Below are 93,197 nucleotides of genomic sequence, written 5' to 3'. Positions count from 1 at the left end.
CGGTGTCCTTGTCGCCGACGGTGATGTTCGAGCACGGGTCGATCGCGGAGCTTGCGGCGTGGCTGGAGGGCCAGGTCCCGGCGGACCGGCCTGTGGCGGCCTCCGATGTCGGGGGCGAGCCTGTGCGTGAGGTGGTGGCGGGGCCGGTGTCGGTGGGTGGGGATCTGGTGGGGGTGGTGCGGGATCTGGTGGCGGTGAGGTTGGGGGTGCCGTCGTCGGGTGTGGATGTTGCGGTGGGTTATTACGAGTTGGGGTTGGGGTCGGCGGATCTGTTGGCGTTGGTGGCCGAGTTGGAGGAGCGGCTGTCGGTGTCCTTGTCGCCGACGGTGATGTTCGAGCACGGGTCGATCGCGGAGCTTGCGGCGTGGCTGGAGGGCCAGGTCCCGGCGGACCGGCCTGCCACCGTCCTCGACGGTGGCGACAAAACCGCCGCCGAGCCGGACCGCGGCACCGCTCCCGCGGACCGACCGTCCGTCCTGCGCAGCGCCGTCGTGGACGAGGTCGCCGCACTGCTGGACGTATCGGCGCAGGACGTGGACCCGGACGCCGAACTGCGGGACTTCGGACTCGACTGGACCGGCCTCGCCCGCCTCGCCGACCGGCTCAACGCCCGCTTCGGGACCACGCTCACCTCCGCCGACTTCGTCGAGCACCGGACCGTGTCCGCCGTGTCCGCCCACCTCGCGCACACCGCAAGCGGCGCCGAGGCATCCACCCCCCTCCCGCCCCGGCAGCCCGGCACCCAGGACTCCGTCGCCGCGCCCGGACCGCGGGCGCCGCACCCGATGCTCCACGAGACGACCGAGTCCGACGCGACGGGCGTCACCTACCGGACCCGCCTGAACGGCAGCGAGCCGTACCTGCGCGACCACCAGGTGCGAGGCGTTCGCGTCCTGCCCGGAGTCGCCCACCTGGAGATGGCGCGCGCGGCCGTGACGAGGTTCCTCGGCCGGGAGAACAGCGACGCCGTACAGCTGACCGACGTCGTATGGCTGCGGCCCGCCGTCTGCGGCCCGGACGGGCTGGAACTGCGCGTGACCGTACGGACCACACCCGGCGGCTGCGAGTTCGTGATCCACTGTCCGGACACGGCAGACGGTGACGCGGTGTGCAGCCAGGGCCGCGCGAGTGTCAGCCCCGCCGGCCGGCCGGACCTGCCCCGTCTGGAGGACGTACGCGCCGCCTGCGCACAGCGCACGCTCAGCGCGGCGCACGTCTACGACGTGTATGCCGGCCTGGGCCTGGACTACGGCCCGGCGCAGCGCTCGCTCGCACACCTTGGCATCGGCGTCGACGACAGCGGACGCCCCCAGGTGCTGGCCGAGCTGAGCCTGCCGACGGTCGAACGGCTCGACGACCGGCTGCTGCACCCCGCCGTCCTCGACGGCGCCCTGCAGGCGACGATCGGCCTCTGGCTGGGAGCAGGGCCGGCGGACGGCCGTGGCGCCGGCCTGGCCCTGCCCTTCGCCCTGGAACGCCTCGATGTGGCCGCCGCCACGCCGACCCGGTCCTATGCCTGGATCAGGCACCGGCCCGACAGCGGAACGGACACCGCCGCGGCCCGGCTGGACGTCACGCTCTTCGACCAGCACGGCCGGGTCTGCGTGGACCTGTCCGGGCTGAGCACCCGCGTACTGCCGCAGGCCGCGCCCGGCGCGGAGCAGGCCCGGGAAACCGCCTCGACGCCCGAGCCGGACCTCCGCGGGGCGACCGAGGACAGGACCCTCGGCGAGCCCACGCACCGACCGGCGGCGGGCGCGCCCCTCGACATCGCGGTCGTGGGAGTCAGCGGCCGCTACCCGGAGGCAGCGGACCTGGACGCGTTCTGGGAGAACCTGCGCTCCGGCCGCGACTGCATCCGGGAGGTGCCCGCCGAGCGCTGGAACCACCGCCGCTACGCCGACGGCGGTGGCCCGGTGCCCGGCCGATGGGGCGGCTTCCTGGACGACATCGACCGGTTCGACCCGCTGTTCTTCAACATCTCGCTGCTGGAGGCCGAACACCTGGACCCGCAGGAGCGGCTGTTCCTCCAGTGCGCCCACCATGTGCTGGAGGACGCCGGATACACCGGCGACCGGCTGTCCCGCGCCGCGAAGGTGGGCGTGTTCGTCGGCGTGATGTACCAGGAGTACCAGCTCTACGGCGCGCAGGCGCAGGAACGCGGACGGCCGGTCGCCCTGTGGGGCAGCGCCGCCACGGTCGCCAACCGGGTCTCGTACTTCTACGACTTCCACGGGCCGAGCATGGCGGTCGACACCATGTGCTCCTCCTCGCTGACCGCGATCCACCTCGCCTGCGAGGCCATCAGAAGCGGCCAGTGCGGGGCGGCGATCGCCGGCGGCGTGAACCTCAGCCCGCACCCGAACAAGTACCTGATGCTGAGCCAGCGCCAGTTCCTGTCCACCGACGGCCGCTGCCGCAGCTTCGGCGCCGGCGGCGACGGCTACGTGCCCGGCGAGGGCGTCGGGGCGGTCCTGCTGAAACCGCTGGAGCGGGCCGTCGCCGACGGGGACCACATCTACGGCGTGATCAAGGGAACCGCCCTGAACCACGGCGGTCGCACCTCGGGCTACTCCGTGCCCACACCCGTGGCACAGGGCGAGGTCATCGCGGACGCGTTCGCCGCCGCCGGCGTCGACCCCCGTGCCGTCAGCTACCTGGAGGCACACGGCACCGGGACCTCCCTCGGCGACCCGATCGAGATCGCCGGACTCGACGGCGCCTTCCGCCGGGCGGGCGGCCGACCACGGCGCTGTGCGATCGGATCGGTCAAGTCGAACATCGGCCACGCCGAGAGCGCGGCGGGCATCGCCGGCGTCACCAAGGTGCTGCTGCAGATGCGGCACGCGGAGCTGGTGCCGAGCCTGCACTCCGGCACCCTCAACCCGCACATCGACTTCGCCCGCACACCGTTCCACGTCCAGCAGCGCCTGGAGTCCTGGGAACGGCCCACGCTGGAGACCGACGGGACGCACCGGGCGCTCCCCAGGATCGCCGGTGTCTCCAGCTTCGGCGGCGGCGGTTCGAACGCCCACGTGGTCATCGCCGAGTACGATCCGCCGGCGCCGCCCGCGGCGGTTTCCGCCGACGACCGGCCCTCACTGATCGTGCTGTCCGCGCGCACCGAGGCCCAGCTCGTCGAGTCGGCTCGACGGCTGCGCGACCGGCTGGGGGAGCTCGACGAGGGCGACCTGCCCCATGTCGCGTGGACACTGCAGACCGGCCGCATGGAGCTGGAGGAGCGCCTCGCGTTCGCCGCGCCCTCCCTGGCCGCCGCCCGGGCCGTGCTGGAGTCGTTCGTCACGGACCCGGGGCACGGCGGTGTATGGGTTCGGGACACCGTGCCGCCTCACCGGGAGACCGACGGCGAGGCGCTTCGGGCGGCGGTGACCGCCTGGTCCCGGCACGGACGGCACGACACACTGCTGGCCCTGTGGGCGGCGGGCGCGACGGTGGAGTGGGAGACCGTGCACCCCTCGGCCGCGTCGGCCCGCCGCATCAGCCTGCCCGGCTACCCCTTCGCACGTGAGCGGTGCTGGGTGGACCTGGACACCGCGGAACCCGACACCCCGCTCGCCCCCCTCGCCCCGCCGCAGCGGGCGGACACCCCGCGGACCGGCCAGGACACTTCCGGCGGCCTCGGCGGCGACCGGACGGTCCGACGGCCCGACGACACCCCCGACACCGACGAAGTGCTGCTCCTGCGCCCTGTCTGGGCCGGCGAGGACGAGGCCCCCCGGGAGGGAGCCGCGGACGCCACCGGGCCGGAGCGCTTCTCCGAGCAGCACGTGGTCCTGGTCGGCCGTGTCGCCGCCGGAGAGCGCGACGCGTTCCGGGCAGCCCTGCCCGCCCGCGCTGTGTGTCACTTCGTCGAGGTCGAGGACACCGCGCTGGACCGTCAGTACACCCAGCTGACGCGGCACGTCTTCACCCTCGTCCGCGAACTCCTCGAACGAGGCGTACGACGGCCGACGCTGTTCCAGGTCGCCCTGGTGGGCGGGCCGGAGACCGGCCTCGAACGGGAGCGCCTCGGCTGCTTCCGCGGGCTGGCCGGACTGCTGAAGTCGGCTCAGCTCGAACAGTCCCTCCTGCACACCCAGTACGTGGAATGCCTCGACGGCGCGTCCCCCGCCGCCGTCGCCGCCCGCCTGGCGGCCGAGAGCACCGGGATCCTGGAGCCGGAGGTGCGCCACCGGGACGGACAGCGGTACGTCGTGCGCCTGGCGGAGGCCGACCCGGCCGGGACGGCGCGCGCTCCCTGGAAGGAGGACGGCGTCTACCTGGTCACCGGGGGCGCCGGGGCACTCGGGCTGCTCGTGGCCAAGGACATCGCCGCGGCGGTCGGTCACGCCACGGTCGTACTCGCCGGGCGGTCACCGCTGGACGAGGAGCGGCGCGAGGCGCTGGGCGCACTGCGCGCGGCGGGCCTGACCGTGGACTACCGGCGCACCGACGTGTCCGACCGGGCCGCCGTCGGCCGGCTGCTGGAGCACATCGCCGACAACCACGGGCCGTTGACCGGCGTCCTGCACAGCGCCGGCGTCATCGACGACAAGTTCATCCTGCGCAAGAGCCCCGAAGAGCTCCAGACCGTTCTGGCACCGAAGGTCTCCGGGCTGGTCCACCTCGACGAGCTGACCGAACACCAGCCGCTGGACCTGTTCGTGTGCTTCTCGTCGATCGGCGGGGCCTTCGGGAACCCGGGACAGGCCGACTACGCCGCGGCCAACGCCTTCATGGACGGCTACGCCGCCTACCGCACCCGACTCGTCGAGGCCGGACTGCGCCACGGCAGGACGCTGTCCGTCGGCTGGCCGTTCTGGGACGAGGGCGGCATGGGGGCCGACGGGCCCGTGCGGGAACAACTGCGCGGCCTCGGGCTCGCGCCGCTGGACACCGCTCGTGGGCTGGCGACCCTGCGATGGGCGCTGACCACGGACGGCCCGGGCTCCGAAGCCGGCACGCTGCTGGTCGTCGCCGGCCGGCGACGTGAGCTGCTGTCCCGGTTCCCGGGCCATGACCTCACCCCTCCCGCCGCACACCCGGTCGACGCCCCGCCCGCCGCCGCACAAGCCGCCACGGTCCGCGCTCCCGAGGCGGCCGACGAGGTCCGCGGCCTGGAGGAGAGGGCCGTGAAACACCTGCGGCGCATGGTGGCGGCAGCCCTCAAGCTCGCCCCCGAGCGCGTCGATGCCGACACACCGCTGGAGCGGTACGGCATGGACTCCGTCATGGCGGTCAATCTGACCTCCCGGCTGGAGGAGACCTTCGGCCCGCTGTCCCGGACCCTGCTCTTCGAGGTGCAGACCGTCCGCCGGCTGGCGCAGGCCCTCGCCGAACAGCACACCCAGGCCCTGCGCACCCTGCTGGGCGAGCCGCGCACCCCCCGGCCGACCCGCGCCCACTCCGCCGAGGGCGACGCGGAACGCGCACCGGCGCCCCCGGCCCACCCCGCCGCCGGCCGGGCGGTCCGCCGCTCCGGCGGCGAGGAGATCGCGGTCATCGGGATCAGCGGCCGTTACCCGCACGCCGACGACCTGGACGCCTTCTGGGCCAATCTGCGGGCCGGCCGGGACAGCGTGACCGAGGTGCCGGCCGACCGCTGGGACCTGCCGGACCGTGCGGCGGAAACGGGCCGTGGCATGTGGGGAGCGTTCCTCGACGGCGTGGACCGGTTCGACCCACTGCACTTCGGCATCTCCCCCCGTGAGGCCGCGGCGATGGATCCGCAGCAGCGGCTGTTCCTGGAGACCGCCTGGCATCTGCTGGAGCAGAGCGGAGTGACACAGGACGTCATCGAGGAGCGGTACGGCCGCCGTGTCGGCGTGTACGTCGGAGCCGCGTACCTGATGTACCGGGCGGACGCCTCGGACCCCGTCCTCGCGGCGCTCACCTCCTCCGCGTCGTACAACCTGATCGCCAATCGCGTCTCGCACTTCTTCGGACTCCAGGGCCCCAGCCTGGCGGTGGACAGCATGTGCACGTCCTCCGCGATGGCCGTCCACCTCGCCTGCTCCGACCTGCTGCGCGGGGAGTGCGAACTGGCCCTCGCCGGCGGCGTCAACCTCACGCTGCACCCGGACAAGTTCGTGGCGCTGGACGAGATGCAGCTGCTCGGCAGCCACACCGGCAGCCGCAGCTTCCGCGACGGGGACGGCTATCTGCCCGCCGAGGCCGTGGGCGCCGTACTCCTCAAGCCGCTCGACGCGGCCCTGCGCGACGGGGACACGATCCACGCCGTCATCAAGAGCACCGCCTCGATGCACGCCGGCCGGTCCAACGGCTTCATGACGCCGAGCCATCGCACACAGGTGGACGTGATGCGGCGAGCCCTGGAACGGGCGGGCACCACACCGGACTCGATCGGCTACGTCGAGGCCGCGGCCAACGGAACGACGTTCGCCGACGAGGTCGAACTGCGCGCCCTGCGCGAGGTGTTCGCCGACTCGGCCGAACCGGTGCCGGTGGGCACCGTGAAGTCGAACCTGGGCCACCCCGAGGCCGCCTCCGGCATCGCCCAGCTCACCAAGGTCGTCCTGCAACTGCGGCACCAGGAGCTGGCACCCCTCGTCGACACCGGCGCGCCCAACCCCAACCTGGAGCTGGCGGACACTCCGCTCAGGCTGTGCGACCGCCTGACGCCCTGGGAACCGCGCGGCGATGCGGCCGAGGACGGCTCACCGGCCCCCCTGCGCGCGCTCGTCAACTCGGTCGCTGCGGGCGGCAGCCACGTCAGCCTGGTCGTCGAGGCACCACCGCGCCCCGAGGCACCGGGGGAGTCCGCACCGGACAGCGGGCCCCAGCTCGTCGTGCTGTCCGCCAGGAACCGCGACCGGCTGCGGACGGCGGTACAGGAGTTGCACGACCACCTGGTGCATGACGACACGGCGCGACTCGCCGACGTCGCCTACACCCTGCAACTGGGCCGGGAAGCGCTGCCCGAACGGCTCGCCGTGGTGGTCGCGTCCCCGGCGGAACTCCGGCAGGCACTCGCCCACGCCCTGGCGGACGGGACCGACGACGACGGCTTCCGGGCCATGGCGCTCTACCGGGGCAACGCGGACGAGGACGCAGGCCCCCTGGGCACGCTCCTGTCCGGCCACCGGGGCGCGGATTTCCTGACCGGCCTCATCGCGGACGGAGACCTGGAGCGGCTCGCCGAGCTCTGGGTGCGCGGCGCGCGCGTGCCGTGGCGGGCCCTCCACGACGGGCCACGCCGCCTGGTGCCGCTGCCGCTGACCGCGTTCGACCGCCGGAGCTACTGGGTCGGTCACCGGCCCGCGGCACCGGCCGCGGCAGGACCCGCGGGAACCGCGCCGGTGCCCCGTACGAACACCGCAGACGCACCCCAGGACGGGACGCTCACCGGCACCGAGCGCCTGATGCTGTCCGCCTGGGCGGAACTGCTCCAGCTGGAGGCCGATCAGCTGGGCGGCATCGATGTGAAGACCGACTTCTTCTCCCTCGGCGGCAACTCACTGCTCGCCACCCGCCTGACCAACCTGCTGAAGCAGCGCACCGGCGTGGACCTGCCCGTCGAAGCCGTGTTCAACGCACCGCGACTGGCCGACATGGCGGCCGAACTGGACCGGCGGACGCCGACGGCCGAAGCGGCCGGCGCGCTCGACGCGGACCTGATCCTGCGCAGCATCGACCTCGTCGCCGGTATGAGCGACGAGGAGCTGGACGCCCTGGACCTCGAGAACTAGGCAGGAAGAACGAGGATGAGCAGCACTCATCAGGACACCGGGCCGGCCCTGCTCCGGAAGATCCGCTCCCTGCCGGCCAAGAGGCAGCGCGCCCTGATCGCGCTGCTCCGGCAGCAGGGCGTCGACCTCTCCGCGCTGGATGCCGTCCCGAGGCTGCCCCGGTCCGCCGACACGCCGGTCCCGCTGTCCTTCACCCAGCAGCGGCTGTGGTTCCTGGCGCAGATGGACGGGCCCAGCTCGGCCTACAACATCCCCATGGCGATGCGGCTGAAGGGCCGCCTCGACCGCGCCGCCCTGATCCGCGCCCTGGAAGCGGTGGTGCAGCGGCACGAGGTGCTGCGCACCCGGTTCGTGGACCACGAGGGCGTCCCGTACCAGCACATCGGCGACGGCCGGGACTTCACGGTCCGCGAGGAGGAGCTCGCCGACCCGGCACAGCTGCCCCTGATCTGCGAACAGGAGGCGGCCACCCCCTTCGACCTGGAGCGGGACTGCCTGATCAGGGCGCGGCTGCTGCGGCAGGACGACCACGAGCACGTGCTGCTCGTGACGACCCACCACGGTGTGTCCGACGGCTGGTCGGTCGGCGTCTTCTTCCGTGATCTGGCCGCGCTCTACGAGGCGTTCTGCGCGCAGCTGCCCTCCCCGCTGGAGCCGCTGCCCGTCCAGTACGCCGACTACGCGCACTGGCAGCGCCAGTGGCTGGCCGGCGAGGTCCAGGCACGCCAGGTGGCGTACTGGAAGGAACAGCTCGCCGGGGTCGACCCGAGGCTGACGCTGCCCGCGGACCGGGAGCGGCCGGCGGTCAAGACGTACCGGGGCGCACGGGAGAGCTTGCGCTGTCCGGAAGAACTGCTGGACCGGCTGCGGGACATCGGCAGGCAGCACGGCGTGACCCTGTACATGACCCTCCTGGCCGCCTACATGGTCGTACTGCACCGCTACACCGGACGGACCGACGTCGCCGTCGGCACGGTGGTGGCCGGCCGCAACCGGCCCGAAGTGGAACCGCTCGTCGGCTACTTCGCCAACACCCTGGTCATGCGCACGGACCTGTCCGGCGACCCCGCGTTCACCGAGCTGCTGGCCAGGGTGAAGAAGACGGCACTGGGGGCCTACGAGCACCAGGACGTGCCCTTCGAGGCGGTGGTGGACGCCCTCGAGCCCGAGCGCAGCCTGAGCCACTCGCCCGTCTTCCAGACGATGTTGGTGCTCCAGCAGGCCCAGACCGAGCGAGAGGCCGCCCTGGGCGACCTCACGGTGTCCGAGGTCGGGATCAGCTCCGCCTTCACCAAGTTCGACGTCACCGTCGATCTGCGGGAGACGCCCGACGGCCTGCTCGGCAGCGTCGAGTACAACACCGACCTGTTCGACCGGGACACCATCCGGCGCTTCGCCGACCACTACACCGAGTTGCTCTCCGCCATCGCGTCCGACCCGGGCGTCCGTACCTCCCGGCTCGGCATGGCCGGCGAGCGGGAGCGGCGGCAGGTGGTCGAGGTATGGAACGACACCCGCCGCCCCTACACCGACGACCGGTGCCTGCACGAGCTGTTCGAGGAGGCGGTGGCACGCCATCCGGAGCGCACCGCCCTGGTGGACGGCGAGCGTTCCTGGAGCTATGCCGAGCTCAACGCCTGGGCCAACCGCATCGGTCACCGTCTGCGGGGCCACGGCATCGGGCCCGACCGGCTGGTCGGCCTGTGCCTGGAGCGTTCCGCGGAGATGGTGGCGGCCATCCTGGGCACGCTCAAGGCCGGCGGGGCGTACATGCCGATCGACCCCTCCTACCCGGCCGCCCGCATCGAGGAGCTGATGACCGGCTCCGGCGCCGGCGTCGTGCTCACCCAACCGCACCTGGAAACCGCGGCGTTCGGAAACGTTCCCGCGCTGGCCCTGCACCGCGACGGTCGCGTGGGCGACGGCACCGACGCGCGGACCGCGCCGCCGCGGGAGGACAATCTCCCGGCCGCCGACCTGGGCCTCGGCCCGGAGCACCTGGCGTACGTCATCCACACGTCCGGGTCCACCGGCCGCCCCAAGGGCGTCATGATCGAGCACCGGGCCGCGGTCAACCGCATCGAGTGGATGCAGAACGAGTACCGCCTCACCGAGGACGACGTCGTCCTGCAGAAGACGCCCTTCAGCTTCGACGTCTCCGTGTGGGAGTTCTTCTGGCCGCTGCTCTTCGGCGCCCGGCTGGCCGTCGCCGAACCGGGCGGCCACAAGGACCCGGGCTACCTCGTGGCGGCCATCCAGGAGTTCGGGGTGACGACCCTGCACTTCGTGCCGTCCATGCTCCGCTCGATCCTTCAGGAGCCCGGCTGGTCGCGGTGCACCTCCGTGCGCCAGGTGTTCTGCAGCGGCGAGGCCCTCCCGGCGGAGCTGTGCGCACGGCACTACCAGCTCCACTCGGCGCCCCTGCACAACCTCTACGGCCCGACCGAGGCCGCCGTGGACGTCAGCCACTGGACCTGCCCCGCCGACCGGGTGCCGAGCACCGTGCCCATCGGCCGCCCCATCCAGAACATCCAGCTCTACGTGCTGAACGACGCCCTGGAACCCCAGGGCATCGGATGCGTCGGCCACCTCCACATCGCGGGCACCGGACTGGCCCGCGGCTATCTCAACCAGCCGGAGCTCACCCGCGAGCGGTTCGTGCCCAACCCGTTCGGCGACGGCCCCGACGCCCGCATGTACCGCACCGGCGACCTGGCGCGCTGGCTGCCCGACGGCACCCTGGAATACCTCGGCCGGGCCGACGACCAGGTCAAGCTGCGCGGTTTCCGTATCGAACCGGGCGAGATCGAGCACCGCCTGAGCGGACACCCCGCGGTACAGGCCTGCGCGGTCGTCGTCCGTGAGGACCAGCCGGGCCATCCCCAGCTGGTGGCGTACGCGGTCCTGGCCGACGGCCACACCGGCACCGACCTGCGCGCCGAGCTCGTCGGCCACCTCGAGGCCGGCCTGCCCGAGTACATGGTGCCCAGCGCCTTCGTCATGCTGGACGCCCTGCCCGTCACCGCGCACGGAAAGCTGGACCGCAAGGCCCTGCCGGCGCCCGGCATCGAGGCCTTCGCCCAGCGCGCGTACGCAGCCCCCGACACCGGCACCGAGCGGCTCCTGGTGTCCGTGGTGGCCGAACTGCTGGGCTTCGCCGGAGAACGCCTCAGCGTCGAGGACAACTTCTTCGCCCTGGGCGGCCACTCGCTGATGATCACCGTGCTGGTGGCGCGGCTCAAGGAGCACGGGCTGGCGGTGAGCGTGCGGGACGTGTTCAGCGCCCCCACGCTCCGCAGCCTGGCCGCGCGGATCGACGATACGGAGGGCGGAGCGGACCACGGCGCTCCGCCGAACCTGATCCCGGAGGGCTGCACGCGCATCACCCCCGGCATGCTGCCGCTGATCGACCTGGACCAGGAGCAGATCGACGCGATCGTGGCCACCGTCCCCGGCGGCGCGCCCAACGTCCAGGACATCTACCCGCTGGTCTCGACGCAGCAGGGCATCCTCTTCCACCACCTGATGGACCCGGACCACGACCCGTACCTCGTCTCCACCCTGTACGTCGCCGAGGACGAAGCCGCCTGCACCGCGTTCGTCGACGCCCTGCAGGCGATCATCGACCGTCACGACGTCATGCGCACGGCCGTGCTGACCGCCGGGCTGCCCGAGGCCGTGCAGGTCGTGTGCCGCAGCGCACGCCTGCCGGTCACCCGCACCCGCCTCGACCCGGACGGGGACGCCGAGCAGCAGGCGCACGCCCTGCTGGACCGGCTCGGCCGCATGGAACTCGACCGGGCCCCGCTGCTGCGGCTGGTGGTGGCCGAGGATCCCGCCTCCGGCCGGCGCTATCTCGTGCTGAACGCCCACCACCTCATCGAGGACGCCACCTCGCTGCGGCTGCTCCTCGGCGAGCTGGGGATCCACCTGGCGGGCCGGACCGACCTGCTCGCACCCCCGGCGCCGTACCGCGACTTCGTCGCGCACACCCTGGCCCAGCAGTCCTCGGACGACACGGAGACCTACTTCCGCCAGGTCCTGGCGGACGTCACGGAACCGACGACGCCGTTCGGCCTCACCGACGTGCGCGGCGACGGCCGCCGGGTCCGCCGGCTGCGCCGCGCCCTGCCCGCGGACCTCACCCGCGATCTGCGGACGCAGGCCCAGCGTCTGCAACTGAGCCCGGCCTGCCTCTTCCACGCCGCCTGGGCGTGTGTCGTGGCCGCCTCCAGCGGACGTGACGACATCGTGTTCGGCGCCGTGCTGTCCGGGCGTCTGCAGGGCGTGCCGGGCGTGGAGCGCATGCTCGGCAACTTCATCAACACGCTTCCCCTGCGGACCCGGCTCGCCGACCGGACCGTGCGGGACCTGATCGCGGACGTCGACACCGGACTGCGGGAGCTGATCGCCCGGGAGCAGAGCCCGCTGAGCCTGGCGCAGCGGTGCAGCGGCCTGGACGGTGACGCACCCCTGTTCAGCGCGGTCGTCAACTTCCGTCACTTCGAGGCGGAGCACGGTGACGCGGCGGCACCGCGCATCGACGACCACGGGGTGCGTTTCCTGGCGGCCGTCGACGCGATCAACTACCCCGTGACGGTGTCGCTCGACGACTTCGGCACCGAGCTGTCGCTGGACATCCAGGTCGAGGAGACGGTCACCTGCGAGGCGGTGGCCGACTACGTCGAAACCGCGCTGTCGGGGATCGTCCGCGCACTCGCCGGGGACGACGGCACCGGCACCGCCGCGCTGGACATCGAGGTCCTTCCGGCCGAGGAGCGGCGGCGGCTGCTGACCGAGTGGAACGACACCGCCGTACCCGTGGCGCACGAGACGCTCGCCGCGGCGTTCGAGGCCCAGGTCGAGCGCACCCCGGACCGGACCGCGCTCGTCTTCGAGGGCCGCACCCTGTCCTACGCGGAGCTGAACGCCCGCGCCAACCGTCTCGCGCACTGGCTGATCGAGCGGGGCGCCGGTCCCGAGCGGCTGGTCGCGGTCCGGATGCCGCGCTCGTTCGAGTTGGTGACCGCGATCTACGCGGTGGTGAAGACCGGAGCGGCGTATCTGCCCCTCGACACCGACCTCCCGGACGAGCGCGTGGACCAGGTGCTCGCCGACAGCGAGCCCCTGCTCGTCCTGGAGGACCTGCCGGACACCGACTCCCACCCCGACACCGACCCCCGGGTGGCGGTGTCGAAGGACCATGCCGCGTACGTGATCTACACCTCGGGGTCGACGGGCAGGCCGAAGGGAGTGGTGATCTCCCACCGCGCCGGCCTGAACTGGACGGCGTGGAAGCAGGGCCGCTACGGCATGAGCGGCGACGACCGGATGCTGCTGAAGACCTCGGTGGGATTCGACGTGTCGGTGCCGGAGCTCTTCTGGCCGCTCCAGGTCGGCGCGGGCCTGGTGATCGCCCGCCCCGACGGCCACCGTGACCCGGAGTACCTCGCGCGGCTCATCCGCGACGAGCACGTCACCGACCTCCACTTCGTGCCGTCCATGCTCGCCGAGTTCCTGGCCGAACCGGCCGCGGCCCGGTGCACCGGCCTGCGGCGCGTGGAGGCGGCCGGCGAGGCGCTTCCGGTCGAGCTGGCCGAGCGGTTCGCGCGCCTGCTGCCGGACACCGAACTGCACAACCTGTACGGGCCCACCGAGGCCGGCCCCGTCACCGCATGGCTGTACCGCGCCGAACCCGGTGCCACGGGTGTGCCCATCGGCCCGCCCGTGTGGAACACCCGCGTGTACGTGCTGGACCAGGCGCTGCGGCCGGTGCCGCCGGGAGTGCCGGGAGAGCTGTACGCCGCCGGCGACGGCCTGGCCCGCGGCTATCTGAACCGGCCGGAGCTGACCGCCGAACGTTTCGTGGCCGACCCGTTCGACACCGAGGGGTGCATGTACCGCACCGGTGACCTCGTCAAGTGGCGTCCGGACGGCACGCTCGACTACCTCGGCCGCGTCGACGACCAGGTCAAGGTGCGGGGCTTCCGGGTCGAACCCGGAGAGGTCGCGAACGTGCTGCTCACCCATCCTTCGGTGCACCGCGCCGTGGTCGTCCCCCAGGGGGAGGGCGCCGCCCGCAGGCTGGCCGCCTATGTGAGCCCGGCGCCGCAGTGGCTGCACACCGCCGACCCGGAGGAGAACGCAGCCCATCTCGACCACTGGCGGCGGCACTTCGAGGACCGGTACGCAGCACCGGAGGACGTCACGGGCCCGGCGCCCACGACCGACGGACACGGCGAGCCCGTACCCGGATCCGGCGAGGAGGAGCTGGTCGAGGCCATGGTCCGGCACCTGGAGCGGCTGCGGCCGAAGCGGGTTCTGGAGATCGGCTGCGGCACGGGAACGCTGCTCTTCCGCTACGCCGGCGACTGCGCCTCGGTGCACGCGCTCGATCTGTCGTCCACGGCGCTCGACACCGTCCGCCGGGGGGTGGCACGCCGGGGCTGGTCGCACATCACCCTGACCCGGGGCGACGCCCTGACCGTGGCGGAGCTGCCCGCCGGGGAGTTCGACACGATCGTGCTGAACTCGGTGGTGCGGTACTTCCCGAACCGGCACTACCTGGACGAGCTCCTCGGCCTGCTGCTCCCGCTCCTTCAGGACGGCGGCCGCATCCTGGTCGGCGACGTGCGGAACCTGGACCTCTTCGACGCACAGCTGTACGCCGCCGAGCGCGCTCGCGCCGACCACGGCACCACGGCCGGGGCCCTGGCCGCCCAGGTGCAGCGCAGCCGCCGCCAGGAGACCGAACTGCTCGTCAGCCCCACCTACTTCGCGCAAGCGACGGAGCGTTTCCCCGAGGTGGGTTCCGTGGACCTCGTGGTCGAGCACGGCGCGGGAGACAGCGAGAGGCTCGCGTACCGCTACCACGTGATCCTGACCAAGGGCGCCACCGCACCCGCCGAGCCCCTGCCGTGGCGGGAGGCCGCCACCCCGGAACAGCTGCGCGCCCTCCTGGACGGCGGGGCCCCCGACCGGTTCGGGGTCAGCGGCCTGACCAACCCGCGTGTGGCGGACGACGTGCGCTTCAGCGAGGGGCTCGGCCTCCGGGCGGGCGCCCGTGAGGTGGAGCCGCACGCCCCCGGGGCCCGGCTGTCCGCGCGGGCCGCCGAGGAGGTCCGGGAGCTCGAAGCCGTCCTTCGGCATGCCGAGAAGCTGGGGTACCAGGTGGCGGCCACCTGGTCGCAGGACCGGCCCGACGGCCTCGACCTGGTACTGGGCAGGGGTGAGCTGCCCCCCGTGCGGGCGCGTGCGCCCTATCGCGCGCCGTCCGCGACGAACCACCCGCAGATCGGACACAGGGGACCGTCACTGGCCCGGTCGCTCAAGGACTACCTGTCCACCCGGCTGCCGCACTACATGGTCCCCAGCCTCTTCGTGGTCCTCGACGAACTCCCCGTCACCGCGAACGGCAAGGTGGACAAGCGGGCCCTGCCCGCCCCGGACGAGGACGACGTGACCAAGGAGACCTACGTCGCCCCGCGCACCGACGCCCAGCGCGTGCTGTGCCGGGTCGTCGCCGACGTCCTCGGCCTCAGCCGGGTAGGACTCCAGGACAACTTCTTCGACCTCGGCGGGCACTCGCTGCTCGCCACCCGGCTCACCCTCCGGGTGAAGCAGGAGACGGGCGCCGAACTGCCGCTCCAGCTGATCTTCAGCGGAGCCACGGTCGAGGAGATGTCCGCCGCCCTGGAGCAGCGGCCGGCGACCCTGGAGAGCGAGCCGCCGGCCCCGGTCGCCGCGGACGAGGAGAGCGGGGAGCAGGGAGCGGCACCCATCGCCCTGCAACAGCGTGACCTGTGGTTCCTCAACCGGCCCGACCACCTGGCAGCCGCGCACGACAACGTCCAGCTGGCATTCCGGATCAACGGCCCCCTGGACCGCGAGGCCTATGTGGGCGCCGTGCGGGCCCTGGTGGAGCGCCATGCGGTACTGCGCACCGGCTACGTCCGGCGCGACGGCACCGTGACCCAGCGGGTGAACCCCGCCGCCGGCTTCGCGGTGCCGGTGCTGGAGACCGACGACGAGGCCGTCACCGAGTGGCTGCGCGCCGAGCGGCTGCGGCCCTTCGCCCCGGACGACCGTTACATGCTCCGCGCCCACCTGCTCACCCTGTCGGACCAGGCGCACATCGCCGTACTCACCCGGCCCTGGGGCGTCTTCGACGGCTGGTCCGTGAACGTCGTGCTGTCCGAGCTGCTGGTGCTGTACCGCGCGCTGAGCCGGGGCACGGCACCCCGGCTGCCCGAACTGCCGCTGTCGTACGCCGACTTCGCCCGCTGGCAGGCGCGTACCACCGACGCCGCGGAGCTCTCCCGGCAGGAGCGCTACTGGCGGCGGCAACTGGACGGGCTGCCGGCCTGCCTGCCGCTGCGGACCGACTACGAGCGGTGCCCGGTGAAGACGTACCAGGGTTCCTCGGTGGACCTCCGCGTCCCCGCCGAACTGCTCGACCGCCTGCGCGGGCTGAGCAAGGAGCGCGGGGCCACGCTCTACATGACGCTGCTGTCGGCGTTCGCCGTCCTGCTGGGCGGCCACACCGAGGGCAGCGACCTCACCATCGGCTCCGCGGTGTCGAACCGGCCCCGCACCGAACTGGAGGGCGTGGTCGGCTACTTCGTCAACCTGGTGGCCCTGCGGCTCGACGTGCCCGCGGACCGTGCCTTCACCGACGTCCTGGCGCAGGCCAGGCGCGTCACCACCGAGGCCCACGAACACAAGGACCTGCCGTTCCCCGACCTGGCCCGGGCCCTTGTGCCCGATCCCGACCCCGGCTGCTCCCCGCTGTTCCAGGTGATGTTCAACCTGCTGCCCGCGCCCGCCCCCGCGGTGGGCGGCGACACGGCCGTCACGGACCTGGAGGTGCTGCCCCTCCGCGCGGCCACGACGACGACGAGGTTCGACCTCAACCTCGTGGTGGAGGAGACGGCCGCGGGGCTGCAGGGCTACCTGGAGTACAGCACCGACCTCTTCGCCAGGGGGACCGCCGAGCGGATGGCCCGCGCCTACGAGCGGCTGCTGGAGGAGGTCGCGGCGGCCCCGGAGGCGGATGCGGCCCGGCTGCGCGCCGCGGCGACCGTGACCACCGGCCCGGTTCAGCCGACACCGCCTGAACCCGGACCCGAACCCGCGGCGGTCTCCCCCCGTACGCCGGCCGCACCCGACCAGTCCGAGACGCAGGGCAGCGCGGCCCCGCGGAGGAAAGTGAACAGGAGAGACAGCACCATGGCTTCGACGACTCCGACGGTATCGACGCCGCCCACGATGGAGGGCCACCCGCTGTTCGGGTCGCTGATGGATCTGCAGCGGGACACCCTGGGGACGTACCGCCGCGCGCAGCGCGACCACGGTGACGTGGTCCGGTTCACCGTGGGCCCGCCCGGCATGCGGGCGGAGTTCTACGGCGTGTTCTCGGCGGAGGGCGCACAGCAGGTGCTGGCCTCCTCGGCACAGACCTTCAGCAAGGAGAACCGGTTCCTCGGTGAGCTGCGGCAGTCGTTCGGCAACGGGCTGCTGACCAGCATGGGCGACGAGTACCTGCGGCAGCGCCGGATGCTCCAGTCGCTCTTCACCCCGCGTCAGGTGGACAACTACGCCTCCGAGATCACCCAGGAGACCCGCAACCTCGTGGAGCGGTGGCGGACGGCGCCGGACGCCACGGTCGACGTCGCCCAGGAGATGACCGGGCACACGCTGCGGACGATCTCCCGCATCCTCTTCGGCCGGAAGAACGACGTGGACGCGATGGTCCCCATCGTGCAGCGCAACTTCCCGCGCATCAACGAATACGCGGTCAAGCGGGCCTTCGCCCCGGTGAACCTCTCCCGGAAGATCCCCACGCCGGGCAACCTCCGCGCGGCCAAGGCGCACCAGGAGCTCTACCAGGTGTGCGACGAGATCATCGCGGCCCGCCGGGCCGAGGAGTCCGCCGCCCCCAGCGACCGGCACGACATGCTCACCCTGCTGTCCCGGGCGCAGGACGACGAGGGCAACCCGATCAGCGCGCAGGAGACCCGGGACCAGGTCCTGGTCTTCCTCGTCACCGGCCACGAGTCGACCGCCACCACCGTCGGCCTGACCCTGCATCTGCTCGCCACCCACCCGGACGTCCTGGCCCGTGCGCACCAGGAGGTCGACAGCGTCCTGGGCGGCCGTGAGCCCGTCGCCGAGGACCTGGAGAGCCTCACCTACCTGACGCGGGTGCTCAAGGAGACGCTCCGCCTCTACCCGGCGGCGCCGGCCCTGGGCCGGATCTCCACCGAGGACGTGCAGGTCGGCCCGTACACCATTCCGGCCGGCGCCGATGTCGTGGTCAGCTCCGGCGTCATCCAGCGCCACCCCGACCTCTGGGAGGACCCCGACACGTTCGACCCGGACCGCTTCCTGCCGGAGCGGGAGGCGGAGCGCCCGCGCTACGCCTGGTTCCCGTTCGGCGGCGGCCCGCGAGCCTGCATCGGCCAGCACCTGGCGATGCTGAACGCCACTCTCACGCTCGCCGTGCTGCTCCAGCACTACTCGTTCACCGCGGTCGACACCGACATACCGCTGAACACCGGAATCACCCTGCGCCCCACCGGCCAGGTCCGCTGCAAGCTGACCGCGCGGACCTGACCACGACGGCACGGGGAACGAATCCCAGGGATATCGCCGGGAATTCGGCCGGGCTTTCCCGGGTGCGCCTTGCCGGATACAAGCGGCCGGGTTAACCTGACCAGGATTTCCGGAGTGACTGCCGAATTCCTGTCGACCGGGCTCGGCCGGTCCCGTTCTTTCCCGTGTCCGGTCGGTTCTGCCTTGCCTTTGGCCGCCTTGCTCGGCCGGGCGGTTGCGTTGCCATGACGAACACGGATGAATTTCGGCTGGTCGGCCGGTGGTCGACGCGTGAGGGGGATATTGACAGTGCACAAAGAATTCGCTCTGGTCACCGGGGGGACCAAGGGAATCGGGCTCGGGCTGAGCGGGCGCCTGGTGTCGTTGGGCTATCAGGTGGTGGCGCTCTACCGGGGCGACAAGGAATCGGCCGCGGCGGCGGAGCGCGCGTTCGGTGACGGCCTGCGCGCCGTGCAGGCGGACCTGGCGGACCCCGACGTCGTGACCGCCGTGGCCGACGAGTTGGCCACCACGTACGGGGCGCCGAAAGTCCTGGTCAACAACGCGGGTCGGAACATCGACCGCCCCTTCCTCGACATGTCGTTCGACGACTGGAACCGGGTGATCGAGGCCAACCTGTCCGCTCCGTTCTACCTCACCAGGGCGCTGGCGCCGGCGATGCTCGCCGCGGGCGGCGGCTCGGTGGTGAACGTGGCGGCGACCACGGGGATCCGCCCACGGCTGAACGGAATCAATTACTGTGCCAGCAAGGCGGGGCTGCTGCATTTCACCAAATGCCTTGCGCTGGAGCTCGCCCCCACCATCCGCGTGAACTCACTCATTCCCGGTATGATCGACACCGAGGAGATGCGGACACGGTTCCGGACCGACGAACCGTATTACCGCGAAAAGCTGCTCGAAGAGATTCCGCAGGGGCGCATCGGAGACGTCGACATGATGGCCGATGCGCTGGAATTCCTGATCAGTGAGAAAGCTTCGTACATCACCGGACAGAAATTGATTGTGGACGGTGGCCAGTTCATGTGGTGATGACGATGGCGTGACTGAGGCCGCCCCCTGCGGCAGGACCGGACGACCCACCTGATCTCGCGAGAAGAGGACTGTGCACGTGCGTTCACGTATGGACCGGTACGAGGCGTTCCTGACCGAGCAGTATCGGCACGGCTTCACGAAGTCCGACGAATACTCACTGGACGAGCTGTCCGAGAGCCTGCGGGCCCGGATCGCCGAAGGCCACTTCAAACGCGTGGTCTTCACCGGCATGGGGTGCTCGGCGATCGTCTCCGACGTCGTCCGCGCCTTCTTCATCTCGACGGGCACCGAGGTGGAGTTCCACGTCTTCAACGACTACGACTACGCGTATCTGCTGCCGTCCTCCGTGATCGACGACGAACAGACCCTGATCATCCTGAGCTCCTACAGCGGCCACTCCATGGAGCCCGCGCGGGCGTTCCGCGCGCTCGCGCACGCCCACCACCGGATGATCCTGCTCACCTCCGGCGGACGCCTGGCCGAACTGGGCCGCGAGGCCGGTGTCTCGATCATCCGCTGGGAGCTGAGCGAGCCGGACCGTGAGTACCCCCTGTTCCACGTGGGGCAGTACTTCGCCATCCTGCTGGAGGTCTTCTACCGGCTGGGCCTGGTCCGGCAGGACTTCGGGGACGAGGTCCGGGCACTCCCGGACCACCTCGCCCACGACTTCACGGACGCCCACCGGGAACTGGCCGACACCGCGGCCCTGCGCAGCCGGGAAGCCAACGTCATCATGATCGCTTCGCCGGCGTGGCACGAGAGCCTGCTCAAGCTGGCCAAGATGCATCTCAACGAGATCGCCATGGTCCCGGCCACCCGCAACTACTTCCACGAGTTCTGCCACAGCGAGGTGGCGACCCTGTCCGACCCGACGCGCAAGCACAGCGTGCTGGTCTTCGCCGACGACGAGGACGACGACTACACCAAGGGCAAGATGAAGAACCTGCTCGGCCTGCTCACGAGCGACCTCCCCCAGAACCGCAACATCGAGGTCACCCAGATCCCCCTCACCGGGCCGACGTTCATGCGGAAGTACTTCACCGCCCTGGAGTTCGTCCAGCACCTCACGCTCGCGCTCGGCCGCGCGCACGAGACCGAGTCGCGCAACCTGATATCCGAGGCCGCCGGGAACCCCTGGTACCACGGCGACACCATTCTCGCGGAGGCGGCCGCCCGCTAGGCGCCGTCGTTCGGATCAGGCCGTCCGTGAGGTGCGGTGCGTGCCAGACCCCGCGACGCCGGGATGATCCAAACGACAGGGCCTAGCCCGCCGGGGGCCGGAGCCGTGTGCGACGCGCGGCTCCGGCCGGTCCGGGCACCCGGTCCGCCGGCCCACGCTGTCCGGCGCACCCCGCCCCGGTGAAGGGTCACGGGGAGGCGGAGTCGCGCACCCGCTTCCGGCCTGCGCGCCCCCGGCGGCCCGTGAATCCCGCAAACACAGCAGGACCGCCGGGGTGACGCCCGCATAGGTACCGAGCGAAACCGCCTGCCCGGTCAGGCGCACGGAAGAAGGAGTGTTGGCTCAGTGAGCAGCCCGGACGACCCGATGGTGGCCGAGACGGACATTGCGATCATCGGCATGGCCGGACGCTTCCCCGGCGCCGACGACCTGGACTCCTTCTGGCGCCTGCTGAGCGAGGGCCGGGAGGGCATCACCCGGTTCAGCCGCGAGGAACTGGCCGCCGCCGGTGCCTCCCCCCGGCTGCTGGACGATCCGCAATACGTCCCGGCACACGGAGTGATCCCGGACGTGGACCTGTTCGACACGGGCTACTTCGAACTCACCCCGGCCGAGGCCGAGATGACCGACCCCCAGCACCGCATCCTGCTCACGGCCGGACACGCCGCACTGGAGCACGCCGGCTACGACCCCACCCGCTTCGACGGACTGATCAGCGTCTACGCCGGAGCGGCGATCAACACCTATCTCCAGCAGCAGGTCCTGCCGCACGTCGACCAGACCACCACCTCCAACCATTTCGCGGTCATGGTCGGCAACGACAAGGACTTCCTGGCCACCCGGCTGTCGTACAAGCTGGACCTGAAAGGGCCGAGCTACACCGTCCAGACCGCCTGCTCGACCTCGCTGGTCGCCATCCACCTGGCCTGCCAGGGGCTGATCAACGGCGAGTGCGACATGGCACTGGCCGGCGGCGTCACCGTCAAGCTCCCCCAGACCAAGGGCTATCTGTACGAAGAGGGCGCGATCCTGTCCAAGGACGGGCACGTACGCGCCTTCGACGCCGACGCCAGCGGCACCGTGCTCGGCAACGGCGTGGGCGTCCTCGTGCTCAAGCCGCTGCGCGACGCACTCGCCGACCGGGACACCATCCACGCGGTGATCAAGGGCACCGCGACCAACAACGACGGTTCCGGCAAGGTCAGCTTCGCCGCCCCCGGCGCGGCCGGCCAGGCCGCCGTCATCCGGGAGGCACACGCGGTCTCCGGCGTCCACCCACGCTCGATCGGCTACGTGGAAGCACACGGCACCGCCACCCGGCTGGGCGACCCGGTCGAGGTGTCGGCGCTGACCAAGGCGTTCCGGGCCGCCACGTCCGACACGCAGTTCTGCTCGATCGGCTCGGTCAAGTCCAACATCGGCCACCTGGACGCGGCCGCGGGCGTCGCCGGTGTGATCAAGACCGTGCTGATGATGAAGCACCGCACGCTGGTGCCCACGCTGAACTACCGCACCCCCAACCCGGCCATCGACTTCGCGGCAGGGCCCTTCAAGGTGAGCACCGGGACCGAACCGTGGCCGGCGACCGAGCCCCGGCGCGCGGGGGTCAGCTCCTTCGGCATCGGCGGCACCAACGCCCACGCCGTGCTGGAGGAAGCCCCCCGGCCGCCGGTGACCGGGGACTCCCGCTCCAGCCAGGTCCTGGTCCTGTCCGCACGCTCCGCGAGCGCGCTGCGCACGGCCGCCGAGGAACTGGCCGGGTACCTGGAGGGCGAGGACACGGCGGCGCTCGCCGACGTCGCCTACACCCTGGCGGTCGGGCGACGGGCCCACGAGCACCGCCTTGCCGTGCTGGGCGCCGACCGCACCGCCCTGGCCGCCGCCCTGCGCGGCGCCACGATCCCCGAACGGCAGGCCACCGGCGAGGTCTCCTTCGTCTTCGCCGAGCACGTCGCCGACGCCGCGGCCCTGGCGGAGCAGTGGTGCGCCGCCGAACCCGCCTTCGCCGAGCACCACCGGTCGGCGATGTCGGCCGGGGCGGGCGAACACGGCGCGGCGGGGCAGGCGTTCGCCCTCCAGTACGCGCTGGGCCGGCTCTGGCTCGGCTGGGGTGTGCAGCCCCTCGCGCTGCACGGCGACGGCCTCGCCGCCCGGGTCGCCGCCTGCGTCACCGGGGCGCTGCCCCTGGCCGAGGGCCTGGCCGGGCTCGACGAATCCGCCGCCCCGCTGTTCGCCGCGGACTCCCGCTTCCCGCTGCGCGGCGCTCAGGAGGAAGTCCGGGGCCGTGCCCTCGGGGTGGCCGACGGACCGTGGGGTGCCGTCGCCCGCGCCTGGGAGGCCGGGACCGACATCGACTGGCAGGCCTGGTTCGCGGGCGAGGAACGCGGCCGGGTACCGCTGCCCACCTACCCTTTCGAGGGCCGCCGCTGCTGGCTGACCGGCCCGCGGACACCGGCCCCGGCGGGTGCCGCCGGAACCGGCCCGCACCCCATGCTGGACGAGAACGTCTCCACCCTGGAGACCGTGGCGTACCGCAGCTCGCGCACGGGCGACGAGTTCTACCTGGCCGACCACCGGGTGGAGGCCGAGCCCGTAATGCCGGCGGTCGGCTACCTCGAACTCGCCCGCGCCGCGGGTGAACTGTCCGTCGGCTCACCGGTGCGTCTGCACGACGTCACCTTCGACCAGCTGCTCTCGTACGCCTCCGGACCACGCGACGTGCTGGTCTCCCTCTGGCGTGACCGGGAGGCGATCGGATTCGAGGTCGCGGAGGCCGACAACGTGTTCGCGGCCGGCGAGATCCGCACCGGCCGGGGGGAGCCGCAGGCCCCGCTCGACCTGGCGGAGATCGCCGCGCGCTGCACCGAGTCCGTCGACCACCGGGCCTGCTACGCCCGGCTGCGGGACCTCGGCCTCGACTACGGCCCCCGCATGCGCGCCCTGTCCGGGCTGGCGATCGGCGATGGCGAGGCCCTCGCCGCCCTCGAACTCCCCGACGCCGCCTCGCTGGACGGCGCGATGCTGAACCCCGCCCTGCTCGACGGGGCCCTGCACGGCCTGGTGCTGCTGCTCGCCCGGACGTACGGCGCCACGGCCGGCGGCTTCCTGCCCATGGCCCTGGGAGAACTGTCCACGCATGCCCCGGTCGACGGCTCGTGCCGGGCCCATGTGACGGTCAGCCGCCTCGGTGAGCGCTCCGCCCACGCCGACGTGACGGTGCTGGACTCCCGGGGGAACGTCCTGGCCCGGCTCCGTGACCTCGTCGTACGGGTACTCGACCGGCCCGACGGGGCGGAGCTGCTGGCCCGCCGCTGGGTCGACTCCCCGGCCGGTACCGCCGACCTCGGCATCGGTACCGCCCTGGTCGTCGCCGCGGACGCCGGCCGCCGCGCGGCCCTGGCCGGCACGCTGACGTCGCTGGGGGCCGAGGAGGTCATCGCCGTCCCGCCTGGCGAACCGGCCGTATCGCGCGGCCTGCCGGACACCGTCCTGGCCGAGGAGCCCGAACCCGAGCAGGCCCTGCAGCTGGTGCAGCAGCTGCTGAGCGGCCGGCCGACCGCCCCGGTCAGGGTGCTGCTGATCCACCGTCATGACGCGGCCGGTGCCCGCCCCGAACACGCCGCCCTGGCCGGGTTCGCCCGCGCCGTGCGGGCCGAGAACCCGTTGCTGCGGCTCCAGGCCGTCGGGCTCGCCGGCGACGTGGACGAGGCGGCGGCACTCGCCGCCGAACTCGCCGGTCCGGGCGGCGATCCCGAGGTCGAGCACACCGCCGCGGGACGCCGCGTCCCCCGCCTGGTCCCCGCCCCGGCCGCACCGCCCGTCCCGCTCCGCGACGGCGGCGTCTACCTGATCACCGGCGGTGCCGGAGGTCTCGGCCGGGTGGTCGCCGAGTGGGTGCTGAGCCGCGCCGATGCGCGGGTCGTCCTCCTGGGCCGCAGCGCGCAGCCCCCGGCCGAGCTGGACGCACGGGTGGTGTACCGCAGCGCCGACGTCACCGACACCGAGGCGCTCGCCGCGCAACTCGCCTCCGTCCGAGCGGAGTTCGGTCCGCTCAACGGTGTCGTCCACGCGGCGGGCGTACTGCGCGACGGCTTCGTCCCGACCAAGTCCGCGGCGGATTTCGCCGCCGTACTCGCCCCCAAGGTCGCCGGCCTGCGCACCGTGGACACCGCGACGGCGGACGATCCGCTGGACTTCTTCGTCGTCTTCTCCTCGATCGCCGCGCACATCGGCAGCGCCGGCCAGACCGACTACGCCTACGCCAACGCGTTCGCCGAGGCGTACGCCGAGCGCCGGGACCGGCTGACCGCCGTCGCCTGGCCGATGTGGGCCGACGGCGGCATGCGGCAGAGTGCCGAGGCGGCCGCCGACATCGCCGCCCGCACCGGCTTCGGGGTGCTGCCCACCGAGACCGGCCTGCGCCTCCTCGAACAGGCGCTCGGCGCCTCCGGCGCCGTGGTGGCGGCCTACGGGAACACCGGACGCATAGCCGCCGCGCTGCACGCCCCGCTCACCACCGCACCGGCGGCGGCCACCGGCCGTCCGGCCGCAGCCGACGGCGTGGACCCGTACGCTGCCGCCCTGGGGCTGCTGCGCGAGCTGATCGCCGCCGAGACCGGCCTGGACGCCTCGGAACTCGCCGAGGACGCGCCGTTCGACCGCTACGGCATCGACTCGCTGATGATCACCAAGCTCAACCGCGAGCTGGACCGCCGCTTCACCGGCCTGTCCAAGACCCTGTTCTTCGAGTACGCCACCCTCGGCGAGCTGGCCACCTACTTCGCCGAACAGCACCCGGCCGAACTCGGCGGCGACCGCCGGGAGGAGCCCGCCCCGCCCGCCCCGACCACCGCGGCATCGCCGCGCCGCGGCCGGACCGACCGCCCCGCTCGGGCAACCGGTCCCGAGGACCGGGCGATCGCCATCATCGGCCTGGCCGGCCGCTACCCCATGGCCGATGACGTCGAGGAGTTCTGGGCCAACCTGGTCGCGGGCCGCGACTGCGTCGAGGAGATCCCCGAGGACCGGTGGGACAGCACCCGCTGGTACGACCCCGACCCCGCCGCGCCGGGCCGGGCGCACACCCGCTGGGGCGGGTTCCTGCGCCATGTGGACCGGTTCGACCCGCTGTTCTTCGGCATCTCCCCACGCCAGGCCGAACTGATGGACCCGCAGGAGCGGCTGTTCCTGCAGAACGCCTGGCACGTGCTGGAGGACGCGGGCTACCGCCGCGCCGACCTGTCCGGACGCCCCGTCGGTGTGTACGTCGGCGTGATGTACGGCGAGTACCAGTTCCACGGCGCGCTGGACGCCCTGCGCGGCGGCCGCCCCCTCACCGGCTCCTCGTTCGCGACCATCGCCAACCGGGTCAGCCACGCCCTCGACCTGTCGGGGCCCAGCCTGGCCCTGGACACCATGTGCTCCTCCTCGCTCACGGCGATCCACCTGGCCTGCGAGAGCCTGCGCAGGGGCGAGAGCGAACTGGCGATCGCCGGCGGCGTCAACGTCTCCCTGCACCCCTACAAGTACGCCTTCCTCAGCCAGGGCCGCTTCCTGTCCTCCGACGGCCGCTGCCGTGCCTTCGGCGCGGGCGGCGACGGCTACGTCCCGGGGGAGGGCGTCGGCGCCGTCCTGCTGAAGCCGTACCGGCAGGCGCTGGCCGACGGCGACCGCGTCCAAGGGGTCATCCTCGGCAGCGCCGTCAACCACGGGGCCCGGACCAACGGCTACACCGTGCCCAATCCGCACGCCCAGCAACGGGCCATCACCGGTGCCATGGAGCAGGCGGGCGTCGCCCCCGAGGACATCGGCTACGTGGAGGCACACGGCACCGGCACCGCCCTCGGCGACCCGATCGAGCTCACGGGACTGACCAACGCCTACCGGTCGGCCGCCGCGGAGCCCGGCCACTGGCCGATCGGGTCGGTCAAGTCCAACGTGGGACACCTGGAGTCCGCCGCCGGGATCGCCGGACTGACCAAGGTGCTGCTGCAGTTCACGCACCGCACGCTCGTGCCCTCGCTGCACGCCGGCGAACTCAATCCGAACATCGACTTCGACCGCTCCCCGTTCCGCGTGCAGCGCGAACTCGCCGAGTGGCCGGACGCGGACCGTCCGCGCCGGGCCGGGCTCAGCTCCTTCGGCGCGGGCGGTGCCAACGCGCACCTGGTGCTGGAGGAGTCACCGCGGCCCGAGCCACGCTCCACGGTCCCGGCGGGCGAGCAGCGCACCGACGAGCCCGTGGTGTTCCTGCTGTCCGCACGTGACGAGGAACGGCTGCGGGTCTACGCGGGGCAGGCGGCACGGTTCCTGCGCACCGAGCGCGTCCCGCTCGCCGACCTCTGCTTCACCACCCAGGTGGGTCGGGAGAGCCTGGACGCCCGGCTCGCGGTGGTGGCCACCGACGGCGCCGACGTCGTCGCGGCGCTGGAACGCTTCGCCGACGGCGGGCCGCTGCCGCGGGTCCCGGCCGACGGCGCGCTCGGTGAGCGTGCCGGGCGCTGGCTGGCGGGCGCCGAGGTGGACTGGGCCGCCTGGCACGCCTCCCGGCCCGGCCCCGCGCCGCGCCGGACCCGGGCTCCGCGCTACCCGTTCGCCGACGAGCGCTACTGGATTCCCCTCGACCCGGACCTGACCGGCGCACCGCATCCGCTGGTGGACGCCAACGAGTCCACCGTGACGGAGCTGCGGTTCCGCAAGACGCTGCGCCCCCGTGACCCGCTCGTGCGGGACCATGTGATCGAGGGCCGGCCCATGGTCGCCGGCGCCGCGACCCTGGAGTTCGTCCGGGCCGCCGCCGACCTGGCCGAGCCCGGAGTGCGGCACGCGCTGCGCGATGTGCTGTGGGGCCGGGCGATCGAGCCCGCGGACGCGGAGCTGGCGCTGTACGTGGCCTTCCGGCCGGACGGTGACGCGCTGGCCTTCGAGGTGTACAGCGAGGCCGCGGACGGCCGGGCGACCCACGCCCGCGGGAACGCGGTCGGCGCCGTCGGCCCGCACGGTGACGCCCTGGACCTGGCCGGCGTGCGCGAACGGCTGCCCGTCGTACGGGACCGGGCCGCGACCTACACCGACTACCGGGCCGCGGGCTTCGTGTACGGCCCGTCGTTCCAGGTCGTGGACGAGATCCGCAGCACGTCCGAGGAAGCCGTGCTGCGGCTGAGCGGCGGCGGCCTGACCGAGGGGGAGACGGCACTGCCCCCGGGGCTGCTCGACGGAGCCCTGCGAGCCTGCCACTGGGTCGGCCGGGACACCGCGCCGCGGCCCGGTGAGCTGCCCGTGCCGTTCAGCCTGGGCGCGCTCGACGTGTTCGCTCCGCTGCCGCCCGTGGTGTACGCCCACGCCCGGCTGGTGGGCGAGAGCGCCGGCGTACGCCGCTTCGACGTCACCGTCCACGACGAGCAGGGCCGCCCGCTGGTCTCCTTGCGGGACTTCGCCGGCCGCACGCCGGGCGCCGCCGCCTCCACGACACCGGGTGCTCCCGTCGGGGAGCAGGAACGGAGCGAGGGTCAGGCGCGCTTCTACGAGCCGTACTGGCGACCCGCCACCGACCCGGAGCCCGCGTCGGAGGCGCCCCGGACGCTCGCCCTGCTCGGCGACGCCCCGGAGCTGGAGGCCGCGCTGGCCGCGACCGGCGCCTGGCGCCGGGTGGTCCGCCTCCCCGGGGACGCGGACGGGCTCACGCGCCTGCTCGCGGGCGCGGCGCAGGAGGACGGCCTGGACATCGCCGTCGCCCAGGGCCTCCTCCGCCCGCCGGCGTACGCCCCCGAGGACGGCGTCGACGCCTCGCCCACGGACGTCCTCGACCGTTCCTGCTTCCTGCTGCTCGACGTGCTGCGGGCCGTGGCATCCGGCGAGTTGCCGGGGCGGGTGCGGTGTCTGCTGATCCACCCCCAGGACGGGGACGAAGAACGGCCCGAGTGGGCCGCCCTGGCCGGATTCGCCCGATCCACCGCCGCCGTGGCCCGCTTCGAACTGCTGACGCTGGGCGTCCCCGGACAGGCGCCCACCGCCGAACTGGCCGCTGCCATGGCTGTCGAACTGCGTGCCGCGCCGCGAGCGGCCGGGCTGGAGGTCCGCCGTACCGCAGCGGGCGACCGTGAACTGCGCGGACTGCGCCCCGTGTCCGCGTCCGGCCGGTCCGGGCCGCCCCTGCGCGACCGGGGGGTCTACGTCGTCACCGGCGGCGCGGGCGCCATCGGACGCGTCCTCACCGGGCACCTGGCCCGCGCCCACCGGGCCCGGCTGGTACTGGTCGGCCGCTCCGAGCCCGACCACCGCCTGATCCGGGAACTGTCCGGGTACGGCGCGGACGTCCTCGCGCTGCGCGCCGACGTGACGCGGGCCGGGGAACTCGCCGCCGCCCTCGACGCCGCCCGCGAGCGCTTCGGCGCGCTGCACGGTGTGTTCCATCTGGCCGGAGCCGCCGACGACGGCCACGCCACCGACGACGACTTCGGTCACGACAGGTTCGCGCGGGTGCTCGCGGCCAAGACCCGCGGCCTGGTCCACCTCGACCGGCTGACCCGCGATGACGCCCTCGACCTGTTCGTGGTGTTCTCCTCGATCTCCTCGCTGATCGGTGACTTCGGCGCGGCGAGCTACGCCACGGCGAACCGCTTCGCCGACCTGTACACGGTGCTGCGCGACTCCTGGGTGCGCCGCGGCGCCCGGCACGGCCGCAGCCTGTCGCTGGGCTGGCCGCTGTGGTCCGTCGGCGGCGTGGACTCGCTGGTCGGCCGGCCGGAGCTGGCCGCGTACTCCCGGCGCAGCGGGATGCCGGCCCTGGAGCCCGAGGAGGCACTGGCCGTCTTCGAGCGCTCGTTCGCCGTTCCGGCACCCTGGCTGGTCCCCGCCTGGGGCGATGCGGCACGGATCGACGCGGCACTGGTCACCCCGTCCGGGCCGCCCGCCCGACCGGCCGGAACAGCGGTACGGGCGACAGCCGCACCGGCGGGCCGGGCGGCCGTGGACGGCCGGCGGGCCCAGCTCGTCGAGCATCTGCGCGGCATCCTGTCCGGCGTGCTCAAGCTTCCGGTGGGCCGGCTGGACAGCCGGGTCGCGCTGGACGACTACGGCCTGGACTCGGTGCTGATCATGGAGTCCAACACGGTGCTGGGCCGGGACTTTCCCGGGCTCAGGGGGACGGTGTTCTTCGAGTACCGGACGGTGGACGAGCTCGCCGACCACCTGCTCGCGGAGCACCCCGACGCCGTCGCCCGCCTGTTCCCGGGGCCGGGCGACACACGGCGGACCGAGCCACCCGCCGCACAGGCACCGGCCCCGGAGGCCTCCGTCTCCGCGGCACCGGCCGCCGCGCGTCCGACTGCACCGCCGCCCGGGGCCGCCGACGAGCCCATCGCGGTCATCGGCATCAGCGGGCGCTATCCGCAGGCCCGCGACCTGGACGAGTTCTGGCGCAATCTCGCCGCCGGACGCGACTGCGTGACCGAGGTCCCCGCCGACCGGTGGGACGCCGAGGCCCTCTTCGACCCCGATCCCACCGCCGCGGGCCGCAGCTACAGCCGCTGGGGCGGCTTCCTGTCCGACGTGGACGCCTTCGACTCGCTGTTCTTCCAGATCTCGCCGATGCAGGCCCGCTCCATGGACCCGCAGGAGCGTCTCTTCCTGGAGACCGCCTGGTCCGCGCTGGAGAACGCGGGGTACCCGCCGTCCCGCCTCCCCGCGCCCCGGTTCGGCGGCCAGGGACGCGACGTCGGCGTGTTCGTCGGCGTCATGTGGGACGACTACGCCGTGCTGGCGGCCACCGAGTCCGCACGCGGCAACCATCAGGTGGTCCTCGCCAACCGGTCCTCGATCGCCAACCAGGTCTCCTACTTCGGCGACTTCCGCGGGCCCAGCGTGGTCGTGGACACCGCCTGCTCGGCGTCCCTGGTGGCGGTCCACCAGGCCTGCGAGAGCATCCGCCGCGGCGAATGCGGCTACGCCGTCGCGGGCGGCGTCAACGTGGCCGTGCACCCGGACAAGTACGTGCACCTCAGCCGCAAGACGATGCTCTCCGCCGACGGCCGCTGCCGGGCCTTCGGCGCGGGCGGCAGCGGCTATGTGCCCGGCGAGGGCGTCGGCGCCGTCGTCCTCAAACGGCTCTCCGAGGCGGTCCGGGACGGGGACACCGTGCACGCGGTGATCAGGGCGACCGCCGTCAACCACGGCGGCCGGACCAGCGGGTTCACCGTGCCCAACCCGCACGCCCAGCAGGCTCTCGTGGAGCAGGCGCTGGCCGCCGCCGGCATCAGCGCCCGCACCATCGGCTGTGTCGAGGCGCACGGCACCGGAACCGCCCTCGGCGACCCGATCGAGCACACCGCCCTGGCCCAGGCCTTCGCCCGGCACACCTCCGACACCGGCTTCTGCGCCCTGGGTTCGGTGAAGAGCGCCATCGGCCACCTGGAGGGCGCGGCCGGCATCGCCGGGCTCACCAAGGCGGTGCTCCAGCTGCGGCACGCCACGCTGCTGCCCACCCTGCACGCCGACGAGCCGAACCCGGCCATCGACTTCACCCGGTCACCGTTCACCGTCCAGCGGGAGACGGCTCCCTGGCCCCGGCCGTACGACCCCGACGGGCGTCCGCTGCCACGCCGCGCGGCGGTCAGCTCCTTCGGGGCCGGCGGTACCAACGCGCACGTCATCCTGGAGGAATACGTCGCACCCGAGCCGGCCCCGGCCGAGCCCGAGGCGCCACCGGCTCCCGAGCTGATCGTGCTCTCCGCCCGCGACGAGAAGCGGCTGCGCGACTACGCGGCCGCACTCGGCCGGGCACTGGACACCCCGGCCGATCCGCCCCTGCGGCTCGCCGACGTCGCCCACACCCTGCGGGTGGGCCGCGAGCCGATGGCCGAGCGCCTGGCGTTCGTCGCCACCGACATCGCCGAGGCGGCGTCCCGGCTCGCCGCCGTCGGACGCGGCGAGGACGGGCAGTGGCTGCACCGGGGCCGGGTCACCTCCCACCCGCCCCTCGCGGGCCTGTTCAGCGACAGCGTCGGCGGCGATGACTTCCTGACCGCTCAGATCCGCTCCGGGAACGACGACCTGCTCGGTCGGCTGTGGGTGTCCGGCGTCGCCGTCGACTGGGACCTGATGGACCGGGGCCGGCCGGGCGTGCGGCGCCGCGTACCGCTGCCGACGTATCCGTTCGAGCGCGCCCGGCACTGGCTGGACCTGGGGCCCGCACCGGCGGCTCCGGACGGCGCCCGAGCGCCGTGGCGGCGCACCCTCGCGGCCACCGCGCCGGTGCTCCGGGACCATGTCGTCGAGGGCCGCGCGATCCTGCCCGGCGTCGGGCATCTCGACCTCGTCGCCGAAGCCCGCGGCGAGCAGGCCGGGCCGTCCTTCGCCGACGTGCGCTGGATCGCGCCGCTGGCGGTCACCGGCGCCGGCGCCGGCGTGTCGGTCCGCTTCGACGGCGACCGCTACGAGGTCCTCGGCGACGACGACACCGTCCGTTCGTGCGGACGTCTGATCGACGCTCCGCCCGCGCCCTGCGCCGTCGACGTCCCCGCGCTGCGGGCTCGCCTGGACGAGGGCCCCGGCCACACGGCCTTCTACCGGCTGCTCGAAGAACAGGGCCTGCCGTACGGGCCGTTCTTCCGCCGCGTCCAGCAGGTCTGGACCGGCGAGGGCGAGGCCCTCGGCAGGCTGGGCCCGGTCACCGAGGACACCTCGCACCGGCTGCACCCGGGAGTCCTGGACGCGGCTCTGCACACCGTCGCGGCGCTGCTGGTCCGGCGCCGGGGGCCGGGAGCCCGGCCGCTGCTGCCCTTCGCGGCCGACCGGGTCGAGGTCTTCGGGCCGGTTCCGGCGAGCGGGTGGTCCCACATCCGGGAGACCGGGAACGACCGCTGCGACGTGCTGCTTGTCGACGACACGGGTGCGGTGCGCGTGCGGTTCACCAACCTGGTGTACCGCGAGGCGAAGCCGCCGCTCCCGGCGACCGTGGCGGCCTACCGACCCGCCTGGACCCCGTCGCCGGCCGAGGACACCGCCGAGCCCGCCCGCCGGGTGCTGCTCGTCGCGGCGCGGCCGGACGCCGAACCGGCCCTGAGCGTGGCCGCGGCGCACCCGGACGCGGAGGTGCGCCCGCTCGCCGTCGGCCGGGGCGGCCTCACCGACGCCGAGTTGGACCGGGCGCTGGGAACGGCCGCACCCGACCTGATCTACTTCGTCGGCGCCGCCGTGGAGCAGGAACCGGCCGACCGCGCGGGCGTGCGGGCGGTGATGGACCGCGGGGTGGTCTCCTTCTACCGCCTGGTCCGCGCCCTGGACCGGCACGGCCTGCTCGACCGGCCGCTCCGGCTGAAGGTCGTGACCGCGGACGCGTATCCGCTCGCCGCGGACGACGCCTCCGCGCCGTGGCAGGCCGGGCTCGCCGGAGCCGCGATGGTGGTGGCGAAGGAGTTCCCGAACCTCCGGGTCGCCCTGGTCGACGTACGGCTGGCCGAGGCCGCCGACGCGGCCGCCGCGGTGGCCGCCGAGCCGTTCCCGGCCCGCACCGTGCCGGTGTCCCTGCGGGCCGGCGTACGGCGGGTCCGGACACTGGAGCGGGTCGAACTCCCGCAGGCACCGCCCGTGTTCCGGCCCGGCGGCGTCTACCTGGTGGTCGGCGGTCTGGGCGCCGTCGGCCGGGACACCTGCCGCCACCTCGCCGGCACCTACCGGGCCAAGCTGGTGGTCGTGGGGCGCTCCCCGCTCGATGGGCCCCGGCGTGAGCAGATCGCCGAGTGGGAGGCGGCGGGTGCCGAGGTGCGTCACCTCTCCCTGGACGCCACGGATCCGGCCGCCCTGGCCGAGGCCGTCGCCCTGGCCAAACGGGAGTTCGGTGCCCTGCACGGCGTGATCAACGCCGCGATGGTCCTGGTCAACCGGGTCGTGCGGGAGCTGCCGGAGGCAGAGCTGCGTTCGGCGCTGGAATCCAAGACCGACACCACCTGGAGCCTGCTGCACGCCGTGCGCGACGAGGCCCTGGACTTCGTGCTGTTCTACTCCTCCGGGGTCGCCTTCGAGGGCAACCACGGCCAGGCGGGCTACGCGGCGGGCTGCACGTTCGCGGACGCCTACGCCCTGCACGCCGCACGTGACCTGCCCTTCCCGGTGCGAGTGCTCAACCTGGGCTACTGGCACGCGGGCGGCGACGAGCACCGTCAGCGGGTGCTGCGCCGTGTCGCGGCGGCCGGTATCCGGCCCCTGACGGCGGAGCAGGGCATGACGGTGGTCGAGCGGGCGCTCGGCGCCGGACTGCCCCAACTGCTCGCCCTCGACGCGGATCAGGACATCCTGGATAACCTGGGCGTCGCCGCTGACCACCGGCTCGTCGCGCTGCCCGGCGGTGCCCCGCCCGTGCTGCCCGCCGTCCGGCTCGGCCGTACGCCCGTGCCCGATCCCGAACTGACCGAGCATCAGCATGCGGTGGCGGAGACGGAGCAGCTGGCCGGACGCCTGCTGGCGGCCGTGCTGCACCGGGCCGGCGTGTTCGCCCAGCCGGAACGCCGGCACGACCGCGCCGCACTCGCCGCCCGGCTGGGCGTGGTGCCGGAGCACACGGCCCTGTTCCAGCGGCAGCTCGACCTGCTCGCCGCCGCCGGACACCTGCGTACCGGGGACGACTGGGTCCAGCCCACGGGCCGCCCGGTGGAGCCGGAGAGCGAGGTGGTCCGGGCGGTGGACGAGCTGATCGCCCGCCGTCCCGGCGTCGAGCCGGTCGCCGGACTGCTGCGGGACTGCCTGACCGCGCTGCCCGACGTGCTCACCGGACGCCGCGGCGCCATGGAGATCCTCTTCCCCGACGGCACACCGGACCGGGTGGCAGCCGTCTACCGGGGCGACCCGGTCACCGACCGCTGCAACGCCGAGGTGGCCCGGCTCGTCGTCGAGCAGGTCGAGGCCCGGAAGGCCGCCGCGCCCGGCACCACCGTGCGGGTGCTCGAGGTCGGCGCCGGGACGGGCGGCACCAGCGCGGCCGTGCTCGCCGCGCTGGCGCGGCACGGCGAATCGGTCGAGTACGTCTTCACCGACGTGTCCGCGGCCTTCGTCCGCAAGGCCCGGGCCCGGTTCGGCGCCGACCACCCCTTCGCCCGGTTCGAGGTCCTCGACATCGAGGCCGACCCGGCGGACCAGGGATTCACACCCGGCGACCACGACATCGTCCTCGGCACCAACGTCCTGCACGCCACCCGCTCCCTGGCGGACACCCTGACGCAGGTCAAGCGGCTGCTGCGGACCGGCGGCGTGCTGCTCGTCACGGAGGGGACGCGGCCGCTGCACCAGCTGGCGCTGATCTTCGGCCTGACGCCCGGCTGGTGGCTGTTCGGCGATCAGGAGCACCGCATGCCCGGCTCGCCGCTGGCGTCCGAGCAGCAGTGGCGGGACGTGCTGGCGGCGTGCGGCTACCGGGACATCAGCACCGGCTCGCCCACGACCTCGGTGGGGCCGGCCTTCCAGAGCGTGATCGCGGCGGTCAGCGACGGCCTGGTGCCCCAGGGGCACCGGGACCAGGCAGTGACCGCCGAGGCGCAGGAACCGCGCGCCGGTACCGCGCCGACGGCCACGGCCCCCGCCGGCCACGACGACGCGCTGGAGCAGGTGACGTCGGTGTTCGCCCGGGTCCTGGAGATGACCCCGGAACAGCTGGACCCCGACCTCACCTTCGAGAACTACGGCGTGGACTCGCTGGTGGTGCTGGAACTGACACGCGGCCTGGAGGCGGTGTACGGCCCGCTGCCCGCGACCCTGCTGTTCGAGCGGATCACCATCCGGCAGCTGGCCGACTTCTTCCGCGCCGAGACCGTCCCGCAGCCGGCGGCGCCGGCCACGCCGGAACCCGAGGCCGCCGTGTCCGGCGAAGCGGAGCGCCTGGTCGCCGAGCTGTCCGACGAGGCCGTCGACGAGTTGCTGACCCAACTGCTCTCCCAGCGCGGGGAGTCCGAAGGAGGCGGACGATGACCCCTGAGCCGTTCAGCTGTGTGGTGGTGGGGGAGGAAGCCCTCCTCGTCGAGTGCACCCGACTGCTCCTGGCCCGTGGGCACGAGGTCACCGCCGTGGTGTCCCCGGCCCCGGACCTGATCGCCTGGGCCGAGGGCGAGGGGCTGGCGACCGTACCCCTCGGGCCGGACCTCGCCGAGCGGCTCGCGCCCCTGCGCTTCGACTATCTGTTCAGCATCGCCAACCTGCGGATGCTCCCCGACGACGTGCTGGCGCTGCCGGCCCGGCTGCCGGTCAACTTCCACGACGGCCCACTGCCCCGGCACGCCGGACTGTTCGCCACCAGCTGGGCCATCCTGGACGGAGACAAACAGCACGGCGTCACCTGGCACGTGATGACCGCCGAGGCCGACACCGGCGACGTCCTCAAGCAGCGCCCGGTCCCGGTCGATCCGGCGGCAACCGTGCACGACCTCGACATCGCCTGCTTCGACGCGGGCATCGAGTCCTTCGGTGAGCTGGTGGACGAGCTGGCGGCGGGCACCGCCACCCGCACCCCGCAGGACCTCGGCCTGCGCACCTACCACGGCAAGTACGACGGACCACCGCGGGCGGGTCTGTACGACTGGCGTCAGCCCGCCGCGGACCTGGACGCCCTGGTGCGGGCGACGTCGTTCGGACGGCGGCCCAACGGCTTCGGGATCCCGCTGGTGGCCCTCGGCGACACCCTGATCGCCGTACGGGCCGTCGAGATCCTGGACCGGCCCTCGCCCGCCGAACCCGGAACGCTCGTCGACGCCGCCGCGGAAGCCCTCACCGTGGCGACCGGCGACCGGGACGTCCGCCTCACCCACCTCGCCGATCTGACGGGGGAGCGGCTCGACCCGCTCGACGTGGCCGGGACCCTGACCGAACGGCACTCGGGCCGTTTCCCGCACCTGACCGACGCCGAGGTGGCCGAGCTGACCCGGGCCGGCCGCGCGGCACACCGTCAGGAGACCCGGTGGCTGCGTACCCTCGGCACGCTGGAGCCCGTCCTCGCGCCCAGGTTCGGCGCGCTGGGAAGCGTCACCCGGCCCGCGGACCCGGTGGCGCTGCCCGCGGCCCTGCGCGGCGGGGCCACCGAGCCGGTGTGGCCGGCCCTGGCCGCCGTGCTGGCCTTCCTGGCCCGGCTCGCCCGTGACGGGGAGCGGGACGTCGCCCTGCCCGCCCCGAGCGCCGGGGCCGGCCGGCTGCTGGCGGCCGAGGTGCCGCTCCGCCTCCCGGAGGGACTCCTCGACAGGACACTGCCCGGCCTCACCGAGCTGGTCGCCGCCGAGGTCACGGCGCTCCGGGGACGCTCCCCCTACCGCAGGGACCTGCTGCTGCGCCACCCGTCCATGACCGGCGCCGCTCGCGCGGGACTGCCCGTCGCCGTCCGGTTGCCCGGCGACGACGAGGGGCCCGCGGACCGCCCGTTGACGATCCGGATCGACGCCCACGGCACGGTCCGGTTCCACGGTGGTGAAGAGCTGACCGCCGATCAGGTGCGCTGGCTCGGCGAGCACCTCGCGCTGTTCCTGGACACCGTGGCGGCCGAGCCGGGGCGTCCGCTCGGGCAGGTGCCGCTGCTCACGCCCGGGGAACGGGAGCTGGTCCAGAACCGCTGGAACGACACGGCCGAGGACTATCCGGCAGAGCGCACCGTGAGCCGGCTGGTCTCCGACCTGGCCTGCGCCGCCCCGGACAGGCCCGCCGTCCGGTTCGAGGGCCGGGAACTCACCTACGGCGAACTGGACCAGGCCGCCGACCGGCTGGCCCGGCACCTCCTCGAGCAGGGCGCGGGACGAGGCTCCCTCGTCGGCGTCCTCCTGGAGCGCTCCCCGGACCTGCTGGTCGCACTGCTCGCGGTGATGAAGACCGGGGCGGCGTACGTGCCGATCGACCCGATCTACCCGCCGGCCCGGATCGGCCACATGATCGAGGACTCCGGGGCCCGGCTCGTGGTGACGGACGAGGCTCTGGGCCGGACGCTGACGGCCTTCCCGGTCACCCCCGTGACCGTCGCCCCGCACACCGCGCCCGGCTCCCCGGAACCGGCCGCCGCACCCGTGGACCGCTCGGAGCCGGACGCCGCCGCGTACGTCATCTACACCTCGGGGTCCACCGGACTGCCCAAGGGCGTGCAAGTGGGGCACCGGGCGCTGGTCAACTTCCTGTGGACGATGGCCCGCAGGCCCGGATTCGACTCGCGGGACTCGTTGTCGGCACTCACCACGGTCTGCTTCGACATCGCCGGCCTGGAACTGTTCCTGCCCCTGGTGCGCGGCGGGACCGTCGAGGTGCTGCCCGCGCCGGTGGCGGCCGACGGCGTCGCCCTGCGCGAGCGCATCGAGCGCACCCGCCCGACCGTGCTGCAGGCCACGCCCACCACCTGGCAGATGCTCATCGCCGCGGGCTGGACCGGCGACCCCGGCCTGCGCGCACTGTGCGGCGGCGAGCCCCTGCCGGCCGAACTGGCGGACCGGCTGACCGGCCTGGTCGGGGAGCTGTACAACATGTACGGCCCCACCGAGACCACGATCTGGTCGACCGTGGACCGGGTCCGGCCCGGTGAGCCGGTCACCATCGGCCGTCCGATCGGCAACACCCGCTGCCACGTCCTCGACGAGCGGGGAATGCCCGTCCCGCCCGGTATCCCCGGCGAGCTGTACCTGTCCGGCGACGGCGTCGCCGACGGCTACCTGGGCCGCCCCGAACTGACCGCCGAACGCTTCGTCACCGCCCCCTGGGGCACCGGCCGGGCCTACCGCACCGGGGACCTGGTGCGGTACCTGCCCGACGGCCGCCTGGAGTACCTGGAGCGGATCGACGGCCAGATCAAACTGAACGGCTACCGGATCGAGCTGGGCGAGGTGGAGTCCGCGCTCCGGCGGATCCCCGAGGTGACCTCCGCCGTGGCGCTGGTCCGCGAGGACCGGCCGGGCGAACGCCGGCTGGTGGCGTACGTGACCGGCTCGGCCGGGCTGCCACAACCCGCCGACCTGCGGGCCGCGCTGCGGGACGGACTGCCCGCCTACATGGTCCCGGCCTCGGTCGTGGTGCTGCCGGAGCTCCCGCTCACGCCCAACGGGAAGATCGACCGCAAGGCGCTGCCGGTGCCGCGTCCGGCCAGGACCGCGGGGGCCGGCGCGGACGTCCGTACCGACCTGGAGCGCCGGATCGCCGAGGTCTGGTGCCAGGTCCTCCGAGTGGACCGGGTGGGCGCGGAGGACAACTTCTTCGACCTGGGCGGCGATTCGCTCAGGCTCACCTCGGTGACGGCGATGCTGCGGGAGCGGCTCGGCCGGCCCGTCACCCGGCTCGACATGTTCGGGCATCCGACCGTGCGGGCCATGGCCGCGCACCTGTCCGACGACACCGCACCCGCCGCCGGACAGCAGCGGCGCGGCCGGGACGTCGCGGCGCTGGCCCAGCGGCGCAGCCGAAGGAAGGGGCGGGGATGACCGACTCCGCCGCCCACACCGGAAAAAGATCTCACACAGGTTCCACAGGGGGTTCCGTGTCCAGCTGCAAGGTCTGCTCGCTCAAGGCCGACCACCCGGGGATAACCCTCGACGACCAGCAGGTGTGCAACCTCTGCAACCTGGACTTCGCCGAGGACCTCCTGACCAACTACCGCTACACCAGCGAAGTGTTCACCGAGTTCCAGCAGGCGCCGCCCGCCGCCGGGGAGTACGACTGCCTGTTCATGTACAGCGGCGGCAAGGACAGCACCTACATGCTGGACAAGTTCGTCAACGAGTACGGCAAGCGGGTCCTGGCCTTCACCTTCGACGTCCCGTTCGAGAGCGTGCACGCGGCGCAGAACATCGCGCTGGCCCGGGAGAAGATCCCGGCGACGTTCGTCCTGGACGCCGACGACGACAACATCAAGCTGATGATGCGCGAGGTGTTCAACCGTCCCGCGCCCAAGAAGCCCGGCAAGTACCTCGACGAGAAGCTGCCCTGCGTCTCCTGCCGGACGTTCTTCGTCCTGCGGGCCATCCTCATGGCCTACCGGCAGAAGATCCCGTACATCGCCCTGTGCGCCGACCCGCAGCAGATCCTCACCATGGAGTCCAACGTCCGCGAAGTCGTCCGCGGCTTCTACAAGACGTTCGGCGAGCGGCTGACCGACACGCTCTTCGGCGGTGAACTGGAGGAGCTGCTCTTCGACGAGGACGAGAACCTCCCGAAGATCGTCTTCCCATTCATCGCCATGCGGCACGACTACGACCCGGACCGGATCGTCGAGGAACTCCGCGCGAAGGGGCTCTACCAGTCCTCGCCGCTGGAGACCCACTGCACCCTCTTCCCGCTTCTGAACTACTACTCGTTCAAGAACTGGGACTGCATGTTCTACAAGCTCAACGCGGCCAGCCATGTGCGGTCGGTGAAGCGGAACGCCGACTACGACCGCAACACCTTCAGCATCAAGTTCCCCCGCTCGCTGGACCTCGCCGACGTCGAGGAGCGGCTCGGGCAGGTGGTCATGGCCATCGCCGCCGGCGAGGGCAGCCGGGAGCAGCACGAACAGACGCTGGTGGACCTTTTCCAGCGGATGGACGCGTCGGAGGACGCGGCCCGCTTCGTCGCCCGCAGCTTCCTCGACATGCGCTCGGTCGCCTCCGACCTCGGCATCCGCCTCGGCTGAGAACTGCGTAGGAGAATCACCATGACCTTTTCGGATTCCGATGTCGCGATCATCGGCATGGCCTGCCGCTTCCCGGGCGGTGCGGACACGGCCGACCGGTTCTGGGACGTGCTGCGCGAGGGCCGGGAGACCCTGACCCGGTACACCGACGAGCAGTTGCTCGCCGCCGGTGTGCCCGCCGAGCGGCTGGCCGACCCCCGCTACGTGAAGGCCGGCCAGTCCATACCGGACGTGGACCTGTTCGACTCCGAGCTGTTCCAGTTCACCCACGACGAGGCCGAGATCCTCGATCCGCAGCACCGGATCTTCCTGGAGTGCGCCCACGAGGCCCTGGAGCGCGCGGGGTACGACCCCGACCGCAGCGAAGGACACATAGGTGTCTACGCCGGCGCCGGGATGAACACCTATCTGCTGCACAACCTGGGCGAGCGCTACCGGGCGGCTTCCTCGGTCGACCACTACCGGCTGATGCTGGCCAACGACAAGGACTTCCTCGCCACCCGCGTCTCCTACAAGCTCAACCTGCGCGGCCCCAGCATCAGCGTCAACACGGCCTGCTCCACCTCCCTGGTCGCCGTGCACACCGCCTGCCTCGGTCTGCTGGGCGGCGAGTGCGACATGGCCCTCGCCGGAGCGGTGCACCTGGCGCCACCCCACCAGGGCTACCAGTACCAGGAAGGCATGATCTTCTCGCCGGACGGCCACTGCCGCGCCTTCGACGCCGAGGCGCGGGGCACGGTGATCGGCAGCGGTGCCGGCGTGGTCGTCCTCAAGCGGCTGAAGGACGCGCTGGCCGACGGGGACTGGATCCACGCCGTCATCAAGGGCTCGGCGGTCAACAACGACGGCTCCCACAAGACCGGTTACACCGCGCCGAGCATCGCCGGGCAGGCCGAGGTCATCGCCGACGCGCAGGAGGTCGCCGACGTGGCGCCGGACACCATCGGCTACGTCGAGGCGCACGGCACCGGCACCCCGCTCGGCGACCCGATCGAGGTCGCCGCGCTGACCCAGGCCTTCCGCCACGGCACGGACCGGACCGGGTTCTGCGCCCTCGGCTCCGTGAAGACCAACATCGGCCATCTGGACACCGCCGCCGGCATGGCCGGCCTGATCAAGACGGCGCTGATGCTGGAGCACGGCACCCTGGTGCCGAGCCTGCACTACACCTCGCCCAACCCCGAGATCGACTTCGCGGCGAGTCCGTTCTACGTCAACACCGAGACCACCGAGTGGCCGGCCGCGGACGGGCCCCGGCGAGCCGGCGTCAGCTCGTTCGGCATCGGCGGCACCAACGCCCACGTCATCCTGCAGGAACCTCCGGCCCGCACCCCCGTCCAGCCCGGACGCGACCGTGAGCTGCTGGTCGTCTCCGCCCGGTCCGAGGACGCGCTGCGGCGGACCGCCGCGACACTGGCCCGCCACCTCAAGCAGCGCCCCGACCTCGACCTCGGCGCGGTCGCGCAGACCCTCGGCCTCGGCCGGCGCGGCCACCCGCACCGCCTGGCGCTGGTGGCCCGCAGCGCCCGGGACGCCGCCATGGCCCTCGCCCTCGGCGACGAGGAGCGGCTGCTGCGGGGCACGGCCGACGACCACGAGCCCACCGCGGCCGTACTGATCCTGACGGGCGCCGGCGCGGACGAGGCGGACCGCGCCGAGCTGTACGGTGCGGTGCCCTCGTACCGATCCGCCGTCGACGCCTGTGCCGCGGCCCTGGGCCAGGCCGCCGGGACCTACGGCCCGCTCGACGGGCGGGGCACGCTCTCCGCCTTCGTCCACGAGTACGCCCTCGCCACCACCCTCCTCGCCTGGGGCGTCGAACCCGCCGGCCTGGCGGCGGGCGGCACCGGTCTCGCGGTGGCGGCGGCCCTCAGCGAGGCCCTGCCCCTCGACCAGGCCCTCGCCCTGGCGGAGGGCACCGCCCCGGCCGGCGTGGCCGTCCCGCGCGTCCCGGTCCTCTCCCCGTACACCGGCCGGTGGATGACCGAGGACGAGAGCCGGCTGCCCGGCAGCTGGACGAGCACCGGCGGTCCGGGGGAGCCGGACACCTCGCACGTCGGCTCCGGCCGTCTCCTCCTCCGGCTGGCACCGCAGGACGGTGCCCCGGCCGGTCTCGGCCATCTGCTCACGCTCGCCGGGCAGGCCTGGGTGCACGGCACGCCGCTGGACTTCACGGCCGTCCACGCGGACACCGAGCCCCGCCGCGTCCCCCTGCCCACGCACCGGTTCGAGCGGCGGCGCCACTGGGTGGAGCCCGGCGGTCACGTCACCGCCGCCGCGTCGCAGGACGGCGACCGGCTCATCACGCGGTTCGACCCGCAGGACCCGCGGGGGAACGTCCAGATGGTCACGGACTACCTGGTCGAGCAGGTGGGCAAGGTGCTCGGCGACCCTCGGCGTGCCGCCCTGGACACCAACCTCTTCGACCTGGGCCTCGACTCGCTCGTACTGATCGAGGTCGTCGCCAAGCTCAGCGAGGAACTGGACTTCGACGTCCCGGCCACCTCCTTCGTCGAGTTCCCGACCATCCGTGCGTTCGTCGACAACCTCGCCGAACTGATGGGCCTCGCCCCCGCCCCGGGGACGCGCCCCGACGAGCCCGCCGTGCGGACGTCCCGGCGAGCACAGCGGGCCGCGGCCCGGTACGGCGGCACGGCCTGAGGCCACCGCCCCCGACGGCCGTCGCCTCCCGGCCCGCAGCGGCCGACCCCAAGACCTGTGAGAGAGAGCAACTGTGGACGACAAGCGAAAGCTGCTGCTGAGCCTGCTGAACCGGGCGTCCGCCCCGGGGGCGGCGCGCACGGACGTGGCGATCGTCGGTGTCGCCGGCCGCTACCCGTTGGCCGGGACGGTCGGCGAGCTGTGGGACAACCTCGTCGCGGGGCGGCACTGCATCCGGGAGGTCCCGGCCGACCGCTGGGACGCCGACGCGCACTTCGACCCGGCCGGGAAGCACGGCAGTTACAGCAAGTGGGCCGGCTTCATCGACGACGTCGACAAGTTCGACCCGTTGTTCTTCCAGATATCGCCCGCCGACGCCGAGGCGATGGACCCGCAGGAGCGGCTCTTCCTGCAGACCGCGGCGGCGACGCTGGAGGACGCCGGCTACCCGGCGGCCCGGCTCGCACAGCGGGGACCGGTCGGCGTGTTCGTGGGCGTCATGAACAGCAACTACGAGTGGATGGGCGGCGAGGCGAACGCGCTCGGCGTGCCCACCGACGCCCACTCCAACCACTGGTCCATCGCCAACCGGGTGTCGTACGTCTTCGACTTCACCGGACCCAGCATGGCGGTGGACACCGCGTGCTCGGCCTCGCTGACCGCGATCCACCTGGCCTGCGAGTCCCTGCGGACCGGCGAGTGCGCCGCCGCGATCGCGGGTGGCGTCAACCTGATCCTGCACCCCATGCACCTGCGCACCCTGGCGCAGCGCGGCATGATCGCGCACGACGACCGGCTCAAGGCCTTCGGCGCCGACGCGGACGGATTCGTCGACGGCGAGGGCGTGGGCGCCGTACTGCTCAAGCCCCTGGCCGCGGCGGTCGCCGACCGGGACCGCATCCTGGGCGTCATCCGCGGCTCCGCCATCAACGCGGGCGGCAAGACCGGCGGTTACACCGTGCCCAGCGCGGCCGCCCAGAGCGAGGTGATCCGCGGCGCGCTCAGCCGCGCCGGCGTCGAGGCCGACACCATCGGCTACGTCGAGGCGCACGGCACCGGCACCCCGCTCGGCGACCCCATCGAGATCGCCGGCCTGGTCGAGGCCTTCGGCGGGCGCATCGCCCCCGAGCAGCGCGCGCAGCGGCCGACCGTCGCGGTCGGCTCGGTGAAGACCAACATCGGTCACCTGGAGTCGGCGGCGGGCATCGCCGGCCTCACCAAGGTGCTGCTCCAGTTCCGGCACGGGATGCTGGTGCCCTCACTGCACTCGGCACGCCCCAATCCCGAGATCGACTTCACCACCACACCGTTCGAGGTGCAGCAGGACCTGCGGCCCTGGGCGAGGCCGGTGCCGGCCGGCTCCGACGCGGAGTCCGAGCGGCTGCCGCTGCGCGCCGTCGTCAGCTCCTTCGGCGGCGGCGGCGCCAACGCCTGCCTCGTCGTGGAGGAGTACCTCCCCACGGGCGCGCCGGAGCCGGTCGAGGACACCGCACCGCAGCTGCTGGTGCTGTCCGCGCGGAGCGAGGACCGTCTGCGGGCCTACGCGGCCGACCTGGCGGCGTTCCTGCGCCGCGGCGTCACACCGCACGACACGGTGGATCCGCAGCCGCCGGCCGACGCCCAGGCCCTGGTCCTGCGCCTGGCGGCCGAGACGATCGGCGTGACGCCGCGGGACCTGGACCTCGGCACCGACCTCACCGAGTTCGGCTTCCAGGTGGCGGAACGCGCCCGCTTCCACGCCCTGCTGGCCGCCGAGACGGACACGGACCTGCCCGCGGCCGCCACGTCCGCACGCACCCTCGCCGCCGTGGCCCGGGCGGTGGCCGCCGCCCGGCCGGCTCCGGCAGTGGTCGAGGACGGAGCCCTCCGGCTCGCCGATGTCGCCCACACCCTCCAGTCGGGCCGCACCGCCTACGAGTTCCGGCTCGCCCTGTCCGCCGGCACGGTGGCCGAGGCCGCCGACCTGCTCGCGGCGTACGCCGCGAGCGACGCCGACGCACCCGTCAGCGTCGGCCGGGCCGCCCGCGCCCGGGTGCGGTTGTCCGACGACGAGGCCACCGCCCTGGAACAGGCGCTGGACCGGCGCGACCTGACCGTGGTGGCGGAGCACTGGGTGCGGGGCGCCGAGGTCGACTGGCAGCGGATCACCTCCGCCGCCGCCCGCCGCATCGAGCTGCCCGGCTACCCGTTCGCCCGCAAGCGCTACTGGATCCCGCAGCCGCCCGCCGCCCAGCCGCCCGCCGCCCAGCCGCCCGCCGCCCGGCCGTTGCCCGCGGCCACCGCCACTGGCGCCCCGGGCGCGGAGCCCACCGAGGTCGCGGACCGGGACCTGCCGGACTTCTACCGCCCGATGTGGGTGCGGGCGCAGACACCGGCCGTCGGACCGACGCCCCCCACCACGGGCCGGATCGTCGTTCTGGTGACCGGTGCCTCGGTCTGGCTCGGCGAGGCGCTGGCGGCCCGCTGCCCGGACGCCTCGGTGGAACTGGTCCGGACCGACGAACAGCCCGTACCGGCCTGGCTGCCCCGGGTCTCCGGCGCCCAACTGGTCCTCCACCTGGGCGGGGTGGGGGCCCGGGTCACCGACGGTGTCGGCGCCGGGCAGGCCGCCGACCATCTGCGGCACGGCCCGCTCTCCCTGTTCCATGTGCTGCGCGACGGCGGTGCCGACCGGATCGTCGTCGTCACCAGCGATGTGCACGCCGTCGCCGGCAGCACCGTACAGAACCCGTTCAGTGCGGGCCTGCACGGCCTGCTCCAGGTCGCGCCGAAGGAGCGCCCCGGACTGCGGGTCGCCGCGCTGGACTTCGCCTCTGCCGAGGCGGCCGGGACCGAGCAGGTCCGGGCCCTGGCGGACGCGATCCTGGCCGAGCCGCTCGACGGCACGGGCCGCACCGTGTGCCTGCGCGCCGGGGTCCGCTACGTCCGCCGGCTCGGCAGGATCGCCCTGCCCGAGACCGCCGAGGTGTTCCGGGACGGTGGTGTCTACCTCCTGGTCGGCGGCACGGGCGGCATCGGGCTGGAACTGAGCCGGCACCTGGCCCGCTGTCACCGGGCGCGGCTGGTCTGGTTCAGCCGGAGTGAACCGGGCCCTGAGCAGCGAGCCGTCGCCGACGACGTCCGGGCCCACGGGGGAGAGGTCCTCCATGTGCGCGGCGACGCCTGCTCGGCCGACGACCTGGCAACGGCGGTGGCCGAGGCGCACCGCCGCTTCGGGGCACTGCACGGCGTCGTGCACGCGGCCATGGTCTTCGACAACCACCAGCTCACCGCACTCGACGAGTCCGGCTTCACCGCCGCGACCAGGGTCAAGACCGAGGGAGCGGCCGCACTGGCCGCGGCCGTCGCCGGCGAACCGCTGGACTTCCTCGCCTACTTCTCCTCGGCCGGCTCCTTCGGCAGCTTCGCCGGGAACGGCGCCTACATCTGCGCCTCCGCGACCGAGGACGCCTACGGGCTGTTCCTGCGCGAGCGACTGCCGTACCCGGTCACCGTCGTCAACCAGGGCTACTGGGGCCGGATCGGCTCCGGCGCCCAGCCCGGCCTGCCCGAGATCTTCCAGGGACTGGGCATCGACGGCTTCAGCGCCGCGGAGGGCATCGCCGCGGTCCGCCGCATCCTGGGCAGTGGCCTGCCGCAGGTCATGCCGATCCGGGCCGGCCGCCGGGCGCTGGAAGCCATGGGCCACGACCCGGCCCACGACGGCGAACTGCTCGGCGGCGGCCACCCGGCCGCACTCGCGGACGCCCCGCCCCTGATGGGCGCCGCAAGCGGCACCGACGCCGCCGCCGTCCGGGTGCTCGACGGCTACCAGGAACTGGAGGCCGTCTCCGCGCCCCTGCTGCTGGACGTCTACCGGCGGATGGGCGTCTTCCAGCGGCCCGGTGAGCGCCACCGGTGCGAGGAGCTGCGCACCCGGCTCCGTATCCTCGACAAGTTCCAGCGGCTGCACCGGGCGCTGCTCAACATCCTGGCCGAGGCCGGCTTCCTGATCCGGGACGGCGAGTGGGTCACCACGACCGCCCAGGTCGACGCGACGGGCCGCGAGCCGGCGGCCCGCCTCGACGCGGAGTTCGACAGACTCGCCGCCGCCTACCCGGACATCGAACCGACGATCACGCTCAACCGGCTGTTCCTCGAGGCGTACCCGAGGATCCTGCGGGGCGAGGTCGGGGCCACGGAGATCATGTTCCCCGGCTCCTCGATGAAGCTCGTGCAGAACTTCTACAAGGGCAATCCGCTCACCGACTCCTTCAACCTGCTGGTGCGTGAGACCGTCCGCTGCTTCCTGGACCTGCGGCTGCCCCGGATGCCGGAGGGCGACGCGATCCGCGTGGTGGAGCTCGGGGCCGGCACCGGAGCCACCAGCGAGCGGGTCCTGCCGGTGCTGGCCGCCCATCCGGGCCGCGCCGAGTACACGTTCACCGACATCTCCCCGCGCTTCGTGGACCACGGCCGCGAACGCTTCGCCGACAGCTACCCGTTCACCCGGTTCCAGGTGCTCAACCTGGAGCGTGGCCTCGCCGAGCAGGGTTTCGAACCGGCCGGCGCCGACCTGGTCCTGGCCACGAACGTGGTGCACGCCACCAGGAACCTGCGGGCCACCCTGCGCAAGGCCAAGGCGCTGCTGAAGCCCGGCGGCTGGCTGGTGCTCAACGAGCTGACCGCCGTGCGGCCGCTGCTCACCGTCGGCGGCGGCGTGCTGGAGGGCTGGTGGCTCTTCGACGATGCCGAACTGCGCCTGCCCGACTCGCCGCTGGCCTCCCCGGAAGGCTGGCTGAGGCTGCTGCACGAAGAGGGCTACGCGCCGGTCCGGGCCCTCGGCGGCGAGCACGCCGACCTGGGGCAGACCGTACTGGTCGCGGAGAGCGACGGGGTGGTGCTCAGTGCGGCACCGGCCCTCGGCCATGCGCCCGCCACCGGGACCACGACCGCCGGCACGGACGGCGGCGGAGCCGATGCGGTCGCGCGGCGGCTGAGCGAGCTGGTCGAGCGGGTCCTCGGCCTGGACGAGCGGATCGACCCCGACCGGCCCCTGGCCGACTACGGTTTCGACTCGCTCAGCGGCATGAAGATCGTGTCCGCCGTGGACGAGACCTTCGGCGTCACCGTGCCGCTCGGCGACTTCTTCGAACGCCCCACCCTGCGCGAGCTGTCCGCCCACCTGGCCACCGGCTGGCTCGCCGACGCCGCGGCCGCCCCGCCCGCCGCCCCGTCCCCGGCCGGCCCCGCCCGCGGCGCGGACCAGGCAGCACCACCGTCGGCAGCACCCGCGGCCGAGCTGGTCCTGCGGCCGCGCAGCGACCTCGAAGCAACCACCCACCCGCTGTCGGAAGGGCAGCGCGCACTGTGGGTGATCGAGCAGATCGCGCCCGGCACCTACGCCTACAACCTGCCGCTCGCCCTCTGGCTGGACCCCGACGTCGACGTGCTCGCCCTGCGGGTCGTCCTGCAGGACCTGCTCGACCGGCACGAGGAACTCCGCGCGACCGTCCGGACGGGCGAGCACGGCCCCGTCGTCCGGATAGCGGCCGAGCCCGAACTCCCCTTCCAGCAGGTCTTCCTGACCTCCGTCGCCGAGCAGGATCTCCGGGACCGCATGCGCGCCGACCTGCGCCGCACCTTCGACCTCGAAACCGGTCCGCTGGTACGCGCCACGCTCTACACCCTCGGCGACGGCCGCCAGGCCCTGCTCCTGACCTTCCACCACCTGGTCTTCGACGGCGTGTCCATCGCCCTGCTGCTCGCCGAGCTGGAACGCGGCTACCGCACCGTCCGGGCCGGCCGGATGCTGCCGCAGGACCGCCCCGCCCGCAGCTACGCCGACTTCACCCGCCGGCAGCGCGAGCTGCTCGCGGGCCCCGAGGGCCGGCGCCTGAGCGCCTACTGGACCGAACGGCTGCGTGGCCGGCGGACCACCGTGCCGCTGCCGCTCGACCGGCCGCGCCCCGCCGTGCCCGGCTTCCGGGGCGCGAGTGTGGACGGGCGCGTCCCGGCCGCCGTGGCGGAGGGGGCCCGCGCGCTCGCCTCGGCCGAGCGCACCTCCCTGTTCGGTGTGCTGCTCGCGGGCTGGTTCGCGCTGCTGCACCGCTACAGCGACCAGGCGGACATCGCCGTCGGCACACCGACGGCAGGCCGTCCCGACGGCTACGACGACGTTCTCGGCTACTTCATGAACATGGTCGTACTGGCCGAGCGGATCGACGGCCAGGAGGCGTTCCGCGGTCTGCTCCACCGGGTGCACCGCACGGTGCTGGGAGCGCTGGAGCACGGCGCGTACCCGCTGATCACTCTCGCCGAGGAGCTGAAACGCCAGGACCCCGCCGCCCCGCCCGCACCCTTCAACGTCGCCTTCTACTTCCAGAACTGGACCCGCGGCGCCCAAGCCGACGGCCTGGTGCGCGGCCACGTGCCGGGCGTCCACCAGGAGGGTGAGTTCGAGCTGACCCTGGAGGTGGTCGAGGAGGCCGACGGCTGCCGGTACTCGCTGAAGTACGACCCCGACCTGTTCGACGCCGCCACGGTGGAACGGCTCGGCGACCACTTCACCACACTGCTGGCATCGGCCGTCTCGGCACCCGACACCCAGGTCGGCGAGCTCGACCTGCTGACCGAGGCCGAGCGGGCACTGCTCACCCCGCCGCCCGCCGCCGACTACCCGGCCGACACCCTGGTCTGGGAGCTGGTGCGACGCCAGGCCGAGACCTGCCCGAACGCCGTCGCGGTCCGCCACGGGAAGACCGAGCTGACCTACGCCCGGCTCATGGAGCGGGTCACGGAACTCGCCGCCCGGCTGACCGCCGCCGGCGTGGGGCGGGGCCGTACCGTCGGGGTGCTTCTGCCCCGCGACGCCGATCTGCCCGTGGCCCTGCTGGCGGTGCAGGCCGCCGGCGGCACCTACGTCCCGCTCGACCCCGCCTACCCGCGGCAACGGCTCGCCTACATGGCCGAGGACGCCGGGCTGCACCTGATGCTCACCCACTCCGGCATCGAGGGCGGGTACGGGTCGGTGCCCCGCCTGCTCATCGACGGCGACGAGCAGCCGCCCGCGGCCGACTCGCCGGGACCCGCCGGCCCCTCGGACACCGCGTACGTCATCTACACCTCCGGCTCCACCGGCCGGCCCAAAGGCGTCCGCGTCCCGCACCGCGCCCTCACCAACTTCCTCTGGTCGATGGCGCGCGAGCCCGGATTCGGGCCGCAGGACACACTGCTGGCGCTGACCACCGTCTGCTTCGACATCTCCGGACTGGAGCTGTACCTGCCGCTGATCACCGGCGGCACGGTGGAGGTGCTGCCGACCGAGACGGCCCGGGACGGGCTGCGGCTGCGGGAGGCCGTCGAACGCAGCGCGGCCACCGTCATCCAGGCCACCCCGGCGACCTGGAGCATGCTGCTCGCCGCCGGCTGGCAGGGCGACCCCGGGCTCACCGTCCTGTGCGGCGGCGAGGCGCTCCCCGCGGACACCGCGGAGGCGCTGCTCGCCCGCAGCCGCGAGGTGTGGAACCTCTACGGGCCCACCGAGACCACCATCTGGTCCGCGGCGAGCCGGCTGCACCCCGGCGACCGGGTCACGATCGGCGCTCCGATCGCCAACACCCGGCTCCACGTGCTCGACAGCGCACGCCGCCCCGTGCCCACCGGCGTGGCCGGCGAGCTGTACATCGGGGGCCACGGCGTGGCGGACGGCTATCTGGGCCGCCCCGAGCTGACCGCGGAGCGCTTCCTTCCCGACCCGTTCGGGGACGGGCCCGACGCACGCATGTACCGCACCGGCGACCTGGTCCGCCGGCTCGCCGACGGGCGGATCGAGTACCTGGGACGGATCGACTCCCAGGTCAAGGTGCGCGGTTTCCGAGTGGAGCTGGAGGAGATCGAGGCGACCCTGCGCCGGCTGGACGGAATCCAGGACGCCGTGGTGGTGGCACGGGGTCAGGGCACCGGCGGGCACTCCCTCCTGGGCTGCTACGTGCTGCAGGACGGCGCCGCCGAGCCGGCCCGGGAGCACCTGGCGGCCTGGCTGCCGGACCACATGGTTCCCGACGCCCTGATCCGGGTCACCGGCTTCCCCCGCACGCTGAACGAGAAGGTGGACCGGGCCACGCTCGCGGCACTGCCCCTGCCGGAACTGCGCGCCCGCTTCGGCGCCGCCACCCCGGCCGCCGCCCCCGAGCACCCCGCCGAACCCACCGGTCCCGGCGAGGCACTGGTGGCCGCACTCGCCCGGATGGTAGCCCGGCTGGCCGGACTGCGCCCCGAGGAGATCGGCGCGCACACCCCGCTCGGCGAAGTGGGCATGAACTCGGTGACCTTCACCGCGCTCAGCGCCGAACTGCGCAAGGCCTACGACATCGAGGTGTACCCCACGCTCTTCTACCGCAGGGGCACCCTGGCCGCGCTGGCCGAACACCTGTGGGAGCACCACCGGGCCGAACTGGCCGCACGGCTCGACACCGCCCCCCTGCCCGCCACCGCCGTACGCCGGCCGGCCGAGCACCCCGAGCAGGAACGGCCGGAGCCGGCACCGGCCGCGCCCGGCCGGGACGACATCGCGGTCATCGGCATGGCCGGCCGCCTGCCCGGCTCCCACGACCTGAAGGAGTTCTGGAACCACCTCGTCGCCGAGGACGACCTGATCCAGGAGATCCCCGCCGACCGGTGGGACTGGCGGGAGCAGCCGCGCTCCCGCTCGCGCTGGGGCGGCTTCCTCCCGGACGTGGACCGCTTCGACGCCGCCTTCTTCGGCATCTCCCCGCGCGAAGCGGAACTGATGGACCCGCAGCAGCGGCTGATGCTGGAAGTCGTCTGGTCGGCCATCGAGGACGCCGGCTACCGTCCGTCCGAACTCGCGGGCAAGCGGGTCGGCGTGTTCGTCGCCGCCACCAACTCCGACTACCTGGAGGTGCAGCGGGCCGCCGGGCGGTACAGCGAGGGCCACACCCTCACCGGCGCGGCGCTGTCGATCATCCCGAACCGGATCTCCTACATCCTGGACCTGCGCGGCCCCAGCATCGCCGTGGACACCGCCTGCTCCGGCTCGCTCACCGCCGTCCACCAGGCCTGCGCGGCGCTCCGCGACGGCACCTGCGACCTGGCGATCGCGGGCGGCGTCAGCCTGATCCTGTCGCCCACGGTGTACGAGGCACTGAGCCAGGGCGAGATGCTCAGCCCCGACGGCCGCTGCAAGGCCTTCGACAGCAGGGCCGACGGCTACGTACGGGGCGAGGGCGCCGGCGTCGTCGTGCTCAAACCGCGGAGCCGGGCGGAGCGGGACGGCGACGCCCCGCACGCCGTGATCAAGGCGGTCGCGGTCAACCACGGCGGACGGACCACCTCGCTCACCGCACCCAGCCCGGACGCCCAGGCCGACCTGCTCGCTGAGGCCTACCGCACCGCGGGCGTCCCCCTGGAGAGCGTCGGCTACATCGAGGCGCACGGCACCGGCACCGCCCTGGGCGACCCGATCGAGACCACCGGACTGAGCACCGCGTTCCGCAGGCTGCGCGCGGAGAGCGGGACGACCGCCGCACCCGGCTGCGCCATCGGCTCGGTCAAGACCAACATCGGCCACCTGGAAGCCGCGGCGGGCATCGCCGGCCTGTTCAAGGTCGTGCTCGGGCTGCGGCACGGCGTCATCCCCGCCAGCCTGCACTTCCGCGAGCAGAACCCCTACCTCGAACTCGACGGCGGCCCGTTCGAGGTGGCGGCCGCGACCCGGTCCTGGCCGCGCCCGCGCGATGAGGCGGGCGGCGAACTGCCCCGTCGCGGCGGGGTCAGCTCCTTCGGGTTCGGAGGGGCCAACGCGCACATCGTGATGGAGGAACCGCACATGCAGGACACCCGCGAGGAGTCCGCGGAGGAGCAGCTGTTCGTGCTGTCCGCCCGCGACCCCCAGGCGCTGCGGCGGGCCGCCCGGCGGCTCGCCGACCACCTCCGGGACGAGGACGTCCCGCCCGGGGACCTCGCCTACACCCTGCAGACCGGCCGCGAGCCGATGGCCCACCGCCTCGCCGTCGTCGCCGACAGCACCGCCCGACTCGGCGGCGAGCTGGAGAAGTTCCTGTCCGGCCGGCCGTCCGCGGTGCGCACCGCGCACGTCGAGCACCGCCCGGCACCGCAGGCGGCCCCCGCGGCGGGGGACGTCGCCGCGGCCGCGGACGCCTGGCTGGCGGGCGCCGACCTCGACTGGCAGGCACTGCACCAGGGGACACGCCGCCGCCGGGTGCACCTGCCCGCCTACCCCTTCGCCGGGCCCCGCCACTGGGTCGCGCCCGGCTCCGGCCCGACGCCCGCACCCGGGCGGCCCACCGGCCGACTGCACACGTCTCTCCTGGACGCCAACGTCTCCACCTTCGGTGCACAGGCCTTCGCCAAGACGCTCACGGGCGAGGAGTTCTTCCTGCGCGACCACGTCGTGGACGGCGAACCGGTGCTGCCCGGAGTGGCCCATCTGGAGATGGCACGCCTGGCCGGCGAACTGGCCGCCGGGGCCCCCGTCCGCGGCATCGACGGCCTCGTCTGGGCGGCCCCGGTCCGGCTCCCCGCAGCCGGCGAGCGGCGCCTGGTGGTGCGGGTCGCCCGCGAGGAGCCCGGGGCGTCCTTCGAGGTGCGCGGCGCCGAGGAGGGCACCCCGGTACACGCCCGCGGAACCCTGCTGTTCGGCGACCCCGGCCCGCGGCGCCCGGGAATCGACCTGACGGCCGTGCGGTCGCGCTGCCCGCGCACCCGCACCGGTGACAGCTGCTACGACGACTTCGGCCGGCTCGGCTTCCACTACGGACCGAGCTTCCGGGTGATCGAGGACCTCGTCCTGGGCGAGGGCGAGGCGCTGGCGACGCTGCGGCTGCCCGCCCACCGCCGCGCGGACGCCGGCGAGTACGTCTTCCACCCGTCCCTGTTCGACGCGGCTCTGCAGGTGGCGGGGATGCTCGCACCCGGCACGGACGACCCGGCACGGCCGGTGCCGTACCTGCCGTTCTCCCTGGGGCAGGTCCGGCTGTACGCCGAGCTGCCGGAGCGGCTGTACGCGTACGCCACGCCCTCGGCACGCACCGTCCCGGCCGGCACGCTCTGCTTCGACGTCGCGCTCCTGGACGCCGACGGAGCCGTGGTCGCCGCGATCGACGCCTTCATGCTGCGGCCGGTCCGCACGCCCGACGCCGTGGCCGCGTTCGAACCGGTCTGGCAGCCCGCCCCGCACACAGGGCGCCTGCCGGACGGAACGGTCCTGGTGCTGGACCCCGGCTCTCAGGGGATCGCGGTGTGCGCCGCCCTGACGGCCGCGGGGCTGGCGAACCGGCGCATCGAACTCGGTGCCGCCGGCTTCGACGCCGATGCCGTGCTGCGCACCGAGGGGACCGCACCGCTGCACGTCGTCCATCTGGCCGGAGAGCACACCGACACCGGCAGCGCGGTGGAGCACGGCTTCCACACGGCGATGGCCTTCCTCCAGGCCTGGCAGCGGCAACAGCGCGGCGCACTGCGCTACCTGTACGTCCATCAGGAGCCGGCCGCCTCGCCGGCCCACCCGGCGATGGCCGCGTTCGCCCGCTCGGTACGCCAGGAACACCCCTCCGTCGACTTCGGCGTCCTGGCCGTCGACGCCGCCTCGCTCGCCGACGCCGTGGTCGGCGAACTCGGCGCCGGCGGCGATCCCGAGGTGCGCGTCGACCGTTCCGGCCGGGCCCGCCGATCCTGGCGCCAGGTGAACCTCCCCGCCGCCGAGCCGCTGTTCACCGGTACCGGCGCGCATGTGATCACCGGAGGTACCGGTGCGCTGGGCCTGCTGCTCGCCGAGCACATCGCGGCCGTCCGGCGCGCGGCGGGCGTGTCCGACGGCGGGATCGTCCTCGCGGCCCGGACCGCCCCCGGGCCCGCGGCACGCGCCCGGATCGAGGCCATCGGCGCCCGGGTGGTGCCGACGGACGTCGCCGACGCCGCCGCGGTGCGCGCCCTGATCGCCGAGGCCCGCCGCGCCCACGGGGCGGTGAGCGGCGTCCTGCACACGGCCGGCGTCCTGCGCGACGGCCTGCTGCAACGCAAGGACCGCGCGGACGCGGACGCGGTGCTGGCCGCCAAGGTGCACGGCACGGTACTGCTGGACGAGGCCACCCGGGACGAACCCCTGGACTACTTCGTGGCCTTCTCCTCGGCGGCGGCCGCGTTCGGCAACGCCGGCCAGACCGACTACGCCTTCGCCAACGCCTTCCTCGACCACTTCGCCGAACGGCGGGAGCGGCAGCGCCGAACGGGGGCACGCCGGGGCCGCACCCTTGCCGCCGCCTGGCCGGTGTGGGCCGAGGGCGGCATGCGCATCGACTCCACGGCCGAGGAGTACATGGCCGGGGTGCTCGGCATGCGCCCGGTGGCCACCAAAGCCGCCCTGGACGCCCTGGAGCGCGCCCTGGCCGGCACCGCCCCCAGGCTGCTGCTCGCGCCCGGTGACCCGGCGCGGATACTGGCGGCCCTGGACGGCGGACCCTTCCGGACCGGCACCCCGACGCCACCGCCCGCCCACCCGCGTCCCGTCGCCGCACCGAAGGACGCGGCAGGCGGCCGGGACACCGCCGAACAGCTGGTCCTGCGACTCATGGCGGAGGAGCTGAAGCTCCCCGAGACGGAGATCGCCGTCACCGAGCCCTTCGACCACTACGGAGTGGACTCACTGATCACCATGAGTCTGATCCGGCGCCTCGAAGAACACGTCGGTCCGCTGTCGAAGACCCTGCTCTTCGAGCATGTGACGGTGCGTGAGCTGGCGCAGCACCTCACCGAAGCGCACCCCGAAACGTTCACGGCCGCCACCGCCACCGCCACCGCCACCGCCACCGCCCCCGCCACCACCGCCGTCCCCGCCCCCGAGGTCCCCACCGCCGCCTCGCCCGCGCGGCCCGGTACCGCCGGTGCCGACATCGCGATCATCGGCGTCGCCGGCCGCTACCCGCAGGCCGACGACGTGGACGAGTTCTGGCGCAACCTGCGGGCCGGCCGGGACAGCGTGGAGGAGATCCCGGCCGGCCGCTGGGACCACAGCCGGTTCTACGACGCGGACAAGTCGGTCTTCGGCAAGACCTACGGCAAGTGGGGCGGGTTCGTCCGCGGCGCCGACCGGTTCGATCCGTTGTTCTTCCGGATGTCACAGATCGAGGCCGAGCACACCGATCCCCAGGAGCGGGTGTTCCTGGAGACCGTCTGGCACCTGCTGGAGGACGCGGGCTGCACCCGCGAGCAGCTGCGCGGCAGCCGCACCGGTGTCTTCGTGGGCATGATGTACGGCCACTACCAGCTGTACGGAGTGCAGGACGCGCTGCACGGCAAGGGCTTCGCCACCTCCTCGTCCTACGCCTCGGTGGCCAACCGGGTCTCATACTTCTTCGACTTCACCGGCCCCAGTGTCGCCCTGGACACCATGTGTTCCTCCTCGCTCGTCACCATCCACCAGGCGTGCCAGGCCATCCGCGACGGCGACTGCGACATCGCCGTCGCGGGCGGCGTCAACATCTCCAGCCACCCGGTGAAGTTCCTGCAGCTCGCACAGCGCGGCTTCCTCGCCGAGGACGGCCGCTGCCGCAGCTTCGGGGAGGGCGGCACCGGCTACGTTCCCGCCGAGGGCTCCGGCGCCGTCCTGCTCAAGCGCCTCGACGCCGCACTGGCCGACGGCGACCGGATCCTGGCCGTGGTCAAGGCCTCCGCCGTCAACCACGGCGGGGCGGGCGCGGGCTACAGCGTCCCCAACCCGCAGGCGCAGGGCGACCTCCTGCGGGCCGCGCTCGACCGCGCCGGGCTGCGCCCCGGTGACCTCGACTATGTGGAGGCGCACGGCACCGGAACCTCGCTCGGCGACCCGGTGGAGGTCACCGGCATGCTGCGGGCCTTCCGCGACGACGCCCCCGAACGGCTGCCGATCGGCTCGGTGAAGTCGAACATCGGGCACGCCGAGTCGGCGGCGGGGATCGCCGCCATCACCAAGGTGCTGCTCCAGATGCGGCACGGCGAGCTGGCGCCCTCGCTGCACTCGGACCGGCTCAACCCGAACATCGACTTCACGGCCACCCCCCTGCGGGTGCAGCGCGAACGCGCCCCGTGGCCGCGCCGCGTCGGCCCGGACGGCACCGCGCTGCCCAGGACCGCGGGCGTCAGCTCCTTCGGCGCCGGGGGCACCAACGCGCACATCATCCTCCAGGAGTACCTCCAGGCCCCGAAGCCCCGGCCCGGCGCCACCGGCCCGCAGGTGGCCGTGCTGTCCGCGCGGGACGCCGACCGGCTCAGGGCGCAGGCACGCCGCCTCGCCGCACATCTGCGCGCGGAGGGCACCGCCTCGGCGCCGCAGGAGGTCGCCTGGACGCTCCAGGCCGGCCGTGAGGCCATGGCCCACCGGTTCGCCGTGCTCTTCCAGGACCTGCCGGAACTGGCCGCGCGCCTGGACGAGTTCGCCACCGGCGGCACACCCGCCGACAGCTGGACCGGCGTGGTCGACCCGCGCCGGCCGATCGAGGGGGAACCGCTTCCCGCCCCCGGCCCGGCCGCCCACGCCGCCGCCTGGTGCTCGGGACAGCGGGTGGACTGGTCGGCCCTCCACCCGGCCGGCCGACCGGCCCGCGTGCCGCTGCCCGGCTACCCCTTCCTCGGCGAACGGGTCTGGCTCGCGGCGGCCGACGAGGAACTGGCACGCCAGGACGTCGACCGGGCCGCCCCCGACGGGCTGCTGCTGACCCGGCACTGGGTTCCCGCCGAACCGGCCGAGCGCACCGCCCTGCCCGGCCGGACCGCCCTGCTGGCCGTGCCGGGCACCGAGGAGCTGGCCGCCCGCCTGGCCGCCGCGCTGCCCGCCGCCGAGGTGCTCGATCACGACCGGATGGCCGCCGACCTCGCCGCCGCCGACACCCGCTGGGACCGCTTCGACGCGGTGGTCGACCTGGCCGGCTGCGCCGATCCCGCCCTGCCGCCCGCGCACTCGGTGCTGCCCGTGTGGCTGCGCTGGTTGCAGCACGTCGTCGACCACGGCCGCAGCGGCCTGTGCGCCCTGCTGGTCTCCCGCGGCACCCAGGCCCGCACCGACGCCGCCCCGGGCCTCGGCGGCGCGGCCCGCGTGGGGCTCTACCGGATGCTCCAGAGCGAGTACCGCCAGGTGCGCTCCCGCCACGTGGACGTCGGACAGCACACCACGGACGACCAGGTGTGCCGCTGGACGATCGACGAACTGCGCGCGGACACGGAGTGCGCCGAGGTCTCCTACCGGGACGGCGTCCGGCACCACGCCGAGCTGCGCGAACTGCCCGAGGGCCCGGAGAACCACGAGGTGCGGTTCCCCGCGGGGCACGTGCTCTGGGTGACCGGGGGCACCCGCGGCATCGGACTGCTCACCGCCCGGCACTTCGTCGCCCGGCACGGTGTCCGCAAGCTGGTCCTCACCGGACGCGAGGAACTCCCGCCCCGTGCGGAGTGGGCCGCGCACATCTCCGCGGACAGCGCCCTCGGCCGCAAGCTCCGCCCGCTCGCCGAATTGGCGGACCGGGGAGTGGAGCTGGAGGTCGTCGCCGTACCGCTGGAGGAGCGGGAAGCCCTGGCGAAGGTTCTGGCGGAGGTGAAGCAGAAGCTCGGTCCCATCGGCGGAGTGATCCACAGCGCCGGATTCACCGACTTCGACAACCCCGCGTTCGTCCGCAAGCTGCAGGACGGCATCGCCCGGGTGCTCGGCCCGAAGATCTTCGGCCTCGACGCGCTGGTGGAGTGCTTCCGCGAGGAGCCGCTGAGCCTGTTCGTGCTGTACTCGTCGATCGCCGCGACGGTTCCCGCGCTGGCGGTCGGCCAGAGCGACTACGCCATGGCCAACGCCTATCTGGACGCGGTCGCCGAGGCGCGGCCGTACGGTCTGCCCCTGGTCAGCGTGCAGTGGCCGAGCTGGAAGGACACCGGCATGGGGGAGGCGCGCAGCTCCGCCTACCAGGCCTCCGGCCTGGCCGCGCTCTCCGACGAGCAGGGCCTGGCCCTGCTGGAGCGCGCGCTGCACAGCGGTGCCCGCGTGGTCATGCCGGTCGTGGTACGGCCCGACGCCGACTGGCACCCCGAGCGGTTGACGGCCCGTCGTCTGGACGCGGGCCCCGCACAGGTGACCACGGCGGCCGCCCCGGTCGCGGCCCCGGCGCCGCCCCGCGACGACGAGGGCTCCGCCGCGGTCACCGGCGCAGTCGGCGCCGCGGCCTCCTGGCTCCTCGACCGGCTCGCCGCGGACCTGCGGTTCGACCGGGCCAAGCTGGCCGGCGACGTGCCGGTGGCCGACTACGGCGTGGACTCGATCATGGTCTCGCAGCTCGTGCAGACCATCGCCCGACGGCTCGACGTCTCGGTCGACCCCTCGGCACTGCTGGAGCACCCGACGATCGACGAGTTCGCCGCCCACCTCGGCGCGGCGCACCCGGAGGAACTCGTCGCCGCCTTCGGCACGGTGACGGCCGAGGGACCGGTCGCCGACGAGTCCGCACCCGCCGCAGCCACCGCCGCCCGCGACGCCGCCGACGTGCTCACGGCCCCCGCGCCGTCGGCCCCGCGGCGACCCGACGCGTCCACCGAGGACATCGCCGTGGTCGGTCTGTCCTGCCGGTTCCCCGGTGCCGGTTCCGTGGACGCGTACTGGGAGCTGCTGCGGCAGGGCCGTTCGGCCCTGCGGCCCGTCCCCGAGGAGCGTTTCGGCCGGCCCGTCGACCACCACGCGGGACTGCTGGAGGACGTCCTGCGCTGTGATCCCGAGGCCTTCCTGCTGTCCGAGGCGGACGCCGCGTCCATGGACCCGCAGGCGCTGCTCGTGCTGGAGGAGGTGAACAACGCCGTGCACCAGGCCGGCTACCGCCCGGCCGAGCTCAAGGGCCGCCGTATCGGTGTGTACGTCGGGGGACGGGCCACCCACACGCCGGATCCCGCGCGGCTGGAGCGGGCGAAGAACCCGGTGGTCGTCACCGGCCAGAACTACCTGTCCGCGAACGTCTCGCAGTTCTTCGACTTCCGCGGCCCCAGCGTGGTCGTGGACACCGCCTGCTCCTCGTCCCTCGTGGCGATGGACATGGCCGTGCAGGCGATGCGCGCCGGGGACATCGAGTCGGCCGTGGTCGCCGGGGTGAGCCTGCTGGCGGACGACCGCGCGCACCAGGTGTTCGGGCGGCGCGGCCTGCTCAACCCGGGAGCTGAGTTCCACGTGTTCGACCGCCGGGCGGCGGGACTGGTCCTCGGTGAGGGCGTCGGCGTCGTCCTCCTCAAGCCCCTGTCCCGGGCGCAGGCCGACGGGGACCGGGTGCTCGCCGTCATGAAGGGCATCGCGATCAACAACGACGGCCGCACGGCGGGCCCGGCCACCCCCAACCTCCAAGCACAGAAGGAGGTGATGACCGAGGCGCTGGCCCGCAGCGGCCACACCCCATCGGACATCGGCTGGGTAGAGGCCAACGGGTCCGGGTCGACCGTCACCGACCTGCTCGAACTCAAGGCGGTGGAGGCGGTCTACCGCTCCGGCTCGGCCCAGCCGGTGGCCCTCGGCTCCATCAAGCCGAACATCGGCCACCCGCTGGCGGCGGAGGGCATCGCGGCGTTCATCAAGGTCGTCCTGATGCTGCACCACCGGGAGCAGGTGCCCTTCCGTTCCGGTCAGGAGCCGCTGGACCACTTCGACCTGGCCGCCTCGCCGCTGTACTTCCCGCGGGAGCCGAGGCCCTGGCCGGATGCGGCCGAGGTCGCCGCCCTCAACTGCTTCGCCGACGGCGGCACCAACGCGCATCTGCTGCTCGCCCCGGCCCCCGCCCGTCCTCGCCCCACCCGTGCCCCGCTGCCGCAGCCCGTACTGAACCGGCGGCTCGTCATCCGGGGGACCGCGCCCACGCCCGAGCCGGTCGGAGCCGATCCCGCGCCCACGCCGGCCGCGGGCCTGTTCTGGGAGAGCTACCGATGAGGAATCCGACGCCCCGCGGCGACCGCCGCCCCGGCGAGGCGGCCCCGGCCGGGCTGCCCGCCGGGCCCGCCGCCCTCAGCGGGACTCTGCCCGTCGTCTTCATGTTCTCCGGCCAGGGCTCCCAGTACTACCGGATGGGCCAGGAACTCTTCGACGACAACCCGGTGTTCCGCGCCGCCCTGGAACGCCATGACGCCGTGGTCGCCGAGGAACTCGGGGAATCGGTGCTGGCACGCGTCTTCGACCCCGCGAAACGCAGGAACGAACCCTTCACCGAGACCGGCATCACCCACCCGGCGATCGTCATGATCGAGCTCGCGCTGGCGGAGACCCTGCAGGCCGCGGGGATCGAGCCCGACTACCTGCTGGGCGCCAGCCTCGGCGAATACGCGGCGGCCGCCGTGTCCGGCAGCCTGCCCCCGGCCGACTGCCTGCGGCTGCTGGTCCGCCAGGCCCGCGCGCTGCGGGCGGGGCCCCGCGGCGGCATGCTCGCCGTGCTCGCGGGGCCGGAGGTGACCGACCGGATACCCGCCCTGCGGGCGTGCGAGATCGCGGCCCGCAACTACCCGGGCCACTTCGTGGTCGCGGGCACCGAGGAGGATCTGGCCCGCGCCGAGTCCGCACTGCGCGCCGCCGACGTGGTGCACCAGCGCGTTCCGGTCGAGTACGGCTACCACTCCAGCCTGATGGACCCGGCACTCGCCGACTGCCAAGAGGCCTTCCGCGGCGTGCAGTTCGCACCGCCGCGCATCCCCTGGGTGTCCTGCGTGGACGGCGGGCCGGTGGACCGGCCGACCGTGGACCACTTCACGCGGGTCGCCCGACGGCCCATCGCGTTCGAGGACACCATCACCGCGATGCGGGAGCGGGGTGACTTCCTCTACCTGGACCTCGGCCCCTCGGGCACCCTGCACAACTTCGTGCGCAACAACCTCCCGTCGGGGACGCGTTCCCGGTCCCTCCCCCTGCTCAGCCCCTTCGGACACGACCCGGGCGTGCTGACCAGAGCCCAGCAGCTCGCCGCTCCCAGGACACCCAGGAAGGCACACGGCATGAAAATCTACGGATTCCCAGGTCAAGGGTCCCAGCAGCGGGGGATGGGCAGGGGTCTGTTCGAGAAGTTCCCCGAGCAGACGGCCACGGCGGACCGGGTGCTCGGGTACTCGATCGAGGAACTGTGCACCCAGGACCCCGAGCGCCGCCTCGGCCGTACCGAGTTCACCCAGCCCGCGCTCTACGTGGTGAGCGCCCTTTCCTACCTGGACCGGGTGGAACAGGATCCGGTGCCGGCGGACTACCTGATCGGGCACAGCCTCGGCGAGTACGTGGCCCTGTTCGCGGCCGGCGTCTTCGACTTCGAGACCGGGCTGCGACTCGTGCAGCGGCGCGGCGAGCTGATGGCGGCCGCCGACGGCGGTGCGATGGCCGCGGTGGTCGGGGCCGATGAGGCGACCGTCACGCGCGTGCTCGCGGACTCCGGACTCGACGGCCTGGACCTGGCCAACCACAACGCCATGGACCAGTTCGTGCTGTCCGGCCCGGGTGAGCAGATCGACGCGGCCTGCCGCGCGGTGGAAGCCGCCGGCGCCCGCGCGGTCCGGCTCCATGTCAGCGCGCCCTTCCACTCCCGCTACATGCGCGGCGCGGCGGAGGAGTTCGCGCGCTTCCTGGACGGATTCACCCTCCGGCCACCGAACATCCCGGTACTGGCCAACGTCGATGCCCGGCCGTACCGGTTCGAGGCGCTCAAGGAGACCCTGGCGGCACAGATCTCCTCCCCGGTCCGCTGGACCGAGACGGTGCGCACACTGATGGGACACGGCGACTTCGAGTTCGTGGAACTGGGCCCCGGCCGGGTGCTCACCAAGCTGGTGAGCCGTATCAGGGAGGCCGCCGAACCGCTCCCGGCACCGTCCGCCCCGCCCGCGCCCGCGGTCTCCCGCACCACCCCGGCCCCAGCCACGGCGGAGCGCCACGAAGTGACCGCCGACGGCCTCGGGGCCCGGAGCTTCCGCGAGCGGTACGGATTGCGGCGCGCCTATCTGGCCGGTTCGCTGTACGGCGGCATCTCCGGCCGGCAGATGCTGACGTCGCTGGCCAAGGCGGGGCTCCTGGGCTTCCTGGGCACGGGCGGTCTCACCACCGCCGAACTGGACCCGCACCTGCGTGAGCTGACCGGCGAACTGGGACTCGGCAGTGCCTTCGGCGTCAACCTGCTCTACCGGCACGGAGCGCCGGAGCAGGAATCCGCACTGGTCGACCTCCTGCTGCGGCACGGAGTGGACCTGGTCGAGGCCTCGGGCTTCCCTCTGATCACCCCGGCCCTGGTCCGGTTCCGGCTCAAGGGCGGACGGATCATCGCGAAGGTGTCCAGGAGCGACGTCGCCGCGGAGTTCCTCGCCCCGCCGCCGGAGCGTCTGGTGCGGCAACTGCTCGAAGCCGGGGAGGTCACCGACGCGGAGGCCCGCACGGCGGCGGCGCGTCCCATGGCGGACGATCTGTGCGTGGAGGCGGACGGCGGCTGGCTGAGCAGCACGGCCGACCTGCCGACCCTGTTGCCGACGGTGCTCCGCCTGCGGGACGAGAAGGCCCTTCCCGGCCACCGGGTGCACGTCGGCTGCGCGGGCGGGCTCGGCACCCCCCAGGCGGTCGCGGCGGCCTTCCTGCTGGGAGCCGAGTTCGTGCTGACCGGCTCGGTCAACCAGTGCTCGGTGGAGGCGGCGACCAGTCCGGAGGTGAAGGACATCCTGCAGGAGGCACGCGAGTACGACGTGGACACCGCCCCCTGGGGCGAGATGTTCGAACTCGGTGTGCAGGCGCGGTACCTCAAGCGGGGGCTGTTCTTCCCCGCCAGGGCAGCCAGGCTGCACGAACTCTGGCGCCGCCATGCGTCCCTGGCCGAACTCGACGAGGAGACCAGGAGCCAGGTGCTCGACCGTTACCTCGCAGGAGAGCCGGCCCCGTCCCGCTCCCTCGGCCGGGACCCGAAAGCGGAGCTGGCCGCCCTGTTCCGCGGCTACTTCGACCGCGGCTTCCGCCTCGCGACAACAGGCGACCCGCGATCCCGGGTCGACTACCTGGTCCACTGCGGCCCCGCGATGGGGGCGTTCAACCAGGCGGTCGCCGGTACGTCCCTGCAGCCCTGGCGGGCCCGCACGGTCGAGGCCATCTCCGACACCCTCATGGAGGGCGCCGCCGCGCACATCGAGTCCCGCCTGCGCTCCTTCTTCTAGCCACCGGGGCCGGTGAGGAGTTCGACGCCTTCGGCGGGGACCTGGGCACCGGCCCCGCCGTGGTCGATCAGGAACAGGTAGTCGGCGTCCGCGCCACTGCGCCGGACGGCCTCGATGCCGTGCAGCGGGGTGGCGAGGACCGGCTGGACGCCGGCCTCGTCGCAGACGCGGGCCGGCAGCGCGGCAAGGGTCGCGGGATCGGGGCGAGTCGCCAGGTACCAGTTCCCGGGGCGGGAATCGTGCCCCACAGCGGTGTGACCGCGGTGTAGCCGCCGCCCTTGCCCGGAACACCGTCGACTGTCCGGGCCGTTTGGCCGGGGGCTGAGAGCGGGCCTGGGGGCCGCGCGGCCGTGGTCCGGCCGCGCGGCTGTGCTGCGGAGGGACAACCGGCGAGGTCAGGCGGTCGTGCCGGTCACCGTGCTCCCCGTCCTGGTGACGTGGTAGGTCGCTGCGGCGCCGCTCCAGAAGTGGAAGGTGAGCGTGACCCGGGAGCCGTCCTTCAGCGAGCCGAGGAACTCGGGGGTCAGCTTGATGGAGTCGCCGGTGTACGCCGAGAAGGCGGTGTCCCACTGCTGGTAGGGGGTCCAGTCGGCGGGGCCGGCGTTGCCTCCGTCGTCGTACCGGGCCTCCATGGTCGCCAGCATGTCGCCCCGGAACCGCGTGGGGATGGTCAGACCGCTGGTGCTCCCGGAGACGTTGGACAGAACCGGGGGGTCGTACGTGATCACGTCGATCCGCCACGGGACGCCGCGGGAGAACCTGGCCTCCAGCGTCGCGTTGACGCCGTACGTCCGGTCGCCGGCCAGTTCGGTGAGCGCGGCGGCCGTCAGCGTCAGCTGGTTGCCGGAGACGGTGTAGTGCTTGCCCTTCACCAGGGTGCGGCTGCCGTGCCGGAGTCCCTGGAAGCCGGTGCCGTTCGGGTTCAAGGTGAGGGTCCGGCTCGTGAGGGCGCCCGACTTGGGGAGGAACAGCAGATCACTGGAGGCGGTTCCCGAACGGACCGTCCAGCTCGACTTGATCTGGGCGAACAGCTCGGGGTCGCGCCATTGGAGGGTGGTGCGGTTCAGGAACTGGCCGGCGTCCCACAGCATGGTGGTGAGCCTGCGCTCGCGGGCGTAGTACCCCACGTACTCGAAGTACTTGCGCACCTCGCCCCGCTCGATGATGCCGGGGCGGGTGTGGTCGTAGGCGAGCAGGGCGTATTCGCCGATGATGACCGGGATGCCGTGCGCGACGAAGGTGTGGTACGCCCGGTCGAACTGACCGGTGAGGTCCTGCTCCGAGGTGGCGTCGAAGCGGGTGTAGCCGGCGATGTTCACACTGAACGGCCACCATCCGTAGAAGTGGATCGTCGTGGCGACCATGGGATCGCGCAGGGCGGTGAGTTCGGCGGCCAGCGCGTCGAGCCGGCCCTGGTCGGAGTTGGTGTACAGGGTGGGCAGGACGAGCAGGCGGTCGGTGTTCCCACCGCCGGACTCGCGGACGATCCGCTGGAACACGCGGTTGAGTTCGGCCAGCAGCCGGTAGTTCTGGTCGTCGCCGGAAGTGTCGCTGAACGTCGGCTCGTTGATGCTCTCGAACACGAGCCTGGACGGCTCGTCGCGGAACTCCTCCGCAATCTGGGTCCAGGTCGCGGTGTAGCGGGCGAGCACGGCGTCGTGATCCGTCGGCAGGGTGTTGACCCACATCCACGAGTCGTGGTGCATGTTGAGCATCACGTACAGGTTTTCGTCCAGCGCCCAGTCGACGACCTGCCGCACCTTCGCCATCCAGGCCGGGTCGATCGTGTATCCGGGTGCCGAACCCTGGTGGATGCCCCAGGTGACGGGCAGCCGGATGCTCTTGAAGCCCTGTGACCTGACCTTCTTGAGGAGCGCCCGGGTGACGGGAGGGTTGCCCCAGGAGGTCTCGTCCGGGATGGCGTCGTAGGTGTTGCCCAGGTTCCAGCCGGGCTGCATCGCTGCCACCGCGCTGCGGGCGGCGGGAGCACTGGGCGGGGGCGGGTCGGCGGCCTGCGCGGTGGCGGGCACCAGCGGGAGCAGGGCGAACGCCAGGAGGAGTGCTGCCAGTCTCCGCGGGGGGCGCGACGATCGGTGTCGTCGCGGGAGGAATCGTGCCAGTCGCCTCGTCATCACGTGCACCTTCCGGTTGGTCGGAGGCTCGGACCGCTGAGGAAACTTTCGCTGAGCGCGGCGGAGAAATTAACATGAAGATGTGTCCGGGGCCACAGGTGCGTCGGCAAGAGATGCGAGAATGACCCGGCACACCTGGGTTCCGATGATCGGGAAGGCGACCTTGGCGGATCACGCAGCAGAGGGGCCGGCGGCTCGCGAACGCCAGCAGAGTGACGCCCCCAAGTCGGTCACGATCGCGTACATCGCCGAGTCGGCCGGGGTGTCGGTCCCGACCGTGTCCAAGGTGCTGAACGGAAAATCGGGGGTGGCCGCGGACACGCGCGCCCGGGTCGAGGAACTGATCAACCGGTACGGCTATCGCAAACCGGCCGGAGCCAACCGGAGCAACGTCGTCGAGCTCGTGTTCCGGGAGCTCAAGGACATGTGGGCGGTCGAGATTATCCGGGGTGTGGAGCGGGTGGCCCGCCGGCACCGCGTCGGCGTCATGGTGTCCGAATTCGGTCTGCACGACACCGCGGCACCGACCTGGGAGGACACGGTGTCCCGGCGTCCGAACTGCGTGTTGTCCGTGGCGCAGCTCTCCCAGGCCGAACGCGAACAGCTGACGGCGAAGGGCATCCCGTTCGTCGTCTTCGACCCGATCATGGAGTTGCCGGACGACGTCCCGTACGTGGGGGCCACGAACTGGTCCGGTGGCCGGGCCGCGACCCGTCACCTCGCCGAACTGGGCCACCGGCGCATCGCGATGATCAGCGGACCGGAGGGCCAGTTGTGCTGCTCCGCGCGGCTGGACGGCTACCGCTCCGCGCTGCAGGCCGCCGGCCTGCCGATCGATCCGGAGATCATCGTGCACGCCGGGCTCACCCGCGAGGACGGCTGCGCCGCGGCACGTTCCCTGCTGGCCCTGCCCGAACGCCCGACGGCGATCTTCGCGGCCAACGACCTGCAGGCGCTCGGTGTCTACCAGGCGGCGCGCGAGGCCGGCCTGCGCATTCCCGAGGACCTGAGCGTCGTGGGCTTCGACGACCTGCCGGTCGTGGCCTGGGTGGACCCGCCCCTCACCACCGTCCACCAGCCCCTGACCGAGATGGCCGTGGCCGCGACCGAGCTGGCGCTCACGCTCGGCCGTGGCGAGAAGGCTCCTCAGGCCGGGTTGGAGATCGCGACGACCCTGACGGTCCGGGCCAGCACGGCCCCGCCCAAGACCTGACGCCGCGAACCCGGCGCCATTGACCGGGCCGGCTGCTGTCGCTAGCGTCCGCTGGGAACCGCTGGAAACTATCCATCGCAATACGCGAAAGTTTCTTTCCTCAGTGAAAGGACTCGATGAGGGTGTCGAGCGTGCCCGAGACGGGCCAGACCATCAGCAACCCTGTGATCCCCGGCTTCCACCCGGATCCGAGCATCTGCCGGGCCGGCGACGACTACTACCTCGCCTGCTCCAGCTTCGAGTACTTCCCCGGCGTGCCCCTCTTCCACAGCCGGGACCTGGTGCACTGGACCCAGATCGGCAACGCGCTCGACCGGCCGAGTCAACTGCGCCTGCCGCCCGACGCGCCTTCCTCGGGCGGTCTCTACGCACCCACGCTGCGCCACCACGACGGCCGCTTCTGGCTGATCGTCACGAACGTGAGCAGCGGCGGCAATCTGCTGTTCACGGCCACCGACCCGGCCGGCCCCTGGTCCGATCCGGTCCGGCTGCCCGGCGTGCACGGCATCGACCCGGATCTCGCCTGGGACGACGACGGCAACTGCTGGTGCACCGTCGCGGGAGTCAGCCAGTTCCGCATCGATCCGCACACGGGGGAGACCCTCGGTGAACCGCGACGCCTCTGGTCCGGCACCCCCGGCGCCAAGGCACCGGAAGCACCGCACCTGTACCGGATCGGCGACTACTGGTACCTGCTCATCGCCGAGGGCGGCACCGAGCGCTGCCACGGCGTCTCGATCGCCCGCGGCCGTACGCCCCACGGCCCGTTCGAGCCGTGTCCGGCCAACCCGATCCTGACCCACCGTGGCACCGACCACCCCATCCAGAACACCGGCCACGCCGACCTCGTACAGGCGCCCGACGGCTCGTGGTGGATGGTGCTGCTCGGCGTGCGGCCGGGCGGTGGCACGCCCGGCTGGCACGTACTGGGCCGGGAGACGTTCCTGGTGCCGGTCGACTGGGTCGACGGCTGGCCGGTGGTCGGTGAGCTGTCGCTGGTGATGCCCGCGCCTGCGTGGCCCCTGCAGCCCGGTGCCGCCGCCCCGGGCCGGGACGACTTCGACCTCAGCGAGTTGGCCCCGTACTGGATCTCGCTGCGTCACCGCCCCGAGGAGGACTGCACCACCAAGGAACGGCCGGGCTGGCTGACCCTGCACGCCCGGGGCGGCTCGCTCGACGACACCGACGTCACGTTCGTCGGCCGGCGGCAGCAGCACCATGCCTGCCGGGTACGCTCCCTCATCGATCCGGCGCATGGACGCGGCGGCCTGGCCGTCCGCCTCGACGAACAGCACCACTACGACATCGAGGCAGCGCCCGGTGAGGTACGCGTGCGGGCCCGGATCGGCCCGCTCGACAGCGTCGTGGCGTCCCGGCCCACACCCGCCGGGCCCGTGGTTCTCCGCATCGAAACGGCCCCCGTACCGACCCTGAACGATGCGCGCACCGGCCCCGACACCGTCTCGGTCGGCATCGAGGAACCGGACGGCGCATACGTCGAGCTCGCCTCGCTGGACGGTCGGTACCTCTCCACGGAGGTCGCGGGCGGCTTCACCGGCCGGGTCATCGGGATGTTCGCCTCAGCCGGCTCCGTCCACTTCGACTGGTACGACTACCAGCCGCTCCAGCGCTGAGGCCGCCACCCGCGTCGGCACGCCGACGCACCACATGCCCGAGGGGCGTGCGGACAGCCACGCCGTGGCCTGTTCCTCGGTCAGCCCGGAGGTCGGCGCCGAGGTCAGGGCCGGGCCGACGGCCGGGTGGCCGAACCGTTCGCCGGCGGGCGAGTCGAGGCTCAGGGGCGGTACGAGCTTGTCCCCGGGCAGGTCGAGGGCGGCGGTGGCGACGACGTCGTGCGCGTTGTCGGCCAACTGCGCCTGGTACCGCCCGGCCGCGACGGTCGAGGGCGATCTCGACGGTGGTGCTCTCGCCCGGGGCGAGCGCCACCTTGGCGAAGCCGCGCAGCTCCCGTGCCGGACTGCTGACCGGGCGTCGGGGCGCGGTCACATAGACCTGCACCACGTGCTTGCCGAAGCGGTCGCCGGTGTTGGTGACCGTGAGGCTGACCGCGGCGGTGTCCGGGCCGTCGGCGGTGACCCGGAAGCCGGTCCGGTCGAAGGTGGTGTAGCTCAGGCCGTGGCCGAACGGGCAGCGGACGGCGATGTCGGCGGTCTCGTAGTACCGGTAGCCGACCATGACGCCCTCGCCGTAGCGGACATGGCCCTGCTGGCCCGGGAAGTTCAGGTACGACGGGGTGTCGCTCAGCCGGAGCACGTCGGCGACGGCGCCGCCGGCCTGGCCGGGCAGCCACGCCTCGACCACCGCGTCCACCTCGTCATGCCGGCCCTCCATGGTGACCACTCCGCCGTTGAGCAGCACCACGGTGCCCGACTGTGCAGGACGCGGCATCAAGGACGCGTAAAGATTGCCGGAATCAGGCAATGTTCCATCCGGTGTCCGCGTGTGACGATGCCTGCGACAACGGGGGAGGGCAAGGAGAGGCGGTGTGCGCGGGTGGCCTGGTTTCTGGGACTCGGCATTGCGGGGGTCGTCCTCCTTGCCCTGTCGTTCGTCCTCGACGGCGTGCTGGAGGGGTTGCTCGACGGGGTCGCCGTTCTGGACGGCGTCGTCGACGGACTGCTGTCGCTGCCGGTGCTCGCCGGGTTCCTGTCCATGCTCGGCTTCTCGGGGGCCATCGTCATGGAGGCAACCGGGCTGGGCGCGGTGGGAGCCGCGGTGATCGGGGTGCCGGCCGGTGTCCTCACCGGCTGGTTCGCCTACAGCCTCAGCCGGGCGTTGATGCGTGACTCCTCCGGAGCGGCACCGCGAGACGACGACTTGATCGGCGCGTCCGGCTCGGTGGTGACCGCCATCCCCGCCGACGGCTACGGCGAAGTGCTGGTGCACCTGGCCGGGCAGCCGGTGAAGCTCTCCGCGAAGAGCTCGATCGCCGTGGCCCGGGGAGCCGAAGTCTGGGTCGAGCAGACGCTGTCGCAGTCGGCGGTGTCCGTACGCCCGGTCGAACGCTGAGCCCGTCGGCCCGTCGGCCCGTCGGCCCGTCGGTCATCCGGCACCCGGTCCAGTGGTGCCGTTCATCCACACATCCTTACCGAACGCCGTCCTCAGGGAGGGCTGAGGGGACACCACCATGAGTTCTGTCGTCATCGCGGTCGGAGGAGTTGTCGTCCTCCTCGTACTGATCGCGCTGGTCGTCGTCAGCCGCTACAAGGTGGCCGGGCCGAGCGAGGCGTTCATCGTCACCGGCCGACGCGGCAAGAAGGCCACCGACCCGGAGACCGGCCGGGTCTTCACCGACAACAGCGGGCAGAAGGTCGTGGTCGGCGGCGGAGTCTTCGTCGTGCCGTTCGTGCAGCAGCGGTTCACGCTCGACCTGTCCTCGCGGCACATCCCGGTCGCCGTGCGCGGTGCGGTCACACTGCGTGGGGTGAAGGCCAACCTGGAGGGGGTCGCGATCGTCAAGGTCGGCGGTACCGAGGACTCGATCCGCGCGGCCGCGCAGCGGTTCCTGATGCAGCAGGACGGCATTGTCGGCTTCACCCAGGAGGTTCTGTCCGGCGCCCTGCGCGCGATCGTGGGACGGATGTCGGTGGAGGACATCATCCGGGACCGGGCCGCGTTCGCCGGGCAGGTGGCCGAAGAGGCGGAGGCGAGCCTGTCCGGTCAGGGCCTGGTGCTGGACGCCTTCCAGATCCAGGACATCACCACCGAGGGCTCCTACCTGGAGGACCTGGGCCGTCCGGAGGCGGCTCGCGCCAAGCAGGAGGCCGACATCGCCGAGGCGGTCGCCCGGCGCGCCGCCGAGCAGGCCCGGCTGAAGGCCGAGGAGGAGATCGCGATCGCTCAGCGGACGTTCTCCCTCAAGCAGGCGGAGATCAAGGCCGAGACCGACGAGGCCGCCGCGCGTGCGGCCGCCGCCGGTCCGCTGGCCGAGGCCGCACGGCAGCAGGAGATCCTCACCGAGCAGGAGAAGGTCGCCGAACGGCAGGCCGCGCTGACCGACCGCCAGCTCGACACGCAGGTCCGCAAGCCGGCCGACGCGCAGCGGTACGCGGCCGAGCAGGAGGCGGAGGCCAAGCGGGTCGCCCGGGTCAAGCAGGCCGAGGCCGAACGGCTGGCGGGCATCGCGGCCGCGCAGGCGGAGGCCGAGCGGGCCCGGCTCGTCGGTGAGGGCGAGAAGCAGCGGCGGTCCGCGCTGGCCGAGGCGGAGGCCATCGAGGGTCTCAAGCAGGGTGAGGCCGAGCGGTCTCGGCGTGCGGCGATCGCCGAGGCGGTGCGGTTGGAGGGCGACGCCGAGGCGGCGGCGATCGGCGCCAAGGGAGCGGCCGAGGCCGAGGCGATGCAGAAGAAGGCCGACGCCTTCGCCCAGTACGGCGAGGCAGCCGTGCTGCAGATGCTCGTCGAGGTGCTGCCGCAGGTCGTCGCCAAGGCGTCCGAGCCGCTGAGCGCCGTGGACAAGATGACGGTGATTTCCACGGACGGCGCGAGCCGGCTGTCGCGCACGGTCGCCGACAACGTCGCCCAGGGCGTCGAACTCCTCAGCTCCACCACGGGAGTCGACCTCGCGGAGCTGCTGAAGGGGATCACCCAGCGCAACGGCGATGCTCAGCCCCCGACGACGCCGGCCGCCGAGGCCAACGGAAAGATCCAGATCGGCTGAGTCAGGCACCCGGTTCAGGGGCTCACACGGCGTCGAACCGCCGGGCCCGCACCTGATCGGGTGCACAGCCGTCATACTGGCCGGCCCGGAACCGATGGCGTGCTCCGGTGGTCCGAAGGCACCCGCACAGGCGGAGTCATGGCCCCACCGGGTGGGAAACACCCGCCCTCGGCATGCCGAAAGATCCAGGAGGACGTGTGGCACGGTCAGCGGTACCCGACGAGTACCTGGAGGGGTACGCCCGGATCCTGGCCGACGTCTGTGCCACCGGCCGCCGTTTGACCCGGGACGAGCTGGAGTCCCTGCGTGCCCAGGGGGAGCAGGCCGCGGAAGCGGGCCTCGGGCTGCGTGCCCTGGTCCGCCGGCATCTGCTCGCGGCCCGTGAGCTCTCGCCCACCCTGTCGACCGCAGGGGTCGACCGCGTGCTCGCCGCTGTCGAGCAGGCGGTCGACGCCTTCGCCGAGGGACACGAACGAGCGCAGAAACTGGCGGTACGTCAGCAAGAGGCCGCCCGGCGGGAGTTCATCGACGACCTGCTCTACGGCCGCAGCGATCTCGGCCGCCTGGCCGAGCGGGCCGAACGCTTCGGCCTGCTCCTCTCCCGGGCCCACGCCGTCGCCGTGGCCCAAGGCGGTACGCCGGTCGACGACACCCACCCGGCGACCCGGCAGGTGGAGAGGGCGCTGGTCGCCCGCTTCGGCGAGCGCCGCATCCTGCTCACCACCAAGGACGGCAGGCTGATCTGCATCGCGCCCGGTGACCAGGACGACGCCCTGGCGTTCTTCGCGAAGCAGGCGCACGTGTCCACCGACGGCGGCCGGGTCGCCATCGGCCGCGCCCACCCCGGTGCCGGCGGGGTCGTCCACTCCTACGAGGAGGCCCTCAACGCCCTCGATCTGGCGAGCCGTCTGGATCTTGAGGAGCCCGTGCTGCGCTCCGCCGACCTGCTCGTCTACCCGGTCCTCACCCGAGACCGGCAGGCCATGGCCGAGCTCGTGCACAGCGCCCTGGGCCCGCTCCAGGCGGCACGCGGCGGTGCCCAGCCCCTCCTGGACACCCTCACGGCGTACTTCGACTCGGGATGCGTCGCGGCAGAGGCAGCACGCCGTCTGCGCCTGAGCGTGCGCGCCCTGACCTACCGCCTGGAGCGGATCCACAAGCTCACCGGCACCAACCCGGCCGACCCCGTGCACCGCTACACCCTGCAGACCGCCGTCATCGGCGCCCGACTGCTCGGCTGGCCCGACAACGAGGTCTGATCCCAGCCGGCCTGCACCGGCGCTGTGCTGCGCTGCAAGGAGGCCGCCACCCGCCCGGACCGGCTGGGCGTCCCGGTCCACGTCCGCTGGGTGCTGGTCCCGGCTGGAGCGACGACCCGGCGGCCATCGACGGCCTCGGCGCCTTCCTGACCGGGCCGGCCAACGTTCGACCGGGTCGGCCAATGTTCGACCGGGTCGACGTCCTGCCGTTCCACAAGCTCGGCGCCCACAGGGACGACGCCCTCGGCCTGCCCTTCCCGCTGAGCGACAACCCGACGCCCGACCGGGGCGGGGTCTGCGGGCTCTGTGGCCCCCGAGGGTGGCCCGAACGGCCCTGTCGGGTACCCGGGAGCCCGCGGAGGGTGGGAACAACGGACCGTACGCACCTCCGACCGACACCCCGACCCGGGAAGGGACCCCCATGTCCGTCGACACCCGGCAGGCGCCCGCCGCGCCGGCCGACGAGGAACTGAAGGCGCTGGACGCCCACTGGCGCGCGGCCAACTACCTGTCCGTCGGCCAGATCTACCTCATGGCCAACCCGCTGCTGACCGAACCGCTGCGGCCCGAGCACGTCAAGCCACGGCTGCTCGGCCACTGGGGCACCTCGCCCGGCCTGAACCTCGTGTACACCCACCTCAATCGGGTGATCACATCCCGCGACCTGGACGCCCTGTGCGTCTGGGGCCCCGGCCACGGGGGGCCGGCCGTGGTGGCCAACTCCTGGCTGGAAGGTTCGTACACGCAGACCTACCCGGACGTCACCCGGGACGCTGACGGCATGGCGCGGCTCTTCAAACAGTTCTCGTTCCCCGGCGGGGTGCCCAGCCATGTCGCACCCGAGACGCCGGGCTCGATCCATGAGGGCGGCGAGCTGGGTTATGCGCTGTCGCACGCGTACGGTGCCGCCTTCGACAACCCCGGACTGCTGGTCGCCTGCGTGATCGGCGACGGCGAGGCCGAGACCGGACCGTTGGCGGCGTCCTGGCACTCCAACAAGTTCCTCGACCCCGTCCACGACGGCGCCGTCCTGCCGATCCTCCACCTCAACGGCTACAAGATCGCCAACCCCACGGTCCTCGCTCGGCTCCCCGAACCCGAGCTCGACGAACTGCTCCGGGGCTACGGCCATGATCCGATCCATGTCACCGGCGACGACCCAGCAGCTGTCCACCGCGCCATGGCGGGGGCCATGGACACCGCCCTGGACCGCATCGCCGCGATCCGGCGCGCCGCGCGCGAGGACGGTGTCACCGAGCGGCCGTACTGGCCGGTGATCGTACTGCGTACCCCGAAAGGCTGGACCGGCCCGCCCGAGGTCGACGGCCTGCCGGTGGAGGGCACCTGGCGCTCCCACCAGGTCCCGCTGGCCGCGGTACGCGACAACCCCGAGCACCTGCGCGCTCTGGAGGCGTGGCTGCGCTCGTACCGTCCGGAGGAACTGTTCGACGAGCACGGAAGCCCTCGCCCGGACGTGATGCTCTGCATCCCGGAGGGAACCCGCAGGCTGGGCGCCACGGCGCGGGCCAACGGCGGGCTGCTGCTGCGCGAACTACCCCTGCCGCCCCTGGAGAAGTACGCCGTCGAGGCCGACAAGCCCGGCGCCACCACGCATGAACCCACTCGTGTGCTGGGCGACATGCTCAAGGACGTCATGGCGGCCACCGCCGACCGGCGTGACTTCCGCCTGGTCGGCCCGGACGAGACCGCCTCCAACCGTCTGCAGGCCGTCTACGCCGCCAGCGGCAAGGCCTGGCAGGCCCGCACCCTGGAGGTGGACGAGCACCTCGACAGGCACGGCCGGGTGATGGAGATCCTCTCGGAACACACCTGCCAGGGCTGGCTGGAGGGCTACCTGCTGACCGGCCGGCACGGGCTGTTCTCCTGCTACGAGGCGTTCGCGCACATCGTCGACTCGATGGTCAACCAGCACATCAAGTGGCTGCGCGTGACCCGGCGCCTGCCGTGGCGTGCCCCCATCGCCTCGCTCAACTACCTGCTGACGTCGCATGTGTGGCGCCAGGACCACAACGGCTTCTCCCATCAGGACCCCGGCTTCGTCGACCACATCCTCAACAAGAGCCCCGAGGCTGTACGGGTCTACCTGCCGCCGGACGCCAACACCTTGCTGTCGGTCGCCGACCACGCCCTGCGCAGCCGGGACTACGTGAACGTGATCGTGGCGGGCAAGCAGCCCTGTTTCGACTGGCTCTCCATGGAACAGGCCAGCGCCCACTGCGCCCGCGGCGCCGGCATCTGGGAATGGGCCGGGACCGAGGACGGCCGCCGCGAACCGGACGTCGTGCTGGCCTGCGCGGGCGACGTGCCGACCCAGGAGGTGCTGGCGGCCGCCCAGTTGCTGCGCCGGCACCTGCCCGAGCTGGCCGTGCGGGTCGTCAACGTGGTCGACATCGCCCGTCTCATGCCGAGCGAGGAACACCCGCACGGCATGAACGACTTCGAGTACGACGGCCTGTTCACCGCCGACAAGCCGGTGATCTTCGCCTACCACGGCTATCCCTGGCTGATCCACCGCCTGGCCTACCGCCGTACCGGACACCAGAACCTGCACGTACGCGGCTACAAGGAGATCGGAACCACGACCACACCGTTCGACATGGTCATCCGCAACGACCTCGACCGCTACCGCCTGGTCATGGACGTCATCGACCGCGTCCCGGGCCTGGCCGTGCGCGCCGCGGCCCTACGGCAGCGCATGGAGGACGCACGCCTGCGCCACCACGACTGGATCCGCGTCCACGGCACCGATCTCCCGGAGGTCGCCGACTGGACCTGGGACGGCTGACCCGCATGCTCCGAAGGAAACAGGGCCGATCGGCCCTGGCCTTTCGGCCCGGGAACGGGAAGGGTCATTCCGTGGAGCCGATGAGTCCTGCGGGGACACCGGCGCGGACAGCGGACCGAGGAGTACTTCAATGGCTGACGGCGAGCGGCCCGGCCCCGACAACCCGATCCGGGTCTTCCTGCTGGACGACCACGAGGTGGTGCGGCGCGGAGTGCACGACCTGCTGAACGACGAGCCGGACATCACCGTGGTCGGTGAGGCGGCCACCGTCGAGCAGGCCCTGGCACGCGTCCCCGCTCTGCGCCCGCAGGTCGCTGTCCTCGACGTGCGCCTGCCGGACGGCGATGGTGTCACGGTGTGCCGCGAGCTGCGCTCGAACATGCCGGACCTGGCCTGCCTGATGCTGACCTCGTTCGACGACGAGGAGGCACTGCTGGATTCGATCATGGCGGGCGCCTCCGGCTACGTACTGAAGCAGATCCAGGGCTCCGACCTGGTGTCCGCCGTGCGCACGGTGGCCCGCGGCCAGTCGCTGCTCGACCCGAGCGCCACCGCGAAGCTCATGGCCAGGCTGCGCGGCGGGGAGCAGAAGGAGGAGCCGGACGCCCTGCCGGGACTGACCGACCGGGAACGGGAGATCCTCACGCTGATCGGTGAGGGGCTGACCAACCGGCAGATCGGCCGGCGGCTGTACCTGGCCGAGAAGACGGTGAAGAACCACATCTCCCGGCTGCTCGCCAAGCTGGGAGTGGAGCGGCGCGTCCAGGCGGCCGTGATCGCCACCGAGGCACGGGACCGACTGCGGCACCGGGAAGGCCGCTGACCCGACGCCGGGGCACCGCGGCCCGCGGAGCCGACGACCCGGCGGGGCCGAAGGTCCCTCGGTTCGCCCCCGTCCGGCCCATCCGCCTCCCGACGGTTCGCCGCAGGCTGGCAGTGCGTCTCCGGAACACACCGGACGCCGATCGGGAGGATCACGGACATGAGCGTGCGCGTGGGCATCAACGGCTTCGGCCGCATCGGACGCAACTACCTCCGCTGCGCCCTGGAGCGCACGCAGAGCGGGACCGGCACTCCGGTGGACGTCGTGGCGGTCAACGACATCACCTCACCGGCGGCGCTGGCCCATCTGCTGGCGTACGACTCGACGTATGGCCGTCTCGGCCGCCCTGTCGAGCACGACGAGACCTCCCTCACCGTCGACGGGCACCGCATCGCGGTCACGGCCGAGCGCGACCCGGCCGCACTGTCCTGGGGAGACCTCGGGGTGGACGTCGTCATCGAGTCGACCGGCCGCTTCCGCAGCCGCGAGCAGGCCGGAGAGCACCTGAAGGCGGGGGCCCGCAAGGTGCTGCTGTCCGTGCCGGGCAAGGGCGTCGACGCCACCGTCGTGATGGGCGTCAACGAGGGGACGTACGACCCGGAGCACGACCACGTCCTCTCCAACGCCTCCTGCACCACCAACTGCGTCGCCCCGATGGTCAAGGTGCTGGACGAGTACTTCGGCATCGTCAAGGGTCTGATGACCACCATCCACGGCTACACCAACGACCAGGTCGTGCTCGACGGCCCGCACAAGGACCTGCGGCGTGGCCGCAGCGCCGCCGTCAACATCATCCCCACCAGCACCGGAGCGGCCCGCGCCGTCGGCCTGGTCCTGCCCGAGCTGGCCGGCGCCCTGGACGGTGTCGCCGTACGCGTGCCCGTCGAGGACGGCTCGCTGACCGATCTCAGCGTCATCCTCGACCGGGAAGTGAGCGCGGAGAAGGTCAACGCGGCGTTCCGGGAGGCCGCCGACGGGCCCCTGAAGGGCGTGCTGCGGGTGTCCGACGCCCCGATCGTGTCCCGGGACGTCGTGGGCGACCCCGCCTCGTGCGTCCTGGACGCCCCTCTCACGCAGGCGCACGGTGAGCTGGTCAAGCTCTTCGGCTGGTACGACAACGAGTGGGGCTACACCAACCGGCTGCTCGACCTCACCGAGTACGTCGGGGCACGCCTTCCGCGGAACTGACTGTCGAAGGAGGGCACGTGGAGATCGTCGCCTACGGTGTCCTGGCGGACGAGGAGACCCTGCTGCAGCAGGCATTCGACCGTGTGTTCGCGGGTCACCACGCACTGCGGTGTCTGAGGATGTTCCTGGACCGGGACACCGCCCCCACCGCCGTGGGCCACGAGGTGGTGCTCAGCAGCGTCAACGACACCCTGGACGCCCAGGTGCTGCGGGCCTTGGCGGACGGCGGAACCAGGATGATCGCCCAGCGGTCCACCGGCTACAACAACATCGACCTGTCCGTGGCCGAGAAGCTCGGGCTGACCGTCGCCCGGGTCTCGTACTACTCGCCGTACTCGGTCGCCGAGTTCGCCTGGGCGCTGGCCCTCGCCGTCAACCGCAGGCTCGTCCGGGCGGCCCACCGCACCAGGGAGTTCGACTTCCGGCTCGACGGTCTGATGGGCCGCGACTTCCGCGGCCGTACGGCCGGAGTGGTGGGAACCGGAAAGATCGGCGCCGCGTTCGCCCGGATCGCGCACGGCTTCGGCATGCGGCTGCTGGGCTGGGACATCGCCGAGAACCCCGACTGCGCGGCTCTCGGCATGCGGTACGTCCCGCGCGAGCGACTGTTCGCCGAGTCCGACCTGGTCAGCCTGCACGTGCCGCTGCTGCCGGACACCCACCACCTGGTGGACGCCGAAGCCCTGGCGCTGATGAAGGACGACGCGATCCTGGTCAACTCCAGCCGCGGCGGCCTGGTCGACACCGACGCGCTGCTGGCCACGCTGCGCGCGGGGCGGCTCAGCGGCGTCGGTCTGGACGTGTACGAGGAGGAAGCCGGCGTGTTCTTCCTCGACAAGTCCCTGGAGGTGATGACCGACGAACGCCTCGCACGGCTCATGACCTTCAGCAACGTCCTGGTCACCTCGCACCAGGCGTACTTCACCCGGGACGCGGTCGGCCAGATCGCCGAGACGACCGTGGCCAATGTCGAGGACTACGTCGCGGGCCGTACGGGTGACAACACCCTCGTCCGTCCGCCCGAGTGAGGCCCACGGCGGAAAAGGAGATTGCCATGGCCATACAACCCCTCGGCGTGAAAACCGTGACCACCTTGGTCGCGGAAGCCACAGCAGCCCCATCCCTGCACAACGCTCAGCCGTGGAGCTTCCGCTTCGTCACCGGCGAGAACCTTCTGCTGCTGCGCGCCGATCTCGACCGGGCCCTGCGCCGCGCCGATCCTGGCCACCGGGCCCTGCACATCGGGTGCGGGGCGGCACTGTTCAACCTGCGCGTCGCCGCCGCGCACGCCGGGTCGGCACCACAGATCCACCTGCTGCCCGAGCCCGCGGATCCGCTGCTGCTGGCCGCCGTACGCTTCGACGGCCCTGCTGGACGGGCCGAGGACGACGACCTTGCGCGGCTGCATCCGGCGATCGGACAGCGGCACACCAGCCGCTACCCCTTCGACGAGAAGAAGATCCCGGAGGACCTGCGGTCCGCACTTCGGGAAGCGGCGGCCCGGGAGGGCGCCGAGTTGCTCTTCCCGGGGCCCTGGCACGTCGAGTCCCTGCTGGAACTGGTCCACGACGCGGAGAGCCGCGACGCTCTGGACGCCGGCGGAAGAGAAGACCTGCACCGCTGGACCAGGCTCGGACCGGAGGCGGACGTCGCCACCGACGGCGTCCCCGAGTACGCGTTCGGGCCCCGTCGGAGCAGCGGGAAGGCTCCCCTCCGCGACTTCGCCGGACGACGGCCGGTGGCCGACCGCGGCACCACCGCCTTCGAGCAGCATCCGCACCTGGCGCTGCTGAGCACCCGCGGCGACACGCCCGCCGACTGGCTGCTCGCGGGGCAGGCGCTGGAGCGCGTCCTGCTCGAAGCCACCCTGGCCGGCCTCGCCACCTCTCTCACGTCCCACCCACTGGAGACTCCCGACCTGCGCCTGCTGGCCCGGGACCCGCTGTCGGGGACAGGCCATGTGCAGATGGTGCTGCGCATCGGCCACGGACCCCACGGCCCCGCGACACCGCGCCGTCCGATCCGGGACGTCCTCGACATCGCCTAGTGCCGACGGAACGCTCCGAGGCACAAGAACCGCTCCAGCTCCGGCCTTGTGGGCTCCCCACGGTGCACGGCCGGGCCTCGCCACCGGGACGGCTCGGGCAGGCCGGTAGGGCCGTCCGGCCCCTGAGGCGGGCCCTGCGGCCCCTGCACACCCCCTCCTTCTCGGCTTGATCCTGAGACCCCATCCCCCAGACCTCAGGAGGTACGCACCATGTCCCGCACCGTCACCGTGGGTCTCGACGGCTCGCGTGAGAGCCTGGCCGCCGCCGAGTGGGCGGCCCGCGAGGCGACGCTCCGCGCGCTGCCCCTGCGCATCGTCACCGTCTGGGAGCCGGTCCCCGAGCCCATGGCACAGGCGCCCCTCCTGGGGGCCGAGACCCAGCAGCACTGGAGCGAGCGAAGCGAGACGGGGGTACCCCCGGCCGAAGGCTGGGGGAGGATTCCCCGGGAGGCCGCCTCCGGTCTCCGGTCGCGTCATCCGGGCGTCGAGATCACCGTCGAGCAGCCGGCGGGCCGGGCGAGCGAGGTGCTGGCGGAGGCGGCGAAGGAGTCCGATCTGCTGGTCCTCGGTTCGCGTGGACTGAGCGGGATCGGCGGTTTCCTGGTCGGCTCCGTCGGACAGGCCGTCATCGCGCGCGCCGAGGGGCCCGTGGTCCTCGTACGGGCGTGGGAGCAGGCCGCCGACGAGCACGAGATGGACCCGGTCGGCATCCCGTCCGCCGCGACCGGTTTCCGGCCCGTCGTACTGGGCCTCGACACCGACGGGCCGGACGACACGGTGATCGCCTTCGCCTTCGAGGAGGCCGCCCGCCGCACGGCCTCGCTGCGCGTCGTCCACGGCTGGAACCTCCCGCCCTACTTCGCGTACGGCCTGCCGGCGGACCCCGGGCTGAACGCGGAGCTGGGCCGACAGGACGCCGCCGCGCTGGCCGCGGTGCTGCGCCCGTGGAAGGAGAAGTTCCCGCAGGTGGCGGTCATCGAGGAGTCCCGCTCCGGCAGCCCCGCGAACCACCTGGTCGACGCCTCCCGCGAGGCCTCTCTGGTGGTCGTCGGCCGCCGGATCCGCCGCAGCCCCTTCGGCATCCACATCGGCTCCGTCACCCACGCCGTCCTGCACCACGCCACCGCGCCCGTCGCCGTCGTCGCGCACGACTGACGCATCCCGAGGAGGGTAGAGATCATGAAGGCAGCGGTCGTACGAGCCTTCGGTGAGCCCCTGGTCATCGAGGAGCGCCCTGACCCCGAGCCGGGCCCCGGCCAGGTCCGCATCCGGGTCGAGGCCTCCGGACTGTGCCACACCGACATCCACGCCGCGCACGGCGACTGGCCGGTCAGGCCGAACCCGCCCTTCGTGCCCGGCCACGAGGGTGTGGGCCTGGTCGAGGCCCTCGGGGAGGGAGTCACCCACCTCTGCGTCGGACAGCGGGTCGCCGTCCCGTGGCTCGGCAAGGCCTGCGGGCGGTGCGAGCACTGCCTGTCCGGCTGGGAGACGCTGTGCGAGCAGCAGATCAACACCGGGTACGGCTGTGACGGCGGGTATGCGGAGAAGATGCTGGCCTGGGCCGACTTCGCCCAGCCGGTGCCCGAGGGGATCACCGCCGTGGAGGCCGCCCCGCTGACCTGCGCGGGCGTGACGACGTACAAGGCCCTGAAGGTCGCCGACGTCAAGCCCACCCAGCTCGTCGCGATCTCCGGCATCGGCGGACTCGGCCACCTCGCCGTGCAGTACGCGAAGATCGCCGGAGCGACCGTCGCCGCGATCGACGTCACCGACGACAAGCTCGACCTCGCCGCCGACCTCGGCGCCGACCTCGTCATCGACGCCCGCAAGCACGACGTGGGCGAGGTCCTCAAGCGGCACGGCGGGGCGCATGCCGCCATCGCGCTCGCCGTGAACGAGGCCGCGTTCACCGCGGTCAACTCCGGGCTGCGGCGCGGCGGCAAGCTCGTCATGGTCGCCCTGCCCGCGCACGGCACCATCCAGGTCCCGATCTTCGACACCGTCCTGAACGGCACCTCGGTGATCGGCTCGATCGTCGGCACGCGGCAGGACCTCGCGGAGGTCTTCCAGCTCCACGCGGCCGGACGCACCAAGGTCATCTGCGAGACCCGCCCGCTCGCCTCCGTCAACGAGTCGATCGACGCCGTGCTGAGAGGCGAGATCAAGGCCCGGATCGTCTTCGACCTCGGTACGGGTCGGTGAGCGCCATGGATCTCGAACGTCCCCTGGTCGTCGGAGTCGACGGCTCCGAGCCGAGCATGCGGGCCGTGGACTGGGCGGCCGACGAGGCCGCCCTGCGCGGGCTGCCGCTGCGTCTGGTGTACGCCTCGTTGTGGGAGCGCTACGAAGGCGCCGCACTCGCCCACGACCTCGGCGATCCGTCCGAGCAGGTGCCGGCCGAAGACATCGTCGCGAGCGCCGCCCGGCGAGCCCGTGCCCGTCGACCCGAGGTGCAGGTGTCCACTGAGGTGGTGCCCGAGGAGCCGGAGTACGCACTGCCGAGGGAGGGACGGTACGCCACCGCCCTGGTGGTGGGCACCCGTGGCCGCAGCGGCCTCGCCGAGGCGCTGCTGGGCTCCGTCGGTCTGACCGTGGCCGGCCACGCACACTGCCCGGTGGTCGTGGTGCGCGGCAGCCACGACGACCAGGCGGTCCCCGGGACCCACCGCCGCATCGTCGTGGGCGTCGGTGACAACGCGAAGGACTCGGCGGCCGTGCGCTTCGCCTACGAGGAGGCGCGGCTGCGCCGGGCGCGGCTGGAGGCCGTACGGGCCTGGCGGTGTCCGGCGCACGGGACCACCGCCCATCCCCGGCCGGCCGGTGAACCCGCCCGCCTGCACGAGGAGCGCGCCGTGGAGGCGCTGGAAACCGCTCTGCACGACGCCCCGCCTGACGTGGAGGTGCACCGGCGCACCGCCGAGGGCCATGCCCGCAGGGTGCTGGCGGACGCCTCGTACGACGCCGACCTGCTGATCGTCGGCGCCCGGCGCCGCCGCGGCCACTACGGGCTCCAACTCGGCCGCGTCGCCCACGCGGTGCTGCACCACTCCTCCTGCCCGGTGGTGGTCGTGCCCGAGGAAGCGTGACCGGGGGGCGAGTGGGGGCAGGCGTTCAGCCGACCCCGGGTCCGCGCCCAGCTCGCCGACGGCACCACCGTGCGCATCCGCCCGGTGGCGCCCGACCGGGGGCCGGTGCAGGGTTTCTATGAGGAGAGGCGTCGTGCGAGAACCACGAGATGACCACGAAGGCCACCGGCGTCAGCACCCGCCAGCACAGGCCGCCCAGGCGAACGCCCGTACCGCCGGCCGGCTGCCGACCGGACAGCCGGTCACCGTGCGCACCCAGGACACCGTCGTCGAGGCCGCCTGCCATCGACGTCTCCGGCCCCATGGAACGCAGAAGCGAGACGGGATCGCCGTCTCCCTGACACGCCGGATCGACGGCGTGGTCAAGCTGTGAGAGGAGGCGGACCGCCATGCCCAGCAGCGTGCTGGTCGCCTATGGAACAACGAACGGATCGACCGCCCAGATCGCGGAGGCCATCGCCGAAGTCCTGTCCAAGGAGGGACTGACGGCCGAGGCCCGGCCCGCCCAGTCGGTGGAGAGTGTGGCGCTCTACGACGCGGTCGTGGTCGGCGGTGGACTGTACGCCGGGCGCTGGCAGAAGCACGCCCGCCGCTTCGTCCGCCGCCACCGGCGCGCCCTCGCCGAGCGCCCGCTGTGGTTCTTCAGCAGCGGACCGCTCGACGCCTCGGCCTCGGAACGGGACATCCCGCCCGTGCGCGGCGTGCGCAAGGCCATGCTCCGGCTCGACGCCACGGAGCACGTCACCTTCGGTGGCTGCCTGGAGGAGGGCGCGAAGGGATTCATCGCCCGCAAGATCGTGGAATCCGGGAAGGGCGGCGACTTCCGGGACTTCGCCGTGATCGAGGCCTGGGCAGCGCGCATCGCGGACGCACTCGTCGCCCCCTCGGAGGAGGGCGGGGCCACCCGGGCCAGGGGCGGGGAAGGAGGCGGTGACTGACGACGCTCGTGGGGCGGGTGCCGGTGCGTCGGAGATGTCGAGGTCCACTACGGCTGCTATCGCCCAGGCATTCGTCTGGGCGGGGAATTCATATCGGCGACAGAAGTCCCGAACACGCCGGCCTTCACGGTCACCGGGTGGCTACCGCAGTGCGCCGGTCCGTCAACTGGCTGCGCAGAAGCGGCTTGTCCATCTTTCCGGTGCCATTGCGGGGAATCCGGTCGACGATCAGAAGTTCGGTCGGGAGCTTGTAGCGGGCCAGACGTTGTCCGGCGAAGGCCCTGACGCCCTCCAGGCTCGGAATCTCAGTGGTGCCTGGCATGAGGGAGACGAAGGCGGTGACCGCCTCGCCCCAGCGATCGTCAGGCCGGCCGACCACTGCCGCCTCCGCAACGCCCGGTAGATCCGTCAGCACATGCTCCACCTCCGACGGGAAGACGTTCTCACCGCCTGTGATGATCATGTCCTTGATGCGGTCCACCACGTACACATAGCCCTCGTCGTCCAGATAGCCCACGTCTCCGGTGCGGAACCAGCCGTCCGCGGTGATGGCCTCTTCCGTGGCTTCCGGACTGTTCCAGTAACCGGGCGTCACATTCGGACCGCGCACCCACAGTTCACCCCGCACGTCCGGTCCGGCGTCGTCGCCCGCACTGTTGGGGGCTACCACCCGCAGCTCGGTGTACGGCATGGGCAGTCCTGCCGAACCGAGCTTGGCCAGGGTGTCCCTCGGCGGGAGATAAGTGGCGAAAGGCGCCGTCTCTGTCAGGCCCCAGGCCTGCTGGAGCAGCACGCCGTGCTGCGCGTACCGGTTGATCAGACTGGGTGGTACCGGTGCTCCGGCGACCACCGCGGTACGCAGTGCGGAGAAGTCGGTCTCGGCGAACTGCGGCAGCGCCGCCAGCGCGGCGAACATGGCGGGCACCGCGAACAGCCCCGAAACGCGATGCGTCTGCAAGTCGCTGAGGCACTGCTGTGCATCGAAGCTCCGATGCACGACCACGGTGCCGCCGCGGACCAGTGTGCCCAGGGTCAGCGCGTTGAGTCCGCCGATGTGGAACATTGGCGCGACGGCCAGGGTGGTGTCGTCGTGCCGGCAGTCCAGCGCGGACCACACGTTGACCTGGTTCCACCACAGGTTTCCCTGGGTCAGCATCACTCCCTTGGGACGGCCGGTGCTTCCGGACGTGTACAGCAGGGCGGCCAGGTCTCCCGCGGCCAGTGGCGTCGGCTGGGCGGCCGGGGCAGAACCCGAGTCGGCGGCCGACGCCGGAAGCCAGGGCCGTCCCGGCTGGTCGCCTATGGGGAGCACCAGCGCCTGCCCGGCGAGCGCCGCCGACTTACGCCTGCCGTCCTCCACGACCAGCGCGGCCGGGGCGCAGTCGTTCAGCACCAGCGCGGTCTCCTGATCGGTCAGCCGGTGGTTCACCGGTACGAAGACCGCGCCGAGCCGGGCACAGGCCAGGAAGGTCGCCAACAGGGCAGGGCTGTTCAGCCCCAGATAGGTCACGCGCTCGCCCCGGCCGACCCCGCCCGCCGCCAGCAGTGTCGCGAGGGTCGCCGTCTGAGCGTCGAACTCGGCATAGCTGACACGGTCGGGCCCGTAGACGAGCGCCGTCGCGTCACCCTGCCGCAGGGCATGGTGCTGCACCGCGAGCGCGGGGCTGATGTTGACCTCTGGCATCACGACTTCCCGGTCTGCCCCGTCGGCCACACCGGCCGACAGCGGACACTGTTGATGGTGACGGACTGGTAGCTGGACGTACGGGCTCAGTCGGTGAGCTCGGCCGTCACAGCCCGGCGAAGCTCGCCCGAGGCGATGAGCCGCGACACCAGCTCGATCTCCGTGTCCAGCGGACGGTCCCCGTCGAGGTGCGGCGAGTACTTGCGAACCAGCTCGTAGGCGATGCGGGTCGGGCGGCTGAGCGAGTCGGGCCCGCGCAGGTCCGCCGCCTGGCACAGCGCCATCAAGTGGATCGCGGCGATGTTCCGCACCAGGCCGCCGACCGCGTAGGCGTCCCGGCTCGCGATGGTGCCCATGCTGACCTTGTCCTGGTTGTGCGCCTCGGTCGACCGGGAGAAGGAGCTGGCGGGCATCGTCCATTTCAGCGCCTCCGCAGCCAGCGCGGAAGCGGTGATCTGCATGCCCTTGAAACCGTGGTGCAGTCCGGCACGGCGGTCGTCCGGGGCCACCCGGGGAATGAGGTTCGGGGTCAGCCCGTTGTTGAACTTCTCGTCGACCGTCAGCTCCAGCTGGCGGTCGAGCAGGTCCCCCAGGCCGGCGACGGCGGTCTTGAGAGCGTCCATGGCAAGACCGACGTGTCCGCCGTAGAAGTTGCCGCCGCTGCGGACGACACCGGCCTCGACATCGAACAGCGGGTTGTCATTGGCGGAGTTGATCTCGGTCGTGATCCACTGCTCCGCCCACTCCAGCGTGTCGCGAACCGTACCGGTGACATGGGGTGCGCATCGGATCGAGTAGCGGTCCTGGATCGGCTGGTCGAGCTCACGGAAGTCGGCACCCCCCGCGACCGGCGCCGGCCGTTCGACGTTCGCGTCGAACGAAGCGGAGCCGCTCAGCAGCCGCCGAACCAGGGTCGCGCTCTGCCGGACTCCCGTGTGCGGCTTGTGCTCGAACAGGAAGTCGGCGAAATGACCCGGATTGCCGCGCAGCACCTGGCTGGTCAGCGCGGTGCACAGGTCGGCGGCGAAGGCCAGCTCGGCCGCGTCGCGCAGGGCCAGGACGGCGAACCCCGACATGAACGACGTGCCGTTGACGAGTGCCAGACCCTCCTTCGCGACCAGTTCGACGGGCGCCAGACCGTGTTCCACCAGCGCCTGGTCGGCCGGCTTGCGGATCCCCTGGTACGTGGCCTGCGCCTGGCCGGTCAGCAGGCCGGCCAGGTAACTGAGGGGTACCAGGTCGCCGCTGGCACCCACCGACCCGCGCTCCGGGATGACCGGCAGCAGATCGAGGTTGAGACAGTCGATCAGCAACCGGACCAGCTCGGGGCGCACCCCGGAGGCACCCCGGGCCAGGCAGTTCGCCCGCACCAGCATGGTGGCCCGGACCACCTCGTCCGGGGCGGCGGGACCGACACCCGACCCCAGGAAGCGGATGAGGTTCTTCTGCAACTCGGCCGCCTTGGCGTCCGAGATCTGCCGGGTGTTGCTGTCGCCGAAGCCGGAGGTCACACCGTAGATCGGTATCCCCGACGCGGTCAGCTGATCCTTCAGCCGACGTGACTGCGCCATCCGGTGGCAGGAGTCGGCGGAAAGCGTGACGCGCGGCCGCTCGGTGCTGCGAGCCACGGCCGCCACCTCGGCTGCCCGCAGCCCGTAGCCGTCGATGGAGATCTCGTCGGTGCGCTCCAGGGGGTCGAGCGACTTCAGCAGACCATTCGGCTCGGCCGAACTGGATTCGGCGGCAAAGAGATTCGACATGGTGAAAGTCCGTTTCGGGGGGCGGACGTCAGTCGGCCATGGCCTCGATCAGGCTCTTCGGGCGCATGTCCGTCCAGTTGGCGTTGATGTAGTCCAGGCACGCCTTGCGGTTGTCGGCCGAGTGGACCACCGTCCAGCCATCCGGGATCTCGCAGAAGGCCGGCCAGAGCGAGTGCTGGTTCTCGTGGTTGACCAGCACGTGGTACGAGCCGTTCTCGTCTTCGAAGGGATTGGTCATCGCGGAGACCTCTTTCCTGAGGACTGGGTGTCGGTGGGGCGCGGGCCCGAAGGGCGGTAGGCGGGCTCCACCCATGCGGTTGTGCGCCGCCCGCCGCGATGGTGATCAGTCTTACGGCCCCATGTGGCACGGGGCACCACAACCAGCTGTCAGGACCTCGCCCCGACAGCTAGTTGCCATCCACCGTCAGCCGGGCAGGCCGACCAGACCGGGGTGCGCGGCTCCGATGAGGATCGCCTGGTTGCCCGCCGGATGGCGGTTCTCGTACATCACCTGATGGACGTCCGCGGTGCGCTCGAACGGCACGGCCGCAGACAGGCATGGATTGAGCCCGCCCTGTGCGGCCAGCTCCGTCACCGCCCTGAACTGCGAGGTGTTCGCGCCGTGGGAACCTTGCAACCGCTTCTGCCGCATCCATAGGAAGCGCAAGTCGACGTCCGCACTGTAACCGCTGGTTCCACCGCAGGTGACCACCATGCCGGCGTTGTCGCAGACGTACATCGACGTCGGGATGGTGTCCTCGCCCGGGTGCTCCAGGACGATCCGTGGGGAGCGGCGCTCGCCCAGGACCTCCCAGATCCGCCGGCCGAAACCGCGCAGCCCCGACAGCCATCGCGCGTACGCGGCCTCCTCCGAGGCGGAGGGGATCCGGCCCCAGTGGTCGAACTCCTTCCGGTTGATCACCCCCTTGGCGCCCAGTCGCAGGCAGTGCTCTTCCTTGGACGGGTCCGAGACCACGGCGACCGGGATGCCGCCGAACTGCCTGACGATCTGGATCGCCATCGAGCCGAGCCCGCCGGCGCCGCCCCAGATCAGGACCGGGTCGCCCGGCTCGACAACATGGGGCTGCCAGCCGCGCAGCTGCCGGTACACGGTGGCCGCCGTGAGCAGGAAACAGCCCGCCTCCTCCCATGTCAGCTGAGGCGGCTTGGGATGGCACTGGTACTCGTCGAGCACCGTGAACTGGGCGAAGGAGCCGTAGTTGGACTCGTATCCCATGGCCAGCGCCGAGGAGGAGGTCATCGGATCGGCACCCATCCGGATGTCGGCCGCCCGCTCGTCCCAGACCACCGGCGCGATCACGATGTGATCGCCGACCGAGACCTGGCTGACCCCCTCGCCGACGGCCCAGACGATGCCCGCGCCGTCCGATCCGCCGATGTGGAAGTCCTCCTGGGCGCCCGCCTTCTGCCGGGCACCGATCACGTCCACCGGACTCCCCAGTGCGGCCCAGACGTTGTTGTAGTTCACCCCTGCGGCCATCACCAGGACCAGCACCTGGCCGGGCCCTGGCTCCTGCACCTCGGTGACCTCGATCCGAATCGCCTGCTCCGGCTCGCCGTAACGCTCCTGCCGGATCATCGCCGCATGCATGTACGGGGGGACTTCGCCCAACGGAGGAAGCTCGCCCGGTCGGTAGATCTCCCGCATCTTCAGTTCTCCTTGCCTAGTCGTCGATCGGATCAGCGGGATGTCGCCGAACGCTCGTCGCAGAGCTGGAGGCTCTTGGCGACGGTCCGGCCGATCTGCCGCAACGGCGCCGAATCCATCATTCTGTCGTGTGTCGCGGACACGTGGTGAAGCTCGACCCCTCTGGTCAGGTAGGGCGCCCAGGAGTCCACCGGCTTCGGACCCTCCGACGCGTCGCGCTCCGCGACGAACAGCGTCAGAGACCCATCGAATTTCTCCGGGGTGAAACGGTCCGCCAGCCGGATGTGATTGCTGAACACGGTGACGAAGTCCTCGACATGTCCGGCGAGCGCGCTGCCCATGCCCGCCCTGTCGGACCGCAGCCACTCCTCGACGCGGTCCAGGTCCGGTTGCTCCCCGGAAGGGGGCGCATAGCCGACCATCTCGGCCAGCCCTGCCAGAACCGCCTCCCCGGACGGCGGAGCGTCCTCCCCCCTGGCGGCGGGTTGAGGATAGGAGTCCAATACTGCCAGCAGGTCGACCTCCGCACCCGACTGCTGCAGCTGGGTGGCCATCGCCTGGACGACCAGACCACCGAAGGACCAGCCGAGCAACCGGTAAGGTCCGCTCGGCTGGACGAGTCGTATCCGACGGACGTAGAGCGCGGCGATCTCCTCGACGCTGTCCTGAAGCCCGCCCCCGGAGTATCCCGAGGCCTGCAGGGCGTACACCGGGTACTCAGCGGGGATGTGCCGGAGCAACTCGGCGTAGCGCCAGCCCAGGCCGCCGCCGGCGTGGACGCAGAAGAGACCCGGCCGTTCACCCGTGGGCCGCAGTGGTAGCAGACCGGAGAAGGCGTCCTCGCTCTCGTACGGCCGAGCGTGTTCTCCGGTGAGGAGGTCGGACAGGCCCGCAACCGTCGGAGCCGCGTAGAGATGGCTGATGGGCAGCTGGGTCCCGAAAGCGGACCTGATCCGGGTGACCAGACGGGTGGCGAGCAGGGAGTTGCCGCCGAGTTCGAAGAAGCTCTGGTCGATACCGACCAGGTTGTGTCCGAGGACCGCCGAGAACATTTCGCAGAGGGTCTCCTCCTGCGCCGTGCGCGGAGCGCGGCCTGAGGTGGAGAGGCCGCCGACCGGAGCGGGCAGTGCTCTCTGCTCGAGCTTGCCGTTCGGCGTGAGGGGCAGCTGCTGAAGCGTCACGAAGCCCGACGGGACCATGTAGTCGGGCAGGGTACGCGCGGCGTATTCACGGAGGCCGTCCAGATCGAGAGTCCGGCCCTCGGCGGGAACGAGGTAGGCGACGAGGCGTTTGTCTCCGGGCTGGTCCTCACGGACCACCACCACGGCCTGGGCGACCGCCTGATGGTGAGTCAGAGCTGCCTGGACTTCTCCGAGCTCGATGCGGAAGCCGCGGATTTTGACCTGTTCGTCTGCGCGGCTGACGTAATCGAGGGTGCCGTCGGTGCTCCAGCGCACCAGGTCGCCGGTGCGGTACATGCGGCTGCCCGCCGGGCCGTACGGGTCGGCTACGAAACGCTCGGCGGTGAGGTCGGGGCGGTTGACGTATCCGCGGGCCAGTTGGTCGCCGGCGAGGTAGAGCTCGCCGGTCACGCCGACGGGCGCGGGCTGGAGGTAACTGTTCAGGACGTAGGTCCGGACGTCGCCGAGGGGTCGGCCGAGCGGCAGGTTGTCGGGGACCTGCGCCACATCCGTCATCGGGTGCTTGGTGGCGAAGACGGTGGTCTCCGTGGGGCCGTAAGCGGCGGTGACGACGGTGTCCGGGCAGGCCCGCAGGACCCGTCGGACGGCTGCGGCAGAGCCGATCTCGCCGCCGGTGGAGACTTCACGCACAGTGGCGAAGGCGTGGGGGCGCTCCTCGGCGAGGAGGCGGAACAGGCCGGTGGTGGCGAACAGTCGGGTCGCACCGGTCTCGGAGAGTCGGGTGGCGAAATCGTCGATGTCGAGGTCGCCGGGTGGCGCGATGTGGACTTCGCCGCCGCGCAGGAGGGTGGCCCAGACTTCCCAGGTCGAGGCGTCCCAGGCATGGGGGGAGTGGAAAAGGACGCGTTCCGGTTCGTCGTCGGGGGACGTGTGGTAGTGGTCCGCGCCGACCATCCGCAGGATGCTGCGGTGGGAGATCTCGATGCCCTTTGGGCGGCCGGTGGAACCGGAGGTGTACATCACGTACGCCGACTGGTCCGGATGCGTCCGGGGAGCGGTCGTGGCAGCGCCTTCGGCCGGTGCCTTCGTCACCAGCCGCACCGTCGGCCCGAAGTCGACCGTGGGGGCTGAGCCGTCGGTCAGTACGAGTTTGGCGCCGGTCTCGTGCACCAGCTCGGTGAGGCGGTCGGAAGGGGAGCGGGTGTCCAGTGGCACGTAGCATCCGCCGGCCTTGAGTACGGCCAGCTGTGCCACCAGCAGGTGGGCTGAGCGTTCCTGGAGGACGGCGACGCGGGACTCCCGGCGGACTCCCAGCGCGGTGAGGTGGTGGGCCAACAGGGTGGCCTCGGCGTCGAGTTCGGCGTACGTCAGACCGGTGTTCCCGCACCGCACGGCGGTCCCGTCCGGAATCTGTGTGGCCACCTCGCTGAACCGGCCGTGAACCGTGCCCGACTCCGCTTCCGGAATCCGCTCCTTCCACGCATCGACAAGGTGTCGGCGTTCCACGGCGGAGAGGGGGCTGAGTTGTGCTGTGGGGAGGGTTGGGTTGGTGGTGATGGTGTCGAGGATGTTGGTGAGGTGGTCGGCGATGGTGATGACGGCTTCGGCCGTGAAGCAGTCGGGCCGGTAGTCGAAGCGGAGCTGGAGGGTGTCGTCGGTGAGGGAGGCGATGACGTTGAGCGGGTAGTGGATCCCGTCATGCCCCTCGACGCCGGTGATCGTGAGACCGGGGGCGAGGGTGGCCAGGCCGTCACGTTCGACCGGGTAGTTCTCGAACGCGAAGGTGGTGTCGAAGAGTTGTTTGATTCCGATGGTGTTTTGGATGTCGGTGAGGCTGGTGTGTTGTTGGGGGAGGAGCTGGGTGTGTTGGTGCTGGGTGCGGTTGAGGAGCTGGTTGAGGGGTTCGGTGGCGGTGATGGTGGTGTGTACGGGGATGGTGTTGATGAAGAGTCCGATCATGGACTCGATGCCGGGGATGTCTGTGGGGCGGGTGGAGACGGTGGTGCCGTGGGTGATGTGGGTTTGGCCGGTGTGGTGGTGGAGGAGGAGGGCCCAGGCGGTTTGGAGGATGGTGTTGGTGGTGAGTTTGTGGGTTTTGGCGTGGTGTTGGAGTTGGGTGGTCTGGGTGGGGGTGAGGGTGTGGTGGTGGGTGTGGGGTGTGGTGGTTGCGGTGGTGGTGTGGGGGTGTATGCGGGTGGGTTCGGTGAGGGTGTTGAGGTGGTCTTTCCAGGTGGTGAGACTGGTGGTTTTGTCTTGTTGGTGGAGCCAGGTGAGGTATTCGCGGTAGGGGGTGGTGGGGGGGAGGGGGTTGGTGTTGCCGTTGGTTGTGTAGAGGGTGAGGAGTTCGCGGACCATGAGGGGCATGGACCAGCCGTCGAGGAGGATGTGGTGGTTGGTGATGAGGAGGTGGTGGGTGGTGGTTGTGAGGTGGATGAGGGTGAGGCGGATGAGTGGGGGTTTGGCGGGGTCGAAGCGGTGTTGGCGTTCCTGGTTGGTGATGTGGGCGAGTTGATCTGTTTGTTGGGTGGGGGTGAGGTGGGTGAGGTCGATTTCGTTGAGGGGGATGTGGGTGGTGGTGGGGATGATTTGGATGGGTGGTTTGTTGGGTCGGGTGTGGAAGGCGGCGCGGAGGTTGGGGTGGCGTTGCAGGAGGGCGTGGGCGGCGTTGTGGAGTTGGGTGGTGTTGAGGTGTCCTTCGAGTCGGAGGGCGAGTTGGGTGGTGTAGACGTCGGGGCCGTCGGTGTCGTAGAGGGCGTGGAAGAGCAGGCCTTCCTGCAACGGCGACAGCGGCAGAACGTC

32 protein-coding genes and 4 pseudogenes are annotated in these 93,197 nt (G+C 72.5%); 27 read left to right on the top strand and 9 right to left on the bottom strand.

The genetic code is table 11. From position 1 onward, the window contains the following. Nucleotides 1-23 precede the first annotated feature (23 nt). The 9 genes and pseudogenes from NW895_RS34450 to NW895_RS41365 all read left to right on the top strand — a co-directional run. Nucleotides 24-7,709 carry an SDR family NAD(P)-dependent oxidoreductase gene (locus NW895_RS34450; protein WP_289940719.1) on the top strand — a complete coding sequence of 2,562 codons (7,686 nt, stop codon included), beginning with the start codon at nt 24-26 and terminating at the stop codon, nt 7,707-7,709. Nucleotides 7,710-7,724: 15 nt separating this feature from the next. Beyond that, nucleotides 7,725-18,323 carry a non-ribosomal peptide synthetase gene (locus NW895_RS34445; RefSeq protein ID WP_289940717.1) on the top strand — a complete coding sequence of 3,533 codons (10,599 nt, stop codon included), beginning with the start codon at nt 7,725-7,727 and terminating at the stop codon, nt 18,321-18,323. Nucleotides 18,324-18,611: 288 nt separating this feature from the next. Beyond that, a complete protein-coding gene (locus NW895_RS34440) occupies nt 18,612-19,352 on the top strand; it encodes an SDR family oxidoreductase (RefSeq protein WP_289940715.1) in 741 nt (246 codons plus the stop codon). A gap of 79 nt (nt 19,353-19,431) precedes the next feature. Continuing rightward, nucleotides 19,432-20,535 (top strand): SIS domain-containing protein, encoded by a 1,104-nt coding sequence (locus tag NW895_RS34435; protein ID WP_289940714.1) that lies wholly within the window; start codon nt 19,432-19,434, stop codon nt 20,533-20,535. 345 nt (nt 20,536-20,880) lie between these two features. After that, nucleotides 20,881-35,490, top strand: a complete 14,610-nt coding sequence (locus NW895_RS34430) for an SDR family NAD(P)-dependent oxidoreductase (RefSeq protein ID WP_289940713.1) — start codon at nt 20,881-20,883, stop codon at nt 35,488-35,490. Further along, the gene (locus NW895_RS34425) at nt 35,487-38,954 is read left to right on the top strand and encodes an amino acid adenylation domain-containing protein (RefSeq protein WP_289940711.1); all 3,468 of its coding nucleotides are present in this window, start codon (nt 35,487-35,489) and stop codon (nt 38,952-38,954) included. The genes NW895_RS34430 and NW895_RS34425 overlap by 4 nt, the downstream gene beginning before the upstream one ends. A gap of 56 nt (nt 38,955-39,010) precedes the next feature. Next, nucleotides 39,011-40,144, top strand: a complete 1,134-nt coding sequence (locus NW895_RS34420) for an OzmP (protein WP_289940710.1) — start codon at nt 39,011-39,013, stop codon at nt 40,142-40,144. A 21-nt stretch (nt 40,145-40,165) separates the two neighbouring features. Next, nucleotides 40,166-42,805 (top strand): beta-ketoacyl synthase N-terminal-like domain-containing protein, encoded by a 2,640-nt coding sequence (locus NW895_RS34415; protein ID WP_289940709.1) that lies wholly within the window; start codon nt 40,166-40,168, stop codon nt 42,803-42,805. A gap of 73 nt (nt 42,806-42,878) precedes the next feature. Next, nucleotides 42,879-52,799, top strand: a pseudogene (locus tag NW895_RS41365) (amino acid adenylation domain-containing protein); the annotation flags it as partial. On the opposite strand, the pseudogene NW895_RS41360 reads toward NW895_RS41365, so the two are convergent. Beyond that, nucleotides 52,772-52,906, bottom strand: a pseudogene (locus tag NW895_RS41360) (hypothetical protein); the annotation flags it as partial. The pseudogenes NW895_RS41365 and NW895_RS41360 sit on opposite strands and share 28 nt — an antisense overlap. On the opposite strand from NW895_RS41360, the gene NW895_RS41355 reads away from it, so the two are divergent. Together NW895_RS41355 and fabD are read left to right on the top strand one after the other, a co-directional pair. Continuing rightward, nucleotides 52,887-60,740, top strand: a complete 7,854-nt coding sequence (locus NW895_RS41355; protein WP_354670149.1) for an SDR family NAD(P)-dependent oxidoreductase — start codon at nt 52,887-52,889, stop codon at nt 60,738-60,740. The pseudogene NW895_RS41360 and the gene NW895_RS41355 overlap by 20 nt on opposite strands. Then, the gene (gene fabD / locus NW895_RS34405; protein WP_289940707.1) at nt 60,737-63,973 is read left to right on the top strand and encodes an ACP S-malonyltransferase; all 3,237 of its coding nucleotides are present in this window, start codon (nt 60,737-60,739) and stop codon (nt 63,971-63,973) included. Before NW895_RS41355 ends, fabD begins: the two co-directional genes overlap by 4 nt. Here fabD and NW895_RS34400 read toward each other — a convergent pair. Beyond that, nucleotides 63,970-64,194, bottom strand: a pseudogene (locus NW895_RS34400) (beta-galactosidase); the annotation flags it as partial. The gene fabD and the pseudogene NW895_RS34400 sit on opposite strands and share 4 nt — an antisense overlap. A 174-nt stretch (nt 64,195-64,368) precedes the next feature. Beyond that, nucleotides 64,369-66,105: a cellulase family glycosylhydrolase gene (locus NW895_RS34395; protein WP_289940706.1), complete on the bottom strand. Its 1,737-nt coding sequence runs from the start codon at nt 66,103-66,105 to the stop codon at nt 64,369-64,371. Between the two features lie 163 nt (nt 66,106-66,268). Here NW895_RS34395 and NW895_RS34390 point away from each other — a divergent pair, with 163 nt between their 5' ends. Beyond that, nucleotides 66,269-67,318 carry a LacI family DNA-binding transcriptional regulator gene (locus NW895_RS34390; protein WP_289940703.1) on the top strand — a complete coding sequence of 350 codons (1,050 nt, stop codon included), beginning with the start codon at nt 66,269-66,271 and terminating at the stop codon, nt 67,316-67,318. 116 nt (nt 67,319-67,434) lie between these two features. Next, on the top strand, nt 67,435-68,952 hold the full coding sequence (locus NW895_RS34385; RefSeq protein WP_289940702.1) for a glycoside hydrolase family 43 protein: 1,518 nt from the start codon (nt 67,435-67,437) through the stop codon (nt 68,950-68,952). Here NW895_RS34385 and NW895_RS34380 read toward each other — a convergent pair. Further along, nucleotides 68,882-69,727 carry a fibronectin type III-like domain-contianing protein gene (locus tag NW895_RS34380; RefSeq protein WP_289940701.1) on the bottom strand — a complete coding sequence of 282 codons (846 nt, stop codon included), beginning with the start codon at nt 69,725-69,727 and terminating at the stop codon, nt 68,882-68,884. The two genes, NW895_RS34385 and NW895_RS34380, sit on opposite strands and share 71 nt — an antisense overlap. Before the next feature lie 105 nt (nt 69,728-69,832). Between NW895_RS34380 and NW895_RS34375 the strand changes: the two genes are divergently transcribed. The 14 genes and pseudogenes from NW895_RS34375 (at nt 69,833) to NW895_RS34310 (ending at nt 84,143) form a co-directional block, all read left to right on the top strand. Continuing rightward, nucleotides 69,833-70,348, top strand: coding sequence for a hypothetical protein (locus NW895_RS34375; protein ID WP_289940882.1), 516 nt, complete (start codon nt 69,833-69,835; stop codon nt 70,346-70,348). A 118-nt stretch (nt 70,349-70,466) separates the two neighbouring features. Further along, a complete protein-coding gene (locus NW895_RS34370; protein WP_289940699.1) occupies nt 70,467-71,996 on the top strand; it encodes a flotillin family protein in 1,530 nt (509 codons plus the stop codon). Nucleotides 71,997-72,193: 197 nt separating this feature from the next. Next, complete coding sequence (locus NW895_RS34365; RefSeq protein WP_289940698.1) at nt 72,194-73,255, top strand: helix-turn-helix domain-containing protein; 1,062 nt, start codon at nt 72,194-72,196, stop codon at nt 73,253-73,255. A 45-nt stretch (nt 73,256-73,300) separates the two neighbouring features. Further along, nucleotides 73,301-73,539: pseudogene (locus NW895_RS34360) on the top strand (pyruvate formate-lyase 1-activating enzyme); the annotation flags it as partial. 137 nt (nt 73,540-73,676) lie between these two features. Continuing rightward, nucleotides 73,677-76,061, top strand: coding sequence for a phosphoketolase family protein (locus tag NW895_RS34355; RefSeq protein ID WP_289940697.1), 2,385 nt, complete (start codon nt 73,677-73,679; stop codon nt 76,059-76,061). A gap of 130 nt (nt 76,062-76,191) precedes the next feature. Next, complete coding sequence (locus tag NW895_RS34350; RefSeq protein WP_289940696.1) at nt 76,192-76,884, top strand: response regulator transcription factor; 693 nt, start codon at nt 76,192-76,194, stop codon at nt 76,882-76,884. Nucleotides 76,885-77,043: 159 nt separating this feature from the next. Beyond that, entirely contained in the window at nt 77,044-78,072 is a 1,029-nt protein-coding gene (gene gap, locus NW895_RS34345) for a type I glyceraldehyde-3-phosphate dehydrogenase (RefSeq protein ID WP_289940695.1), read from the top strand. 17 nt (nt 78,073-78,089) lie between these two features. After that, nucleotides 78,090-79,100, top strand: coding sequence for a 2-hydroxyacid dehydrogenase (locus NW895_RS34340; RefSeq protein ID WP_289940694.1), 1,011 nt, complete (start codon nt 78,090-78,092; stop codon nt 79,098-79,100). 26 nt (nt 79,101-79,126) lie between these two features. Further along, complete coding sequence (locus NW895_RS34335) at nt 79,127-80,119, top strand: nitroreductase (protein WP_289940693.1); 993 nt, start codon at nt 79,127-79,129, stop codon at nt 80,117-80,119. A gap of 210 nt (nt 80,120-80,329) precedes the next feature. Beyond that, the gene (locus NW895_RS34330; RefSeq protein WP_289940692.1) at nt 80,330-81,274 is read left to right on the top strand and encodes a universal stress protein; all 945 of its coding nucleotides are present in this window, start codon (nt 80,330-80,332) and stop codon (nt 81,272-81,274) included. A gap of 24 nt (nt 81,275-81,298) precedes the next feature. Then, nucleotides 81,299-82,321 (top strand): zinc-dependent alcohol dehydrogenase, encoded by a 1,023-nt coding sequence (locus NW895_RS34325; RefSeq protein ID WP_289940691.1) that lies wholly within the window; start codon nt 81,299-81,301, stop codon nt 82,319-82,321. Between the two features lie 5 nt (nt 82,322-82,326). Further along, complete coding sequence (locus NW895_RS34320) at nt 82,327-83,205, top strand: universal stress protein (protein ID WP_289940689.1); 879 nt, start codon at nt 82,327-82,329, stop codon at nt 83,203-83,205. Between the two features lie 133 nt (nt 83,206-83,338). After that, on the top strand, nt 83,339-83,578 hold the full coding sequence (locus tag NW895_RS34315) for a hypothetical protein (protein WP_289940688.1): 240 nt from the start codon (nt 83,339-83,341) through the stop codon (nt 83,576-83,578). A 16-nt stretch (nt 83,579-83,594) separates the two neighbouring features. Beyond that, complete coding sequence (locus NW895_RS34310) at nt 83,595-84,143, top strand: flavodoxin domain-containing protein (protein WP_289940687.1); 549 nt, start codon at nt 83,595-83,597, stop codon at nt 84,141-84,143. A gap of 130 nt (nt 84,144-84,273) precedes the next feature. Here NW895_RS34310 and NW895_RS34305 read toward each other — a convergent pair whose 3' ends face one another. From NW895_RS34305 to NW895_RS34285, 5 genes are all read right to left on the bottom strand, one after another. Beyond that, nucleotides 84,274-85,827, bottom strand: a complete 1,554-nt coding sequence (locus NW895_RS34305) for a long-chain fatty acid--CoA ligase (protein WP_289940686.1) — start codon at nt 85,825-85,827, stop codon at nt 84,274-84,276. Nucleotides 85,828-85,913: 86 nt separating this feature from the next. Beyond that, nucleotides 85,914-87,587, bottom strand: coding sequence for an aromatic amino acid ammonia-lyase (locus NW895_RS34300; RefSeq protein ID WP_289940684.1), 1,674 nt, complete (start codon nt 87,585-87,587; stop codon nt 85,914-85,916). Between the two features lie 28 nt (nt 87,588-87,615). Beyond that, nucleotides 87,616-87,825: an MbtH family protein gene (locus tag NW895_RS34295; RefSeq protein ID WP_289940683.1), complete on the bottom strand. Its 210-nt coding sequence runs from the start codon at nt 87,823-87,825 to the stop codon at nt 87,616-87,618. Between the two features lie 186 nt (nt 87,826-88,011). Next, complete coding sequence (gene ccrA, locus NW895_RS34290; RefSeq protein ID WP_289940682.1) at nt 88,012-89,256, bottom strand: crotonyl-CoA carboxylase/reductase; 1,245 nt, start codon at nt 89,254-89,256, stop codon at nt 88,012-88,014. A 32-nt stretch (nt 89,257-89,288) separates the two neighbouring features. Beyond that, on the bottom strand, nt 89,289-93,197 hold a 3,909-nt coding region (locus tag NW895_RS34285; protein WP_289940680.1), incomplete at its 5' end, for an amino acid adenylation domain-containing protein.

The sequence above is a fragment of the Streptomyces sp. S.PNR 29 genome (genome assembly GCF_030386795.1).
In the GTDB taxonomy this organism is placed as follows: domain Bacteria; phylum Actinomycetota; class Actinomycetes; order Streptomycetales; family Streptomycetaceae; genus Streptomyces.
The sequence above is the reverse complement of the archived record's forward strand: the minus strand, read 5'-3'. Positions and strand labels throughout refer to the sequence as shown.

What these genes read in the sequence shown, in the direction of transcription:
- NW895_RS34330 (WP_289940692.1), top strand. Translation starts at nt 80,330, where the DNA reads ATGTCCCGCACCGTCACCGTGGGTCTCGACGGCTCGCGTGAGAGCCTG.
- NW895_RS34295 (WP_289940683.1), bottom strand. Translation starts at nt 87,825, where the DNA reads ATGACCAATCCCTTCGAAGACGAGAACGGCTCGTACCACGTGCTGGTC.
- NW895_RS34415 (WP_289940709.1), top strand. Translation starts at nt 40,166, where the DNA reads ATGACCTTTTCGGATTCCGATGTCGCGATCATCGGCATGGCCTGCCGC.
- NW895_RS34370 (WP_289940699.1), top strand. Translation starts at nt 70,467, where the DNA reads ATGAGTTCTGTCGTCATCGCGGTCGGAGGAGTTGTCGTCCTCCTCGTA.
- NW895_RS34300 (WP_289940684.1), bottom strand. Translation starts at nt 87,587, where the DNA reads ATGTCGAATCTCTTTGCCGCCGAATCCAGTTCGGCCGAGCCGAATGGT.
- NW895_RS34395 (WP_289940706.1), bottom strand. Translation starts at nt 66,105, where the DNA reads ATGACGAGGCGACTGGCACGATTCCTCCCGCGACGACACCGATCGTCG.
- ccrA (WP_289940682.1), bottom strand. Translation starts at nt 89,256, where the DNA reads ATGCGGGAGATCTACCGACCGGGCGAGCTTCCTCCGTTGGGCGAAGTC.
- NW895_RS34305 (WP_289940686.1), bottom strand. Translation starts at nt 85,827, where the DNA reads ATGCCAGAGGTCAACATCAGCCCCGCGCTCGCGGTGCAGCACCATGCC.
- NW895_RS34310 (WP_289940687.1), top strand. Translation starts at nt 83,595, where the DNA reads ATGCCCAGCAGCGTGCTGGTCGCCTATGGAACAACGAACGGATCGACC.
- NW895_RS34350 (WP_289940696.1), top strand. Translation starts at nt 76,192, where the DNA reads ATGGCTGACGGCGAGCGGCCCGGCCCCGACAACCCGATCCGGGTCTTC.
- NW895_RS34380 (WP_289940701.1), bottom strand. Translation starts at nt 69,727, where the DNA reads ATGCCGCGTCCTGCACAGTCGGGCACCGTGGTGCTGCTCAACGGCGGA.
- NW895_RS34355 (WP_289940697.1), top strand. Translation starts at nt 73,677, where the DNA reads ATGTCCGTCGACACCCGGCAGGCGCCCGCCGCGCCGGCCGACGAGGAA.
- fabD (WP_289940707.1), top strand. Translation starts at nt 60,737, where the DNA reads ATGAGGAATCCGACGCCCCGCGGCGACCGCCGCCCCGGCGAGGCGGCC.
- NW895_RS34445 (WP_289940717.1), top strand. Translation starts at nt 7,725, where the DNA reads ATGAGCAGCACTCATCAGGACACCGGGCCGGCCCTGCTCCGGAAGATC.
- NW895_RS34325 (WP_289940691.1), top strand. Translation starts at nt 81,299, where the DNA reads ATGAAGGCAGCGGTCGTACGAGCCTTCGGTGAGCCCCTGGTCATCGAG.
- NW895_RS34320 (WP_289940689.1), top strand. Translation starts at nt 82,327, where the DNA reads ATGGATCTCGAACGTCCCCTGGTCGTCGGAGTCGACGGCTCCGAGCCG.
- NW895_RS34450 (WP_289940719.1), top strand. Translation starts at nt 24, where the DNA reads ATGTTCGAGCACGGGTCGATCGCGGAGCTTGCGGCGTGGCTGGAGGGC.
- NW895_RS34425 (WP_289940711.1), top strand. Translation starts at nt 35,487, where the DNA reads ATGACCCCTGAGCCGTTCAGCTGTGTGGTGGTGGGGGAGGAAGCCCTC.
- gap (WP_289940695.1), top strand. Translation starts at nt 77,044, where the DNA reads ATGAGCGTGCGCGTGGGCATCAACGGCTTCGGCCGCATCGGACGCAAC.
- NW895_RS34385 (WP_289940702.1), top strand. Translation starts at nt 67,435, where the DNA reads ATGAGGGTGTCGAGCGTGCCCGAGACGGGCCAGACCATCAGCAACCCT.
- NW895_RS34335 (WP_289940693.1), top strand. Translation starts at nt 79,127, where the DNA reads ATGGCCATACAACCCCTCGGCGTGAAAACCGTGACCACCTTGGTCGCG.